Source organism: Streptomyces sp. B1I3, assembly GCF_030816615.1.
In the GTDB taxonomy this organism is placed as follows: domain Bacteria; phylum Actinomycetota; class Actinomycetes; order Streptomycetales; family Streptomycetaceae; genus Streptomyces.
In genome coordinates, this window is record NZ_JAUSYD010000001.1 from 3,524,609 (window position 1) to 3,635,828 (window position 111,220).

A 111,220-nucleotide genomic window follows, 5' to 3' on the forward strand; every position below is an offset into this window, starting at 1 on the left:
CCCGTTCCCCCCTCGTGCTGGCCTCGCACCCGGCGGACTACGACATCCACACGGACACCTACGACGGCACCCATCCGGGCCCCACCGGCGAGCACCGGCTGGCCGGGGCCTTCGCGGACGCGATGCACCAGGCCTGGGCCGTGGGCGGCCCGTACGCGGGAGCCCTGGCGGCCGCCTGAGAAGGCCCGATGCCGCCGCCGCGCGGGACCGGGCTTTCGGCCTGCGGAACCGGGTTTCCTGCCGCCGCGTCGTCGTGTCGAGTGACGCCGTTCCGTCCGGAACGGCGCGAAGGGAAGCCGACCGGACAGGCGGGCCATGACGGAACCGGGGACCAGCCCCTCGGCCTGGGGCTGGAAGCGAGGGCGCGTCCTGGCGTCGCTCGCCGTGGTGGCCGCCTGTCCTCCGGTCTTCCACGCCGCCGTACCCAATGCCCCCGGCCGGGTGGGCAGCCTGCTGGAAACGTTCCTCCCCTGGTTCGGGCTGTCCATCCCTCTCCTGTTGGTCCCGGCTCTCGTGCGCCGCTCGTACCTCGCAACGGCCGCGCTGGTACTGCCCGTTGCCGCATGGGCCGGTGTCTTCGGGGGACTTCTGCTCCCCGGTGACGCCGGGGCGGAAGGCCAACTCACCGTGCTCCAGCACAACGTCAGCGACGTGAACCCCGATCCGGCGGCCACCGCCCGGGCGTTGGCGGGGGCCGGGGCCGACCTCGTCGCCCTGGAGGAGCTGACCCCGTCCGCCCTTCCGGAGTACGAAGCGGCGCTGGCCGCAGGGCTTCCTCATCACGCGACCAGGGGGACGGTCGGGCTCTGGTCGAAGTACCCCCTGACGGACGTGCGCCTGGTGGACCTCAGGCCCCGGGGAGTCGGTGAGGGCTGGAACCGCGGGCTGCGGGCCACCGCCCTGACACCGCAGGGCAAGGTCGCCGTCCACGTCGCCCACCTGCCGTCGGTCCGTCTCGGGCCGGGCAGCGGGTTCGCTTCCGGGCTGCGCGACGAGAGCGCCGTCCTCCTCGGGAAAGCCATCGCCGCCGAGCCCCTGGACCGGGTCGTACTCCTCGGTGACCTCAACAGCACGGTGGACGACCGGGGCCTCTCCCCGGTCGTCTCACAGATGAACCACCCGGAATCGGGGTTCGCGTTCAGCTGGCCGGCCGCCCTCCCCCTGGCCCGTATCGACCAGGTCCTGGCCCGGTCCGCGACGGTCACCCACATCCGGTCGCTGCCCGCGGCGGGGAGCGACCACCTGCCCGTCGCCGCCCGCATAAGCCTCGGGCGACGCGACACCTGAGGTGGCGGACGCGCGCCCCGGAGCCCCGGCGGTCGCGAAGGGCACATGCGGTAACGCCGAGTCGTTACCATGGGAAACATGACGCCCGGACCTTCCGCCACCGCGGACACCAACCGCGACCGCATCCTCGCCGCCGCCATGCGGCTCCTCGCCGAGGGCGGGCGCGAGGCGGTGTCGACCCGGGCGGTGAGCGCGGCGGCCGGTGTCCAGGCACCGACCCTCTACCGGCTCTTCGGGGACAAACAGGGCCTGCTCGACGCGGTGGCGGCCCACGGTTTCGCCACCTACCTGAGCAGCAAGGTCGCCCTGGCGCCCAGCGCCGACCCGGTGGAGGACCTGCGCGCCGGCTGGGACCTGCACGTCGGCTTCGGACTGGCCAACCCGGCCCTGTACTCGCTCATGTACGGAGATCCCCGCCCCGGCGCGTCCTCGCCCGCGGCCCGCGCCGCCATAGAGGTCCTGGCCGGTCACGTCCGCCGGATCGCCGAGGCCGGCCGGCTACGGGTGGACGAGCAGCGTGCCGCACACCTCGTCCACGCCGCCGGCGGCGGTACGGCACTCGCTCTGCTCGCCATGCCGGAGGACCGCCGCGACCTCGGACTGTCCGTGCTGGCCCGCGAAGCCGTCATCACCGCGATCACGACGGACACCCCTGCCGTGGCCGAACCGGGCCCGGCCGGAGCGGCGGTCGCCCTGCGCGCGGCGCTCCCGCAGACCTCCGCACTGACGGCCAACGAGCGCGCGCTGCTCGCGGAGTGGCTGGACCGCATCGCCGCCCGGGCCAGATAACGGCTTCGCGCGCCGCCCGGAGGCCGTACACCGCCACGCGAACGCGCGCACCACACCGCGTGCCCTGAGCGGGCCGGGTCCGCTCAGCCGGCCGGGTCCGCTCAGCCGGCCGATTCGGTTCCGAGCATGGCGAGCCCCAGCTGGGTCAGCTCGGCCGAGACCTCTTCCGGGCGGGCCCGGCGGGGGCGGCGGGCGTGGTGGGCCATGAGTTCGTGGACGGTGCCGACCATCACCATCACCACGACCCGGTGGTCCCGCTCCTCCGCCTCGCCGCGCACCGCGGCGCGCTCGGCCTCACCGGTCAGGAAGTCGGCCCACAGGTCGCGCCACCGCTTGCAGTGCTCGTCGACCGCCGGGCTCACGCCCAGTACCTCGACGAACGTCACCCGGGCCTCACGCAGGTCCCGCGTCACCGCGGACACGTACGCGTCGAACAGGCGCCGGAAGCGCTCGGCCATCGGACAGTCGTCCATCCCCTCCGAGAGCAGGGCCCGCTCGGCGGCCCGCAGCCCGTTGGTCGTGACCTGGTTGTGCAGGGCGGTCAGCACCCCTTCCCGGGAACCGAACTCCTCCCGGAGCACCTCCTCAGGCACCCCGGCCGTCTCGCACAGCGCCCGCTCCGACGTCTGCGCGAAGCCGTACACGCCGAACAGCTCCAGCCCCGCCCCGAGGAGTCGCTCGCGGGCCCGCGTACGTGCCTTGTCGACCGTGCCGGTCACCTGATCCACCGAGACATCCACCACGGGTCCTCCTTCGTCTGCCGCGTCTTCCACTGTTCGCCGCGGCGGCCGAGCGGGGCCGCGAGCGCGGAAGAGGGCGTCACCTCTACTTGGCGCGTGCGCCATTGTCCCGGCCCCCGCGACCGCCCACCCGCTGCGCCGCGCCGCCCGGCGGGTGGCGAACCCCAGTCGCAATTGGCCGCGGCACGTCACCTGCCTCCGCCCGGCCCTGCCCGCCCGCGGGGGGACCCAGGTCACATCCGCCCGTGTCACAGGGGGCCGGGCTGTCTCGTCCCAGGTATGTAGCCACTCACGACCACGGAGGAGCACACCATGGACGCGCGACTGAACCTCTTCACCGGCCCGACCGCCGGCAAGGCCCTCAAGCACTTCATGGCGGCGGGCAAGGCGATCAAGGAATCGCCGCTGCCTGCCGCGACGCAGGAACTGGTGGCACTGCGCGTGAGCCAGATCAACGGCTGCGCCTTCTGCATCGACATGCACACCAAGGACGCCACCGCCGCCGGTGAGAGCCCGGTACGCCTGCACCTGGTGGCGGCGTGGCGGGAGGCCACGGTCTTCACCGACGCCGAACGGGCCGCCCTGGAGGTCGCGGAGGAGGGGACCCGGATCGCGGACGCGGCCGGCGGGGTCGGCGACGAGGTGTGGGCCGCCGCCGCCAAGCACTACGACGAGGAACAGCTCACCGCCCTGGTGGTCCTGATCGCCTTCATGAACACGGCGAACCGGCTGAACATCATCGCCCAGCAGCCGGCCGGGGACTACGAGCCCGGCCGGTTCCACTGAGGGCCCCGGACCCGGCGGACGCCACCACGCCCGCCGGGTCCGGCCGATCACAGGAAGCCGCCTGCGCCGATGAGTACGGTCAGGTGGAGGTGTTCCATACGAGGGGAGTCGGCGTGAGCAAGGTCGGGGACTTCGAGGAGCTGCGGCCGCTGCTGTTCTCGATCGCCTACCGGATCCTCGGCAGTGTGAGTGAGGCCGAGGACGCGGTGCAGGAGACATGGCTGCGTTTCGACGGCTCAGCGACCCTGCCCACCTCGGCCAAGGCTTTCCTCTCGACCACCGTGACGCGCCTCTCGATCGATGTCCTGCGCTCCGCACGGGTGCGGCGGGAGGAGTACGTCGGGCCGTGGTTCCCCGAGCCGCTGCTGAGCGACCCGTATCAGGATCCCGCGCGGTCGGTGGAGCTGGCCGACTCGGTCTCGATGGCGGCGCTGCTGCTGCTGGAGCGGCTCAGCCCGCTGGAGCGGGCGGTCTTCCTGCTGCGGGAGGTGTTCGCCTTCGGGTTCGAGGACATCGCCACGGCGGTGGGGCGTTCGGAGCCGGCATGCCGGCAACTCCTGGTGCGGGCACGGCGGCACATGCAGGCCGGCCGTCCACGGTTCACAGCGGACCGTCAGGAGCGGGAGGAGCTGGCGACGCGGTTCTTCGACGCGCTGAAGGACGGCGACGTGGGCGGGCTGCAGGACCTGCTGGCCGCCGACGTGCAGCTGGTCGGGGACGGCGGCGGCAAGGCCCCGCAGCTGGCCAGGGCCGTCGTCGGCGCGGAGAAGGTGGCCCGGATGCTGGGCGCCTTCCTCCCCTGGCTCTTCCGGATCGACGTGACGCTCGAACCGCACGAGGTCAACGGCCAGCCCGGCGCGATCTTCCGCGACCGGGACGGCAGGATCCTGCACGTCCTGGTCCTGGACGTGCTCGACGGCCGGATCCGGACCATCCGCGCGGTGCTCAACCCCGACAAACTCGGCCACCTGGGGCCGGTCGGCGACGCCTGGGCCGTCGACCGCGAGGTGAAGCGGGCCCGCAGGCGGACGCACCCGTGATCCGGCCGCTGCGGGCCCGCCCCGACTAGACTCGGTACCCCCCGGGGTACCGGGGGGGTACACGGGCAGCGCGGCGAAGGGCCGGACATGGAACTCGAGATGGCGGCCGACGAGCTGAAGTCGGTCCTCAACCGGTTGCGCAGGGCGCAGGGGCAGATCGCCGGGGTCGTCCGGATGATCGAGGAGGGCCGGGACTGCGAGGACGTCGTCACACAACTGGCCGCCGCCTCCCGGGCCCTGGACCGCGCGGGATTCTCGATCATCGCGTCGGGCCTCGAGCAGTGCCTGGCCGACGAGGGGCAGACGCCCGCCGACAGGGACCGGATGCGGGCCCGGCTGGAGAAGCTTTTCCTGTCCCTGGCCTGACAGCCCGGCAGTCCGGCAGTCCGGCAGTCCGACCGGACCGAACGTCCACCCGGGGACACGGCGTGAGAGCACGGTGGCCCGACGGCAGGCAACCGCTTGCCCGGTGCACAGGTCGTGCCGGATCATTCCTGCCCGTGACCCACAACCGGCGGAACGAGCCCGTGACCCACAACCGGCGGAATGAGGACGAGGCCGTGTCCCGTCCCCTCGCACTGATCACCGGCGTCGGCCGCACCGTGGGCATCGGTGCGGGCGTAGCGCGGCAGTTGGCGGCGTCGGGCTGGGACGTCGCCTTCACCTACTGGTCGCCGTACGACGGCCGCATGCCCTGGGGCGCCGAGGGGAACGCCACCGACGCGATCACCGAAATCCTCACCGGGCACGGGGCCGCCACCGTCGCCGTCGAGGCGGACCTCGCGGACCCGGACACCCCCGCAGACGTCTACGACGAGGTGGAACGCCGCATGGGGCCGGTCACCGCCCTCGTGATGTGCCACTGCGAGTCGGTCGACTCCGGGCTGCTCGACACCACGGTCGAGAGCTTCGACCGGCACTTCGCGGTGAACGCGCGCGCCACCTGGCTGCTGATCCGCGAGCACGGGCTCCGCTTCCGTGCCACGCCCGGCACCGGGAGGATCGTCGCCCTCACCAGCGACCACACCGTCGGCAATCTTCCCTACGGTGCGAGCAAGGGCGCCCTGGACCGCATCACCCTGGCCGCCGCCCACGAGTTCGCCCATCTCGGGATCACCGCCAACGCCGTCAATCCGGGCCCGGTGGACACGGGATGGATGACGCCCGAGGCGAAGGTGGGTCTCGTCGGCGCCACCCCGCTGGGCCGTCTCGGCACCCCGCAGGACACCGCCCACCTGGTGGACTTCCTGTGCTCGCCCGAGGGCCAGTGGGTCAACGGCCAACTGCTGAAGAGCAACGGGGGACTGGCCTGAGGGCCGTGCCGGCAGGGGCGGCCGGCAGGGGTGGGTCGTGCGTCGCACTCGGTGCCCCCGTCGACGCTCCCGTCAGCGCTTTCGTCAGCGCTTTCGTCAGCGCGTTCGTCAGCGCTCCGGGAACGGCTCCCCGCACGCGCTGCAGAACTTCGGCGCCCGGTCCGCCGAGAGGCGGCCGCACTCCGGGCAGACCAGGTCCAGCATGCAGGGGGCCTCGCCCCCCTCGTACCCGGCCGGCGGGCTGACGGCCGGCTTGATCGCGAGTCCCGGGCGGCGGCGGTGCACGGTGAGGTAGGTCAGCCCGTCGGGCCCCGCCTCCAGGGCGCGGCGGGAGGTACGGGGCAGCCAGGTGACCGTCATCGGGGCGAGGTCCAGCGTGTCACCGCCCGTGCGCAACCTGCCACCGCCTCGGAGGACGACCAGGAGCACGTCCAGTACGTCCTCCTGGTGCTCACCCACCCCGGCGCCCGGCGGCAGGCGCACGACGTTGGCATCCAACTCGCGTTCCCGCTCGGCCAGGTGCCACAGGGCTCCGCGTTCGTCCGGCGTGGCGGCGGCGAGGAGTTCGTCCAGTACGGCAAGCACCTGAGGGATCGCGTTCACGGCGTCCACGCTACGCCTGACCTCGCCGCCCCACCGCGCCCCGCCCATGGGCTTCGCCGGCCCCGTGTGCGACGCGCTCAGGCCGGCTGTGCCTGCGCTTCGCGGACGGGAAGCACGCTTCGGCCCGTCTCGTGGGCGTACAGCCAGACAAGTGCGGGCCGTCGGCACGACGTGCCGGGCGAGCCAGGCCGGTGTGACCGGCATCCGTGCGTGGAGGCGCACGCCCGTCAGGCCGGCGGAGTCCGGCCTCACGCCAGTGCGCTCCGGAGCGTCGAACCCCACGCCTTTCGCGTCTTCCGAGATGAAATCGAGAATGTGCATTCACTATTGCACGTGAATTCCGTGGGGAAGAGCGGAAATCCGGGCGCTTCCATACGTCACCGTTGTCGTGACACCGATCCGAGGACCTCGGAAAGGGACAATCCGGCCGGGCATCGGCATGACATGTTTCATCGCTTGCGGCGTCGACTCCCGACCGGCGTCCTTCCTGGCCGAAAACCGCCAAAACGGCAGGATGATCGTTGTACTCTCGGCCGATGACCCCCACGACACCATCGACGCCTTCCACGCCTTCGGCCGCGGATACCGAGTGCCTCGCACTCACCTTGAACCTGCGCCGCCGCGGCACTCTGGTCCTGTCGGCGTTCGCCCTCGTCTGGGCCTTCGCCGGGGCATCCGGACTGGCGTCGTCGGGCGTCGCCCTGGCCGTCGAGATCCTGGCGGTGCCGCTCACCGCGGTGGCGGTCTTCCTCGCCTACCGCAAGGGCGCCGCCCCCTCACCCCGCACGGTGAGCCTGCCGGACAACTGGGCGCGTGCGGTCGGCATCGTCAACGTCGTCGAGGTCGCCGCCATCTTCGCGGTGATCGCGGCGTCCAACGCCTCGGGCCACCCCGAGTTCATCCCGGCGGCCATCGCGCTGGTGGTGGGCCTGCACTTCTTCCCGCTCGCGCGCCTCTACGACCAGTGGCAGTACAAGGTGACGGCGATGGCGCTGGGCGTCGTCGCGGTCGTCGGCTTCGCGCTCGTCGCGGCCGGCCTGTCGGGCGAGGGCGTGCGTGCGGTGGTCGGCCTGGCCTCCGCGGTTACGCTGTGGGCGTCCGCGTACCACGTGGCCGTCAAGGGCTGACGAACGTGCGGGCGCAGCCCGCCACTTCCCGCACACACGAGGATGTACCCGCCGGGCGGGCGCATCCTTCTGTGTGCGGTTCAGCCGTTACGGCCGAGCGGCGTTCAGCAGGCGGAGCAGGTGCTCGACGAGGACGACGAGATGCCGATCGAGCCGCTGGAAGCGCCCATCTCCGGCAGCGTCACGCCCTGGTCGACCTCGAGGGTCTCCAGCTCGTCCGCGTCGAAGCCGTCGAACGCGGCGTCGTCGTTGTTCTTGATGTCGTCGGCGGCCGTGTCAGAAATTCTTTTCGATTGTTCCGGGATTTCTCCGACTTTCACGGAGAAATGATTCTGCGAATCCGAAACCGTTCGGTGATTTTCGCTTTCCCGTCCGGCTGCGATATCCATATCGGTCGGTACGCCATCCCCGCACCAGACCTTCCGGCCCCGCGCTGACATTCATCACGGGGCGAATGACGCATGACCCGGGACCGACCGTCCAGGGCTGTTCACCATGTGCCGGTCCGCACCCGGATCGCCGGCGATCGCGGTGTCGTTCCCGGGCGTACCCAGCAGGAAATCGCCGACCGACGCGGTGCTGTCCACGAAGGCGTTGGCCCGGCCCCGTACAGCGCGCGGCCGGGGCCCGCCCGGGAGGCGTTCGTCCGGATCTGCGCCCACTACTTCTCGCCTGCCGCATGGCTGGAGGAAGGGCAGCTGATCCGCGAAGCGGGCCGCCTGGCGGGCATTCCCGGGGTCCTCGTGCACGGCCGCCTCGACATGGGCGGGCCGCTGACACGGCCTGGGAGCCGGCGAAGGCCTGGCCCGACGCGGAGTTGACGGTGATCGACGGCGCCGGTCACCTGGGCGGCCCAGCCACCAGCCACCAGCCACACGGTGCTCGCCGCCCTGGACCGGTTCGGACGGCGCGGATGAGGATCTCGCGGCCCGTCGCCGGAAGCCCCCTCTTGCTTCGAGCGCGCTCGAAGGCGTTGGGTTGGGGGTCATGAAGTACACGCAGCTCGGACGCACCGGACTCAAAGTCAGCCGCCTCGTCCTGGGGACGATGAACTTCGGCCCCCAGACCAACGAGAGCGACAGCCACACGCTCATGGACGCCGCCCTGGACGCGGGCGTCAACTTCTTCGACACCGCCAACGTCTACGGCTGGGGCGAGAACAAGGGCCGCACCGAGGAGATCCTCGGCACCTGGTTCGCCCAGGGCGGCGACCGCCGCGACAAGGTCGTCCTCGCCACCAAGGTCTACGGCAACATGGGCGCCGACGGGGAGGCGTGGCCCAACCACGACAAGCTGTCCGCCCTCAACATCCGGCGGGCCGTCGACGCCAGCCTCAAGCGGCTGCAGACGGACCACATCGACCTGTACCAGTTCCACCACGTCGACCGGGCCACCCCGATCGACGAGATCTGGCAGGCGATCGACGTACTGATCCAGCAGGGCAAGATCCTCTACGCCGGCTCGTCCAACTTCTCCGGCTACAAGATCGCCCAGGCGAACGAGCGGGCCAGGCAGCGCGGCAGCTACGGCCTGGTCAGCGAGCAGTGCATCTACAACCTGATGGAGCGCGGCGCCGAGATGGAGGTCATCCCGGCCTCCCAGGAGTACGGCCTCGGGGTCATCCCGTGGTCGCCGCTGCACGGTGGGCTGCTCGGTGGCGCGATCCGCAAGGAGCGCGAGGGCGGCGGCGCCCGCTCCACCTCCGGCCGGTCCGCCGACGCGCTCGCCGACCCGAAGGTGCGGGCGCAGGTCCAGGCGTACGAGGACCTGCTGGAGAAGCACGGTCTGGAGCCCGGCGAGGCCGGCCTGGCCTGGCTGCTGACCCGTCCCGGGGTCACCGGTCCCATCTCCGGCCCGCGGACGCGGGAGCAGCTCGACTCCGCACTGCGCGCGGTGGAGCTGGAGCTGTCGGACGAGGTGCTGACCGCGCTGGACGAGATCTTCCCCGGCCCGGGCCCGTCGCCGGAGAACTTCGCCTGGTAGGGCCGGCAGGCGAGGGCGGCCGTTCTCGCGGGGGTCAGCCTCCGAGAGCGGCCGCCGCCGCGACGACGACGAACATCAGCACGAGCACGACCGCCATGATGCGGTTCCTGGTCTTCGGGTCCACCCGATGAGCGTAACCGCCCCGCTCACCGTCCCAGCGTCCAGGCCCGCACCACCTCGTACCGCGGCTGTTCCCCCGGAACCCCGTCCACGGGCAGATCGCTGCGTACGAGGCTGAGCTCACCGACTTCCCAGTGCATGCCCTCGAAGCCGCCGAGCGCCTCGGCGAAGGGAGCCAGGTCCGCCGGTTCCCGGCTGCGGGCCAGGGTCAGGTGCGGGGTGTAGCGGCGGTGCTCCTCCATCGGCACACCGGCCCTGCGGGCGGCGGCGTGGGAGCGTTCGGCCAGCAGCCGCAGCGTGTCCAGCCCGCCTGCCGCCCCGGCCCACAGCGCCCGCCCGCCGAACCGTCCGCCGCCGTGGATGCGGAGCGGGAAGGACGGGGTGCGGCGCGCGGCCCGTTCCAGCCGGGTGTACAGGTCCGGCAGCAGCTCCTCGTCGACGTTCCCGAGGAAGGCCAGGGTGTAGTGCCAGCCCGCCCGGGCGGTCCAGCGCAACCCGGCGGCGCCGGGCAGCTCCCGCAGCGCGGCCACGGTCCGGGCCAGCTCGTCGGCTGCGGCAGGGGGCGGGAGGACGGCGGCGAAGAGTCTCTGGCTGCGGCGGCTGCTCATGGGGCGAGTGTCCCAGCGTTCCCGCGGTCCGCCTTGGCGTCCGCCTCCCGCCGTTCCCGGCGCCGAGCGCGCGACTGCCCTCCTCCGGCGCGGGAGGAGGGCAGTCATCCGATCACCCGGCGGCTGTCAGGCCGCGGTGGCCAGCTGCTCGCGCGGCACTATTCGCACGTGCGGGCGACCTGATCGCAGGTCGAGCTTCAGGCGCAGGCCGCCGACGCGGGTCAGCATGAAGCCGACGCCGAGCGCGGCCAGCACCGAGATCGCCCCGCCGGCCGCCATGCCCGTCCGGGCACCGTAGGCGTCGCTGATCCAGCCGACGATCGGGGCGCCCACCGGCGTACCTCCGGCGAAGACCATCATGTACAGGCTCATCACCCGGCCCCGCATCTCGGGATCCGCGGCCATCTGGACGCTCGTGTTGGCGCTGATGTTGGTCGTCAGGCCGATCATGCCGATCGGGACCAGCAGCAGCGAGAACATCCACACGGACGGGGACAGGGAGGCTGCGATCTCCAGCAGACCGAACAGCGTGCCCGCGGCCACGAGCATCCGCAGTCGTGAGGAGCGGCGGCGGGCGGCGAGCAGGGCCCCTGCGAGGGAGCCGGCCGCCATGAGGATGTTGAAGAACGAGTACATCCCGGCGTCACCGTGGAAGATGTCGTCCGCGAAGGCCGTCAGGAAGATCGGGAAGTTGAACCCGAAGGTGCCGACGAAGCCGACCAGGACGATCGGCCAGATCAGCTCCGGTCTGCCGGACACGTAGCGCAGGCCCTCCCGGAGCTGGCCCTTGGCTCGCTTGACGGTCACGGACGCGTGGAGCTCGCTCGTACGCATCATCATCAGGCCGACGAGCGGCGCGATGAAGGACAGCCCGTTGAACATGAACGCCCAGCCGCTGCCGACCGTGGTGATCAGGACACCCGCGACGGCGGGCCCGACGAGCCGGGCGGACTGGAAGTTCGCCGAGTTCAGACTGACGGCGTTGCGCAGCTGCGCGGGGCCGACCATCTCGGACACGAAGGACTGGCGCGCCGGGTTGTCCACGACGGTGACCATGCCCAGCAGGAACGCGATCAGGTAGACGTGCCAGACCTCGACGACGCCGGAGAGGGTCAGGACGGCGAGTGCGATGCCGCACAGGCCGAGCGCGGCCTGGCTGATGAGCAGCAGGCGCCGCTTGGGGAGCCGGTCGGCGATGACACCGCCGTACAGGCCGAACAGCAGCATCGGGAGGAACTGGAGGGCCGTGGTGATACCGACGGCGGCGGCGGACCCGGTGAGGCTCAGGACGAGCCAGTCCTGCGTGATGCGGGACATCCAGGTACCGGTGTTGGAGATCACGGCGCCCGTGGCGAACAGGCGGTAGTTGCGGATCTTCAGCGACGAGAAGGTCCCGCCGGTCTTGCTCTCGTGGGTGGAAGTCGGTGCGGGGGCGGAGTCTGCTCCGGATCCCGTACTCAAAAGAGGTCGCCTCCTCGGGCGTATACGACGTACGTACTGACGAGGACCTGCCGGCGGGCGCCCGGGCCGTGGTCCGGGGCGCCCGCGTGGGTCAGAGGTGGGCGAGCTTCTCCAGCACGGGCGCGGCGGCCCGCAGCTTCTCCCACTCGTCCTCGTCCAGGCCCTCGGCGAGGTCGGCCAGCCAGGCGTTCCGCTTGGAGCGGCTCTCGGCGAGCATGGCTTCCGCCTGCTCGGTCCGGCTGACCATCTTCTGCCGACGGTCATCGGGGTGCGGTTCGAGTCTGACCAGACCCTTGGCCTCCAGCAGCGCCACGATGCGTGTCATCGACGGCGGCTGCACATGCTCCTTGCGGGCCAGCTCACCAGGGGTGGCGGAACCGCAACGGGCCAGCGTGCCGAGCACCGACATCTCTGTGGGGCTCAACGACTCGTCGACGCGCTGGTGCTTCAGGCGCCGGCCGAGCAGCATCACGGCTGAGCGGAGGGAGCTCACGGCGGCGGCTGTGTCGCCGTCGTGGATCAGGTCAGGCATGTTTATTAGCCTAACTCATTAGCTACACTAAAGACCAGTCGGTGGTACGCGCGCGAGAAACTGACCACCCGAACGAGTGAGTATGGGGCGGAAAGACTCCCGGAACGGCCGGGTGTGCCGCGACCCTGCATGGCATGGGATCGACAGTGCTCAGCCTGCGCATAGACGGTGAGCTGCTCGACCGGCTCCGCCGGCACGCCGCCAGACGCGGCATGAGCGTCCAGGACTACGTGGTCCGCACGCTCGTCCGCGACGATTTCGACGAACGCTTCCACGCGGCCGTCGACGCGACGGAGAAGTTCTACGGGGCGGACCCCCGTCAGGTCGACCCGGCCGACCGGGTGACATGACGGGGATCCGCCCCGTAGGGGGTGGTGCGGGGTGCTTACGTGAGGCCGAGCGCCGGCATCGCGTAGTAGAAGACGAAGACCGCGGAGACCGCGTACATGGCCACCGGGACCTCCCGGCCGCGGCCCGCCACCAGGCGCAGCACGCTGAAGGTGATGAAGCCGATGCCGATGCCGTTGGTGATCGAGTAGGTGAGCGGCATCATGAGCATCGCGAGGAAGGCCGGGATCGCGAGCGTGAAGTCGCTCCAGTCGATGTCCCGTACGGAGCCCGCGAGGATCAGGAACCCGACCGCGATCAGTGCCGGAGTGGCGGCCTGGGACGGGACCATCGTCGCCAGGGGCGTCAGGAACAGCGAGACCGTGAAGAGCAGGCCGGTCACGACGCTCGCGATTCCGGTCCGGGCCCCTTCGCCGACGCCCGCCGTGGACTCGACGAAGCAGGTCGTGGCGGAGGAGGAGGTCGCGCCGCCCGCGGCGACGGCGACACCGTCGATGAACAGGACCTTGCTGATCCCCGGGAACTTGCCGTCCTCGTCCATGAGCTCCGCCTCGTCGCCGACGCCGAGGATGGTGCCCATCGCGTCGAAGAAGCAGGACAGCAGCACGGTGAAGACGAAGAGGACACCGGTCAGGAGGCCGACCTTGTCGAAGCCGCCGAACAGGCTGACCTGGCCGAGCAGTCCGAAGTCCGGGGAGGCGACCGGGTTGCCCGGCCACTCGGGGACGGTCAGCCCCCACGCACCGGCGGGCAGGTCCGCGACCGCGTCGATGATCAGCGCGACGACCGTCATGGCGACGATGGAGATGAGGATCGCACCAGGCACCTTGCGGACGATCAGCGCGAGGGTCAGCAGCGTGCCGAGGACGAAGACGAGCACCGGCCAGCCGTTGAGGTGACCGTCGCTCCCGAGCTGCAGCGGCACGGTGGTGTGCGCGGCGTCCGGAATGCGGGAGACGAAGCCCGAGTCGACCAGCCCGATCAGCAGGATGAACAGACCGATCCCGATGGCGATGCCCTTGCGCAGCGATGTGGGGACGGCGTTCATGACCCGTTCGCGCAGCCCGGTCGCGACCAGCAGCATCACGACGATGCCCGCGAGGACGACCATGCCCATCGCGTCGGCCCAGCTCATCCGCGGGGCGAGCTGGAGGGCGACGACGGTGTTGACGCCGAGGCCGGCGGCGAGCGCGATCGGCACGTTGCCGATGACACCCATCAGGAGCGTGGAGAACGCGGCCGACAGCACGGTGGCGGTGACGAGCTGGCCGCCGTCCAGCTGGTGCCCGTACATGTCCTTCGCGCTTCCGAGGATGATCGGATTGAGCACGATGATGTACGCCATTGCGAAGAACGTGGCGAATCCGCCGCGGATCTCACGGGCGACCGACGACCCCCGCTCGGAGATCTTGAAGTAACGGTCCAAGCCGTTGTGCGGCTGGGGAGCCGACGGCGGCACGGAGTCGACCGGAGCGGTGGCCGAGGGGGGCATGGAGGACCTCAGTCATGACTTAGAGGGGAGAAAAGCGGTCAGCCTTGGACTTTCACACGAATAAATCGAGACAGTCGTAAGCGGATTCAGTATGAATACATAAGGCGAAGATCGCTATCTCCGCGCGTAGACCCGTGGGCCGACTGACTCGCGCGCCGGTCCGGGGCCGGGCCCTAGACTGACCTCATGGAGAAGTGGACACCGAAGCACGAGGCGCCCGAGCCCCTTGAGGGCCCCGTCGTCGCCACCGTCACCGGCGGCACGATCCTCTGGTTCGTCCTCTTCCTCGCGCAGCTCCCCTTCTACGGATGGTTCGACGACAACGGCCACACCTGGTGGATCTGGACCTGTCTGACCGGAGCCGGACTCGGGCTGATCGGCATCTGGTACGTCCGGGGGCGGGACGCCGCGATCAAGCGGGCCGCGGCCGCCGGGGAGCCCACCCCGGACGCCTGAGCCCGGACGCCCGGACGCCTGGGCCCCGGACGCCTGGGCCCCGGGCGCCTGAGCCCCTCCCGCGCGGAGGCCCCGGCGCCCCGCACCGGGCCCCGCACCGGCGTACGGCCACGGGAGCGTCCACGTCCTCCCCCTGCCGGATCCTCCGGTCTCCCGACGGGTGAACCGCACCCCCGGCCCGTACGGTCGGAGACATGACGCAGCGGGCACTCGACCCCTTCGGTGAACAGCCGGACCCCGGACCGCCCTCTCCCTTGCCCGTCCCGCCGTCGGGACTGAGCACCTCCGAGGTCGCGGAGCGGGTCGCCCGCGGCGAGGTCAACGACGTGCCCGTCCGCTCGTCCCGCTCGGTCACCGAGATCGTCCGGGCGAACGTCCTCACCCGTTTCAACCTGATCATCGGCGTGCTCTGGGTGATCATGCTGAGCGTCGCGCCGATCCAGGACAGCCTCTTCGGCTTCGTCATCCTGGCCAACACGGGCATCGGCATCGTCCAGGAGTGGCGTGCCAAGAGGACGCTGGACAGCCTCGCCGTCATCGGCGAGGCGAAACCGACGGTCCGCCGTGAGGGGACGTCCGCCGAGGTGTCCGTCTCCGAGATCGTCCTGGGCGACCTCATCGAGCTCGGTCCCGGCGACAAGGTCGTCGTGGACGGTACGGTCGCCGAGGCCGACAGTCTGGAGATCGACGAGTCGCTCCTCACCGGCGAGGCCGACCCGGTGACCAAGCGGCCCGGCGACCCCGTGATGTCGGGCAGCTTCGTCGTCGCGGGCACGGGCTCCTTCACCGCCACCAAGGTCGGCCGCGAGGCATACGCCGCTCAGCTCGCCGAGGAGGCCTCCCGCTTCACCCTCGTCCGGTCCGAGCTGCGCAGCGGCATCAGCACGATCCTCAAGTACGTGACGTGGATGATGGTGCCGACCGCGATCGGGCTGATCATCAGCCAGCTCGTCGTCAAGGACAACGACTTCAAGGAGTCGGTGGCCCGTACCGTCGGCGGCATCGTCCCGATGATCCCCGAGGGGCTCGTCCTGCTCACCTCGGTCGCCTTCGCCATCGGTGTCGTCCGGCTCGGCCGCAAGCAGTGCCTGGTGCAGGAGCTCCCCGCCATCGAGGGCCTGGCCCGGGTCGACACCGTCTGCCTGGACAAGACCGGCACCCTCACCGAGGGTGGCATGGACGTCACCGAGGTCCGCCCGCTGAACGGCGCCGACCAGGACTACGTCAACCGCGTCCTGGGCGCCCTCGGCGCCTCCGACCCGCGGCCCAACGCCAGCCTCCGGGCCGTCATCGACGCCTGCCCGGACGGGCAGGGCTGGGCCGTCAGGGAAGCCCTGCCGTTCTCCTCGGCCCGAAAATACAGCGGCGCCGCGTTCACCGAGGGCGACGGCGAGGCGTCCGCGTGGCTCCTCGGCGCCCCCGACGTGCTGCTGCCCGACGGTGACCCCGCGCTGGCGGACCTCGGGCACCTCGACGAACAGGGCCTGCGGGTCCTGCTCCTCGCCCGGCTCCGGGGCGAGCTGGACGCCCCGGACGCCGCCGCCGGGGCCGTACCCACCGCGCTGGTCGTCCTGGAGCAGCGGCTGCGGCCGGACGCCGGGGACACCCTGGCCTACTTCGCCGACCAGGACGTCGCCGCCAAGGTCATCTCGGGCGACAACGCCGTCTCGGTCGGCGCGGTCGCCCGGAAGCTGGACATGCCGGGCGCCGAACACCCGGTGGACGCCCGCCGGCTGCCCGCCGACCCGGACGACATGGCGAGCGCGATCGAACGCAACGCCGTCTTCGGCCGGGTCGCCCCGCAGCAGAAACGGGACATGGTCCAAGCCCTCCGGACACGCGGCCACACGGTCGCGATGACGGGCGACGGCGTCAACGACGTCCTTGCCCTGAAGGACGCCGACATCGGGGTCTCGATGGGCTCGGGCTCGGAGGCGACCCGGGCCGTGGCCCAGATCGTGCTCCTCGACAACAGCTTCGCGACACTGCCGTCCGTCGTCGCGGAGGGCCGCCGGGTCATCGGCAACATCACCCGGGTCGCCACGCTGTTCCTGACGAAGACCGTGTACTCGGTGCTCCTGGCGATCCTGGTGGTCTGCTTCCAGGTGGAGTACCCGTTCCTTCCGCGCCACCTCACGCTGCTCTCCACCCTGACGATCGGCGTTCCCGCGTTCTTCCTGGCACTCGCGCCGAACAAGGAGCGGGCCCGCCCGCACTTCGTACGCCGTGTGATGCGGTACGCGGTCCCGTCCGGGGTCGTCGCGGGGGCGGCCACCTTCGTCACGTACCTGCTGGCCCGGCACCACTACGCCGGTACGGGCGCGCTGGACGCCGAGACGAGCACGGCGACGCTCACGCTCTTCCTGGTCTCGATGTGGGTCCTGGCGATCATCGCCCGCCCGTACACCTGGTGGCGGGTCGCCCTGGTGACGGCGATGGGGCTGGGCTTCCTGATCGTGCTGGCGGTGCCGTGGCTCCAGGACTTCTTCGCGCTGAAGCTGGTGGGCTCGGTCATGCCGTGGGCGGCCGTGGGGATCGCGGCGGTCGCGGCGGCCCTGCTGGAACTGGCCTGGCGGCTGATCGGCCGCCGCTTCCCCACCTGAGCCCCGCCCGCGGGGCCGCGCTCAGTCGAACCAGCGGTCCCGGGCCAGCTCCTCCGTACGGGACGGGTCCTCCAGCAGGGCCGCCACCTCGAAGCGGCGCGGCCACTGCCCGGCGGCCCAGGCGAGGCCGGCCGCCACGCCCTCCAGGGTGGACGCGTGGACCACACCGTCCGGGGTGCGGCGCCAGTCCAGCTCGACGCCGCCCGCGCGCAGCTCCTCGTGCTCGACGTACGTGTCCGGGGTGCCGGCGCCGAGCAGGACGCGCACCGGATCGGGTACGCGATGCTCCTCGCCCTCCGTCGTGACCTCGGCCTCGACGGTCTCGCCGAGCCGCCGAACCTGGAGCAGGTCCGCCAGCTCCGCCGCCCGGACCGGGGCGACCGGCAGCAGGGGGATCCCGCCGGTCAGCGGCAGCACGTCGGGTGCGTCGGCGATCAGGGCATCCGCCGCGTCGACCACCCGCACCTCGTCGTCGACGACGGCCCGCAGCTCGTCGGGCAGCGTGACCTGCTCCGGTTCCAGCTCGGCGAGCGCCGTGTAGAGCGAGTGCAGCTGTACGGGGCCGACGGGCCGGTCCTCGTCCGCGAGCCGGCCCAGCAGCTCGGCCGCACCGCCGGGCTCGTCCAGCAGCGCGGCCACCGACGTGCGCACGCCGAGGGCGCGCAGCACCTGTGCGTCGTCGAAGCCCGTCGCGTCGGCGGAGTCGTACAGGCCGGCCAGGCGCGGGTCCCCGCCCGCGGCGCGCAGACCCGCCGGCCGCCGGCCGTCCAGGACGGGGTGGTCGCGCAGCCACCAGGCCGTGTACGGGCGTACGGACTGCGTCGTGCCGTCGGGGAGGAGCACCCGCACCGGCTGGGTCAGCGCGTCGCGCAGCGGGGGCCGGGCGAGCATCGCGAGCGCCTGCGGCCAGGCGTCGTCGTCGACGAGGTCCAGGTCGCGTACGGCGACGAGTTCGGTGGCGACCGGCGGCACCGGGGTGTCCGGGAGCTGGTCGAGCACGTCCTCGCACCACACGTCGACGGCGTCGAGCAGCCCCGCGTCGTCGGGCTCGGCGAAGTCACCGTCCCGGGGCTCGAGTTCATCGGGGTCCAGCACGACGTCGGTGGCCCGTACCAGCGCGAAGGTGGCCAGCACCCCGCAGGCGGTGAGCGGCTGCTCACCCCAGCGCTCGGCCAGTTCCGCCTCGCACAGGGCGAGTTCGCCCTCGCGCATGACCTGGGCGAAGGGGCTGCCGGGCAGCACCAGCTCGCCGGCGGGCGCGGGTTCGCCGTCCTCGTCGGGCAGGGCCAGGGCGCCCAGCCAGGGCTCGTCACCCGGTTCGAGGTCCGCGTCCCGTACGAGCGTGAGGACCGTCTCGGCGAGCTCGTCACCGTCCAGGGCGTCCTCGTCCCAGATCTCCCCCGCGTCCAGCGATCCGGCCACGGCGGCCCGGACCTGCGGGGTCGTCAGGACGGCCCGGGGAGTGGCGGGCAGGGCGCCCAGCTTCTCCAGCAGCGGGTGTGCCGCGTCCGGGTGGGCGACCTTCAGCCCGAGCCGGGACAGCCGGGCGAGGACCGGGGCGGTCAGCGCGTCAGGCAGCGGGAGGAGGACCTGGCGGGGCCCGATGGCGGTGCGGGGCGGGTGCGTGTCCGCGGGTCCGGCCAGCGGGACGGGGAGGCCGGAGAGGCGGTCCGGGTCGACACCGGCCAGGCTGTCGTACAGCCGCCGCCACCATTCGGGAGCCCGCTCCAGGCCGGCCAGCCGGTCGATGGCCTCGGTCAGCGGGACGCGGGCCACACCGAGCGTACGGAGTTCGGGGCGGCGCTCCAGCCCGGCGGGCAGCAGGCAGGGCAGGACCTCGGCCAGGACCCGTACGGTCTCGGCGCCCACGCCCTCGACGACCTCGGCCTCGACCGGCCGCAGCCCGGCGGCCGCCTTGGCCGGGGCCCCGGCACCGGTCTCCCAGTCACCCCATTCACCGCTCCCGACCACCTCCGGGTCCCGGGGGGCGGCGGGCTCCAGGAACGCGATCCGGGGCAGCCTCTCCAGGATCGCGGCCCGCAGCGCGCCGTCCAGCACGCCCTTGCCCAGCGGCCCCGGCACGAGCGCGATCGTGGCGATGGACAGGGGCTCCCACCCGGCGAGCAGCTCCGCGTACGCGTCGGCCGCGCGCTGCACCAGGAAGTCGGTCAGCGGCCCGGGCGCGGGGTGCCTGCGGGTGGTGTCCAGCGGCAGCGAGGCGATGAGGAGAGCGGGGACACCCAGAGGTTCGTCCGTGGGCGTCGGCGCGTGCACGACGGGTGCGGTACGGGGGTGCTCGGGTCCCCCGTCCTCGCCGACGGGCACGGCCCACGTCACCGACCAGTGCGGACGCAGCCGCTCCTCGACGGGCCGGCCGGCCAGGAGCGCGGGCTCGACGGGGCCGTGGTGGGCGACGGTGCGCCAGCGGCGCGTCCCGTGCGCCGTGTCGTCGACGTGCGTGTAGGGGCCGTGCTGCGAGCGGCTCAACGTCCGTACGCCGTCCGGCGTTTCGACGACGACCTCGTCGAGGCCGGGGAGCGTGAGCAGAAGTGCGTCGTCCACACCGGCGAGCAGCCGGCCCACGAGGTCCTCGGCGACACCGTCGCGGAGCGGCAGGACGACGACGGTGTCGTACCCGTCGGGCGCGGAGCCCTCGGCGGGCAGCGGGAGCCGGAGCAACGGCACGTGGCCGTCGCGGCGGCGGAGTTCGTCGCCGAGGCCCGGGCTGCCGACGGCGGCCTGCCGGGCGAGGTCGCGGGCCTCCGCGAGGGACCAGCGGACGCCTCCGTGGCGCCCGAGGACGGCGGGCTCGTCGCTGACGGCGAGCACGGCGGCGAAGCCGACGCCGAAACGGCCGACGGACGACTCGTGGCCCTCGCGCTTGGCGGAGGCCCGGAGCGTGCTCAGCGACTCGACGCCGGTGGCGTCCAGGGGGGCGCCGGTGTTGGCGGCGGCGAGGACGGCCGCGGCGTCGCCCGCCTCGTGCAGGGTGAGCCGCAGCCGGCCGGGCACGCCCGCGCGGGCGGCGGCGTCCGCGGCGTTCTGCGCCAGCTCGACGACCAGGCGGTCGCGGTAGCCGCCGAGGGCGAGGTCCTCCTCGGCGTTGGCGTCCTCACGGAAGCGTGCGGGGCCCGCTCCCCAGGCGTCGAGCACGCCGCGCCGCAGCCGTGCCGTCCCGAACGGATCGGCCCCCTCGGTCGCATTCACGCTCACGCTCGTAACTCCGCTCTTCCGGTGACCCACCAACGCCCAGTGTGCGCCCGAAAGGTACCGCGAGCGGAGTCCGCCCGGTGCCGCCCCGCTGCCCGTACCGCGTGGCCGGGCCCCGGGGCGGCCACGCCTCAGGAGTGACCGAGGTCCTCCGTCGTCCCGTCCGGCTGGGACGGGCCCGAGCCGGAGTCGTCCGCCGGCCGCAGCGAGTAGTCGTCCACCTGCATCGTGTCCAGTGCGTGCGGCGCCCGCGGCGACTTCGGCATCACCGCGGCCTCGGAGTGCCCCCCGCAGCCGTACGACAGCGAGACGACGCGGCCGTCCGCCGGAGCGAACTCGTTCGCGCACACCCCGAAGGCCTGCTTCAGCGACCCCGCCATGGGCACCAGGAACGCGCACGTCACGCACGAGGCAGGCGCGGCCTGCGCCATCGGCGTCCTGGCCCCGAACTCCTCGTCCCACCGGTCAGCCGCCAGCCGCAGACCGTACCGGGACAGCACCCGCGCACGGCGCGTGCCGAGCTCTTCCGCGACCGAGGCGATCGAGCCGCGGCTCGTGGACGGCCGGGTCGTCAGCTCCGCGTCCTCCACGTCCACGAGAGCCGCCAGCTCCTGCGACACGTCGGACACCGCGGAGTTCGGCAGCGGCTCGTCCTCGCCGGTCCAGCCCGGCTCCAGGCGGGGGTCCTCCGCCTCGGTGGGGAGCAGGTCGCCGGGGCCCATGTCACCGGGCCGCAGCCGCTCGCTCCACGGCACCCACTCGGGCGCCAGGAGCGCGTCGTCCCCGGGCAGCAGCACCGTTTCGTCAAGGGTGACGTTCTTGGCGCGGGAGGCCCTGGCGACCGTCACCGCCCAGCGCCAGCCCCGGTAACCGGGTTCCTTGCTCTCGAAGTAGTGCGTGACGACCCGGTCCCCCTCGGAGACAAGGCCCACGTGTTCACCGACCACTCCGGGCGCGGCGGCCTCCTCGGCCGCTGCGCGGGCGAGGTCTACCGCCTCGGCGCACAGACGGTCGGGGGCGGGGGTACGGGCCGTACGGCTTCGCGTCGTCGCAGCACTCACAGGTCTCGCTTCTCTCCATACGCCGTCTCGAGCGCGCCAGCAGCTCCATCGATGTCCGATTTCGGCCATGACAGTTGTGGGCGGAGCGGACCTGGGGGCCGCGTCGACGTCCACACCCGTTGTGCCTGCCTCGGGCGCGCCTTCTGCCACCCATTCTGCGGGATCGCGGAGAGGCGCGCGGCCAAGAACAACCGCCGGTGGCGCGTGAGTGCACGCTACCCTCTCCGCCGCCCTGCGCCCACCTGCCCGTCCCGATCCGGACCGGAACGGCATCGGATCGTCAGGTGAGCACGGGTACGGGGCGGGCAAACCCGTCCGTATCCGGACCGATCTCCGGACGCCTCGCCATCGCATCCCGGCCATGTCGCGGCCCCGGACGACTCACCCGACCGAGCCCCCGCCGCCGCGCCCCGGCCCGATCTCGGTTCGTGACGGCGGGCAGTGGGGCACTATGACCACGTGGCTGCCGACAGGTCGTCCGACGGGACCGGTCCGCTCCGCAGGGCGGGCCGGGCGACGGGTCATGCCCTGCGCGCCCCGTTCACGGCCACGGCGCGGGGCGTCCGGAAGGCGACACACGCCCACGGGGCCGGCGAGTCCGGCCTGGGCAAGCTGATCGAACTGCACGCGGTCAACGGCGCGGGCGACGTCATGGTCACCGTCGCCCTGGCCTCCACGGTCTTCTTCTCCGTGCCGACGGACGAGGCCCGCGGGCGCGTCGCCCTCTACCTCGCCGTCACGATGGCCCCCTTCATCCTGCTCGCCCCGGTGATCGGCCCGCTCCTGGACCGCCTGCCGCACGGCCGTCGCGCCGCGATGGCCGGGGCGATGTTCGCCCGGGCGGTTCTCGCGCTCATGATGTCCGGGGCGGTGGCGACGGGCGGCCTGGAGCTCTATCCGGCGGCACTGGGCGTCCTGGTCTCCTCCAAGGCGTACGGGGTCGTGCGCAGTGCCGTCGTCCCCCGGCTGCTGCCACCCCGCTTCTCCCTGGTCAAGGCCAATTCACGGGTCACGCTGGCCGGGCTGCTGGCCACGGGGGCGGCGGCCCCGATCGGGGCCGGGCTGCAGAGCATCGGATCACCCTGGCCGCTCTACGGCGCCTGCGTGATCTTCCTCGGCGGGACCGTCCTCGCCTTCACCCTGCCGCACAAGGTGGACTCGGCCAAGGGTGAGCGCAAGGCCCGCCTCGTCCCCCCGCACGGCGAGACCTCCCCGCCCGCCGCCCGCCCGGGCAACGGCAGGAGGAACGGCCGGAGAAGCGGCCGGGACAAGCCACCGGGGCTGCGGTCGGTCGGGCCGGCCGTTCTGCACGGGCTCCAGGCGAACGCCGCGCACCGCGCCCTCTCCGGCTTCCTGATCTTCTTCCTGGCGTTCCTGCTGCGCGAGCACCCGCTCGCCGGGCAGAGCGCCGCCGTCTCGCTCGGCATCGTCGGCGTCGCGGCGGGGGCAGGGAACGCCTGCGGTACGGCGGTGGGTTCCTGGCTCAGGGCCCGCGGCCCGGAGGTCATCATCGCGACGGTGCTGGGGCTCGCCCTGGGCGTCGCCGTCCTGGCGGCGGTGTTCTTCAGCACCGTGATGGTCGCCGCGCTCGGCGCGGTCGCCGGATTCACCCAGGCCTTGTCGAAGCTGTCCCTGGACGCCATGATCCAGCGGGACGTCCCGGAGGAGGTGCGCACGTCGGCGTTCGCCCGGTCCGAGACCCTGCTCCAGATGGCCTGGGTGGTGGGCGGAGCCGTCGGGATCGCGCTCCCCCTCAACGGAGTACTGGGCATGTCGGTCGCCGCCGGGATCCTCGCGCTCGGCGCCACCACCTCCGTACGGGGCCTCCTGGGGGCCGCCCGGCGCGGCTCACCGCACCCCCGCGTGGCATGAGCGGTGACGACCGATAGCCTTCGGCGCATGACCGTTGCGTTCTTCTCCGGTAAGGGCCGTCGAATCGGCGTCGCTCTCGGTGCCGTGTCCGCGGGACTCCTTGTCCTGTCCGCCTGCGACAAGCCGACGCCGCTCGCCACCGTGACGGTCGGCGACACCTCGGTGAGCACCGAGGCCGCCTGCTACAACGACGGCAAGGCACTCAAGGAGTCCGAGATCCAGGGCTGCCTCAACAAGAAGGCGGACAAGTCCGTCAAGGTCGCGATGGACGACAAGGTCCGCTTCGGCGTCGACCCGGAGATCGCGGACCACGGCTGGACCCTGTTCATCAACGGCCAGCAGGCCGAGCAGGAGCCGTACAAGAAGACCTACCGGTCCATCCCGGGCAGTGCCTTCTTCGCCAGCCAGACCGGCGAGACCACGGCGGACAAGACTCAGGTCAGCATCGTCGAGGCCCAGGGCCGGAAGCTCACGGGCATCTGGCACTTCGAGCTCCGGAAGACCTCCTGACCCCCCGGCTCCGATGACCACCACCGTGCGCGTGCTCGTCGTGACCGCCGTTCCTGCGGAACGGGACGCGGTCACGCGCGCGTTCGGGGCGCCGCGGGTTCGTGACGTGCCGGGTGCCGAGGTGCACCGGGCCGGCCCGTTCGACGTCCTGGCGGGCGGCGCGGGTCCTGCCGCCGCCGCGGCCTCGACCGCCTTCGCCCTCGCGGCCGCCCCGGCCTCGGAGCCGTACGGTCTCGTCGTGTCGGCGGGCATCGGGGGCGGCTTCGCCCCCGCCGCACCCGTCGGCTCGCTCGTCGTGGCGAGCGGGATCGTCGCCGCCGACCTGGGCGCCGAGACCCCGGACGGCTTCGTGCCCGTCACCGGGCTCGGCTTCGGCCGGGACACCTTCCTGCCGCCCGCGGCGCTCGTACGGGACGTGGCGGCGGCCACCGGCGCCGTCCCGGGCCCCGTCCTCACCGTGTCCACCGTGACCGGCAGCGCGGCCCGCACGGCCGCCCTGCTGGCCGCACACCCCGGCGCGGCCGCCGAGGCCATGGAGGGCTTCGGCGTCGCGGAAGCCGCCGGACGGCTCGGGGTGCCGGTCATCGAACTCCGCGCGGTCTCGAACACCGTGGGGCCGCGCGACCGGGGCGCCTGGCGCATCGGGGAAGCCCTGGCCGCGCTCTCCGGGGCCTTCGGGAAGATCGCACCTGTAGTGGAAAGTTGGACCCAGCATGACCGACACGACCCGAACCGGGACTGACACCGCCCCCGACTCCGCCGCGGCGGCACCTCCGGCGCTGCGGATCGCCTTCTCGCCCTGCCCGAACGACACGTTCGTCTTCGACGCCTGGGCGCACGGAAGGGTCCCCGGCGCGCCCGCCCTCGACGTCACCTTCGCGGACATCGACCTCACCAACGGCATGGCCGAGCGCGGTGAGTTCGACGTGCTGAAGGTGTCCTACGCCGTCCTGCCGTGGGTGCTGGACGAGTACGCGCTGCTGCCCTGCGGCGGCGCGCTCGGTCGTGGCTGCGGGCCGCTCGTCCTCACCAGGGAGCCGGGCACGGACCTGACGGGGAAGACCGTCGCGGTGCCCAGCGAGCGCTCCACCGCGTATCTGCTGTTCCGGCTCTGGGCGGCCGAGGTCGTGCCGGGCGGGGTGGGCGAGATCGTCGTCCTCCCGTTCGACGAGATCATGCCCGCGGTGCGTGACGGCCGGGTGGACGCCGGGCTCGTGATCCACGAGGCCCGCTTCACCTATCGCACCTACGGTCTGCACAGCCTCGCCGACATGGGCGAGCACTGGGAGTCGACCACCGGCCTGCCGATCCCGCTCGGGGCGATCATCGCCAAGCGGTCGCTGGGCGATGAGACGCTGCGGCAGCTGGCCGAAGCCGTCCGCACCTCGGTGCGGATGGCCTGGGACGACCCGGAGCGCTCGCGCGGTTACGTCCAGGAGCACGCCCAGGAGATGGACCCGGCCGTGGCCGACCAGCACATCGGGCTCTACGTCAACGAGTTCACCGCCGACCTCGGCGAGAGCGGTTACGCGGCGATCCGCGGGCTGCTGACACGGGCTGCGGCCGAAGGCCTCGTGCCGCCCCTGCGCCCGGACGCGCTGTCGTTCGCCGCCACCCGCTGACACCACCGCCCCCGGCGGAACGCCGGGGGCGGTGCGGGCTCAGACGTCGAGCTGGTCGGCGACCGCCCTCAGCAGGCCGGCGATCTTCGCGCCCGCGGCCTTGTCGGGGTACCGGCCCCGCTCCAGCAGCGGCGTGATGTTCTCCAGGACGGTCGTCAGGTCCTGCACGATCGACGCCAGTTCGTCCGGCTTGCGCCGCTGCGCGGCGGCGACGGACGGGGTGGGATCCAGGATCACCACGGAGAGGGCCTGGTCACCGCGCTGGCCCGCGACCACCCCGAACTCGACGCGCTGACCGGGCTTGAGCGCGTCGACACCGGCCGGGAGCACCGAGGAGTGGACGAAGACGTCGGCGCCGTCGTCGCGCGAGAGAAAACCGAAGCCCTTTTCGGCATTGAACCATTTGACCTTACCCGTGGGCACGTCTGTCCTCGTCCTCGTACTCGTCGGTGAGCGGCGGAGCCGTGAACGGCTCCGGATAGCAGTACAGCGGGTCCTCGTGACCCGCCGGGTCCAAGGCTAGTGGCCCGAGGGCCGGAGACAAGACGTCGCCGGACGGTTACGCCGAGCTGGGAACTACCCTGGCCGGGTGAGTACTACTCCTTCCGGCGCAGGCGACCGGCTCGTTCAGGTCGGCGCGATCGTCTTCTTCATCGGCGCACTCGCCACCATGGTCACCGTGGCCCCACTGTTCCTGGGCACCGATCCGTTCCCGTCCGTCGCTTATGCGGTGTGCATGCTGATGGGACTGGGCTTCCTGATCGCCGCGGCGGGGGTGGTGCGCTCGGTGTGGAAGAACTCCCCGAAGCGCGCCGCCACGCGCTAGAGGCCCGTTCGGCGCTGCGCGGCGAAGGTACGCAGCCAGGCCGGGAACTCCGTGAGATCTGGCAGGATCACGTCGGCACCCGCCGCCCGCAGTTCCGCCGCGTCGCAGGGGCCCGTCGGGACGCCGACCGACAGGGCGTTCGCGGCGCGTGCCCCACGGACGTCCCCGGTGTGGTCACCGACGTATATCCGCGCGCCGTGCTCCAGCAGCGCCTCTGCCTTGGCCTCGGCCCAGAGCCCGCCGATCAGCACGTCCGGCGTGATGCCCAGGTGGGCGAGGTGGAGCTTGGCGTTCGGCTCGTACTTCGCCGTGACGACGAGTGCCCGGCCGCCCAGCTCCTGCACCGCCTCCACGGCTTCCCGGGCGCCGGGCAGAGCGGTCGTCGGCGTGATCGCCGTGTCCGGGTAGAGCGCGCGGTACCGGTCGGCGACCTCGGCGACCTCGTCGGCCGGGAACCAGTTGGCCAACTCCTCCTCGAGCGGCGGGCCGAGCCGGCTCACGACCAGGTCGGTGTCGATGGGCGCTCCGGTCTCGGCCGCCAGGACGAGGTAGGCGGCCTTGATGCCCGGCCGGGAGTCGATGAGCGTCATGTCGAGGTCGAAACCGACCGTCGGGGCAGCTGAGTCCATGCCGCCATTGTGCCGAGGGGGCCGGGCGGGGTGAGAGGCGCCCGCCCGGGGTGGCGGACACGTCGCCGCTTAGGCTTAGCCAAGCCTTACCTCGCTCCACCCAGCTCCCCGCCCGCCTGCCTGCCACCCGATTGGTACCGATGGCCGCCGCACCCCGCCTGTCCGGACGCGCTCCCGCCACGGCCATGGCCGTCGTCGCGCTGCTGGTGGCCGTACTGCTCAGCCTGGCCGTGGGGGCCCGGTCCATCGCACCCGCCGCAGTCTTCGACGCCCTGCTGCACGGCGGCCACTCCGACGCCGCCGAGGTGATCCGGCAGATGCGGGTTCCGCGCACCCTGATCGGCCTCATGGTCGGCGCGGCACTGGCCGTCGCGGGTACGGCGCTGCAGGGCATCACGCGCAACCCCATCGCCGACCCGGGCATCCTCGGCATCAGCCAGGGCGCCTCGGTGGCCGTCGTGCTGGCCATCGCGTACGCCGGAGTCCACACGCTCTCCGGGTACGTGTGGTTCGCGTTCGCGGGGGCCGCCGTGGCGTCCGTCGCCGTCTACACCGTCGCCGCCCGGGGACGCGGTGGCGCCACGCCCGTGAAACTCGCACTGGGCGGTGCGGCGGTCAACGCGCTGCTGGTGTCGGTGACGATGGCCGTACTCACCACCAAGGCGTCGGCGCTCGACGAGTTCCGTTTCTGGCAGGTGGGCTCGGTCGCCGGCCGGGAGGCCCAGGTCGCCCAGCAGATCTGGCCGTTCCTGCTGGCCGGACTCGTGCTCGTGCTGTCGGTGGCGCGCGGGTTGGACGCGCTGGCCCTGGGCGAGGACGTGGCGAAGGGCCTCGGGCGGAACGTGGCGACCGTGCGCGTCGTGGGCGGCATCGGTGCCACGGTGCTCACCGGCGCCGGGGTGGCGGCGGCGGGGCCCATCGCGTTCGTCGGCCTCGCGGTCCCCCACATCGCCCGTGCGATCGTGGGCGGCGACCACCGCTGGGTGCTGCCGATGGCGGCCCTGGTCGGCCCCGTGATGCTTCTCCTCTCCGACGTCGTCGGCCGGGTCGTCCTTCCGCCGGGTGAGGTCCCGGCAGGCGTGATGACGGCACTGATCGGTGTGCCGTTCCTGGTCACCCTCGTACGCCGGAAGGCGGTGCCCGCATGAGCGCGGACACGGCGGTGCCCGCCCGGACGGGGCGGACGCCGGTGCGGCCGGCCGGCTACGGCGTCGTACGGATCGGCAAGCGGGCGGGCTTCCTGTTCCACCGGCGGGGCGGGCTCGTCGCGGTCGTCCTCGCCGTTCTGCTGGCGGCCGTCTGTGTCGCCTACCTCTGCGTCGGCGAGAGCTTCGTCGCACCGGCCGAGGTCGTGAAGGTGGTGCTCGGGCGGCCGTCGCCGGACGAACTGGTCGTGGGCACCCTGCGGTTGCCCCGCCTCGTCGTCGGGCTGCTCGTCGGCGCCGCGTTCGGTGTCGCCGGGGCGCTGATCCAGACGGTCGCCCGCAACCCGCTCGCCAGCCCCGACATCATCGGCATCAGCCAGGGAGCGAGCGCGCTCACGGTCGGCGCGATGACCTTCGGGGTCACCTCGTACAGCGTCCTGCCCTACCTCTCCGTCATCGGCGGAGTCGCCGCGGCCGCGCTCGTCCACGTCTTCGCCTGGCGCGGCGGGCTGCACGCGACCCGGTTCGTCCTCATCGGCATCGGCATCGCGATCGCCCTGCGGTCGGTGACGACCCTGTTCCTGACCGAGGGCGACCACATGGTCGCCCAGCAGGCCCAGATCTGGATGACGGGTTCGCTCAACGGACGCGGCTGGAACGAGGCAGCCCCGATCGGCTGGGCCCTGCTCGTCCTGCTGCCCGCCGTGCTCTGGGCCGCCCGGGCGCAGCGCACGGTATCGATGGACGACGACACGGCGACCGCGCTCGGCGTACGGCTGGACCGCGTCCGGCTGGGGCTGGTGGCCGTCGGTGTGGTCCTGGCGTCGGTGGCGACGGGCACGGCCGGGCCGGTCGACTTCGTGGCGCTCCTGGCCCCGCAGATCGCCCGCCGGACGACGCGTACGGCGCAGATCCCACTGCTGTCCTCCGCCCTGCTCGGGGCGGTCGTCGTGGTCTTCGGCGATCTCCTCGCCCGCAGGCTCTTCTCGCCCACCGAACTGCCCGTGGGCGTCCTGACGGCGGCGGTCGGCGCCCCGTACCTGATCTGGCTGATCATCCGCGGTCACCGTGGCCGCACGGGAGGCAACGCATGAGCACGACCGGCCCCGGTTCCCTTTCGGTTCCCGCTTCCGCCTCCGACGCCGTGACGAGCCGGCTCAGGGCGCGCGGGCTGACCCTCGCCTACGACGGCCGCACCGTCGTGCACGGGCTGGACCTGGCCGTGCCCGACGGGCAGGTGACGGTCATCGTCGGCCCGAACGCCTGCGGCAAGTCGACCACCCTGCGGGCGCTCGGCCGGCTGCTGAAGCCCGCCGGCGGGTCGGTGCTCCTGGACGGTACGGAGCTCTCCCGCATACCCACCCGAAAGATCGCCCAGTCGGTGGGGCTGCTCCCGCAGACGCCCGTGGCACCCGAGGCGATCACCGTCTCCGACCTCGTCGCCCGTGGGCGCCAGCCGCACCAGCACTGGTGGCAGCAGTGGTCGGAGGCGGACGAGCGCGCGGTGACGGACGCCATGGAGCGCACGGACATCACCGCGCTCGGCGACCGGCCGGTGGACGAGCTGTCCGGCGGCCAGCGCCAGCGCGTGTGGATCGCGATGGCGCTCGCGCAGGAGACGGACCTGCTGCTGCTCGACGAACCGACGACGTACCTCGACATCGCGCACCAGGTGGAGGTCCTGGACCTGGTGCGCCGGCTCGCCGCCCCGGCGGCGGACGGCAGGCGCGGGCGGACCGTCGTCACGGTGCTCCACGACCTCAACCAGGCCGCCCGGTACGCCGACCACCTCGTCGCCATGAAGGCGGGCCGGATCGTCGCCGAGGGCCGCCCCGGGGACGTCGTCACCGCCGAGCTCGTACGCGAGGTCTTCGGCCTGGACGCGGTGATCGTCCCGGACCCGGTCACGGGTTCGCCGCTCGTCGTGCCCGGCGCACCCTGGTCCCCCTCTCTGCCCACTTCCGGAAAGGCACACTGACATGCTCCCCTCGCCCCGCCCGCTCGTCGCCGGCTCGCTCGCCGTGACGGCCGCCCTGGCCCTCGCCGCCTGCGGCTCGTCCGGCACGGACTCCGACGCGACCTCCGGCAACGGCACCGCCTCCCCCGCGACGCACACCGTCGCCACCGCGATGGGCAACGTCAAGGTGCCCGTGGCGCCGAAGCGGGTCGTCGTCCTGGACACCGCCGAGCTGGACTCCGCGCTCACCCTCGGCGTGAAGCCGGTCGGCGCCACGCACGCGGACGTCGAGTCGGGCTTCCTCAGCTACCTGCCCGAGGACGAGGTGGCGGGCATCAAGGACGTCGGCGCCATGATGACGCCGAACCTGGAGTCCATCGCCGCACTGAAGCCCGACCTGATCCTGACCAGCAAGATCCGGCACGCCGATAAGTACGACGAGCTGAAGAAGATCGCACCGACGGTGATGACGGAGAACACCGGCTACACCTGGAAGGAGAACTTCCAGACCCACGCCAACGCGCTCGGCAAGGTGCCGGAGGCCGAGAAGGTCATCGCCGACTACACCGCGCACGTCGGAAAGGTCACCGAGGCGCTCGGCGGGAAGGAGAAGGCGGCGGCCACCGAGGTCAACATGGTGCGCTTCGTCGAGGGCGCCGACATCCGCGTCTACGGCAGGCAGAACTACATCGCGACGATCCTCGCCGACGTCGGCCTCGGCCGGCCCGCGATCGTGGACAAGGCCAAGGACGGCTTCTCCTACGACGTCAGCCCGGAGAAGATCGACCTCGCGGACGCGGACGTCGTCTTCCACTCGACGTACGGCGACGCGAAGAAGTCCAAGGAGGCGCAGACCGTCGGCAGCGGGCTGTGGAAGAACATGGCTGCCGTGAAGAACGGCAACGTCTTCCCGGTCGAGGACCAGCTGTGGATCCAGGGCATCGGCTACACGGCGGCGAACAGGATCCTGGACGAACTCCAGGCCGACCTGACGAAGTGACCCGGACCCGGCGAGCGGGTCCCGGGCCCCGCCGCGCACCGGGGCCCCGGTGCGCGGCGGGGTGCGCCTGACCGGCGCATGGTCCGGAGCCGCCCGGTGGCGCCCGGCCCGCCGACGACGCGGAGCCGGCCCGACGCACCGGACCGGCGACCGCACCCGGCCGGCGGATCGCAGCGGGCCGCCCGTGGCGCCGGGGCCGGCGAGTCAGCGACCGAGCCGCCGCGAACGCCACACCAGGTACAGCGCGGACGCCACCGCCGCCGTACGGACGACCACCGGCCACACGTCGGCGATGGCGTCCCCCATGGCGCCCTCCGCGATCGGGGCGCCCCAGCGCCCTTCCATGCGGCCCCAGAGCCAGACGAAGGCCCCGGCCACCACCAGGCCCGGCAGGCCCATCGCGACCCACTTCGCCTCCGCCCGCGAGAACCTGCGCGAGCTGTACGCGAGCAGCCAGCCGCCCGCGAGCGCCAGCCACGAACCCAGGACGGCACCAACCACCAGCAGCGCCGCCGCGAGAAGCAGCAACGGGTGCGCGAACCGGGGGCCGGTGGCCTCCTCGACCGCGACGGCGGCGGGTGTCCGGCGGCGCGGTCGCAGCCGCAGCCGCCTGCGCGGGGGCGTGACCGCCTCCTCCTCCCCGTCCCGTTCCTCCGCGGGTTCCTGCGGGTCCTCCTCGACCGGCCGGGGCGGCACCGGAGGCCGTAGCAGCTCCGGGCTGAGTCCGCCAACGAAGCCGGGCACCGCCGTGTCCAGCGCGCCCGGGCCCCCGCCGAAGGGTCCCGCCTCGGCCTGCCACCACTCGGGCCCGACACCGGCCTCGCCTTCCGCACCCAGCCCCGCCATGTGCGGAGCCGACGCGGACGGCCAGCCGGGCACCGGCTCCCCGTCGGGCACTCCCGGACCCGCGACCGGCACTCCCGGGCCCGCGTCGGGCACTCCCGGGCCCACGTCCGGCTCTTCCGGCCGCGGCTTCCGCGCCGCGGGGCGGGCGGACTCCCCCGCTGCCGGCCGTGCTTCCCGCTGTGCCGCCTCCGGCGACGGGCCGGGCCCCTCCGACGCGCCCTTGCGTGACGCGTCTTTGCGGAGCGCCCCCAGCCGTGGCCGGGGCATCTCGCGCACCTCGGCCGCACCGGTGTCCGTGCCCGCACGCGGCCGGGGCAGCGGAGCCGTGGCGTCGCCCTGCCCGGCCGCCGCCGCGACCAGTTCGTCCGGTGTGCCGAGCCGGCCGAGGATGCGCCGGACCACTGCGGGAGTGTCCGAACCGTCCGTCCCGCGCTGCCGCTCGATCTCGCCCCGCAGTGTCGAGACGAGTCTCATCCGGGCACCCGATGACAGCTGCTGTCGCTGCGCCAGGTCACCGACCCGGCTCAGATAGTCGTAGACAAGCTGGTCGCTCTCGATCCCCACGCGATCGTTCTCCCTCTACCCGCCCTTGCCCCGACGGTAGCGTTCCAGGGGCTACCGTGGGACGGATGGGGACGACCACACCACCGCGCACGCTCGCCGAAGCCCTGCGCGCCCGGGGAGACGAGGCGCTGGCGGGGCTGCTGCGTGCCCGCCCGGACCTGCTCAGTCCCGTGCCGAACGACATCACCCAGCTGGCGACACGGGCCGGTACACGGGCCTCCGTCGTCCGTGCGCTGGAGCATCTCGACCGGTTCGCGCTGCAGACCGCGGAGGCGCTGGCGGTGGCACCGGACCCGGCTCCGTACGCCACGCTGCTCTCGCTCCTCACCGGTGACGGCGCGGACGACGGCGACGGGCGGGGCGACGCCGGGGCGGCGATCACCGCGGCGCTGCCCGCCGCACTCGGCACCCTGCGCGAGCAGGCACTCGTCTGGGGCGAGGACGAGCGGCTGCACCTCGTGCGCACCGCCCGCGAACTGCTCGCCCCGTCCCCGCAGCACCCGTCCCCCACAGGTCTCGGCCCGACCGTCGCCGAGGCGACGGCCGGCATGTCGCCCGGCCGGCTCCAGGAGATCCTGGCCGCCGCCGGGCTGCCGGCCACCCACGACCCGGTCTCCGCCGTCGCCTCGCTGAGCGGTCTCTTCACGGACCGCTCCCGCATGGGCGCGTTGCTGGACACCGCCCCGGTCGAGGCGCTGTCCGTGCTCGACCGGCTGGTGTGGGGCCCGCCGTACGGGGAGGTCACGCCGAATCCGACCCCGCCCGTCCAATGGCTGCGCGACCGCGGGCTGTTGCTGCCCGTGTCGACGCGGACCGTGGTCCTGCCGCGCGAGGCGGCGCTGCACCTGCGGGCCGGCCGCGCCCACCGCGTGCCGGAGCCCGTGCCGCCGGCGCTCGTGGCGGCGGCCGAGCGCGATCCCCGGACTGTGGACAGAGCCGCGGCCGGTCAGGCCTTCACCGCACTCTCCACCGTCGAGGAGCTGCTGAAGCTCTGGAACAACGGCGGTCCGGCGATCCTGCGTGCCGGCGGCCTGAGCGTGCGCGAGCTGAAGCGGGTCGCGAGCGCCCTCGACGTCTCGGAGCCGATCGCCGCCTTCTGGGTCGAACTCGCGTACGCCGCCGGGCTGCTGGCCCCCGACGGAGAGACCGACGAACGGTACGCGGCGACGCCCGCGTACGACCAGTGGCTCGACCTCCCCGCCCAGGACCGCTGGACCGACCTCGCCACCGCCTGGCTCGCCGCCACCCGTACCGCAGGCCTGATCGGCGGCCAGGACGCCAAGGGGCGGGCCCTGTCCGCACTCGGCCCCGATCTGGACCGCTCGGCCGCACCCGAGGTGCGCCACCGGGTCCTGGCCCTGCTCGCCTCCCTCCCCCCGGGCACCGCGCCCGACCCGCAGACACTCCTGGCCAGGCTCCGCTGGGAACGGCCGCTGCGGGCGTCCGCGCCCGGCACGGCGCCGTCCTCCGGTGACACCTCCGACCTGCGTTCCCGGATCGCCCTGTGGACGGTCAACGAGGCGGAGCTCCTCGGCGTCACCGGCCGCGGGGCCCTCTCCTCCCAGGCCCGTGCCCTGCTCGACGGCGGCACGGCCGAGGCCGCCGCCCGCCTGGCGCCGCTCATCCCCGAACCGCTGGACCACGTACTGCTCCAGGCCGACCTGACGGCGGTCGCCCCTGGTCCGCTGGAACGCCCGCTCGCCGAGATGCTCTCGGTGCTCGCGGACATCGAGTCCAAGGGTGGCGCCACGGTCTACCGCTTCACCCCCGGCTCGGTCCGCCGCGCGCTGGACGCCGGCCAGGCCGCGGCCGACCTGCACGCCTTCCTGGCGACCCACAGCCGCACGCCGGTGCCGCAGCCGCTGAGTTATCTCATCGACGACGTGGCCCGCCGCCACGGCCACCTGCGGATCGGCGCCGCCTCCGCGTACGTGCGCTGCGACGACGAGGCCGTACTGAACGAGATCCTGGCCGACAAGCGCTCCGCCGCCCTGCGGCTGCGCCGCCTCGCGCCGACCGTGCTGGCCGCGCAGAGCGACCCGGGCGCGCTGCTCGAAGGGCTGCGTGAGATGGGGTACGCACCGGCCGCCGAATCCGCCGAGGGCGATGTCCTGATCGCCCGCGCCGGTGCCCGTCGGACCCCTCCCCGGGCGGCCCCCGTCCCCGTCCCCGAGGGCCCGCCGGTCCCGGATGCGACGCTGCTGTCCGCCGCGGTGCGCGCCATCAGGGCCGGTGACACGGCCGCACGGGCCGTCCACCCGGACGCCCAGGACGCGGCGGCGGCCGGCGCACTCCCCCGTACGTCCTCCGCCGAGACCCTGGCAACGGTGCAGGCGGCCGCGATGACGGGGTCCGCGGTGTGGATCGGCTACGTCAACGCCGACGGCGCGGCCAGCCAGCGCGTGATCGCGCCGGTCAAGGTCGAGGGCGGCTTCGTCACCGGCTTCGACCACACGGCGGACGAGGTCCGCACCTATCCGCTGCACCGCATCACGGGGGTCGCCGAACTGGCCGACGACCAGTCGGCCTGAGGCGCGGGAAGGACACCGGAGGGCGGGCGCGGGTTCACGCCCGAGCGCCCCGCCTCACGCACGCGCTCCGCCCGCGGCCTCACACACGCGCTCCCGCCCCGCCGCCCGAGCCTCACACGGCGATCCCGCCGAGGCCGGCGGCCTCGCGGAGCACGTCGACGAGCATGGGCATGGTGAGCCTGCCGGTGAACGTGTTGCGCTGGCTCGGGTGGTAGCTGCCGAGCAGGTGCAGCTCCTGCCTGTGGTCCGTGGCGGGCAGCACGACGTGCGCGCCGTGGCCGAAGACGGGGCGGGGCCGAGGCAGCCGCCACCCCGCGTCGGCGAGTACCGGGAGCACGGCCTGCCAGCCGAAGCCGCCGAGGACGACCACCGCACGCAGCCCGGGGCTCAGCAACTCCAGCTCGGCCGCCAGCCAGGGACGGCAGGTGTCACGCTCCTGGGGAGTGGGCTTGTTCGCCGGAGGGGCGCAGTGCACGGGAGAGGTGAGCCGGACGCCGTGCAGGGCGAGCCCGTCACCGGCGTGGAGGGAGTGCGGGCTCGACGCGAGGCCCGCCTCGTGCAGGGCCGCGAAGAGGAAGTCGCCGGCCGCGTCCCCGGTGAACATCCGCCCGGTCCTGTTGCCCCCGTGCGCGGCGGGCGCGAGCCCGACCACCGCCACCTTCGCGTCCACGGGGCCGAAGCCGGGCACCGGCCGGGCCCAGTAGTCCCAGTCCCGGAAGGCGGCACGCCTGACCTCGGCGACCTCCTCGCGCCAGGCCACCAGCCGGGGGCATGCCCGGCACTGCGTGACGAGTCCGTCCAGCTCCCCGGGCCCGGCGCACCGGGGTGCGTGGTGGGCGGGGAAGTCCGGGTCGTCGGGGCCGGGCGCCGTATCCGCCGTATCCGTCGCGTCCATCCGTCCACGCTAAGGGGTGTCCGTGCTCTCCCGCCCCGGACATGATCGCCGCCGCGCGGCCCCCGGTCGCGTCCCCGATGCGGCACACTGGACGTTTGGCCGTTCGCGGCCGACCCTGGCGGCACATCCCGGCAGCAGGGCAGAAGCAGAACAGAAAGGGCCGACGCGCGTGACCGGACCCCTCATCGTCCAGAGCGACAAGACGCTGCTCCTCGAAGTCGACCACGAGCTGGCCGACGCCTGCCGTCGTGTGATCGCGCCCTTCGCGGAGCTGGAGCGTGCGCCCGAGCACATCCACACCTATCGGGTCACCCCGCTCGGCCTGTGGAACGCCCGTGCCGCGGGGCACGACGCCGAGCAGGTCGTCGACGCGCTCGTGGAGTACTCGCGCTACCCCGTGCCGCACGCGCTGCTCGTCGACATCGCCGAGACGATGGCGCGGTACGGACGGCTCACCCTGTCCAAGCACCCGGTGCACGGCCTGGTGCTGACCAGCACCGACCGTCCGGTGCTGGAGGAGATCCTCCGCTCGAAGAAGGTCCAGCCACTGGTCGGGGCGCGCATCGACCCCGACACCGTGGCCGTGCACCCCTCCGAGCGCGGGCAGGTCAAGCAGACGCTGCTGAAGCTGGGCTGGCCGGCCGAGGACCTCGCCGGTTACGTCGACGGCGAGGCGCACCCCATCGAGCTGGACCAGGACGGCTGGGCGTTGCGCCCCTATCAGAAGCAGGCCGTCGAGGGGTTCTGGCACGGTGGTTCCGGTGTCGTCGTACTCCCCTGCGGTGCGGGTAAGACGCTGGTCGGGGCCGGTGCGATGGCCGAGGCCAAGGCGACCACGCTGATCCTGGTCACCAACACCGTCTCGGCCCGGCAGTGGAAGCACGAGCTGGTGAAGCGGACCTCGCTGACCGAGGACGAGATCGGCGAGTACAGCGGTACGCGCAAGGAGATCCGGCCGGTCACCATCGCCACGTACCAGGTGCTGACGACCCGGCGCAAGGGCGTCTACCCGCACCTGGAGCTGTTCGACTCCCGTGACTGGGGTCTGGTCATCTACGACGAGGTGCACCTGCTGCCCGCCCCCGTCTTCAAGTTCACCGCCGACCTCCAGGCGCGGCGGCGCCTCGGGCTCACCGCGACGCTGGTGCGCGAGGACGGGCGCGAGTCGGACGTCTTCTCGCTCATCGGCCCCAAGCGGTTCGACGCCCCGTGGAAGGAGATCGAGGCACAGGGCTACATCGCGCCCGCCGACTGCGTCGAGGTCCGCGTCAATCTGACGGACTCGGAGCGGCTCGCGTACGCGACGGCCGAGGCCGAGGAGAAGTACCGGTTCTGCGCGACGACCGCGACGAAGCGCAAGGTGACCGAGGCGCTCGTACGCAAGCACCAGGGCGAGCAGACCCTCGTCATCGGGCAGTACATCGACCAGCTCGACGAGCTCGGTGAACACCTGAACGCCCCGGTGATCAAGGGCGAGACCACGAACGCGCAGCGCGAGAAGCTGTTCGGCGCGTTCCGGGAGGGCGAGATCAGCGTGCTCGTCGTCTCCAAGGTCGCCAACTTCTCGATCGACCTGCCGGAGGCGACGGTCGCCATCCAGGTGTCGGGGACGTTCGGCTCGCGCCAGGAGGAGGCACAGCGGCTCGGCCGGGTGCTGCGGCCGAAGGCGGACGGGCACGAGGCCCGGTTCTACTCGGTGGTCGCGCGGGACACGATCGACCAGGACTTCGCGGCACACCGCCAGCGGTTCCTGGCGGAACAGGGATACGCGTACCGGATCGTCGACGCGGACGAGCTGCTCACGGAGAACTGACGCCGCCCGGCGCGGGGCGTCGACGCGGGCCGGCGCGCATGGCGGTTACGCGGGCCGGCGCGTACGGCGTCCACGCGGGCCGGCGGGCTCAGCGGTGCCGGCGGACGATGCCCGGCTCCTCGGCGTACTCACCGAGGACGGCCACTCCGAAGGCGGTACGCGCGAAGACGGCGACGGCGCGTACCGCTCCTCCGAGCCGGTGCCCGGAGGGTGAGTGACCGGTGGCCGCCGTCGCGCCGTGCGCGCGGCCGGTCCTGCGTGGGTCGAGGTGGACGGTGCTCATGCCTTCCATGGTGCGCCGCCCGTCCCCGTGGCGGCATCGGCCTGCGGGCGGAAGCGCCCGGGCCCGCGGGTAGTCCCAGGTCCCATGCGGTCCCCAGTGGTCCCCTACGGGACGGACGGGAACAGGCCGGGGCGAGGCCTCTTCAAACGGTTCGCCCCCGCGGACGCCGGTCGATACAATCGCCGGTCTGCCCGCCTCCCGCACCGTGGTACCGGTCCGCCGCACATGAGCGGCCGGCAGCCGGGGGAGCGCCGCCGACCGGACGGAAACCGGCCGACAACAGCCGCACGCGCCCAGGCGCGTTGCGCACCTGTGTGAACGTCCTCAGCGGACCGCGCGTGAGCGCGGTCCGCCGTCCTGCGTCGAAAAGCCGGAGGCAACACCGTGCCCGCGCACGAAGAGACAATCGATCCGCTGGTCAGGGAGCGCACCCACCTCGCCGAGTCCCGCGCCGCGCTGCGCGCCATGCGCGAGGACGTGCAGGCGCTCGACATCCGCGACGTCACCGCGAACTGGGTCAACGCCGCCGTCCTGCAGTCCCAGATCGACGACCGCATCAAGGCGCTCGCCGACCTCACGCACACCCCGCTGTTCTTCGGCCGCCTCGACTACCTGCACACGGTCGGCGCCGACGAGGCGGAGGGCGCCGAGGGGGAGCAGTTCTACATCGGCCGGCGCCACGTCCACGACGCGCACGGCGACCCGATGGTCATCGACTGGCGCGCCCCGGTCTCCCAGCCGTTCTACCAGGCCTCCAAGAACAACCCGCTGGGCGTCGACCGCCGCCGCCGCTTCGGCTACACCGGTGGCGACCTGACCGCGTACGAGGACGAGCACCTCACCGACCCCTCGGAGACCGAGCAGACCAGCAAGCTCCTCCAGGCGGAGATCGAACGGCCCCGCGTCGGCCCCATGCGGGACATCGTGGCGACGATCCAGCCCGAGCAGGACGGGATCGTCCGCAGCGGGCTCGGCGGGACTGTCTGTGTCCAGGGCGGCCCCGGCACCGGTAAGACGGCCGTGGGCCTGCACCGGGTCGCCTACCTCCTGTACGCGCACCGCGAGCGGCTCGCCCGCACCGGCACCCTCGTGATCGGCCCCAACCGGTCCTTCCTCCACTACATCGAGCAGGTCCTGCCCGCCCTCGGTGAGCTGGAGGTGAAGCAGGCCACGGTCGAGGACCTCGTGGCGGCGCGGGTCGAGGTGCGGGGCACGGACGAGGCCGCCACCGCCGTGGTCAAGGGTGACGCCCGGATGGCGGAGGTCCTGCGGCGGGCGATCCGCTCGCACGTCACACCCCCCACCGAGCCGGTCGTCGTGGTGCGCGGCTCGCGCCGCTGGCGGGTGCCCGCTCACGAGGTCGAGGAGATGGTCGGCGAGTTGCTGGCCCGCGACATGCGCTACGGCGCAGCCCACGAGGCCCTCCCGCAGCGCATCGCACACGCCGTACTCGTCCGGATGGAAGAGGCGGGCGAGGCTCCCGACGACCGCGTGCAGAACGCGGTCGCGCGCAATCCCGCGGTGAAGGCGGCGGTGAAGGCGATCTGGCCGGCGGTGGACCCGGCGAAGCTGGTGCTGCGGCTCCTGACGGACGCGGAGTTCCTGGCCGTGCACGCGGAGGGGATCCTGACCGGGGACGAACAGAAGCGCATCCTGATGGTGAAGCCCGCCCGCAGCGTGAAGTCGGCGAAGTGGTCCGCGGCGGACGCGGTCCTGATCGACGAGGCAGCCGACCTGGTGGCCCGTACGCACTCCCTGGGGCATGTCGTGATCGACGAGGCCCAGGATCTGTCCCCGATGCAGTACCGGGCGGTGGGCCGGCGCTGCTCCACCGGTTCGGCGACCGTCCTCGGCGACCTGGCACAGGGGACGACCCCGTGGTCGACGGAGAGCTGGGCACAGGCGCTGTTCCACCTGGGCAAGGCCGACGCGGTGGTGGAGGAGCTGACCGCCGGCTTCCGTGTGCCGCGCGAGGTGATCGCGTACGCCTCGCGGCTGCTCCCCGCGATCTCACCGGGGCTGGCCCCCGTGAAGTCCGTCCGTGAGACGCCCGGTTCCCTGGACGTACGGGAGGTGGCGTCGCAGGCCCTGGACGCGGCGGTGGTCGCGGCGTGCGGGGAGTCGCTGCGCCACGAGGGCTCGATCGGCCTCATCGCGGCCGACGCCCGCGTCCCGGCTCTGGCCGAGGCCCTTGCCGCGGCCGGCCACAGCTGGCTGTCCCCCGGCGAGGAGACCACGGCCGCCTCCCGGCTCACGCTGGTCCCGGCGTCGCTGGCGAAGGGCCTGGAGTACGACTACGTGGTGCTGGACGAACCGGCTGCCGTGGTCGACGGCGAACCCGACGAACGCACGGGCCTGCGCCGGCTGTACGTGGCGCTGACCCGGGCGGTCTCCGGGCTGGTGGTCCTGCACGCCGCTCCCCTGCCGGACCGGCTGACCACGGGCTGACGGGGCATCCGCCCCCGGGGCGGCACCGCGTCACCACGGAGCGGCCGGGCGGCGTCAGCCGGCCACGACCTGCCCTCCCCCGGACCGTGGCACACCGGAGGGAGGACGGGTGGCGCCTGCACGGCCGCCCCGGGCGCCCACATGCCCGCCGGGCGCCGGCTGTCAGCGGTCGAGCGCCGTGCGCCACTCCCGTACGGCCGCCTCGTCCACGGGTCCCGTCCAGCCGCCCGGACGCGCCGCGCCTCCGATGTGGAAGGCGTCGATGCCCGCTTCCCGCAGTTGCGGCAGGTGGTGCAGGAGGAGGCCGCCGCCGACCATGATCTGCGGCTCGTAGCCCGGTTGCCCCGAACGGCCCGCCTCGGCCAGCAGGGTCGGGATACCGTCGTCGACCCCGGTCGCCGCACCTGCGGTGAGGTAGGCGTCCAGGCCCGGCAGATCGGCGAGGTGCTTGCGCAGCGCGTCCCGGTCGGCGGCGCGGTCGATCGCCCGGTGGAAGGTCCACCTGCAGCCGTCCAGTTCGGCGATGAGCCGCTCGACGGACACCAGGTCCACGTGTCCGTACTCGTCGAGGAAGCCGAGCACGAACTCCTCGGCCCCTTCGGCGCGCATCTCGTGCGCCTTCGCCACGAGGACCTCGATGTCACCGGCCGCGAACCCGTCCGCGACCCTGAGCATCACCCTGAGGGGGATGCCGACGGCGGACCGGATCCGGCCGAAGGCCTCCCGGGACGGGGTCAGGCCGTCGGCGGCCATGTCGGTGACCAGTTCGAGGCGGTCCGCACCACCCGCCTGAGCCGCGACCGCGTCCTCCGCGTCGAGAGCGATCACCTCCAGGACTGCACGGTTGCTCATGGGATTCCAATTCTTCGGAGCGGCTATAGGTCTAGTCCATTGACCAGCCTACGGGTCGACCGCCCGAAGGCGCAGCTCCCCACGGGGAACGTGCGCACCACCTGGCCCGCGTGAACGCCACGGACCGCCTGGGCCGCCTGGCCGTGAAGATACGCGAGGCCGCGGCGCCATCCGTGGAACGGACGCGCCGCGGCCTCGCGGTCACGGGCGGGAGAGCGTCAGGGCTGGACCGGCATCGACCAGCAGTTGGAGCCCGTGGGCCTGCCGGCGAGGCGGTCGGTCAGCCAGGACACGGCCTTGCCCTGGTCGGTGAGGAGAGGGGCGACGTGGTTGGTCAGGAGCTTGTCCCCGAGGTTGGGCAGGATGACGGCCTCGTAGGTGACGTCGCCGCCCTTGCGGCACCAGTCCACCGCCAGCTGCCGGGCCTGTCCGTGTCCGACGATGTCGTCCTGGACGCCGGTCACCAGGCGTACCGGGCCGGCCGGCCTGAGCCTGCCGATGCGCTGGGCGGCGAGGGCCGCCTGGAGCTTCGGCTCGGCCGCGATGACGTCGGCGATGGACCTGCCGTCGGCGGTCCACTTCTTGCTGCTGGTGAAGCCGTAGCCGAAGATCGCGTCGCCGACGCACATGGTGGACGTGTCCGCGAGCGCGGCCTTGCCGGTCGCGTTGGTGTGGGCGTCGACGACCGCCCGCAGTGACGGGTCGGACTGGGCGAAGCCGTTGATCGACCAGCCCAGCGCACCGGCCAGGGCGCTCCCGTCGATGCCCTTCATCACCTCGGTGAGGTCGGCGGGCGGTGCACCGGCGTAGGTTCCGGCCAGCTCGACGTCGGGCGCGTAGGCGGGCTGCAGCTCGGCCGCCGCCGCGCTCGCGCCGCCGCCCTGGCTGTACCCGTACAGGCCGACGCGCGAATCGCCGGTGACCGAGGCGCCCGCGACGCCGCGCGCGGCGCGTACCGCGTCCAGCAGGGCGTGCGCCTCGTCGACGCGGTTGACGTAGGTGTGGAGACGGTCCGTCGTGCCGAGTCCGGCGTAGTCGGTGACGACCACCGCCGCGCCGGCGGCCAGGAAGCGGTAGGCCGCCAGGTTGTCGTAGCCGATGGACAGGGTCCCCTCGCCCACCGTCAGCGGATGCTGGAGGGCCAGCGAGGGGGCGCACTGATCACCCTGGCCCATGGTTCCCGAGGCCAGCGCCACCAGCGGGCGGGCCCCGCCACCCTTCCAGGTGACCGAGGGTTCTATGTACGCACCGGTGACCGCGACGGGCTGCCCGCCCGCGTCGGTGGACCTGTACATCAGCCGCGTCGCCGTTCCCGGCAGCGGGCGGCCGTCCAGACCGGGCAGGCTGAGGCCGAGCGGCAGCGGCTCCGTCCGGACGAGGGCCCCGTCGGCGGACGGCAGTTCCGCGGGCGGGGTGTAGAAGGCGGGGATGGTCACACCCCGGGAGACCACCGGTCCGGTGGAGGCGGAGGCGGTGGGCACGGCGTAGGCGCCCAGGCAGGCCGCCACCGCGGCCGTCGCGACGATCAGGCGCCCGGCAGCGCCGGGACGCGGGCGGCGACGGGGGACGTGGGGGGTACTCATGGTCGAGCTCGAACGGGCGGTCTTGCGCGGACTCACGGCTCACTCCCTCGCTCTGCTCCGATGAAGGTGAGCGCAAGCTAGCACCGAGCCGTTACCTGAGGTAACTCACCAGTAAGTTACGCTTCGGTAACGTTACTGGGCAGTCAGCTCGCCCCCGCCCGGCCACCGCGGCCCGGAGCCTGCGGCCGTCCGGTCCCTGCGCCCGTCAGGCGCATACGAAGCGGACCGGCGTCCCCGGCGCCGCCTGGGCGGCCCCCGCCAGCGCGGACTCGGCGACGACACCGACCACCGGGTAACCCCCCGTCGTCGGGTGGTCGTTGAGGAACACCACGGGCCGTCCGTCCGGCGGCACCTGGACGGCCCCCAGCACCATGCCCTCACTCGGCAGTTCGCCGTCCCGGGCGCGTTCCAGGGCGGGTCCCTCCGTACGCAGTCCGATGCGGTTGCTCCGCTCCGAGACCCGGTAGGCGGCGGTGGTGAGCGTCCGCAGGGCGGCGGCCGTGAACCACGCCTCGCGGGGGCCGGGGTGCAGGGGCAGGACGAGTTCGGCGGGGACGCCGGGCCAGGGGACGGCGCCGGAGGCCGGGCACGGGCCGCCGGGCTCGCCGAGCGGGAGCACGTCACCGTCCCGCAGGACGGGCGGGCCGAGCCCCGAGAGCAGGTCTGCCGACCTGCTGCCGAGCACCGGATCGGGCACCAGCCCGCCCGCGAACGCCAGGTAGGCCCGCAGTCCGTGCACCGCCGGCCCGGCCTCCAGGACCGCCCCCTCCGGTACGCGCACGGGCGCACCCCAGGCCACCGGACGCCCGTCCACCGTCACCCGGCAGGCCGCTCCGCCGACGACGGCCGTCACGGACCGGGCGCCGGTGAGGCGGACCGCGCAGCCGGTGAGCGTGGTCTCCAGCACAGCCGCGTCCGGCGCGTTGCCCACGAGCCGGTTGGCCAGGTGCCGGGCCGGGGCGTCCAGCGCACCGGCCCGGGGCACGCCCAGGTGCGCCCAGCCGCCGCGCCCCTCGTCCTGCACCGTGGTCAGCGCCCCCGCCCGGACCACCGCGAGCCCCGGGGTCATGCGCCTGCCCCCGTCGCCACGAACCGCACCCGGGTCCCGGGGCTCAGCAGCGCCGCGGGTTCGCGGCCCGGGTCCCACAGGGCGTCCGGCTCCGGCATCCGGCCGATCAGCTGCCAGCCTCCGGGCGACGGACGCGGGTACACCCCGGTGTACGGCCCGGCGAGCGCCAGCGCACCGGCGGGCACCCGGGTACGGGGAGTGGAGCGGCGCGGCACGCGCAGGTGTCCGGGCAGCCCCGTGAGGTAACCGAAGCCGGGTGCGAAGCCGCAGAAGGCCACCCGGAACTCCGTACGTGCGTGGATGCGGGCCACCTCGTCGACGCCGACGCCCCACGCCCGGCCCACGTCGGCAAGGTCGGGACCGTCGTACACGACACGGATCTCCACGGCCTCCCCGGCACCCCTGACCAGCGGCGGCACCTCCCAGGAGGCCAGCTCCCGGGCGAGCTCGGACAACCGCTCCCGCACGGCGTCCGACCGCCCGCCCGCTCCCCCCACCCCGTCCAGGAGTACGGTCCGCGCCCCGGGGACGACCTCCCGCACACCGGCGAGTCCGCCGCCCGCCCGGCGCCGGAGCAGCTCCGCGTGGAAGGCCTGGGCGTCCTCGCCCGAGGCGAACTCCACCAGCAGGGCGTGGGGTCCGGCGGGCAGCACCCGGAAGTCGCTCACGCGAACGCCCTCACAGTGATGCCGGCCTCTTCCAGCGCCGCCCGGATCCGCCGGGCGAGGGCCGCCGCCCCCGGGGTGTCCCCGTGGACGCACAGCGACCTCGCGACGACCGGCACCCGGCTGCCGTCGACACCGGTCACGGCCCGCTCGACCGCCATGCCGACGCTCCGGCGCACGACGGCGTCCCCGTCGTGCACCACGGCGCCCGGTTCACCGCGCGGGACGAGGGTGCCCCGCGGAGTGTAGGCGCGGTCGGCGAAGGCCTCCCCGACGGCGGTCAGTCCCGCGGCCCGCGCGTGGGCCAGCAACCGCGAGCCGGGCAGCCCGAGGACCGCCGGACGGCCGCCGGCCAGCAGCACACCCTCGACGACGGCGGCGGCCTGCGCGTCGTCGTGGACGACGCGGTTGTAGAGGGCGCCGTGCGGTTTCACGTACGAGACCGTGGAGCCGGCCGCCTCGGCGAACACCCGCAGGGCGCCGATCTGGTAGGCGGTCTCGGCGGTGAGCTCGGCGGCGGGCACGTCCATGGAGCGGCGCCCGAATCCGGCCAAATCGCGGTAGGAGAACTGCGCCCCGATCCGTACGCCGCGCTCCGCCGCCCGGTCGCAGACCCGCCGCATCACCGAGGCGTCGCCCGCGTGGAACCCGCAGGCCACATTGGCGCTGGTCACGCAGGTCAGCAGTGCCTCGTCGTCGGTGAGGGTCCAGCGTCCGAACCCTTCACCGAGGTCCGCGTTGAGATCCATCACAAGGGCCGTCCGCGCAGGTTCTGTCACGTCAGAACGCTAACCACCGGTCGCACCACCGACAAGATCTGGCGGCCCTAGAGTCGTCCCATGACCGACGCGCAGACGCTCCGCACCCGCTGGCAGGACACCCTCGTCGCCGTCCGGGGCCAGGCCTCGGGGCCCGACCCGCTGCCGTACGCGGACAACCTCCTGGACCGCTGGGCCGAACCCCAGCGGCGGTACCACACCACCGCCCATCTGGCGCAGGTCCTGGATCGCGTCGACACCCTGGCCGGCCATGCCGCCGACCCGGATCTGGTGCGCCTCGCCGTCTGGTTCCACGACGCGGTCTACCGGCCGGACCGCTCCGAGAACGAGGAGCGCAGCGCCGCGCTCGCCGAACGGGCCCTGCCCGAGGCGGGTGTCCCCGACGCGGCGACGGCCGAGGTGGCCCGGCTGGTCCGGCTGACCGTCACCCACGACCCGGCCGAGGGCGACACCAACGGTGAGGTGCTGTGCGACGCGGACCTGGCGATCCTGGCATCGGCCCCGAAGGAGTACGCCGCCTACGCGGCCCAGGTCAGGCAGGAGTACGGCTTCGTCCCGGACGACGCGTTCCGTGAGGGCCGGGCCGCCGTCCTGCGGCAGTTGCTGGGGCTGCCCTGCCTCTTCCGTACGCTGCACGGGGCGGCGGAGTGGGAACCGCGGGCCCGGCAGAATCTGACGACGGAGCTCGAACTCCTCACCCGCTGAGCCCGCACACCACCCGGAGCGCCCCCGCCCGTGGCCTTCCCCGCCCGGATCCTCCCGCCCCGCGGCTCCCCCTCCCCGGCTCACCCGGTGGGACGGGGGAATGCCGGAGGGCGCGTCCCTGTTGCCCACTGTCATGCCCGACTCCGCCCGCACCGCTGTGCCCGACTCCGCCGCCGGCCGTCCCCGCATGCCCCTGGCCGTCTACATCCTGGGCCTCTCGGTCTTCGCCCTCGGTACCAGTGAGTTCATGCTGTCCGGGCTGCTGCCACCCATCGCCGACGACATGAACGTGTCGATCCCCCAGGCCGGGCTCCTCATATCGGCCTTCGCGACAGGCATGGTGATCGGCGCCCCGCTGCTGGCAGTCGCCACGCTCCGGCTGCCCCGCCGGACCACCCTGATCGCGCTCATCTCCGTCTTCGGGCTGGGCCAGGTCGCGGGCGCGCTGGCGCCGACGTACGAGGTGCTCTTCGTCTCCCGGGTGGTGAGTGCGCTGGCGTGCGCGGGCTTCTGGGCCGTCGGCGCGGCCGTCGCCATCGCGATGGTTCCGGTCGGTGCCCGGGCCAGGGCGATGGCCGTCATGATCGGCGGGCTCTCGATCGCCAATGTGCTGGGCGTGCCGCTGGGCGCGTTCCTCGGCGAGAGCCTCGGCTGGCGCTCGGCGTTCTGGGCCGTGGGCGCCGCGTCCGCCGTGGCGCTGGCAGGGGTCGTCACACGCATCCCGCGCATTCCGCTGCCCGACGAGAAGCCGCAGCTCAAGCGTGAGGTCTCCATCTACCGGGACCGCCAGGTCCAGCTGTCCGTCGTCATCACGGCTCTCGCGGCGGGCGGTGTCTTCTGCGCGTTCAGCTACCTCTCGCCGCTGCTCACCGACGTCGCCGGGCTGAGCTCGGGCTGGGTGCCGTGGGTGCTCGCGCTCTTCGGTCTCGGCGCGCTGATCGGTACGACGATCGGCGGCCGGGTCGCCGACGCGCACCTCTTCGGGGTACTGGTGAGCGGCATCAGCGCGTCGACGGTCTTCCTGGTGGCGCTGGCGCTCCTCGCCTCGAACCAGGTCGCCGTCGTCGTCCTCGCGTTCCTGCTCGGGCTGTCCGCCTTCTACACGGCCCCGGCCCTCAACGCCCGGATGTTCAACGTCGCGGGCGTGGCACCCACACTCGCGGGTGCCACGACGACCGCCGCGTTCAACCTGGGCAACACCAGCGGCCCCTGGCTGGGCGGCGCGGTGATCGACGCCGACTTCGGTTTCCGGGCGACGGCCTGGGCGGGCGCCGCGATGATGGTCCTCGGCCTGGCGGCCGTGCTGGTCTCGATGCGGCTGGGCGGCAGGAGTACGCCGTCCCGGCGCGTGGCGGGCGGGAACGCACCCGCGGACTCGGACGTCGCCGTCACGGTCACCGGGAGGCGGACGGAGCAGGCCGCCCCTTAGGCCTCCGCAGTCCGGCGGCGGTGAGCCGGCGGACGATCTCCTTCGACCCGACCTCCCGCGCCCCGGCGCGCACCGCGTCGGCGTAGCGGGTATCGGGGATGTCGTAGTGGTCGCGTTCGAACGCCTTCGGCGGGCAGCCGATGGAAGCGGCGAAAGTGTGCAGCTCCTCGAACGACACGTCGCTGACCAGGTGCGACCACATGCGCCCGTGTCCCGGCCAGGTGGGCGGGTCGATGTAGACGGTCACCGCCGCAGCACCCGCGCGAGCGCACCGACCGGCGCGACGGACACCGTGGCCTTCGTACAGACCCAGCGCGGGTCGGGGCCGAGCTCCGGCTCGACCTCCAGCGCGTGGGGACCGCCCTCCGTGCAGACGGGGCACAGCGGCCAGCGGCCGTACCGCTCCAGCAGGGCGTCCTGGACGTCCTGCGCTATCAGGCCGGTGACGAACGTGGCACCCTCGGGCCACTTCTCGACCCACCACCGGCGGTGGGTCACCGCGTCCTCCACCAGCGAGACGATCTCGGCCTCGGCCACGTCACCCGCGACGAGGTCGGCCATCACCAGCGCGCGTGCGGTGTGCAACTCCTGCTCCAGGCCGTTCAACTCCATACCCCCCATTGTCCCCCCGCCGGATCACCCCTGGGCCGTTCCGGCGGGATGCCGCAGACGCCGAATCCGGCCGTACCGCCCATAATTTCACCCCTAACCCCCCATAGGCTCCCAAGGGATTGACGGGATGACGGAGTGGAAATAACTTTCAGGTGTGACCAATGACGTGAAGGAAAGTTTCAGCGCCGGTTCCCCGCCCGCGCCCGCCGCTCTCGCGGCCAAGGTGCGGACCCTGGCCCCGTCCATGACCCGCTCCATGCAGCGCGTCGCCGAAGCCGTCGCCGGGGACCCCGCGGGGTGCGCCGCCCTCACCGTCACGGGTCTCGCCGAGCTCACCGGCACCAGCGAAGCGACCGTGGTCCGCACGGCCCGCCTCCTCGGCTACCCCGGCTACCGGGACCTGCGCCTGGCCCTCGCCGGGCTCGCCGCCCACCAGCAGTCGGGGAGGGCGCCGGCCGTCACCGCGGACATCGCGGTCGACGACCCGATCGCCGACGTCGTCACCAAGCTCGCCTACGACGAGCAGCAGACCCTCGCCGACACCGCCGCCGGTCTCGACACGGTCCAGCTGGGGGCCGCCGTCGCCGCCGCCGCGACCGCCCGCCGCATCGACATCTACGGCGTCGGCGCCTCCTCCCTCGTCGGCCAGGACCTGGCGCAGAAGCTGCTCCGCATCGGCCTCATCGCCCATGCCCACACGGACCCGCACCTCGCCGTGACCAACGCGGTGCAGCTCCGCTCCGGAGACGTGGCCATCGCGATCACGCACTCCGGTTCCACGGGTGACGCCATAGAGCCGCTCAGGGTCGCCTTCGACCGCGGGGCGACCACGATCGCGATCACCGGCCGGCCGGACGGGCCGGTCTCGCAGTACGCCGACCACATCCTGACCACCTCGACCGCCCGCGAGAGCGAGCTGCGTCCCGCGGCCATGTCGAGCCGCACGAGCCAGCTGCTCGTCGTCGACTGCCTCTTCATAGGCATCGCTCAGCGCACGTACGAAACGGCCGCACCGGCACTGGCCGCCTCCTACGAGGCGCTCGCCCACCGCCACACCCCCCGCAGCCGCTGACCGCGGATCCACCCCGCACCCGCACCCGCACCCGCTGCACCGTACGAGCACGAGAAAGCAGAGCCGCTGTCCATGACCTCCACCACCGACCCCAGCACCGACGCCGCCGCGACCGACGGTTACGGCGAGCTGCGCGCCCAGCTCGCCACCCTCACCACCGAGGCGTTCCGCCCGGAGCTCGCCGAGATCGACCAGCTGCCGACGCGGGAGATAGCGCAGATCATGAACGGCGAGGACAGCACCGTCCCCACCGCCGTCGCCGAGAAGCTGCCGGAGATCGCCGCCGCGATCGACGCCACCGCCGAGCGCATGGCGCGCGGCGGCCGGCTGATCTACGCGGGCGCCGGCACCGCCGGCCGCCTCGGTGTCCTCGACGCCAGCGAGTGCCCGCCCACCTTCAACACCGACCCGTCCGAGGTCGTCGGCCTGATCGCGGGCGGCCCCTCCGCCATGGTCAAGGCCGTGGAGGGTGCGGAGGACAGCAAGGAGCTGGCCGCCGCCGATCTGGACGAGCTGGGTCTCACGGCGGACGACACCGTGGTCGGCATCTCCGCCTCCGGCCGCACGCCGTACGCCATCGGGGCCGTGGAGCACGCCCGCGCCAAGGGTGCGCTCACCCTCGGCCTCTCGTGCAACGCCGGCTCCGCGCTCGCCGCGGCGGCCGAACACGGCCTGGAGATCGTCGTCGGCCCTGAGCTGCTCACCGGCTCCACCCGCCTCAAGGCGGGTACGGCGCAGAAGCTCGTCCTCAACATGCTGTCGACGATCACGATGATTCGCCTCGGCAAGACGTACGGAAATCTGATGGTCGACGTGCGCGCTTCCAACGAGAAGCTGCGCGCCCGCTCCCGCCGGATCGTCTCCCTGGCCACCGGCGCCGGTGACCAGGAGATCGAGGACGCGCTCGCCGCCACCGACGGCGAGGTGAAGAACGCCATCCTCACCATCCTGGGCGGGGTCGACGGCCCCACCGCCGCCACGCTCCTGGCCGATTCGCACGGTCACCTCCGCGCCGCCCTGGCGGCCGTCCGCACCACCTGACGCACCACGCCCCCGCACAGCAAGGCACCACGCACCATGGCTACTGAAGACAAGAACCGCGCCACCGCCGCCGCGATCCTGCCGCTTGTCGGTGGCGCCGCGAACGTCAGCTCGATCGCCCACTGCATGACCCGGCTCCGGCTGGGCCTGCACGACCGCTCCCTCGTCGACGACGAGGCCCTGAAGGCGGTCCCCGCCGTGCTGGGCGTGGTCGAGGACGACACCTACCAGATCGTCCTCGGCCCGGGCACCGTCGCCCGGGTCACCCCGGAGTTCGAGCAGCTGGTCGAGGAGGGCCGCGCGTCCGCGCCCGCCCCCGCGGCGGCCCCGGCAGACGAGCTGGCGGCCCAGGGTGCCGCGATCAAGGCGCAGCAGAAGGCGAAGAACGCCACCCCGTTCAAGCTGTTCCTGCGCAAGATCGCGAACATCTTCGTCCCGCTGATCCCGGCCCTGATCGGCTGCGGCATCATCGCCGGCCTCAACGGCCTCCTGGTGAACCTCGGTTGGCTGACGTCGGTCACGCCGGCCCTGGCGGCGACGGCGTCCGGCTTCATGGCACTGATCGCGGTCTTCGTCGGCTACAACACGGCGAAGGAGTTCGGCGGCACACCCGTCCTGGGCGGTGCGGTCGCGGCGATCATCGTCTTCCCCGGCGTGGCGAACGTCCACGCCTTCGGCCAGACCCTTTCCCCCGGCCAGGGCGGCGTCCTCGGCGCCCTGGGCGCGGCGGTCCTCGCGGTGTACGTCGAGAAGTGGTGCCGCCGCTGGGTGCCGGAGGCCCTGGACGTCCTGGTCACCCCGACCCTGACGGTCCTGATCTCCGGCCTCGTCACGATCTTCGGCCTGATGTACGTGGCCGGCGAGGTCTCGACGGCCATCGGCACGTTCGCCGACTGGCTGCTCTCCACGGGTGGGGCGGGCGCCGGCTTCCTGCTCGGCGGTTTCTTCCTGCCGCTGGTGATGCTGGGCCTGCACCAGGCTCTGATCCCGATCCACACGACCCTCATCGAGCAGCAGGGCTTCACCGTTCTGCTCCCGATCCTCGCCATGGCCGGCGCGGGACAGGTCGGCGCCGCCGCTGCGGTCTACCTGCGTCTTCCCCGCAACGAGTCGATCCGCAAGACCATCAGGTCCGCGCTGCCCGCCGGGCTGCTGGGCGTCGGCGAGCCCCTGATCTACGGCGTCTCGCTGCCTCTGGGCCGGCCGTTCATCACGGCCTGTGTGGGCGGGGCGTTCGGCGGTGGCTTCGTGGGCCTCTTCAACCAGCTGGGCGACTCGGTCGGTTCCACGGCGATCGGCCCGTCCGGCTGGGCCCTGTTCCCGCTCCTGGACGGCAACCACGGCTTGGGTTCCACGATCGCGATCTACGCGGGCGGCCTGCTCGTCGGCTACATCGCGGGCTTCGTCGCGACGTACTTCTTCGGCTTCGGCAAGGCCCTGCTCGCGGAGTTCAACGTCTCCCAGGAACCGGCCCCCTCGACAGTGGCGGCCTCCGGCAAGGCCACCCCGGGCGGCTCCCCGGCGAAGAAACCCGCCGGGGTCTGACCGGCCCCGCCGGCCCCGCCTCCTACAGGGCGGCGGGGCGGCAGGAAGGGAGACGGGCGGGGGTGGGACAGGCCCCCGCGCCCGGGCAAAACAATTGCTCCGAACTCGCATGTGTAGCCATTTGATTGCCGGGCATCAGATGCCTCGGAGGTTGATAACTATGGTTCCCCTGCTTCTCGTTCTTCTGCTCGCCCTGATCCTTTTCGGTGCCGGATTTGCACTCAAGGCACTGTGGTGGATCGCAGTAATCGTTCTTGTGGTCTGGCTGATCGGATTCTTCGTCCGTCCGGCCGCGAGTGGTGGCCGCCGTGGCCGGTGGTACCGCTGGTAAATAGCCTTCCCCAGCATCTGTGCGCGTGGCCCGGACCCGGACGGTCCGGGCCACGCGCATTCCGGGAAACCCCCGGCACGACCGAAGCATGACTCCCCGAATGGGGGGCACGCGAGCTGTTGAACACCGAAAGAGCCGTCGAGAAAGGAGCCAATAATGAGCGACCACCTGTGGGGTTATCAGCCGACAAGCGGTCACACTGCGGGCGCCGACCTGACCGGTTACACGGTCGAGGCGACGGACGGGAGTATCGGAAAGGTCGACAAGCATTCCGACGATGTGGGCGCGGCCTATCTGGTCGTCGACACCGGGGTCTGGATCTTCGGTAAGGAAGTACTCCTGCCGGCCGGCACGGTCAAGGGCATCGACACGGAGCACAAGACGATCTTCGTCGACCTGACCAAGGACCAGATCAAGGACTCCCCGGAGTTCGACAAGCACAAGCATGCGGGCGACCCGGGCTATCACGCCCAGGTCGGCAGCTACTACGACAGCTACCGCATCTAGCTCCTGCACCACCATGAACAGAGGCGGGGCCGGCTCCGAGCGCGGAGCGGGCCCCGCCGTTCAGGTGCGCGACCCCACGCACCAACCCGCCCGACGGGACCGGACCGGACCGGGAAGGTCGCCGTGAGCAGACTGACACCGGTGGCGCCGAAGGGCCCGGGGAGCAACAGCGCCTTCGGCCTGTGTCCCACCGCCCTCAGCGCGGCAGCTTCCCTCCCCGGTTGATCTCCGTGACCCGCGCCCGGAGTGCGAGCCCCGGCGGAGCGGGCCGGACGGCCTCGGGCGGGCAGTCCCACTCCGCGCCGCCACCCGGGGGGCGCAGTTGTACGTACGGTCCGACGCGGCCCATCACGCGGCCCACGCGACCGTCCCGGGCGTCCAGGACGAACGCCCCGGGCGCCGGCGTACACGGCTCAAGTCCTTCAACTGTCATGAGCGCTCTTCGCCTCGAGCTGCGCGCTCAGCCGCAACGCCGTCTCGATCGTGCACCGGCCGAGATCCACCAGCGGCGTCGGTTCGTCGCCCGCGCACGAGACCGGGTCGATCCTCAGCGACGGCAGCTTCACGCCCACCTGCGCGAGCCCCGCCCGCAGCCGCGCCACCGCGTCCTCCGCCGCCCGCACTCTGCCTGCCGCTTCTTTGCGCTGTTCCGTAACCGTCATCATGATCTCCCCCATTTCCACGCTGAGTAGTGGCTATGCCTACAGAGCGTGGTGATTTCGTGGCCGTCACGGAAGAGCCGCAGTTCCGGCACCCGCACACCTCCGTCCTGAGTCGCCGCGCCCGGACCGGAGAAGCCCCCCGCTCCTCACTCGGCGGGCCGGTTCCACCCGCGCCGCTCACCGCCTGCGGCGCCCCGGCCGCCCCTGCGGCCTCCCGCCCCGCCGCGATCCGCGCGGATCCGCGCGCGGGCACCCGCGCCCAGCACGCATGTGGCTCAGGTCACTTTCCCGCCGTGTCACAGTCGGGCCCCACGCTTACGTCCCGAGGTCATCAGCAAGCAGCGGACGACCCGGAAGAAGGCGGAAGCGATGAACACACACCACGAGGCGGCCCGGCCGGCCCCCCACCACGTCCTGATCCTGGGCGCGGGGTACGCGGGCATGGCCGCGGCCATCCAGCTGTCGGCCCGGGTCGAGCGGCAGAAGGACGTGCACGTCACCCTGGTGAACGCCCAGGAGCGCTTCACCGAGCGGCTGCGGCTGCACATGACGGCGACCGGACAGCAGCTCGACGAGCTGAGCATCCCGGAGCTGCTCGACGGCACGGGCACGCGGTTCTTGCGCGGATGGGTGACGGCGGTGGACGCGGACGCGAAGACCGTGCGGATCGATGACGACCGCATCCTGCACTACGACACGCTCGTGTACGGGCTGGGCAGCGTGGCCGACACGACGGCGGTGCCGGGCGTCGAGGAGTACGCGTACACCCTGAACGGCCCGCAGGACGCCGAGGCGGTGGCCCACCGGCTGGCACGACTCGGCGGCGGCACGGTGGTCGTCGGCGGCAGCGGGCTGACCGGTGTCGAGTCGGCGGCGGAGACGGCCGAGAGGTATCCGGAACTGGACGTCGTGCTGCTGGGCCGTGACGAGCCCGGCGCACACATGAATCCGAAGGCCGGGGCGTACGTGCGATCCGCGCTGGACCGTCTGACCGTCCAGGTGCGCAGCGGGGTCGACGTGGTGAAGGTGCTGCCGGATTCGGTCGAGCTGGCGGGCGGGGAGAGCATCGCGGCCGACCTCGTCCTGTGGACCAGCGGCACGCGGGTGTCGCCGCTGGCTGCCGCAGCCGGCCTGGAGGTCGACGAGCGCGGCCGCATCGTCACTGACGCCACACTGCGGTCCACGTCGCACCCGGACGTGTACGCCGTGGGTGACGCGGCCGCCGTCCGCCAGGGGTACGGCGTCATGCACGGCACCTGCCAGAGCGGGATGCCGACCGGCGTGCACGCCGCGGTGTCGGTCGTCCGCGCCCTGCGGGGCAAGCGGCCCAAGCCCTTCCGCTTCGGCTACTACCACACGCCGGTGAGCCTCGGCCGGCATGACGCCGTGGTGCAGTTCACCCGCCCCGACGACAGCCCTCGGAGGATGTACCTGACAGGTCGTCCGGCCGCCAGGTACAAAGAGGCGGTGACCGCATCCCCCTGGCCGACCTACGGCCGCATGAAGAAGATGCCCGCGTCGGGCGCGTTCTGGCCCCGCGGCGGCCGCTTCACCCGGATCAGGGCTGCTCGATGACCCCGTCGGCACCCGGCCCCGGCCAGGAACTGTTCGACCGGTACCGCAGCCTGCTGTTCTCGGTGGCCTACCGCATCCTCGGCACCGCGGCCGACGCCGAGGACACGGTGCAGGACGCCTGGATCAAATGGTCGGCCGCCGACCGTTCCCAGGTGGCGGACCCCAAGGCGTACCTGGCGCGGATCGTGTCGAACCTCGCGATGGACCGGCTGCGCTCCACCCGTCACAAGCGCGAGGTCTATGTGGGGCCGTGGCTTCCGGAACCCGTCCTGACGAGCGCCGACACCGCGGACACCGTCATGGGCGCCGAGTCGGTCTCGATGGCGATGCTGGTGGTGCTGGAGACGCTGAGCCCCCTCGAGCGCGCGGTGTTCGTGCTGAAGGAGGTCTTCGACTTCAGCCACGCCGAGATCGCGGAGGCGGTGGAGCGTTCCGAAGCCTCGGTGCGGCAGGCCGCGCACCGCGCCCGCGCACACGTGCGGGCACGGCGCCCGCGCTTCCCCGCCGACCGGTCACAGCAGCGCGACGCCACCGAGCGGTTCTTCGCCGCCGCGACAGGCGGGGACATGAACGCGCTGATGGAGCTGCTGTCGCCGGACGTCACCCTGTGGACCGACGGCGGGGGCAAGGTCCGCCAGGCCCTGCGCCCGGTCGTGGGCGCCTCCACGGTCGCCGCCTGGTTCGCCGCCATCGGGACCGTCACGTACCAGGGGGTCGAGCCCGCCGACATGAAGGCCGAACTCGTCGACGTCAACGGCGGGCCGGGCCTGGTCTTCAGCGGCAACGGCCGCGTGGTCGCCACGGTCACCTTCGACTACGACGAGGCGGGGCTCATCTCGGCCATCCACAACGTCGCCAACCCCGACAAGCTGCGGGCCGTCGGCACGGGCACACCGCACGTCCTGCGGACGCGGTGAGCCCGGCGCCGGACCCGGTTCCGGACCCGAAGCTCAAGTCCTGGAGTCCGGGCGCTCTTTCAGAGGAATGGGTGGAGGGATCTCCCCCACCCACCCTCCCCGCCCACGGCCTCACACGCCGTGACCGACTTGCCACACAGTGTGGCGACGCTCTAGCGTGCGGAACGACATAGAGCGACCCCCGCCGGTGCAGCAACACCGGACAGGGGTCTGACCACCAAGATCGAAAGCGGCGAACTGATGGCTGCCGACCAGCTTAATGCTGCCCCCCACACCCCGCACGCATCCCCGCACGCGCCCGCCCCTGCCGCGCACCCCATGGCCGGGCCCGGTTACGGCAAGCGCTCCGCACCTGGCCAGCGACCGTACACCGGCCACGACTTCGCGCACCTGACGCCCCGCGAGGCGGCCATCGCCGCGTACATCGACCGGTTGCCCGACGGCTCCGACATCTCCGTGAAGACACTGGCCAGGACACTCCCCTACGGGCAGTGCGCTCTGCGTACGGCGCTCAACAGGCTCCAGGCCGCCGGGCACCTGCGCCGCGGCAGCGAGTGCGTGACCACCGACAGGCTCATGCTCTGGGTGACGCGGACCTTCTTCTCCCGTACCGCACGCGACGACGAGTGGTGGGAGGCCTTCGAACGCGGAGACGTACCCGTGGAAAGGCGCGAACGGCCGACCCGCTCACGGGCGTTCACCCTGCTGGCCGCGCTCGGCCGCACCGCGCCCGCACTCAGCCTGTCGGCAGCCGAGTGCGCGAGCCTGGAGCCGCAGGTGAGCGAGTGGTTCGCGCGCGGCGCCACCGACGCGGAGACCCTGTGCGCCCTGACCACGGGACTGCCCACCCCCGTGCACCACGCCGCCTCCCTGCTCCGCAGGCGGCTGACGGACAAGATGCCGCCCCACCGGCCCGCCCCCGCGCGCGGGCCGGCGCTGATCACCCTGGAATGCGGCGAGTGCCGCGCCCCCGGCTCCCCCGGAGCCCTGAGCGGCGGGCGGTGCCGTGCGTGTCGCGGGGACACCGTGGACACACCCGCCGGACCGCCCGGAGCCGTGCCCACCGAGGACGTACGGGAGCGGGTGGCGGCGGTCCGGGCCGGGCTCGTCCCCCGGTCGGAGCGGACCGCACGCGCCCGGGGGGTACGCACCCGGCGCTGAGCACCGGAAGAGCCCGGGCGCACGCGCCCCGCGAAGGGCGGCCGCACCCGGGCCCGGAAGGCGGGGACGCCGGTATCAGCCGGAGGTGCAGGCCCTGCCGTTCAGCTTGAACGTGCTCGGGTCCGGTGACGAACCCGAGGCCGAGGTGGTGAAGCCGAAGTCGACCGCGGCGCCCGGTGCCAGGGTGCGGTTCCACGACAGCGGCCTGGCGCTGACCGTGCGGCCGTGCTGGTCGAACTCCGCGCTCCAGGTGTGGCTCAGCCGCTGCTCACCGGGCAGCAGCCAGGTCAGCGACCACGGCGACACCGCTTCGGAGCCGGTGTTCTCGACCCGTACCGTCACCGTCGAGCCGCCGCTCCACGGGTGCGAGTTGTACGCGACCCGGCAGGTCCGGGCCACGGCCGCCTGCCCGCCCTCGCCCGCGTCGTCCAGGTAGGAGGCGATGAAGGCCAGCGGCGCGTTCCAGTTGATGGTGATCTCGTTGGTCGACCAGGAGCCGATGTCGTCGATGTAGCACATGGCGGGGGCGCAGCCGGTCAGCTTCTGGGCCGCCACCGGGTCGCCGGAGGCGATCGCGGTGAGGTTGGGTCCGCCCGCGAGCGAGCCGGGCGCCGGGTTCGGCAGGCTGGGATCGTTCTGGTGCGCCCAGAAGCGGTGGTGCTGGTTGTGCGAGTTCCGCTCGCCGTAACCGGTGACGTACGACTGGTTAAGGGGATTGCGGCCGAGCAGGTAGTCGGCGCCCCGCAGCACGGCCTCCTGGTAGGCGGCGTCGCCGGTCAGGTCGTGGGCCGTGGCCAGGACGACCATGTTGTTGAGCACCTGGCTGTTGGACCCCCAGACGTAGTCCTCGCCGCTCGGCGCGTACGGCAGCCCGTACGCCTGCTCACGGGACTGCGCGGCATACCGGTCGGCGCCCGCGGTCACCACGGAACGGACCCCGGCCACCTGATTCGGCGTCAGTGCGTTGGGCACGGTGGCCAGGGTGAGCGCCCCGAGCCCGGCGGTGGCGCCCCAGGAGATTCCGCCACCCGCCGGGAAGACGGCGTCCACGTCACCGTGCAGGCCGGAGGAGAGCACCGCCTGGCGGTAGGTGTCCTTGCCCGTCGTCGTGAACAGCTCGGCGGCCGCCCAGTAGAACTCGTCGGAGACGTTGTTGTCGCCGTACGCGCCGCCGCCCACGCCGTCGTTCGGGTCGGCGAACACGGCCGGGTGCTGCTTCGCCGCGTTCCACGCGGTCTCGGCGGCCCGCAGACAGCGGTCCGCGAAGGCCGCGTCGAAGGGGGCGTAGAGCCGGGCGCACTGGGCCGCCGTGGCGGCGACGTTGAGCGTGGCGGCCGTCGACGGCGGGTGCAACTCACGCTGCTGCGGGTCGAGGTGCGGCTTCGTCGGCAGACCGGTCCACTCGGCATCGTGCATCTTGTGGTGGACCATCCCCGCCAGTGGCTTCCCGGCCGGGACCTGCATCTTGATCAGGAAGTCCATCTCCCAGCGCGCCTCGTCCAGGATGTCCGGCACCCCGTTGTTCCGCTCGGGCACCCGCAGCGCGCCGTCGTCCAGCTCGGCCGACTCCGCGTTCCCGGCGGTCAGCGTCCGCTCGTAGGTGGACATCAACTGCGCCACCGAGATGCCGCCGTTGACCACGTACTTGCCGTGGTCACCCGCGTCGTACCAGCCGCCCGACACGTCCAGCCGGTAGTCGCAGACCCCCGGCTGACAGGGGACGTCCGTGTCGCCCTTGTTGGGCGCGACACCGATGTGCCCGGCCGGGCGCGCGTACTCCTCACCGACGAGGTCCGCGTCGATCTCGATACCACTGCGGTTGTGGTAGAAGTACGCCAGCGCGTCGGAGCGCAGCCCGTCGTACAGGTCGCCGCGGATCGAGAACGGCTCACTCACCTCGCCGTCGACCTCCACGGTGTAGCCGTCGCCCACCGTGGTGAGGTCGCCGAAGTCGAAGGTGTGGATCCGCTGACGTGAGCTGGGATCCTCGCCCTGCGGCACGGTCGTACCCGTGGCGGCCGTCGAACCGTCGGCGGACTTGACCGTCCAGGTCAGCGGCGCGTCGGCATCGGTGACCACGGTGCCGCTCTTGGGACCGCGGGGCAGGTAGCCGACCTGGTTGACGCGGACCGGCGATCCGGTGTCCGGCACGTAGACAGGGGGCTGGGCCCCGCCCCGCAGCGACACGTCGTCCATGCAGAAGACCGTCGCCCGCTCACCGCCGCCGATCTGCAGCTGCACCGACGCGGCCGGCTGGTCCACCGACGCCGTGAACGTACGGGTGACGTGCGTGGCCTCCGTACCCACCGGGTCCGCCGTGGCGAGGACCGCCGTGTACGGGTCGACCGCCTCCTGGACCCGCGTCTGGACGGTCAGGGGAACGGTCGAACTGGCGGTGTAGGACAGCTCGTAGCTCTCACCAGCGACGATCGGGACCTCGTTCTGCCCGACGATGACGTCCCAGGCGTTGGCGGTGCCGGCGGGGACGTCGACGCACAGCCGGCCGTCGGACACCGCGGCCGATGTGTTCGCCGTCCACCACCAGGGCGCGGCACCGGCGGTGAAATCGCCGTTGGCGATCTGCTCGGGCCCTGGTTCGGCGTCGTCGGCCAGGGCCGTGCCGGGCACGGCCAGGGCGCCCGCGCACAGAAGGACGGCGGCCGACAACCCGAACACGCTCCTCCCGGACCGGGACCGGGATCGAACGGGTACGGGCCGGGCGGGGGGCGGTAAGGCGTTCACCGATGAGACCTTTCGTCGACGTACGTGTGTGGGGGTACGGGCGACACACTTCATGGGAGCGCTCCCAACGAACGGCGGCGCGACGGGAGCACCGAGACGTGGGAGCGGTTCCACGGAGCGCAGCCATTGTGGGGCCTGGGGCACGCGTTACGCCAGGGTCATGACAGAAGAGCACGCGGACCACGCCCGAGTCGGCGTGGACGGGCCACGCGGAACGACGTCGGCACGGCGTGGACGCGCCACGCGGAACGACGTCGGCACGGCGTGGACGCGCCACGCGGAACGACGTCGGCACGGCGTGGACGCGCCACGCGGAACGACGTCGGCCCCCGGGAGGAATCCCGGGGGCCGACGTCGTATCAGGTACTGCGGGTACCGCGTGGAGCTGCTGATCCGAGGATCAGAAGTCCATGTCACCGCCCGGCATGCCGCCCGGAGCGGCCGCAGAGGCCTTCTCCGGCTTGTCGGCGATGACGGCCTCGGTGGTGAGGAAGAGCGCGGCGATGGAGGCGGCGTTCTGCAGAGCGGAGCGCGTGACCTTCGCCGGGTCGATGATGCCCTCGGCGATCATGTCGACGTACTCGCCGGTCGCGGCGTTGAGGCCGTGACCGATCGGCAGGTTGCGCACCTTCTCGACGATGACGCCACCCTCGAGACCACCGTTGACGGCGATCTGCTTGAGCGGGGCCTCCAGCGCGAGCTTCACGGCGTTGGCGCCCGTGGCCTCGTCACCGGTCAGGTCGAGCTTCTCGAAGACGGCCGAGGCCTGGAGCAGAGCCACGCCACCACCGGCGACGATGCCCTCCTCGACGGCGGCCTTGGCGTTGCGCACCGCGTCCTCGATGCGGTGCTTGCGCTCCTTGAGCTCCACCTCGGTGGCGGCGCCGGCCTTGATGACGGCCACGCCGCCGGCCAGCTTCGCGAGGCGCTCCTGCAGCTTCTCGCGGTCGTAGTCCGAGTCGGAGTTCTCGATCTCGGCACGGATCTGCTTGACGCGACCCTGAACCTGGTCGCTCTCGCCGCCGCCGTCGACGATCGTCGTCTCGTCCTTGGTGATGACGACCTTGCGGGCGGTGCCGAGCAGGTCCAGGCCGGCGTTCTCCAGCTTGAGACCGACCTCCTCGGAGATGACGGTGCCACCGGTGAGGATGGCGATGTCGCCGAGCATGGCCTTGCGGCGGTCACCGAAGCCCGGAGCCTTGACGGCGACGGACTTGAAGGTGCCACGGATCTTGTTGACGACCAGGGTCGACAGGGCCTCGCCCTCGACGTCCTCCGCGATGATCAGCAGGGGCTTGCCCGACTGCATGACCTTCTCGAGCAGCGGAAGGAGGTCCTTCACGTTGCTGATCTTGGAGTTGACGATCAGGATGTACGGGTCGTCGAACGACGTCTCCATACGCTCCATGTCGGTGGCGAAGTACGCCGAGATGTAGCCCTTGTCGAAGCGCATACCCTCCGTGAGCTCGAGCTCCAGACCGAAGGTCTGGGACTCCTCGACGGTGATGACGCCTTCCTTGCCGACCTTGTCCATAGCCTCGGCGATCTTGGCGCCGATCTCGGTGTCAGCAGCGGAGATGGAGGCCGTCGAAGCGATCTGCTCCTTGGTCTCCACGTCCTTCGCCTGCTCCAGCAGAGCGGCGGAGACGGCCTCGACGGCCTTCTCGATGCCACGCTTGAGAGCCATCGGGTTGGCACCCGCGGCGACGTTGCGCAGGCCCTCGCGGACGAGCGCCTGGGCGAGAACGGTGGCGGTGGTCGTACCGTCGCCGGCGACGTCGTCCGTCTTCTTGGCGACCTCCTTGACCAGCTCCGCACCGATCTTCTCGTACGGGTCCTCGAGCTCGATCTCCTTGGCGATGGAAACACCATCGTTGGTGATCGTGGGCGCGCCCCACTTCTTCTCGAGGACGACGTTACGGCCCTTCGGGCCGAGGGTTACCTTGACGGCGTCGGCGAGCTGGTTCATCCCGCGCTCGAGACCGCGCCGTGCCTCCTCGTCGAACGCGATGATCTTGGCCATGTGAAGTGGTCCTCCCGGACAGGGGTGGATTCTCCGGACCGAGTGGCGCCCGCGACGGACGGCCAGCGTGCCCAGTGGTTCCTTGCCCCACCGGGCCTGCGGGCCTCACCGGCCCGGTCCAAGTTCTGTCACTCTCACCTGGAGAGTGCTAACGCCAATGATTAGCACTCGACCCCGGAGAGTGCAAGCGCCTTCGGTGATGGCTCGCTGGGTGAACACCCTCCGGGAACCGGAAGCCGGCGCGGGACGCGCGCAGGGCCCGTACCCCTCTTACGGGTACGGGCCCTGCGTGTGCGAGTGGTGTCGTCGGCCGACCGCGCCGAGCTCAGCCGACGGCGAGCTTGACCATGTCCGCCTGCGGCCCCTTCTGGCCCTGCGAGATCTCGAATTCAACTCGCTGACCCTCTTCGAGGGTGCGGTATCCGTCCATCTGGATCGCGCTGTAGTGGACGAAAACATCCGCACCACCGTCGACCGCGATGAAGCCGTACCCCTTCTCCGCGTTGAACCACTTGACGGTGCCCTGAGCCATGCCTAACTCCCCTATTACTGGCCCTTGCACAGGACCGCACTTCGCGGACCCGGGTCAAACTCACCCCCCGACAGGAGGGGGCGGCGTGCGCCGGAACGCGTCGACCGCGGCCGAATGTATCTGCCCAACTGCCCTCTGCAACAGGTCAATCGGACGAGAATTCTGGGCGCGGCTGAACGCCCGGATAGGGGTAACTCGCAGGATTCCAGGGCAACTCGGGCCCGACATAGGCCACTTATGGCGCAAGGGGTACACGCACTTTGGCCACTTCTCGTCGCGACCAGGCGCATTCTCATATGCGGGTGGCACAGGCGGCCGAGGAGGCTTCCCCAACTGTACCGTGCTCAACCATGCAGAATGACCCCCTCCGCTTCTCGCGGAGGGGGTCATCGTCACGATGCCGAGCCGGACAGGAAGTCCGGCACCCGTGTCAGCCTCCGGCCACGGCCGGGATGATCGAGACGCCGGCGCCGTCCGGCGTGGCCGCGTCCAGGCCGCCCTCGAAACGCACGTCGTCGTCGTTGACGTACACGTTGACGAAGCGGCGCAGCTTGCCCTGGTCGTCCAGCACGCGGGCGGCGATGCCCGGGTGGTCCTTCTCGAGGGACGCGATGACCTCGGACAGAACCGCACCCTCGGCCGAGACCTCGGCCTGACCGCCCGTGTAGGTGCGGAGGATGGTGGGGATACGGACCTTGACGCTCATGTGGGTGCCTTCCTTCGGTCTCGGGTGGTCAGTTGCCGGCGGCGAGGCCCGCGTCGCGGAACGCGTCCAGGCTGGGCCGGATCGTCGCCGACAGGCCGGTCGTCGGGGCGACGGCGTCCAGCGTCTTCAGTCCGTCTCCGGTGTTCAGGACGACGGTGGTCAGGGACGGGTCCAGGAGGCCCGCGTCGATCAGCTTCTTCGTGACACCGACCGTCACACCGCCCGCGGTCTCCGCGAAGATGCCCTCGGTCCGGGCCAGCAGCTTGATCGCGTCGACGATCTGCTCGTCGTCGACGTCCTCCACGGCCCCGCCGGTACGCCGGGCGATGTCCAGGACGTACGGGCCGTCTGCCGGGTTGCCGATGGCGAGGGACTTGGCGATCGTGTTCGGCTTCTGGGGCCGTACGACGTCGTGACCGGCCTTGAAGGCGGTGGAGACCGGGGAGCAGCCCTCGGCCTGCGCACCGAAGATCTTGTACGGCTTGTCCTCGACCAGGCCGAGCTTGATCAGCTCCTGCAGACCCTTGTCGATCTTCGTGAGCTGGGATCCGGACGCGATCGGGATGACGAGCTGGTCGGGCAGCTGCCAGCCCAGCTGCTCGCAGATCTCGTACGCCAGGGTCTTGGACCCCTCGCCGTAGTACGGGCGCAGGTTGACGTTGACGAAGCCCCAGCCCTCGCCGAGCGGGTCGCCGATGAGCTCCGAGCAGAAGCGGTTGACGTCGTCGTAGTTGCCCTCGATGCCGACGAGCTCGCCGCCGTACACCGCGGCCATGACGACCTTGCCCTGCTCCAGGTCGTGCGGGATGAACACGCAGGACCGGAAGCCGGCACGGGCCGCCGCGGCACCCACCGCGCCGGCGAGGTTGCCGGTCGAGGAGCAGGAGAGCGTGGTGAAACCGAACGCGCGGGCGGCCTCGACGGCGATGGCGACGACACGGTCCTTGAAGGAGTGCGTCGGGTTGCCGGAGTCGTCCTTCACGTAGAGACCGCCGGTGACGCCCAGCTCACGGGCGAGGTTGTCGGCCTTGACCAGCTTGGTGAAACCGGGGTTGATGTTGGGCTTGTCGGCGACATCGGAGGGGACCGGCAGCAGCGGCGCGTAGCGCCAGATGTTGTCGGGGCCCTCGGCAATGCGCTTCTTCAGCTCTTCGGGGGAGCCGCTCGGCAGGTCGTACGCCACTTCGAGCGGCCCGAAACAGGACGCGCAGGCGAAAATCGGACCGAGTTCGAAACGCTCGCCGCATTCGCGGCAGGAAAGCGCTACGGCGGGACCGAGGTCCACGGCGGAAGAATCGGTGTTGGCTGCAACTGTCTGCACGGCCATGATGGCGGAGGCCCTTTCTCCTCATCTTCCTCGCGACGTATTTCGCCGCAAGACGGAATTGGCACCTTCCCCACCGTGACCTCGCGGTCGGCAGGAGGGTTGCCGGGACTTCAACGGGCCGTTCCCTCAGTCCCTCTGGATGAGCGCTGTGGCACCGGATCGAGGACCCGGGCATTTGTCTGCGGACCCACCCCGACGTGCGAGGCTCATCCGCGTTGCTCAGACTGTAACCGACACATCGGACGGTCGAACCAGTCGTCCGTACCGCGAGATGGATCACACCCAGGGAGAACCGACCGTGCTGGAAGAGATGGAACGCTGGTTGAGCAGGCGTTCCTGGTCAGCCGCCGATCGCCCGCTGGACCGGCTCGTGGCCGCCAGGACGCAGGATCCGCACCGCACGACCGTGAGCGTCGTGCTGCCCGCACTGAACGAGGAAGCGACCGTCGGAGCCATCGTCGAGACGATCCGGCGCGAGCTCATGGAACGCGTCCCGCTGGTCGACGAACTCGTGGTGATCGACTCGGGCTCCACCGACCGCACCTCCGCCGTCGCCCGCGCGGCCGGCGCGCGCGTCGTGCACCGCGACGAGATACTGCCGCGCATACCCGCCGTCCCCGGCAAGGGCGAAGTGCTCTGGCGGTCACTCCTGGTGACCGGCGGGGAGATCGTCTGCTTCGTCGACGCCGACCTCAAGGACTTCTCGCCGGACTTCGTCTCCGGCACCGTCGGCCCGCTGCTCACCGAACCCGGGGTGCACTTCGTCAAGGCCATGTACGACCGGCCGCTCCACGGCTCCGCAGGCCAGGGGGGACGGGTCACCGAGCTGATGGCCCGCCCGCTGCTCAACCTGCACTGGCCGCAGCTGGCCGGCTTCGTCCAGCCGCTCGGCGGCGAGTACGCGGTACGGCGCTCCCTGCTGGAACGGCTGCCCTTCCCTGTCGGCTACGGAGTGGAGTTGGGCCTGCTCGTCGACGCCCTGAACACGGTGGGACTCGACGCCCTGGCCCAGGTCGACGTCGGCGTGCGCAAACACCGCCACCAGGACGGCCAGGCGCTCGGCAGGATGGCCGCGACGATCTACCGCACGGCGCAGCTGCGCCTCTCCCGGGGCACCATCGTGCGGCCAGAGATCACCCAGTTCGAGCGGGGCGAGGAAGGGTTCGTACCGCACACGTACGCCGTCGACACCGAGGAGCGGCCGCCGATGCTGGAGATCTCCGAGTACGCGGCCCGCCGCGCGGCCTGAAGACCCACGTTTGGCACCCTCCGGATCGGGCTAGGTTCCGCTCATGGTCTCCGAGCACGCTGCACAGGTCCTCGTCGCGTCCAACCGCGGCCCGGTGTCGTACTCGCTCCGCGAGGACGGCTCACTCGACTCCAAGCGGGGCGGGGGCGGCCTCGTCTCCGGACTCAGCGCCGTCGAGGACAAGCTCTGGGTGTGCGCGGCCCTGAGCGACAGCGACCGCGAGGCGGTCAGGCGGGGCCTGTCCGAGCCCGGTGTGCGCATGCTCGACATCGACGCCGGCATCCATGCCGACGCGTACAACGGCATCGCGAACTCGGTGCTCTGGTTCGTGCACCACATGCTCTACCAGACCCCGGTCGAGCCCGTCTTCGATGCCGAGTTCCGGCGCCGGTGGGCGTCCTACGAGGCGTACAACCGGGCCTTCGCCGAGGCGCTCGCCGAGGAGGCGGGTGAGGGAGCCGTGGTCCTGGTGCAGGACTACCACCTCTCACTGGTGCCCGGGATGCTCCGCGAGCTCCGTTCCGACCTGCGGATCGGGCACTTCTCGCACACCCCGTGGGCACCCGTGGACTACTTCCGGCTGCTGCCCGACGACATCGGCGAACAACTGCTGCGCGGCATCCTGGGCGCCGACCGGGCCGCGTTCCTGACCCGCCGCTGGGCGGACGCCTTCATCGGCTGCTGCACGGAGATCGTCGGCGGCACCGGCGGCACCCGGATCGGCGCTCACGGGCTGGGCGCCGACGCGGACTTCCTGCGCCGCCGCTCCCGCGAGGCGGACGTGGACGAGCGGATGGAGACACTGCGGGGGCAGATCGGCGAGGGGCGGCGGACGATCGTGCGGGTGGACCGCACCGAGCTGTCCAAGAACATCGTGCGCGGGCTGCACGCCTACCGTGCCCTGCTGGAGGACCACCCGGAGTGGCGCGAACGCGTGGTGCACGTGGCGTTCGCCTACCCCTCCCGGCAGGACCTCGCGGTGTACCGCGACTACACGGCGGAGGTCCAGCGGGTCGCCGAGGCCATCAACGCCGAGTACGGCACGGACGGCTGGACCCCGGTCCTGCTCCACGTCGACGACGACTTCGCCCGCTCGCTCGCGGCGTACCGGCTGGCGGACGTGGCCCTGGTCAACCCCATCCGTGACGGCATGAACCTCGTCGCCAAGGAGGTCCCCGTCGTCTCCGACAACGGCTGTGCGCTGGTGTTGTCGCGGGAGGCCGGGGCGTACGAGGAGCTCGGCGAGGACGCGCTCGTGGTCAACCCCTACGACGTGTCGGCCACGGCGGCGGCGCTGCACGAGGCGCTGACGATGGAGCACGACGAGCGGGCGGCGCGCACCAAGCGGCTGGCCGCGGCGGCGACTTCGCTGCCGCCGCAGCAGTGGTTCCTGGATCAGCTGGACGCCTTGCGCAAGGACTAGGTCCTGTCCGGTGGGTCGGGTGACGCTGCGGCTTGGAGCTCGTTTCATGGAACATGGGGCGGGGGGATCTCTCGGATGAAGAATGGGCTCGGCTGGAGCCGCACTTGCCGACGCATCGCGGCCGTGGTGGGCGCTGGCAATGCCATCGCCGCGTGATCAACGGGATCTTGTTCAGGCAGCGGACCGGCCTTCCCTGGAGAGACCTGCCGTCTCACTTCGGCAAGTGGAAGACGGTGTACGACCGTCATCGCAGGTGGTCGGCGGACGGCACGTGGGAGAGAATCCTGCGGGCCGTCCAGACCGACGCTGATGCCGAAGGCCGGATCGACTGGAGCATGGTCAGCATCGACTCCACGACCTGCCGCGCTCATCAGCACGCAGCCGGAGCTGCAAATGGCGCCCCGAAGGTTCCGGGCCAGCGAGGCCAACCGGCTCGTCACAGATCCGGTGAGGCCCTGGGCCGCTCACGAGGCGGGCTGACCTGCAAAATTCATCTCGCTGGGGAGGGTGGGCGGCACCCACTCGGGTTCGTCATCACGCCCGGCCAGTGGGGAGACGCACCGCAGATGATTCCTGTGCTGGAAGAGATCCGGGTGCCCCGGCAAGCTGGCGGACGACCACGAACCAGACCCGATCACGTTGGGGGCGACAAGGCATACTCGTCACGCCGAAACCGGCGTCACCTGCGCAGACGCCAAATCAAGCATACGATCCCCGAGCCGAGAGACCAGCGAGCCAACCGCCAGCGCCGCGGCAGCCAAGGTGGCCGGCCCACGGGGTTCGACAAGACGCTCTACCGACGCCGCAATGAAGTCGAGCGGACCATCAACCGGCTCAAGAATTTTCGAGCGGTGGCCACGCGCTACGACAAGAGGGCGTACGTCTTTCACGGCACGGTCGCCGTGGCCGCGATCAGGCTATGGCTGCGCAGCTGAACAAACTGCCGAGGACTGCCACCCCCGCCGAACGAGATCGGGCACGAGCACAGTCGACCCCGTCGTCTGCCCGGCCGTCAGCCCGCCCACCTCCCACGTCGCGCATCCCGCAGCCATCACAACAGCGCACCCACCGCCATCAGCATCAGCATGACGACCGCCACCGCTGTCAGACAGAGCAGAACAATCCGCCTGCGCTGCACGTTCTCCGGCATGAGGTCGCTGAACTCGGACCGCTTCGGCTTGTTCGGGTCGTAGACCACCTCCGTCAGCGCCTCCGGCTCCATGGACTGCCCGAAGCGCCACGAGGTGTGGAGTTCTCCGTCCGCATCGACATACACGTACTGCACATCGATCTTGCCGTCCTTGGGAAATGTTCTCCGCGACTCCGAAGCCATGACCCGCACCCCGCGCTTGCGCAACGGAGCCTGCAACAGGAACGGCACGCCGAGGAAGAAGAGGCCCAGGACGGCGACCACGAAAAAGAAGAACGAAACAGCGCTCATCAGAATCCCCCCAGCGCACTGCACCCGTGCGGCGCCACATCATCGGGACGGAAGGCGCATCCGAACGCCCTCAGCCCAGGTCGAACAGAACCTATCGTGAGTTGGATTCCGGCTACAACGATCAACCCGAGCCGAACCGGCGACTGTGCGCCCCGCCACGACTCCTCGGACAGGCCCTAGTGGGCCGCTCCCGGGCGTCCGGGGCGCCGCTCCGCTCGCGGCCCACGCCTCTGCCGTCACTTCCACCGGACAGTGGACGGAGAGTGCCCACCCGTCGCCACGGCCCCGCACGGCAGGGGCCGGATGTCAGCCGGAATCCGGCCGAAGACGCTGCGCCAGGGCCGCGAGGTACTCCACGACCGCCTCCGGCCCGGGCAGCACCAGGTCGGCGCGCTCGGCGAGTTCGGGTACCTCGCTGCCGCTGCAGATGAGCAGGCCCTGGACGCCGGAGGTGCGGAGCTTCTCCACCGCGGCGTACGCGGCGAGGTCACCGAGGTCGTCGCCCGCGTAGAGGACGGACCCGGCGCCCGTGTCGCGTACGTGCTCCTCCAGCGCGACACCCTTGTCCATGCCCGGCGGGCGCAACTCCAGGACGAGACGGCCCGGTTCGACGATCAGGCCGTGCCGGGCGGCGAGGTCGGCCAGCGGATCGCGCAGCGCCTCGAAGGCGGCCTGCGGGTCCGCGGCGCGGCGGGTGTGCACGGCGATCGCGTGGCCCTTGTCCTCGATCCAGGTGCCGTGCTCGTCCCCGGCGTCCGCCCCGGCCTCGTGCAGGACGCCGGGGAGCTCCTCGCGGACGGCGGCGACGCCGGGGTGCGGGGCGGGGGCGTGCACGCTGCCGGTGACGGCGTCCCAGCGCTCGGCGCCGTAGTGCCCGAGGACGACGAGGTGGTCGAGGCCGGACGCCCCGGCGAAGCCGCCGTAGCGGACCGCCGTGCCGGCCGGGCGGCCGGTGATCACGGCGACGGAGGCGACCTGCGGGGCGAGCGCGGAGAGGGCCGGTACGGCGCCCGGGTGGGCGCGGGACCGCTCCGGGTCCGGGACGATGTCGGCGAGCGTGCCGTCGAAGTCCAGCGCGACGACCGCACGGTCGGGGCGGGCCAGGAGCGCGGCGAGGCCTTCGCGGCCGGCCTGGGTGGTGGGGGTCGGGAGGGGGTGATCCGGATTGCCCATGGTCAGAGCGTATCGGTGCCCCGGGGTCCGTGGGGGGCTGCCACCGCGGGCGGGCTGACACCTGCGGGGTCACGGCCGCCTGCGCCGGCTCCTCACCCACTCAGGAACGAGCCCCGGCCCCCGGGCGTCGCAGCGGCGGTTGCGCTGCTCGCAGGGCCGGGATCGGCAGCGGTCGCGCTGCTCGCAGGGCCCGGGTCAGCGGCGGCCGCGGCGGGCGTCGCGGACCCGGCGCAGGCGGTTCACCGTCACCGGGTCCTCCGCCAGGGCGCGACGGTCGTCGAGGAGGGCGTTGAGGAGCTGGTAGTAGCGGACCGGCGAGATGCCCAGCTGTTCCCGGATCGCCCGTTCCTTCGCGCCGGGACCGGACCAGGAACGCCGCTCCACGGCGAGCACCGCGCGTTCCTGGTCGGAGAGCGGGGCGGCGGGGTCGGCGGTCATATCAACCAACCTACTCCGCGCTCTCCGCCTCCCGTGCCCTGGTGGCGATCGACCCCAGCACGCTCTCCGGGTTGCCGTTCGGCTCGACCGCGGAGCCGATGTTCTCCTTGATCGCCTCGCTCGCCTGCGCCCACGAGGTCTTGCCGAACGGGTACAGCTGGGAGTTGGGCAGCGCCGCCAGGAACTCGTGCAGCGCCTTGTGCTTGTCGTCCGCCTCCATCGCCGCGGAGGCGCTGCCGGTCACGGGCAGCAGGTCGTACTCGTCGGCGAAGGCCAGCACGTTCTCGTCGTTGTAGGCGAAGTCGAGGAACTTGCCTATCTCCACGCGGTGGTCGTTCTGCTTGAAGCCCATCATCCAGTCGGCCACGCCCATCGAGCCCTTGGTCGGCCCCTCGACCCCGGGAAGGGGGACCATGCCGACGTCGATGCCCTTCTTCTCGGCGTCCTGCATCAGCGTCGGGTGGCCGTTGAGCATGCCCACGTCGCCGTCGGTGAAGGCCTTGAAGGCCGTCGCCCGGTCGAGCTTGCCGGGAGCGACCGGCCCGGTGAGTCCCTTGCCGACGAGGTCGTCCCTCAGCCACTGGAAGGTCGCTATGTTGGCCGGGGAATCGATGTCGTAGTTGCCGACGTCGTCCGTGTAACCGCCACCCCCGCTGAGCAGCCACATGAGGGTCTCGGCCTGGGACTCCTCCTGGCCGAGCGGCAGGGCGAAGGGGTACTTCACGCCTCGCGCCTTCAGCGCGGCGGCGTCGCTGCGGATGTCGTCCCAGGTCTGCGGGGCGTCGATCCCCGCCTTCGCGAACAGGCCCTTGTTGTAGAAGAGCAGACGGGTGCTGGCCACGAACGGCAGCCCGTACAGATTGCCCCCGACCTGGCCGGCCTCGCTGAGCGAGGGCAGGAAGTTGGACTCGGTCCGGATGGAGAGCATCTCGTCGGACGTGTAGAGCTTGTCCGACTTGGCGTAGTCCGCGTACGCGCCGATCTGGGCGATGTCGGGCGCCTTGCCGGCCTTCACCATCTCGGCGACCTTGCGGTCGACGTCCTTCCAGGAATAGACGTCGACATCGACGTCGATGCTCGGGTTGGCCGCCTCGAACTTCTGCGCGACACCGTCCCAGTACTTCTCCGAACTGTTCTCCGCACCGGTTCCGTAATCCGCCGCGACGAGCTTCAGGGTGACATCACCCGAGCCGCTCTCGGACCCGCACCCCGACAACGTTGCCGTCATGCCGAGCGCGGCAATCGCCGCCGTCAGACCTATATAGCGCCGCTGCACAGCCCTGCCACCCCTACGTTCGTATCGCACCGATCACCACCTGCGGTGATCCGTGATCCTGCCTGAGGACCGGCCTGGAGGTCTACACCACCGCAGTACCGATTCCGCAATCTAGCAGGGGCGATTTGTATGGGTGCTCAACAAACCGCGCTAGTGGACTAGACCTTTTAGGGGTCGACGGGCGAAACTGTCTTCCGTGAGACACGTCATCGCCCTCGATGTGGGCGGCACAGCAATGAAGGCCGCACTGGTCGGGGCCGACGGCACCCTGCTCCACGAGGCACGCCGGGCCACCGCCAGGGAGCGCGGTGCCGACGCCGTCGTGGACACCATCCTCGGCTTCGCCGCGGATCTGTACGCGTACGGCGAGGAGCACTTCGGCGAAGGCGCCGTCGCCGCCGGGGTCGCCGTCCCCGGCATCGTCGACGCGGAGCGCGGCATCGCCGTGTACGCCGCCAACCTGGGCTGGCGCGACGTACCGCTGCGGAAGCTGATCGGCGAGCGGCTCGGCGGCATGCCCGTCGCACTCGGCCACGACGTCCGGTCCGGCGGTCTCGCCGAGGGCCGGATCGGCGCGGGCAAGGGCGCCGACCGCTTCCTGTTCGTGCCGCTGGGCACCGGAATCGCCGGAGCCATCGGCATCGGCGGCACCATCGAGGCGGGAGCCCACGGTTACGCCGGCGAGATCGGCCACGTCGTCGTCAGGCCGGACGGCCCCGCGTGCGGTTGCGGCCAGCGCGGCTGTCTGGAGACACTCGCCTCCGCGTCCGCCGTCTCCCGCGCCTGGGCCGCCGCGTCCGGCGACCCCGACGCGGATGCCGCCGACTGCGCGAAGGCCGTGGAGTCCGGCGACCCGGCGGCCCGGCGCGTCTGGCAGGACGCCGTCGACGCGCTCGCCGCGGGACTGGTCACCGCGCTCACTCTGCTGGACCCTCGCACGCTGATCATCGGTGGCGGTCTGGCCGAGGCGGGGGAAACCTTGTTCACACCACTGCGTGCGGCTGTCGAGGAACGGGTCACGTTCCAGAAGCTGCCTCACATCGTCCCGGCGGCCCTCGGGGACACCGCCGGATGCCTGGGCGCAGGGCTGCTCGCCTGGGATCTTCTCTCCACGGAGGTATCCGCCTGATGGCCGGACGCGCAGACAGCACAGTTCTCGCAGGTGCCCGGGTGGTACTGCCCACCGGGACCGTGGAGAACGGCCGGGTGATCGTCGAGGGCACCCGGATCGCCGGCAGTACGCCGGAGGGCGCCCGGACCGTCGACCTCTCGGGCCACTGGGTGGTCCCCGGTTTCGTGGACATGCACAACCACGGCGGCGGTGGCGCGTCCTTCGCCACCGGCACCGCCGAAGACGTCCTGACCGGCGTCCGCACGCACCGCGCACACGGCACCACGACCGTCGTCGCCTCCACCGTCACCGGCGACATGGACTTCCTGGCCCGCCAGGCCGGCATGCTCTCCGAGCTGGTGGAACAGGGCGAGCTCGCCGGGATCCACTTCGAGGGCCCGTTCATCGCACCGTGCCGCAAGGGCGCCCACAGCGAGGAACTCCTCCGCCACCCCGACCCCGCCGAGGTCCGCAAGCTGCTCGACGCGGCGCGCGGCACCGCGAAGATGGTCACCCTCGCCACCGAACTGCCGGGCGGGCTCGAGTCCGTACGGCTGCTCGGCGAACACGGGGTGATCGCCGCCGTCGGGCACACCGACGCGACGTACGAGCAGACCGTCGAGGCCATCGACGCGGGCGCCACCGTTGCGACGCACCTGTACAACGCGATGCCCCCGCTCGGTCACCGCGCACCCGGCCCCATCGCCGCCCTCCTGGAGGACGAGCGGGTCACCGTCGAGCTGATCAACGACGGCACGCACCTGCACCCCGCGTCCCTGGGACTGGCCTACCACCACGCGGGGGCCGACCGGGTGGCGCTCATCACGGACGCCATGGACGCGGCCGGAGCCGGCGACGGCCACTACGAGCTCGGCCCGCTCGCGGTCGAGGTCAAGGACGGCGTCGCGCGCCTGGTGGAAGGCGGCTCGATCGCCGGCTCCACCCTGACCCTGGACACCGCCTTCCGCAGGGCCGTGACGCTCGACGGCATCCCCGTCGACGACGTCGTCCAGTCCATCTCCGCCACCCCGGCACGCCTGCTCGGCCTGTACGACAGGATCGGCTCGCTCGACCCGGGCAAGGACGCCGACCTGGTGGTCCTGGACGCGGACTTCGCCCTCAAGGGCGTCATGCGCCGCGGCGAGTGGATCATCGAGCCGCAGCGCGGGCAGTGATCGCCGCCCCGCCGGCTGCAAGTTGAACACGTAACGAAGAGACGGCGGTTGTCCGGCAGGTCTGGGACGGCCGCCGCCTCTTTGGCATGATCATCCGGGTGCGCCGCGGAGGAGACGGCACGCAGGGAGACGACCGAGGAACCGGGGGCCGGTGCAGGTGATACTGACCGTCACGCTGAACACCGCGCTCGACCTGACGTACACCGTCCCCGCCCTCGTGCCCCATGCCGACCACCGGGTCGACCACGCGTCCGAACGCCCCGGCGGCAAGGGCGTCAACGTCGCTCGCGTCCTCACCGCGCTGGGCCACGACACCGTGGTCACCGGCTTCGCCGGCGGCGCCACCGGAGCCGTCCTGCGCGAGCTGCTCGGGGCGCTCCCCCACGGCCCCGCCGACGCCCGCGTCACCGACGCACTCGTCCCCGTCGCCGGGAACACCCGCCGCACCCTGGCCGTCGTCGACCGCTCCACCGGCGACACCACCCAGCTCAACGAAGCCGGCCCGCACATCGGCGCCGACGAGTGGGCCGCCTTCCTGCGGGCGTACGCGGAGCTCCTCGCCGGGGCCCGCGCCGTCGCCCTCTGCGGCAGCCTCCCGCCCGGCATCCACGTCGGCGCGTACGCCGAGCTCATCCGGCTCGCCCGCTCCGCAGGGGTTCCCGCGCTCCTGGACACCAGCGGCGAACCGCTGCGCCGCGGCATCGCCGCGCGCCCCGACCTCGTCAAGCCGAACGCCGACGAGCTCGCCCGGCTGACCGGCGCCCGCGAGCCCCTGCGCGCCGCCCGCGACGCCCGCCGCAGAGGCGCGCACAGCGTCGTCGCGTCGCTGGGCGCGGACGGACTGCTCGCCGTCACCCCCGAGGGCATCTGGCGGGCCGCGCCGCCGTCAGCCGAGCGCGGCAATCCGACGGGTGCCGGTGACTCCGCCGTGGCCGGGTTGTTGTCGGCTCTCGCCGAAGGGCTGGACTGGCCGGGCCGGCTGGCCCGGGCGGTGGCCCTGTCGACCGCGACCGTACTGGCGCCCGTCGCCGGCGAGTTCGACCGCGAGGCCTACGAGGACCTGCTGCCGCGCATCGCGGTCCGTGCCCACGCACCCGCCGCCTGAGCGCGACCGTCCCGGAAACGCCCGGGCCCCGGCTCGCGGGGCGAGACCGGGGCACGGGGATGTTCCTTACGGGGCGGACCTACTGCATGTGGCCCGACTTCAGCTCCAGCTGGTCGAGGTTGGCATCGCACGAGTCGCCCTCGCGGCACGACAGCATCAGCGTGTTCGACCCCTTCTTGAGCTGCACCCACGCGTACGTGTTCGTCCAGCCCTTCTCCAGGTCGCCCTCCGCGGCGTGCGCGAAGTTCTTCATGTTGATGGAGCGGGGTGCCTCGTCGTTGACCGTCAGGGTCGTCTTGGCGTCCTTGCCGGGCACGCCGTACGTCACGTACAGGGTGTACGGGCCGTCCGCGGGCACATCCACCGTCCAGGTCGCCGACCGGCCGACCTCGTTGAGGCTGATGTATTGGCCGTTCGCGCCCTTGGCGCCCTTGACCGAACTGTCCAGGGCCGCTGTGCCGCCGAGGGTCAGCGTCGCCGCGTCCTGCTTGGGCAGCTCGACGGGCTCGTCGGACGGCTTCGTGGACTCCTCAGGCTTCGGGGAGTCCTCGACCTCACCGGCCGGGCCGGACGACGTACCGGCCTGGTCCTTCTTGTTGTCGTCGCTGTCGTCACCCGTCATCAGCGCCGCACCGATACCGATGAGCACCACGGCGACGACGGCCACCGCGGCGATCAGCATCGCCTTGGTGTTGGGGCCGCCCCGGCCCGGACCCGAGCCCCGGCCACCGCCCTGCGATCCGGAGTGCGCCGTGGGCGCACCGCCCGGGTAGGTCTCCGGAGCCGCATACTGCGGATTCGGCTGACCGTACGCCTGCTGCTGCGGGGGCTGCTGGCCGTACGCCTGCTGCGGAGGCTGCTGCCCGTAGGCCTGCTGCGGCGGAACCTGCCCGTAGGGCCGCTGGCGCTCACCGACGGTACGCACCTGGTTGTACGAGGTTCTGGGCACACCGGGCTGCGGTGCGGCAGCCGGCCCGGGGTAGCCGTAACCACCCTGGCCGGGCGGCTGGGCGCCTGCCGCCTGCCCGTCCGCGTACAGATAGCCGAACGGATCGTCGTCCTCGGGCTTGCTCGCGCCGTTGTTTCCGGCCGTCATCCCTGGGTCACTCCTCACCATGTCGCCAGCCGTCGCCGACCGGCCGAGCCTACCCCGAACGGAGCACGCGTCGAATTGCCCTCGGTCACCCCGGGAGCGGGGCGCGGTACGGGGACAGCCGCCGCGTGAACGTCAGCCGGCTCTGCGGTGAACCTTTGACCGGGACCGCTTCTCCACGTACATCCGCTGGTCGGCGGAGTGCAGGACCTCTTCCTCTGTCATGCCGCACTCGGCCCAGCCGATACCGAAACTCGCCCCGACCCTGACTGCCCGGCCGTCCACCCGGATGGGCGGAATGATGGCGTTACGCAAGCGTACGGCCAGATCTGCGGCGTCTGCCGCACCCAGACCGTCCGCGAGGACGACGAATTCGTCACCCCCGAGCCGCGCGACGGTGTCACCGTCGCGTACGCAGGTGGTGAGCCGCCGGGCGACCTCGATGAGAACCGCGTCACCCGCGTGGTGCCCGAAACGGTCGTTGATGGACTTGAAGCCGTCGAGGTCGCAGAACAGCACCGCGAGCCCCTTCGTCCCGTCGTCCCGGTCCGGATGCGGAGCCACGGTGTGCACGTGGTGGTCGTACGGGGCGACGCCCGCCCCGTCCACCTCGTAGCCGTCGGTGCGGTAGCCGTGCGCGGAGGACGCCTCGACGTCCCCGTACGCCGCGTCCAGCGCCTCGATCGCGGTGGTGGTGATCGAGGAGTGGGGCCTCTCACACAGCCGGGCGCCGAGCCGGGCGCGTAGTTCGGCGCTGTTGGGCAGGCCGGTGAGCGCGTCGTGCGAGGCGCGGTGCGCGAGATGCAGCTCGTTGCGCTTGCGTTCCTCGATGTCCTCGACGTGGGTCAGCAGGAAGCGCGGGCCGTCGGCCGTGTCCGCGACGACCGAGTTGCGCAGCGAGACCCAGAGGTAGGTGCCGTCCCTGCGCCCGAGCCGCAGCTCCGCCCGCCCGCCCTCGGCCGACGTGCGCAGGAGCGTTCCGATGTCCTCGGGGTGGACCAGGTCGGCGAAGGAGTAGCGGCGCAGGACGGAGGCGGGGCGGCCCAGGAGGCGGCAGAGCGCGTCGTTGGTGCGCAGCAGCCTGCCGTGCTGGTCTCCGCCCATCTCCGCGATGGCCATGCCGCTGGGGGCGTACTCGAAGGCCTGGCGGAAGGATTCCTCACTGGCCCGGAGCGCCTGCTGCTCGCGCTCCAGCCTGACCAGGGCGCGCTGCATGTTTGCTCGGAGGCGGGCGTTACTGATCGCAATCGCCGCCTGGGAGGCGTACATCTGGAGCGCTTCGCGCCCCCACGCGCCGGGGCGGCGCCCGTTGCGCGGCCTGTCGACGGAGAGGACGCCCAGGAGGTCCAGACCTCCGCCGGAGGCGTACATCGGGGCGTAGAGGCGGTCCAGGGGATGCCACTCGTCCTCGAAACGCGGCTCGGGCCCCTCGGTGTGCCACTGCGGTACGTCGTCGTCGAGGAGGACCCAGCCCTCGGTGTGGGGTATGAACCGGAGCGCGTCCCAGGCCTCACCCATCGACAGCCGGCGCTCCCAGGACTCACGGGAGCCCACACGGCCGGTGATCAGGGCTTCCGCGGCGGAGTTACCGGCGAAGGCGGCGACGACGAGGTCACCGTCGGGGCGGACCAGATTGACACAGCCCAGCTCGTAGCCGAGGCCGGCGACGATACCGTCGGCCACGGTCTGCAGCGTGTCCGCCAGACTCCGCGCCGTGTTGAGATCAGCGACGGCCTGGTGCAGCTGCCGCATGGTCGCAAGGCGGACGTACGGCTCCGACTCGGCCTCCATTGCTCGCACTCCCCGAGACCTCGACAGCAACTCCAGGTTTCATATCGACGTACTTGTTGCAGTGTCACGGCCACTGAATCACAGTGAGCTGTGCACCCGGTACACAGGGTCAACAAATATTGCGCTCTGTGACTCAAGTCACAGCGGGGGGTGCGGGGATCGGGGCGGCCCTGGGAGGTCCTGATTCTTTTCCGGACGCAAATCCGTTCTTTGCGGCCGCTGGTCCGGGGGTCCTAGGACCGGACTGGTCCCCTGGCCCGATGCGACGGCCCGCTCCGCGGCACTAGCGTGCCCGGTGTGCTGCAGAAGACTCCCGCCGCCCCGCGCCCCGAATCCGTCCCCCATGCTGAAGGGGTGAGCAACGACCAATTCCGCGCCGCCCTGGCCCGTCTGGCCGCGGGCGTGGTGCTGATCACCGCCCAGGAACCACCGCTCGACGCGCACGGCCGCGGCGAGGACGTCGGGATGACCGCGACCGCCTTCGTCTCGGTCTCCCTGGACCCGCCGCTGGTCATGGTGAGCCTGCGCAACGACTCGCGGATGGACGACCTGCTGGCCGAGCAGCCCCTGTGGGCGGTTTCGGTCCTGGCGGAGAGCCAGCGGCAGATCGCCGGACGGTTCGCCATGAAGGGCCGGATCAGTGACCGGCTGCTGTTCGAGGACGTCCCCTACGTGCGGGGCGAGATCACGGGCGCCCCCTTGATCGGTGGGGCACTGGCCACGCTGGAGTGCCGTACGGAGCAGCGCGTCCTGGCCGGTGACCACACGCTGGTGATCGGCCGGGTGCTGACGGCGGAACTGCCCAGCGCGGAGGGCGAGCCCCTGGCGTACTTCAAGGGCCGCTACCGGCGCCTGGGGTGAGCTGCCCGGGGAGCCGGGGCCGTCACCAGTCGCGGCCGGAGCGCCCGCGCTTCGTGTCGCCGCGTTGCTTCTTCTCGCGCAGCCGGCGTTCGTTGATGCCCCGCGGAATCTTCTTCTTGAGGCGAGGCCTCGGCGGCGGGGCCGTGGCCTCCGCCAGCAGCGCGGCGAGCCGCACGGCGGCCGTCTCACGGTTGCGCCACTGGGAGCGGTGCTCCGAGGCGCGTACGGCCACGACACCGCCGACCAGCTTGCCCGCCAGTCGTTCGAGGGCCCGTGCCTTCCAGACCTCGGGCAGCGCCTCGGTCGCCGCGAGGTCGAAGCGGAGCTCCACCTGCGAGTCGCTGGTGTTGACGTGCTGCCCGCCGGGCCCGGAGGACCGCGAGAAACGCCACATGAGCTCGGCCTCCGGCAGGGAGACCGCACCGCGGATGACATAGGGCCCGGACATGACACCCATGGTCCCTGGCCCACGGGCCGTTCGTCACCTTCTTTTGCGGTCGTTCGGCCAGAAGTTCGGCAAAGAAAGTAAAGGGAGCAGGAACCTCGTGGTCCATCGCCTGCGTTATGACGGGTGACGGGTAGCTTTCGTGATGGCACGAAGCCCGCACACGACGAGGAAAGGGACTTCCCATGGCAGTAAGCCTGTCCAAGGGCGGCAACGTCTCGCTCACCAAGGAGGCACCGGGCCTTACCGCCGTCACGGTCGGCCTCGGCTGGGACGTCCGCACCACCACCGGCACCGACTTCGACCTCGACGCCTCGGCGATCGCGGTCAACACCGCCGGCAAGGTCTACTCCGACGGACACTTCGTCTTCTTCAACAACAAGGCGACGCCGGACCAGACCATCGTCCACACCGGTGACAACGTCACGGGCCAGGGCGAGGGTGACGACGAGCAGATCAACGTCAACCTGGCCGGCCTCCCGGCGGACATCGACAAGATCGTGTTCCCGGTCTCCATCTACGACGCCGAGACCCGCAGCCAGAACTTCGGCCAGGTGCGGAACGCCTTCATCCGCATCATCAACCAGGCCGGCGGCACCGAGATCGCCCGCTACGACCTGAGCGAGGACGCCGCCACCGAGACCGCCATGGTCTTCGGCGAGCTCTACCGCAACGGCGCCGAGTGGAAGTTCCGCGCGGTCGGCCAGGGCTACGCCTCGGGCCTGCGCGGCATCGCCCAGGACTTCGGCGTCAACCTCTGACGTAACGGCTCGTCCCGCGCAGCCCCCGGCCGACCTCGTCGGCCGGGGGCTGCGTGTGTCCGCCCCCGCCGCGTCGTGCACCCGGGTACACCCACGTGCCGTGCGCGCTCGCTCACCGGGTACGCCCACGCGCCGGGTCCGTCCGCGCGCCTACCTGGCGAGTGCCGCCACGCCCGCCGCGGCGAACTTCTCGTCCAGGTCACCGCTCGGCGCCCCTGCCACACCGATGCCCGCCACCGGGGCACCCTTGACCTGCACGGGCGTACCGCCCGCCAGGAAGAGCGTGCCCGGGATGTCCTTCAGGTTCGGAGTCTTCTCCAGGCGTCCCGCCAGCTCGGAGGTGGGAGCGTTCCAGGAGACGGCGGTGTACGCCTTCTGCACGGCGGACCCGGGGGCCTGCGGGCCGGCACCGTCGCCGCGCAGCGTCACCACCGTGTTGCCGTTGCGGTCGACGACGGCCACGGAGACGCGCTGGTTCTCCATCTGTGCCGCATGCAGGGCGGCCTGCGCCGCCTTGGTGGCGGCGGCCACGGTCAGGTGGGTGGACTGCTGGAGATTCCGGTCAGCGGTGTCCGCCTTGACGGCGGCCGGGGGCGCGGCGGCCGGAGCGGACGCGTTCGCGGACATCGCGCCGAACGTACCGGCACTCAGTGCGGCGGCGGCGACGGCACCGGTCAGGACACGGGTGCGCGGCGACAGCTTCTTCATGGTGGGCTCCTCGATCGGTGCGGCTCGGCCTCGAGCCGTTCTCGCTTCCGTGTCGATCCTCAGGCCGGATCCGGGCCCGCACCGTCGGCGTACCGGCTGGAGGCCGCGCGCCCGTCGGCTGACGGCCCCATCGGCCGATCGGTTGATGCGCGGAGGTCGGGACAGGGCCACCATGGGGGTGTCCGCGCAGGTCAGCAGCGGTCGACCGGACCGCCCGGGGCACAGGCCCCCGGGCGCCGCGAAGTCCCGGGTGGCTGTCCGGGCCCCCGGGCGGGCACGACATCCGCAGGAAGCGCGAGGTACGAGGTGCAGGACCGAACCGGGCCGCCCGGCCCCCCGGACGCAGGCCGGGTGGCCGGCAGCGACGTGGCCACGGGCGGCGGCGTGGGCACAGGCACGGATACGGCGCCGTACCCGGGCGCCAGCACGGAGATCGGCGCGGGCCCCGAGGCCCGGTGGCCGGCCCTGCTCATGCACGCCGCGTTCTTCCTGCTGCTCGGTGCCTCACTCGCGCGCTTCCTGATGCGTCACCCCGGCGAGACGCGAACCCCCTGGATCATCGCCCTGTCGGCCGCGCTGGCCGCCCTGCACGCCGTGGGTCCCGTGCTCGGCACGCGCTCCGCCCCCCGCAGGCTCACCTGGCTCGGCGTCCTCGTCGCCGTCTGGATGGTCCTCGTCCTGCTCGCACCTAGCTTCGCCTGGTGCGCGGTGCCCCTCTTCTACACCGGTCTGCGCATCCTGCCGCTGCGCGCCGCCCTGGCCCTGGTCTCTCTGCTCACCGTGTTCGTCGTCACCGCGCAACTGCGGCTCGCTCAGGGTTTCGACCCGAACCTCCTCCTGGCCCCGCCCGCCGTCGCCGCCCTCGCGACCGCGGTCTTCGTCTCCATGCAGCGCCAGGCCGCACGTCAGCGGGACCTCGCCGCACGCCGGCGTGAGCTGATCGACGACCTGCTCCGCACCCGGCGCGAACTGGCCGCCACCGAACGGCGCGAAGGCACCCTCGCCGAACGCCAGAGGCTCGCCATGGAGATCCACGACAGCCTGGCGCAGGGCCTCTCGAGCCAGCAGATGCTGCTCCAGGCCGCCGACCGCTCCTGGGACGCCGATCCGGAACTCGCCCGCCGTCATGTGCTGACAGCCAGGAGCATCGCGGAACGCAACCTCGCCGAGGCCCGGCGCTTCGTCCACGACCTCGCCCCGGCCGACCTCGCGGAGGGTGGCGGCCTGGAGGCCGCGCTGTACGCGCTCGCCGCACGGGAGACCGCCCAGTCACACGGCCGGACCGCGGTCCGCTGCCACGTGGAGGGCACCCCGGCCACCGCACTGCCGGACCGGGTGCAGTCGGCCCTGCTGCGCATCGCCCAGGGCGCCCTGGCGAACGTGAAGGAACACGCGCACGCGACGGCCGCGGCGCTCACCCTGACCCACCTCGACGACCGCGTCGTTCTCGACATCGCCGACAACGGCCGTGGCTTCGACGCCGCCCGTCCGGAGCCCCGCCCGCCCGGAGGCGTACGCGGCCACGGCCTGCCCGCCATACGGGCCCGGGTCCAGCAGCTCGGCGGCACCCTCACCGTCGAGTCGGATCCCGGCGAGGGAACGGTCCTCTCGGCCGCCGTCCCCCTCAGCCCCGCCGCACCCCTCAGCCCCGCCGCACCCCTTCCGGAGGACCGCACATGACCGCGCCCGTACGCATCCTGCTCTGCGACGACCACGCCGTCGTACGCGCCGGACTGCTCGCGCTCATCGGCAGCGAACCGGACATCGAGGTCGTCGGCGAAGCCGGCAGCGGCGAGGAAGCCGTCGCCCTCGCCACCCGGCTCGCACCCGACGTCGTCCTGATGGACCTCCAGTTGGGCAAGGGCATCGACGGAGTCGAGGCCACCCGCCGCATCGCCGCCACCGGGACCGTCCACGTCCTGGTCCTGACCACCTACGACACCGACGCCGACATCACCCGTGCGATCGAGGCCGGTGCCACCGGTTACCTGCTGAAAGCCGAGCGCCCCGAAGAGCTCTTCGCCGCGATCCGCGCGGCGGCCCAGGGCCGCACGACGCTCTCCCCGCCCGTCGCCGACCGCGTCATGGCCCGGATGCGCACACCCCGGCCCACCCTGACCGACCGCGAGCTCGACATCCTGGGCCAGCTCTCCCGGGGACTGGGCAACCGGGACATCGCCCGCGCCCTGTTCATCAGCGAAGCCACGGTCAAGACCCACCTGGGCCGGATCTACGACAAGCTCGGCGTCGACACCCGGGCGGGCGCGGTGTCCGTCGCGAAGGAACAGCGGCTCCTGCCCTGAGGCCGTAGCGACCGGACCGGCCCCGAGTCACGCCCGGCCCCGGGTCACGCCCGTCCCCCAGTCACGCCCGGCCCCCGGTCACGCCCGGCCCTCAGTCACGACCGACCACCCGGGCCGGCCGGCGGAACGGGACCGGCCCCCGGGCATGACACCATCGGAGCGTGCTCGACATCGGCTACTCCCTCTCCCGGCGCTTCCCGGACCCCCCGCAGACCGACTACCGCCGCGCGGACGTCCACGCCCTGCGGCACGACCTGTTCTCCGGGGACGTCTACCTCGCCGACACCAAGGCGGACCGAGAAGTATCCACAGCCTGGGGATGGGTCCCCGTGCTGGATTTCGCCTGGGCACTCTGCGACATCGTGGAACAGATCGACCGGGACCCCCGGGGCAACCGCTCCCACCGGCAGCAGTACGCCGAACTGGACTTCACCGAATCGTCCGACCGCATGCTCTTCGAGCGCCGCTTCGGCTGGGTGGACGTCGAGGCCGACTGGATGCCCGGCGACGAGCCCCCGCTCACCTTCAGCCACTCCCTGCTGCGCCGCGAGGCCCGCGACTTCCTCCACGACCTGATCGCCGACCTGGCCGACATGCACGAAGGCCTCGCCGACAACCCGGTCATCTGGGACCTGCAGGCCCGATTCCCCCGCCTGTGAAACCCCCCGGCACCCGGCACCGAGGCCTCACGCCTCCACCCGCACCCCGATCTGCGCCGCGAACGCCGGAGCCAGCTCCATCAGCTGCGACGGGCTGATCACCGCCCCCGCCAACCGCTCCACCCCCCGCGCGATGTCGAGCTCGGCGACCGCCCGCAGATCCACCGACTCCATCCGGGCAGCGCTGAAATCGGCCCGCCTCAGCACACAGTCACGGAACTCCACCCGCACCAGCTGTGCGTCCCCGAAATCCGCCTCGGACAGCACACAGCCCTCGAACACGACATCCTTGAGCCGCGCCCTGCGCAGGTTGAGATAGTCGATCTTCCCGCCGCGCACGAGCACCCGCTCCAGCACCGCACCGTGCAGCTGCGCCCCGCCCAGCCGCGCGTCCACGATCTCCACGTCCCGCAGCGACGCCTCAGCCAGGTCCGTGCCCACACCGCGGACACCGGTCAGCACCGAGTCGACGAACCGGGCCCGCACCAGCTCCGCCCGGTCCAGGACACAGCCCCGCAGCTCACAGTCCATGAAGCGCGCACCCGGCCCCGACGCGTCCGCGAGATCCACCTCCTCGAACCGCACGCCGTCGTAGTCCCCGTCCGGCTCGAGCCCCTCCCCCTCGTACGCGACGAGCGGCGGCAACCGGACCTCCGGCCGCCGCGCCGCCACCACCGCACCCTTCCCGTCCGCCCGCGCGCCCCTGCGACCTGTGCTGCCTCTGCCTGCCATACCCCCATCGTGCCGGACGCCACCGACAACACCTCGGCACGGCACCGCAGCCCACCGGACCCGGGGACCCGGCCTCGAGCGCACATCAGATCCGAGGGCGGGACGACCTGCCGGCCGACCCGGGGCCGACATCGCGCCCCCGGCACCCGGGGCACGGCCACCTCACCTCCGGACCACGGCTCAACGGCCCCCGAGCCCGGCCAACGCCCCGTCCGTGAGCCGGTACACCGTCCACCCGTCCTGCGGCCGCGCCCCCAAGGACTCGTAGAACGCGATGGACGGGGCATTCCAGTTCAGCACCGACCACTCCAGGCGCCCGTAGCCCCGCTCCACGCAGACCCGCGCCAACTCGCTCAGCAGCGCCTTCCCGTAGCCACCGCCACGTCGCTCCGGACGTACGTACAGATCCTCCAGATACACACCGTGCACCCCGCGCCACGTCGAGAAGTTGAGGAACCACAAGGCGAACCCGACCACCTCACCGTCCTCGTCCGACACCGCGACATGCGCGTACGCCGCGGGCCTCTCCCCGAACAACGCCTCACGCAGCTGCTCCTCGGTGGCGTTCGCCTCATGGAGCGCCTTCTCGTAATCGGCCAGCTCCCGGACCATGGCATGTATGAGAGGAACATCTGCGGCAGTAGCGACACGAATCATGGGCGCAGCCTAAACGCGCAGGCCACACGCCCGCCCCTCAGTTCCGCCCCAGCAGCCGCCGCGCGATCTCCGCATGGTCCGCCGGCAGCCGCAGCGCCCCGCCCCTGATCCCCCACAGCCCGTTCTGCAGCACCCGCCCCAGCGTCCAGGCCCGCGCCCGCTCCCGGTCCAGATCCAGCACGTCCGTCAGCAGATCGAACCGCCACCACATCTCGGTCACGTCGAACCGGCTGTCCAGGGCCGGGAACAACTCGAACCCCGGGTCCCCGGCCAGCGGCTTCGGATCCAGCGCCACCCATGCACCGGCCCGGCCCTCCTCCGCACGCCCGGCCAGGACGTTGCCGTAGTGCAGATCCCAGTGCAGCAACCGGTCCCCCGGCTCCGCCGCGACCTCCCGCACCGCCCCCGCACAGTCCAGGAGCAACCGCCGCTCGGACTCGTCCACCAGCGCCTCCACCGCCCCGGGAGCCTCCCGCAGCATCCGCGCCGCCGCGTCGCCCAACCGCCGCAGGCCCACCGGAGCCGGTACGGACACCAGCCGGGCCAACACCCCGGCCAGTACCCGCACCGCCTCCCGCGCGTCCTCCACCCCGGTCAACGGCCGCCGCTCGTCCAGCCGTTCCAGCAGCATCGCCCCCGTCGCGGCGTCGTGCCCCAGCAACTCGACGGCCCCGGCCCCCGCCTCACCCCAGGCTCGCAGCGCGACCGGCTCGCCCGCCGTCTCCTCGTCCACCGCCTGCAGCTTCAGCGCACCCCGCCGCCCGTCCGCCTCCCGCACCACCGGAAGCACCAACGCGCACATCCCCCACATCGCGGCCCCGTCCCGCCGCAGCCCCCACTCCTCCAGGTACCTCTCCGCCAGACCCGGCAACGCGGCGACGAACGCCCGTCCCCGCTCCCCGTCGCAGGCGGACCGGCTGGCGGCCAACTCCTCAGGAACCTCGATCACATCGCGAGCGTACGGGCCCCGCACGACGTGACCCCCGGCCGCGCAGTAACGTCCCCTCAGCGACTCGGCTGCACACGGACAAGCAGGGAACTCATGAGCACCGTCAGTACCGTCAACGGCGGCATTTCGTTCTGGTACGCACAGGGGGGCACCCCGCTCCCCCGCGAACCCCTGCCCGGCGACACCACCGCCGACGTCTGCATCGTCGGCGGCGGCTACACCGGACTCTGGACGGCGTACTACCTCAAGAAGGCCGTCCCCTTCCTCAACATCACCGTCCTGGAGGCCGCGTTCTGCGGCTACGGCGCCTCCGGCCGCAACGGCGGCTGGCTCTACAACGGCATAGCCGGCCGCGACCGATACGCCCGGCTGCACGGCCACGACGCCGCCGTCCGCCTCCAGCAGGCCATGAACGACACCGTCGGCGAAGTCATCCGCGTCGCCGGCGAGGAGAGGATCGACGCCGACGTCCACCACGGTGGCGTCCTGGAGATAGCCCGCAACCCGGCGCAGCTCGCCCGCCTCAAGGACTTCCACAGCGTGGAGATCGCCTTCGGCGAGACCGGCCGCGTCCTGCGGGGCGCCCGCGAGACCGCCGAGCGCGTCCGCGTCACCGGAGCCGTCGGCTCCAGCTGGACCCCGCACGGGGCGCGCCTGCACCCCGCGAAACTGGTCAAGGGCCTCGCCGACACCGTCGAAGCGCTCGGCGTCACGATCCACGAGTCGACACCCGTCACCGAGATCAGGCCCAAGCACGCCATCACCCCGTACGGCACCGTCCGGGCCCCCTACGTCCTGCGCTGCACCGAGGGCTTCACCGCGAACCTCAAGGGCCAGAAGCGCACGTGGCTCCCCATGAACTCCTCCATGATCGTCACCGAGCCCCTCCCCCAGGAGCTCTGGGACACCATCGGCTGGGACGGCCGCGAGACCCTCGGCGACATGGCCCACGCCTACATGTACGCCCAGCGCACCGCCGACGACCGCATCGCCCTCGGCGGCCGGGGCGCCCCCTACCGCTACGGCTCCGGCACCGACAACGACGGCCGCACCCGGCCCGCCACCATCGACGCCCTGCGCGACCTGCTCGTCCGCTTCTTCCCCACCACCGCGGGCACCCGCATCGACCACGCCTGGTCCGGCGTACTCGGCGTCCCGCGCGACTGGTGCGCCACCGTCACCCTGGACCGCTCCACCGGCCTCGGCTGGGCCGGCGGCTACGTCGGCTCCGGCGTGGCCACCTCCAACCTCGCCGCCCGCACCCTGCGCGACCTCATCCAGCAGGACTCCGGCCAGGCCGGCTCCACCGACCTGACCACCCTGCCCTGGGTCAACCACAAGGTCCGCCGCTGGGAACACGAACCCCTTCGCTGGCTCGGCGTCCACGCCCTGTACGCGGCGTACCGCACCGCCGACCGCCGCGAGACCACGTCCCCGGCCCCGGGCACGGACACCCTGGCCCAACTCGCGAACCGGGTGGCGGGGCGGCACTGACACCCCGATGCCGCCCACTGCCCCGACGAGCAACGCAAAACCCCAGGTCAGAATTGTCTGACCTGGGGTTTTCCTGAGCCCCCTGTCGGATTCGAACCGACGACCTACGCATTACAAGTGCGTTGCTCTGGCCGGACTGAGCTAAGGAGGCGTGCCGGAGCAGTCTAACCAACCCGGAGCCCTGCACCAGCACGATATTCGTGACCCAGGGCTACTGACAGATCCCAGAACGCCAGGTAGCGTCACTGCAGGTTCACTCCAGTGGACCACCCGCTCCCTTACTCGGATCGTCCGGCACGTTCCTGCCGGTGGAGGAGAAGAACCGTCATGGCCAGTGTCACGTTCGACAAGGCGTCCCGCGTCTACCCCGGCTCCACGAAGCCGGCTGTGGACCAGCTCGAGATCGACATCGAGGACGGCGAGTTCCTCGTCCTCGTCGGTCCTTCCGGTTGTGGCAAGTCGACCTCCCTGCGCATGCTCGCGGGTCTCGAGGACGTCAACGGCGGTGCGATCCGCATCGGTGACCGCGACGTCACGCACCTGCCCCCGAAGGACCGGGACATCGCCATGGTGTTCCAGAACTACGCGCTCTACCCGCACATGACCGTCGCGGACAACATGGGCTTCGCGCTCAAGATCGCCGGGATCAACAAGACGGAGATCCGGGCGAAGGTCGAAGAGGCCGCCAAGATGCTGGACCTCTCCGACTACCTGGACCGCAAGCCGAAGGCGCTCTCCGGTGGTCAGCGCCAGCGTGTGGCGATGGGCCGTGCCATCGTGCGTGAGCCGCAGGTCTTCCTCATGGACGAGCCGCTGTCGAACCTCGACGCCAAGCTCCGTGTGTCGACGCGTACGCAGATCGCCTCCCTGCAGCGCCGCCTCGGCATCACCACCGTGTACGTCACCCACGACCAGGTCGAGGCCCTCACCATGGGTGACCGGGTCGCGGTCCTCAAGGACGGTCTGCTCCAGCAGGTCGACTCGCCGCGCAACATGTACGACCGCCCGGCGAACCTCTTCGTGGCCGGCTTCATCGGCTCCCCGGCGATGAACCTCGTCGAGGTCCCGATCACCGACGGCGGCGTGAAGTTCGGCAACAGCGTCGTCCCGGTCTCCCGTGCGGCACTCTCCGCCGCCGCCGACCGCGGCGACCGCACCGTCACGGTCGGCATCCGCCCCGAGCACTTCGACATCGTCGAGCACGGCGGCGCCGCCGCGCAGGGCCTCTCCAAGGGCTCGGCCGACGCCCCGGCCGGCCTGGCCGTCTCCGTCAACGTCGTCGAGGAGCTCGGCGCCGACGGTTTCGTCTACGGTGCCGCGCAGGTCGGTGGCGAGCACAAGGACCTGGTCGTCCGCGTCGGCGGCCGTGCCGTCCCCGAGAAGGGCACCGAGCTGCACGTCGTGCCGCGCCCGGAGGAGCTGCACGTCTTCGCGACGTCGACCGGCGAGCGCCTGACCGACTGACCGTCCGCCCGTTCCGCCTCGGCCCCGCCTTCCCGTCAGGGAGGCGGGGCCGTTCGCGTGGCGCGGGCTCGAGGGGGTTTCGGAGCGGTGACGTGCCGAATACCCTGGCACATCGGTCGATTCGCCCCTGCGCGTCAACAGGGGATTCGAAAGACCCGGTCGAACCATCCCTCGCAAGGGTGACGAACTGTCGTCGCGCCATCACCGACCGCTACGCTCGCCTGCGTGACCCACACCGCGCGCCGAATCGGCCGAACCCTCGCTCTCGTACTGCCCGTCGTCATGGTCCTGTCCGGGACCCTCGCGGTCACCCGCGTGCAGTGGTCTGGGCAGGACACCGAGACCCAGCTGCTGACCGCCGCCTCCGAGACCTTGTCCAAGCGTGCCAAGGCACGCGCGCCGCAGGACGTCCTGCGCGACAAGCTCCTCCTGGAGCTCCGGGAGGAGGACCCGGGTGTCGCGCTGACGCACCTCCAGCGCACGGTGGAGGCCCGGCCGTCGCTGGCGAAGCACTGCATGTCGATCGCCAAGGCGCTGGGCAAGGCCGCCGTCGATCAGTACGGTCCGACGCGTGCGCACCGTTTCTCCCGCCCCGTGTGCGACACGTCGTTCGCCTCGGGCGTCGCACAGTTCAGCTGAGCGGGGTGTGCGCGGGCACGGCATATCGTGCCTCGCATGCATACGTTTCCGACGCAGGCCGTGATCCTGGCGGGTGGTCAGGGTTCGCGGCTGCGCCCGTACACCGATGACCGTCCCAAGCCGATGGTCGAGATCCCGGGCACCGGGACCCCGATCATCGGCCATCAGCTTTCCTGGCTGGCCGCCGAGGGCGTCACCGACGCCGTGGTCTCGTGCGGCCATCTCGCCGATGTGCTGCAGGAGTGGCTGGCATCGGCCGTACTTCCGTTGCGCGTCACGACCGTCGTCGAGACCGAGCCCCTGGGCCGCGGTGGCGGTCTGAAGCATGCCGCGGCACGGCTGCCCGACGCGTCACAGCCGTGGTACGCGACGAACGGCGACATCTGGACCCGCTTCTCGCTGCGGGAGATGGCCTCGTTCCACGCCGAGCGGGACGCCGTCGCGACGCTGGCCCTGGCCCGTCCGCGCATTCCGTGGGGGGCGGTGGAGACGGACGCGTTCGGGCACATCACCGACTTCATCGAGTCGCCTCCGTCGCCCTATCTGATCAACGCGGGGGTGTACGTCTTCGCGCCCGCCTTCACGGCCATGCTGCCGGACCTCGGTGACCATGAGCGGACGACGTTCCCCCGGCTGGCCCGGGAACGCCGGCTGGCCGGGTTCCCGCTGCCCCACGGGGCGTACTGGCGGGCCATCGACACGGCGAAGGACCTGACGGAGGCGGCGAAGGAGCTGGGCTCCCGGCCGGGCGGCTGAGACAGCGGGGCGGATGTGCGCGAGGGCGGTCACCGGGTGTCCGGTGACCGCCCTCGCGGTGTGGATGGGGCATGGCCGCACCCGCCGTCGAGCGGGCGGGGTGGGACGTGGCCCACCCACCCCCGGAGTACAGGCGAGGCGGGCCCCCGCCCGTGCGGCGGGGACCCTCGGGTGTCAGCCGAGCAGGCCGCCGATGGGGTTCTGGCCGGCGCCCCCGGTGGAGCCTCCACCGTCCGAGCCGCCGCTGTCCGAGCCGCCGCCACCGGTGGTGCCGCCGGAGCTGGTGCCGCCCGAGGAGGTCGGCCCCGAGCTGCTGGTGGCCGGGGGTTCCTGCGGGGTCGTCTCCTGCGGGGTCTGCCGGCCGGTGCCCTGGGTCTGGCTGGGCTGTCCGGTGCTCGCTCCCGTGGCCTGGCCCGACTCGCGGACGGAGTCGCCCGCCGGGGTGGACTCCTCGGCCGACGGGGTGCCGGGGGCGCTGGACGGACCCGTCTCGGGCCGGCCCTCCACGGGGGTACGGGAGGGCTCCCGCTTGCCGGGGGTCTCGTCGGGGAGCGGGGAGCCGGGCAGTTGGTTGGTGGGGTTGCCGTCGGGGCCGGGCACGGTGACGACCTCGGTGGAGCGGACGGCCCCGCCGAGCATGGAGCCGATCAGCAGGGTCAGGCCGACGACGACGGTCGCCACCACGGCGCCACGGCGCAGGACGCGGCGGCGCAGGTCCCAGATCTCGGAGCGCGGGCCGAGCGTGCGCCACGCCTCTCCGGCGAGGCGCCCGTCGAGGGAGTAGACGGGGGCGCCCGCGATGACGAGGGGACTCCAGGCGGCCAGGAAGATGATGTCGGGTGCGTCGTAGGCGGCGACGCTGCGCCAGCTGACCGTGACGAGGAGAGCGGCGGAGAGCAGGGCCCCGAAGGCCGCGGCGACGCGCTGCCAGAGACCGAGGACGGTGAGGACGCCGGCGACGACCTGGAGGAAGGCGACGGCGAGTCCGGATCCGACGGGGTGGGCGAGTGCGAAGTCGCGCAGCGGTTCGGCGACGGCCCAGGGGTGCATGGAGTTCAGCCACTTGACCATGGAGCCGCGGTGGCCGCCGTCGAAGTAGACGGGGTCGCAGAGCTTGCCCATGCCGGCGTAGATGGAGATGAAGCCGAGGAAGACGCGCAGCGGCAGGAGGACGACGCCGAGATTCATGCGGCGTCCGGGGTAGTAGGCGTGCCGGACGTCGTCGGCGCCCTGGCGTCGATCGTCGGTCGCGGTGCCGTCGTGACCTGCGTCGTCGTGACCTGCGTCGTCGTGCCCGAAGTCGTCGTGCCCGAGGTCGTCGTGCCCGAGGTCGTCGGGTCGCCGGACGTACGTGGCGTCGGGTGCCGTCCCGACGGTGTCGTAGGCGCCGACGGCCTGCCGCATGGGGGGCAGGAGCGGACCGGTCCGGCCGCTGCCCGCCCGGGGGGCGATCACCACGGGGTTCGGCTGGGTCTCCTCGATGAGCGGGATGACCTGGGTGCCGCCGCCCGTGTCGTCGTACCCCGCGCCGAAGTCCCCACCGGTGCCGGCGCCGAGGTGGCCTGCGGTGGAGTTGCGCACGGCCTGCAGGAGGCCGGTCGCTCCGGGGTCGCCGGGCTCCGACCTGCCGCTCCAGACGACGGGAGCCCGCCTGCGGCCGCCCGCGCCGCCCATGGCAGGGATCCTGGCCTGTCCGGCGGGTCCCGCCGCTCCGCGCAGACGGGTGCGCTGGCCCGGGGCGAGCTGCACCCGGAAGCTGGCGTGGCTGACGATGACCTGGGCGGGGTCGCTGTCCACCTTCGTCATGCTCAGGGCGGGTTGTTCGTCGAACCGAGGCGTTCTGGTGTCCACACTCATCTAACCGAGTGATGTGTGATTAGGACACTGCCTTGACGCGTCGGAGTGTCCGAGACCCGTCAACAGTCCGTGACGACCCGGGGATCCGGGCGGGCCGGCTGCGTCGTCCGGGCCGTTGCGCGTGGACGGCCCGCGTACGCCGCCCGGGCCCGCGGCGGTGCCGGCGGGCCCGGAAGGGGCGGATCATGCCCGGCGGCGGGCCACCTCGTAGAGGACGATGCCTGCGGCGACCCCGGCGTTCAGGGACTCGGCGCCGCCCGGCATGGAGATGCGGACCCGGTAGTCGCAGGTCTCGCCGACGAGGCGGCCGAGGCCCTTGCCCTCGCTGCCGATGACGATGACGACGGGACCGGCGAGGGCCTCCAGGTCCTCGACCGTGTGCTCACCGTCGGCGGCGAGGCCCACGACGGTGAGGCCCGCCTTCTGGTACCCCTCCAGGGCGCGGGTGAGGTTGGTGACCCGGGAGACCGGGGTGCGGGCCGCGGTGCCGGCCGACGACTTCCAGGCGCCTGCCGTCATGCCGGCCGCCCGGCGCTCGGGGACGACGACCCCGTGGCCGCCGAAGGCCGAGACGGAGCGGACGATCGCACCCAGGTTGCGGGGATCGGTGACGCCGTCGAGCGCGACGATCAGCGGGTCCTCGTTGTTGTCGTACGCGGCGGAGGTGAGGTCCTCCGGGTGCGCGTACTCGTAGGGCGGGACCTGGAGGACGAGGCCCTGGTGGTTCAGGCCGTTCGTCATACGGTCGAGCTCGGGGCGCGGGGCCTCCATCAGGTTGATGTTGCCGCGCTCGCCGGCGAGCTGGAGGGCCTCGCGGACCCGCTCGTCGTTGTCGATGTACTGCTGGACGTAGAGGGTGGTCGCCGGGACGCCGTCGCGCAGGGCCTCGAAGACCGGGTTGCGGCCGACGACCATCTCCGACGTGCCCTTGGCGCCGCCGCGGCGCGGAGCGGGGCGGCGCGCCGCTGCCTGCTTGGCCTGGGCGTTCGCCACCCGGTTCTTCTTGTGTCCCTTGCGGACGGAGGCGGGCGGCGTGGGTCCCTTGCCTTCGAGACCACGGCGTCGCTGGCCACCGCTGCCGACCTGCATGCCCTTCTTGTTGGACGTGCGGCGGTTCCTGCGCTGGCTGTTCCCGGCCATGACCTACCTGTTTCGTTGCTTCAGAAAAACGTCGTCAAGTGAAAGTGTGCCGCCCGGACGGCCGGGCGGCACATTTGCGCTGTTCACGCATGGTGCGATGGCGGTCCACTCAGCGCGGGCCGAGGGTCCACCGGGGTCCGTTCGGGCTGTCCTCGATGACGAGGCCGGACTGGTTGAGCTGGTCCCGGATGGCGTCGGCGGCGGGCCAGTCCTTGCGCTCGCGTGCCGACTGGCGCTGGTCGAGGACGAGTCGTACGAGGGTGTCGACGACGCCGTGCAGGTCCTCGCCGCGGTCGCTCTCGCCGGCCCAGTGCGGGTCGAGCGGATCGAGGCCCAGGACGCCGAGCATCGCGCGCACCTCGGCGAGACGGGCGACGGCGGCTTCCTTGTCGTCGGCGGCGAGGGCCGAGTTGCCCTGGCGGACGGTGGTGTGGACGATCGCGAGCGCCTGCGGGACCCCGAGGTCGTCGTCCATGGCCTCGGCGAACGCGGGCGGCACCTCGGCGGCCGGGGCGACCTCGGCCCCCGCCTTCTCGATGACGCGCTGGATGAAGCCCTCGATCCGCGCGAACGCGGACTCGGCCTCGCGCAGTGCCTCTTCGCTGTACTCGATCATGGACCGGTAGTGCGGGGTGCCGAGGTAGTAGCGCAGGACGATGGGACGCCACCGCTTGACCATCTCGCTGACCAGTACGGAGTTGCCGAGGGACTTCGACATCTTCTCGCCGGACATGGTGACCCAGCCGTTGTGCACCCAGTACTTCGCGAACTCGTCGCCGAAGGCCTTGGCCTGGGCGATCTCGTTCTCGTGGTGCGGGAAGATCAGGTCGATGCCGCCGCCGTGGATGTCGAAGGCGCTGCCGAGGTACTTGTGCGCCATCGCGGAGCACTCCAGGTGCCAGCCGGGACGGCCGCGGCCCCACGGGGTCTCCCAGCTGGGCTCCCCGGGCTTGGCCGCCTTCCACATGGCGAAGTCGCGCTTGTCCCGCTTGCCGGTCTCGTTGTCGCCCGAGGGCTGGCGCAGGTCGTCCAGGTCCTGGTTGGAGAGCTCGAGATATCCCTCGTACGAGCGCACGTCGAAGTAGACGTTGCCGTCGGCCTCGTAGGCGTGGCCGCGCTCGATCAGGCCGCGCATCATCTCGACCATCTCGGTGATGTGCCCGGTGGCGCGCGGCTCGTACGTGGGCGGGAGGCAGCCCAGGGCGTCGTAGCCGTCGTTGAACGCGCGCTCGTTCTCGTAGCCGATGGACCACCAGGGGCGGCCCTGTTCGGCCGACTTCTGAATGATCTTGTCGTCGATGTCGGTGACATTCCGGATGAACGTCACGTCGTAGCCGCGGTGGTCGAACCAGCGGCGCATGATGTCGAAGTTCAGTCCGGACCTGATGTGCCCGATGTGCGGGGCGGCCTGGACGGTCGCGCCGCAGAGGTAGATCGAGACACAACCCGCTGTGAGCGGGACGAAGTCACGGATCTGCCGGGCGTCGGTGTCGTACAGGCGAATAGTCACGCCTCAAGGGTAGTGGGCCCGCGCCGGTGCCCAGAGCCCCCGGGTGTAATCCTTACGTCACGTTCTTCCCGGGAGCCGGCCGCCGTGCGGCACCCGGCCGGGAGGCCGGGGCCCACGCCGGTCACCCGTCCGGCGTGGACGCGGCCGGACGCTCCGACGCGGCGATCAGGTTCCGCCCCCGCTCCGGGCAGAAGTCGAGCGCGCCCAGGACCGCCGGCACGGCGATGCTCGGCAGGACGGCGCCGAGGAGTACCGACACCCGTTGGGGCAGGTCGGCGTAGTCGGCGAGTACCTGGGACATGTGCTGCAGGCCGGAGAAGGAGCCCACGAACAGCTCGGCGATGGCGGCGGGGTCGACGTGGGGCAGCAGCTCGCCCTGGCGTCCGGCCTCCTCGAGGATGTCCAGGTTGAACCGGGACCAGTCGCGGAAGGCCGAGCCCCGGTCCAGGTCGCCGGCCTGCTGGTCGAGGCTGAGCCGGATGCTCGCCCGCACCAGGGAGTCCGTGCGCAGCCGCTCCGCGAGGACCATGCCGGAGTCCGCGATCTCCTGCAGCTTGATCGGCTGCGGCACGAGGGCCGCCTCGGTGTCCTGCCGCTGCTTCCGGAGGATGACCTGGGCCAGTTCCTCCTTCCCCTTGAAGTGGAAGTAGACCGCGCCCTTGGTCGTGCCGGCCTCCGCGGCGATCTCGCTGACCGTCGTCGCCTGATAGCCCAGGCGGTCGAAGACGGTCGCGGCCGCCTCCAGCACCTTCTGCCGCGTGCGCACCGATCGATCCTGTTTCGCCATCGTGCTCCTCGCTGAGCAGACCGAGAGACAAAAAAACCTGACCGTATGAACTTACCAGCAGGCCGCATTCGCGATTCACGCACATAATTGCCCGTTTTAGCCTTGCATAGCATGACAGTAAGCGCCTACTCACTCCCGAATGCCAGGTGAACGTCACGCTCCGCATCTTTCAGGCCATGGAAACAGGGAGTCACACCCCCTCCTCACCATTGAAAAACATACCCAGCCGTACGTATCTTGGCCGCGCCGACAGCGTGGTGCTGCCGGCCACACAATTGGGGGGCGTGCTCATGCCGCAGCCAACTGCCCTGGTCACGAGCGAGAGAACCACCGTTCCGATGGAACTGGTGCACCGAAGACGCACGCAGGACGTGGTGCCCACGGATTGGACGCACATATCCGGGGACCGGTTTCTCGTCCGCGGGACGTGGCCCGACAACCACCGCTTCTTCGCTCCGCGCAACGGCCTGTACGACCCGTTACTGCTGGTGGAGTCCATGCGCCAGAGCACGATCCTCATCGGCCACGGTGCCTACGACGTGCCCGCCGACCACCATTTCCTGATGTGGGGACTGGACTTCACCACCGACCCGGGCCACCTCGCCGTCCGGTACGGCCCGGAGGTCGAGCTGGAGGTGGAGCTCTCCGGGATCACGCGCAGCTCGGGCCGCCTGTCCGGAATGCACAGCCACGTCACGGTCCGCCTGGGCCGGCACACGGCGGGCACCGGAATCAGCCGAATCAAGGTCCTGAGCGCCAAGACGTACGCCCGCATACGGGGCGACCTCCCGGTGGCGCCTCCGGCGGCATCGCCCGCCGTCCTCGCCCCACCGCCCAGGGTGGGCCGCACCCGGCCCGAGGACGTCCTGCTCGTCCCCACCGGCCGGGCCGGCCGGTGGCAGCTCCGGGTGGACACCTCGCACCCCACCCTCTACCAGGGGCCCAAGGACCACATACCGGGGATGGTCCTCATCGAGGCCGCGCGGCAGGCGGCCCACGCCGTGTCGGGCCCGGCCGCGTTCCTCCCCAGCCGGGGCGGCAACGCCTTCCACAGGTACGCGGAGTTCCGCAGCCCGCTGTGGATAGAGGCGGTCCGGCAACCGGACGGACACACCGTCCACGTCACCGGCCGGCAGGACGGCCGAGCCGTCTTCACCTCGTCCGTCACGGTGGGCGGCGCCGGAGAGATCCGTTGATCCTCGTCACCGGGGCGAGCGGAAGCGTCGGCGCGGAGGTGGCCCGGCTGCTCGCGCCGCGGTGTGCCGTGCGGCTGATGGCGAGGAGACCCGAGCGGATCGGCGTCCGGGGCCCCCGGACCGAGACCGTCGCGGCCGACTACGGCGATCCCGTGGCTCTGGAGCGGGCACTGGCGGGTATACGGACAGCCTTCCTCGTCACCGGTCACCCGACCCACCGGCACGACGAGCCGTTCCTCGAAGCGGCGGTCGCCGCGCGGGTCGGGCACGTCGTCAAGCTGTCCGCCGCAGTGGTCGAGGACGACACCGACGACTTCCTCACCCGGCGCCAGCGGGAGACGGAGGAGGCGCTACGCGACTCGCCCCTCGCCTGGACCCTGCTCAGGCCCCGGGCGTTCATGTCGAACACCCTGGCGTGGGCCCCCGGTGTACGGGCCGAGGACACGGTCGCCGCGCTCCACGGTGACGCCCTCAACGCCCCGGTCGATCCCCGCGACGTCGCGGCGGTCGCGGTGCGGCTGCTCCTGGAGCCGGCTCGGCATGCGGGCACGGCCTACACCCTGGTGGGCCCCGAGGCACTCACGGCCGTACAGCAGACCCGGATCCTCTCCGAACTGATCGGGAGGCCGCTGCGCTTCCGGCCACTGACGCGCCGGGAAGCGGCGCAGGACTACGCGCGGACGTACCCGCCGCACGTGGTCGAGGCCCTCCTCCGGCGGGCGGACCTTCAGGCCGCCGGGAAGAAGAAACGGGCCGGCACCGTACCCGCGGAGCTGACAGGGGGTCCGCTGCGCACCTACCGCACCTGGGCGTCGGACCATCTGCACCACTTCCGCCCACGGCAGCGGGCCGTCGCCCCGACGCTCTGAGCGGCACCACGCGAGGGCCGTGCCGGTGGGCAGGCACGGCCCTTCGCCGCGCCTTCCGGGAGCCGGCCCCCCTGGTTCCCGGAAGGCACGCGGTGTTCAGCTGTCGGCGTGCAGCAGCACGGGAAGCCGCCGGTGCCCGTTGGATATGAACGACGGCAGGAGTTCGAGCCGATCGGACGGGTCCTCGAGCCGCATGCCGGGGAACCTGCGGAAAAGGGCTTCGAGGGCGATCACGGCGTCCAGTCTGGCCAGCGGTGCGCCGAGGCAGTAATGCACACCGAATCCGAAGGCCAGGTGCTCACGGCGCTTTTCCCGGGTCACGTCGAATACGTCCGCGTCGTCGCCGTGGACCTCCGGATCCCGGCCGGCCCCGGCGAGCGAGATGAGGATCGCGTCCCCCTTGGCGATGACGACATCGGCGATCTCGATGTCCTCGACCGCATAACGAAGGGGGACATGGAAACCGGACGGCTCGCAGCGCAGGATCTCGTCCACGACGTCGTCCCAGGTCGCCACCCCGGCGTGTACGAGCGCGAGTTGGCCGGGGTGCCGCAGGAGGCTGTGCACCGCGTGGTCGAGGAGGTTGACCGTCGTCTCGTATCCGGCCGATATGACGAGCAGGAGCGTGTCCACGAGCTCCTGTCTGGTCAGCCCATCCCCGTCCCCCTCCCCGTCCTGGCCGTCGCGCGCAGCGATCAGGTGCGTGATGAGGTCGTCCTGCGGGGTGGCGCGCCTGGTCTCGATCAGTTCGTCGAGGGCGGCGTAGAGCTCCCTCACGTTGCTCTCCACCGTATGGGCCGGAACCGCGGTCAGGAAGGTGAGGCCGATCCTCTCCTGCAGCCGCTCCCGCGACTCCTCCGGGATACCGAGGAAGTCGCAGATGACCTGCACGGGCAGAGCGGCGGCGAACTGCTCGCGCAGATCCACCACCGTGCCAGGGGGCACCTCGGCCAGGCGGTCGAGCAGGGAGTGCGTGATCGCGGTGATCGTGGGGGCGAGCGTGCTGATGTTGCGTGCGGTGAACGCCTTCGTGACGAGCTTTCTGAGACGTCTGTGTTCGTCGCCGTACGCGGTGATCATGCTGCGCACGGAGACCCAGAGGGAGAGCGGCCAGCCGGCGGGGACGTCTCCGTTGATCCAGGCCGGCCAGTGCTGTTCCGCGTCCTTCGACACCCGCCGGTCCGTCAGCAGTTGCCTGATGGCCCACTGGCTGGTGACGGACCAGGCGAAGATGCCGCCGGGGAGCATGACGGGGGCTATCGGGCCCCGTGCCCGCAGCCGCGCTATCTCTTCGTGCGGGTCCCGTCCGTTGGCGTCGAGACGAACCGGATCGGTCGGGCGGACAGCAGAAGCGATATTCATCATCTGGCCTCTCTCCGGGGATTACCGTAACCGACGTGAGCTTCACATAGTCTGCACACTTCTCATCCGCGTCCAGGGCCCGTTTTCCTTACGCAGGCACCTTGGCCGTGCATTTATTCATGACGCGGGTCGAACGGCTGATTCCACATGCCGGCACGCCGGAAGGAATGCAGGTGATTCCTTTCGGGGGCCGTGGAAAAAGATCTCCCCCGGGCGTGGGCGCGACATCTCCCGTGCCCGCGAGGCCGCGCCCCGGCGGGCGCCCTCAGCAGGAGCCGATCTGGAAACCGACGCCGCGGACGGTGAGGATCCAGTCGCCGGAGCCGAGCTTGCTGCGGAGACTGCACACGTGCGTGTCCAGCGTCCGTCTGGACCATGAGCCGGCCCACACCTCGCGCATGAGCCGCTCCCGGGAGAGCACGTCCCCCGGGTGCGAGACCAGCAGGTTGAGGAGGTCGAACTCCTTGGGCGTCAGGTCGAGCCGCTGTCCGGCCAGGGTCGCCCTCCGCCTCTCCTTGTCCACCCGCAGCCCGCTGTGCGAGGTGACCCCCGGGGTGGCCGCGGTCGCGGGGGCGCCGGGGACCGCACGGGGGCGGGAACGGCGCATGACCGCGTCCATGCGCGCCATGAGTTCACGGAACCCGTAGGGCTTCACGAGATAGTCGTCCGCGCCGGCCTGCAGACCGAGCACCCGGTCCAGCTCGCTGGCTCGGGCGGTGACCGCGATCACCGGCTTGTCGTCCACCAGCCGGATGCTCCGGCAGACCTCCAGGCCGTCGAGATCGGGGAGCTCCAGGTCGAGGAGGACCAGGTCGGCCTCCTGATAGGCCTCCAGGGCGCCTTTCCCCGTGCCGACGTTCCTCGCCCGGTGGCCATGGCGCTGCAAGGCCTGGGTCAGGAGGGCCGCCTCGTCCGGCCTGCTCTCGACCACCAGGACCCGCCACCTGCTCCCGGCCTCGGGAACCGGCGGCGGAGCCGCGGCGGAGCCCGCGTGCCCGGCCTCCCGGAGCGGCACTTCGTGCGACGCGGAACCACGGTGCGCGAGCAGGGCTGTCTTGCCAGCCATGGCTTTCCCTTCCCCCTGGACTGAGCTCCCATGCAACCGACTGCCGAAATTAAAACTCTGCTGAATGTTTTTGTCAAAGGGGAGTACTGACGGGTATATGCCTGTTAACGCCGATTTGCGCCCATCATTCGAGCACCCACTTCGTCTGCCTTTTCCGCCGGGGCGCGATCACGGTGCATCGAATCAGCCGACCATGGTGACGAAAGCCGCATAACGCCTTTCGAGGTGGCGCCAAATCATTCGCGAAGGTATTGATACCTTCATGTCGCCGTCACTCCCACCGGATGGACCTGAGCCGCAAGCCCCCCTCCCCGAGGAAGGAGGCAAGCAGGAACGCGCCGTCCGCACCCGTCAGGCCCTGATCCGCTCGGCCGCCGAGCAGTTCGAGAGACACGGGTACGAGAAGACGCGCCTGAGCGAGGTGAGCAACGGCGCCGGCGTGACGAGCGGAGCCCTGCACTTCCACTTCCGCAGCAAGACCGAACTCGCCGCCGCCGTCGAGAGTGCCGCGGTACGCAGCCTGTACCGCGCGGCGTGGCGGGCCCAGCAGGAGCCGGTCGGCGCCCTGCAGACGCTCATCGACGTCACGCACGCCCTCATGCGCCTGCTGTACGAGGACGTGGTCGCACGAGCCGGGCTCCGGCTCAACAGCGAAGCGGCCTCCGAACGACTGTGCCGCAGCCTGCGGCACGGGTGGCAGAGCTGCGTCCAGCAACTGCTGGCCCGCGCCGCCGACCGGGGCGAGCTCGCCGGTACCCCGGCGCCGCCGCACCTGGCCGGGACCGTGACCGCTGCGACGACCGGCTACGAGGTCCTCGCCAGGGAGAACCGGGAATGGCTCTCCCACCGGGCGGTCACCGAACTGTGGCAGCTCCTGCTGCCGGGGGCCGTCACACCGGACACCCTGGCCGGACTGCGCCCGGAGGGCACGGCGGACCTGCTCTGCCGGGCCGGCGGCTCCACGCCGTGACGGGGCCGCCGTACGCACGCCGGCCGGCCCACACCGTGGCCCAGGACCCGTACGGCACGGCGGACCCACGGCACGGCATCACCACGGCACGCGAGGAGCGCCGGAACACGCGTGAGGGCCCCGTGCTCGGCCAGGAGGCCGAGCACGGGGCCCTCGGGGCACCGCGGACGGAGAGGCCCGACGGGGGATGGGCGTGACCCCTCCGGCTCCGCGGTGCGTCACGGGGTGTGCGGGCAGCTGCCGTACGGCCTGCCGCCGCGCTCCCCCGCCGTACGGGTGGGCGGTCCGCTACGTTCCCTCCGGCCGCTTGGCGGGGAAGGCGTGCCTGCGCGCCACCAGGACGACCAGCAGCACCGGCGCCATCAGCAGCACGACGCTCCAGGGGAAGGAATCGGGGCCGAAGGACCCCAGCAGGAGCCCGCCGACCGCTCCACCGCCGGCCATGAAGGAGTTCCACGTGGTGACCAGCAGGGCCTGGCCCCGGTCACCCCCGGCGTCGGTGACGGCCGTCTGCAGGAGCGTGGTGACGCCGCCCCAGCCGAGTCCCCAGAGCACCATCGCGCCGTAGACCACCACGACGTTCGAGGCCAGGACGGCCAGCAGGGCGGCTGCGACGAGGAACAGGGCGCTGCTGACGATGAGCAGCATCCGGAGTCTGCGGTCCACCATGGCGCCGGTGATCCAGATGCTCACGACGGAGGCGATCCCGAAGACGAGCAGGACCACGTCCCGGGAGTCGCCCATCCCGTTCTCGTCGAGGAAGGTGGAGATATAGGTGTAGAGGATGTTGTGGGCCAGTACGTAGGCCGCGACGACGAACAGCACGGCCGCGACCCCCGGAAGCGCCAGGGCCTTGAGGATCGGCTCGCGGGCACCGGGCTTCTGTCCGGGCGAGTCCGGGACCGTGAGATGGATCCATCCCAGCAGGAGGACGGAGACCACGGTCACCAGGCCGAAGGTGAGGCGCCACCCGAACAGGCCGCCGAGGAAGGTTCCGGCGGGGATGCCCAGTGACAGGGCCAGTGGTACCCCGGCCATGGTGATGGCGATGGCACGCCCCTGGAGGTGCGGGGGCGCCAGGCGCCGTGCGTACCCGACCAGTTCCGCCCAGACCGCCGCCGCGGCGACACCGGCGAGGAGCCGGAAGACCATGGTCAGCGGGTAGCTGGAGGAGAGTGCCGTCACGGTGTTGGCGACCGCGAACATCGTGACGGACAGCATCAGGAGCCGCTTGCGCCTCCAGCGTGCCGTGGTCACGGACAGCGGGATGGCCGATACACCGGTGGCGATGGCGTAGATCGTGAGCGCCTGGCCCATGGCCGACTCGCTGACCGAGAGGTCGCCGGCCATCTCGGGCAGGACGCCGGCCGGGAGGGCCTCGGTCAGGATGCCCATGAAGGCCGCGGTGGCCAGCGCCAGCAGCGGCGACAGGGGCAGCTTGCGGTTGTCGGGGGGCGGGGACGTGCCGAGGAGGTCTGTCTGCGTGGTTGACATAACGGTATCCTGAAACCCTCACATTGATGTGAATGTCAAGTGGACGTGAGCGGAGTGGGTGGAGGTAGGTCACATGCGGATCGGCGAACTCTCCGAGCGGACGGGGACACCGCGCAGGCTGCTGCGCTACTACGAGGAGCAGGAGCTCCTGGTGCCCGGCCGGTCCCCGAACGGGTACCGCGACTACGCCGAAGGCTGTGTGGACCGGGTCCTGCAGATCCGGGGCATGCTCGAGGCCGGTCTGTCGACGCGGATCATCAAGCAGGTGCTTCCCTGCATCAACGACCCCCGGGCCATTCACGTCTCCGGTGCCACCGAGGAGACGATCGCCACCCTGGAGCACGAGCGTGACCGCATGGCCGACCGCATCCGGTGCCTGATCCGCAGTCACGACGCCATCACCGGCTACCTGGAGGCGGTGCGCCGTGACCGCCTGTCCTCCGGAGAAGCACCGGTGACCGCTTACCCGATGGCCGGCTCCCCGGCCGTACCCCTTTCCGTGACCGAGGCGGCCTGAGGGGCGTAGCGGACCACGTTGGACAGCACGGCGCCGTGGCTGGACACGTCGATGACCATGCGGTCACCGTCCTCGATCCGGAAGCCGTCGTGGTACGTGGCCTTGTCCGCCCCCATGAAGAGGTAGTTGACCTGGCCGGGGCGGCGCAGCGCCGGGTAGGAGAACAGGTACCGCGTCATGTCGTCGAAGCGGTGGAAGATGGAGTCGGCGCCGCACGAGAAGTCGCCCTCCCAGGCCGTGGCCCCGTCGCGCTCGACCGTGACGCGTCCCGTCACCGTCCGCGGCGGCTCGCCGAGGTAGAGCCACGGGGTCATGGAGGTCTCGCACAGCTTCGCGTACGGCGTCCAGGCCCAGGGGTTCTTCAGGTGCAGCCCGATGTCGTTGAGGTCGTTGCCGAAGCTGTAGCCGGCATAGTGCGGGTTCCCGTCGTCGTCGTTGACGTGGACGAGGACGACCTCCGGTTCCTCCAGGAGCCAGACGGGATCGGCGGGGGTGGTCAGCAGCTCGTCCGGCATGCGCAGCCAGGAGCCGAATCCCTTGATGTAGTAGTTCGGCGGGGTGAACTCCTCGTCCGGTTCCGGGGCGCGGTCGAACTTGGAGCGGTGCGTCCCCATGAAACCGTTGATCAGCGACTCACCGGTGGACGTGGGCAGCAGCGGGGGCAGGAAGCGCAGGCCGGACCCGGGATCGCCGAGGGTCACGGTGACCGTGTCGGCCGACTCCGTGACGGCCGCCTCCACCGCCTCGGGGCCGCCGGCCAGGACAGCCGCGCGTAACCGGCCCTCCTCGACCGCGTACAGCGTGTGCGGGGTGCCCTGCGCGGGGATGCCCAGGCCCGCGTAACGCCTGCCCCTGTACTCGCACTCGAAGATGATGGACATGGTGTCGGTGACCTCCTGCTGGTCTTCCGGGTCCGGACGGTGTTCCCGGCCGGGTTCGTCGGTTCGTTCGGGCGTCACGCCCCGGCCCCGCCTGCTGCGGGGCCGGCACGACGGCCGGTGAGGTCGTGCAGGACCTCGGTGATGCGGTTCAGAGACGTACTGATCCAGGGCAGCCGCAGTGGGTCCGCGGCCGTCAGCGCGGTGGTGCGCTCGGCGTCGGTCTCGCCGTACAGGCGTGAGGTGGCGGCCCGGATGCGCAGTGGGTCGCCGGGTTCCCCGAACACCGAGCCCGGCAGGACGCCCACTCCGTACCGCTCCATGAGCAGGTCCGCCAGGCCCGTACCGCCCCGCACCCCGTGGACCCGGTCGAGCCGGTCCCGCAGGGGTTCGAAGTCGGGGTAGAGGTAGCTCGTGGCCCGTACCGGCGTCACCAGGGCGCCGGCCCCGGCGAACCGCCGGGCCGCCGCCCGGACGACCACCTCGTGGAGCCGGCGGCCGGCGGCGATGTGCGCGACGACCTCGGGCGGTTCCTCGAGCGCGTAGGCGGCGGCCTCCTGGACGGGTGCGGCGGTGCTCGACCAGATCTGGCTGACGACGCCGAGCAGTCGTGCGTGCACCGCGCGCCCCGTCACGCTGTCGGGGAGACGGGCGACGCCCAGCCGCCAGCCGCCGAGTGCCAGGTTCTTGGTGATCCCGGTGGTGACCACCGTCCGCTCGGGAGCGAAGAGCGCGGGGGACGGCGCCCTGTCACCGGTGCCGAACACGAGGTCGCCGTAGATCTCGTCGGAGACGATGACGAGGTCGAGTTCCCTGGCGGTCCGCGCCAGCCGGCGCACGGTCTCCGGTGAGGCGATGGTGCCCGTCGGGTTGTCGGGCAGGGTGACCACCACGCACCGCGGGTCGCGTCCCTGCGCCCGGGCCCCGGCCACCGCGTCGCGCAGGCCGTCCGGATCGGGCACCCCGCCCTCACCGGGCAGCGTGGGGACCGGCACCGGTTGCGCCCCTGCCAGCCGGGCCTGGGCGCTGTAGCTGACCCAGCTCGGCACCGGCACCACCACGTCACCGCCGACGGCGAGCATCAGCGCGTAGAGCAGGGGCTTGCTCCCCGGTCCGCAGACCACCAGGCCGGGGTCGGTGGCCAGGCCCCGGCGCCCCCAGTACCCGGCTGCCGCCGCCCGCAGCCGCGGGCTCCCGGACACGGAGCCGTAGGCGTTGCGCCCGGCCGCGTCGGCGAGCCGCCGCCTCAGCTCGGGGAGTACCGGCAGGCCGACCTCGCCACTGGCCAGGGACAGCACCTCCTGGCCCGCCAAACGTCGACGGGCCAGCGCTTCGTCTGCGGCGAGCGTGGCCGACATGGCCACGGGCGCGGGACCTGACATGGTGTCTCCGTAGGGTGTCGGGTGCCCCGGCGGGGCAGGCCGGGGACGGGGGGTCACGGCGCGGGGTCACACCTCGGCGTACCGGTCCCGCAGCTCGATCTTGCGGATCTTTCCGGTGAGGGTCTTGGGCAGCTCTTCGACCACTTCCAGCCGGTCGGGCAGGAAGCGCTCTGGCTGACCGGCCGCCACCAGGTGGGCGCGGACGTCCTCCAGCGTCGGCCGCTCGCCGCCACGGGGGACGACCACGGCCAGGATGAGGTCGTCGAGCTCACCGGTGGGGCCGACGATGGCCGCCTCGGTGACCTTGGGGTGGCGGGAGATGATCGCCTCCAGCTCCGCCATGGGGACGACGATGCCGTCGCGCAGGATGGCGTCCTTGGCGCGGCCCAGCAGGCGGATGCCGCCCCGCCCGTCCTCGCGTGCGACGTCGCCGGTGTCGAACCACCCCTCCTCGTTCAGCTCGGCGGTGAAGGACTCCATGCGCCGGTGGTAACCGAGCGCCATCGACGCGCCCCGCACCCGCAGCCGGCCCACCTCGGCACGCAGGCTGGGGTCGTGGCAGGCGTCGATGCGGATCTCCATCGAGTCGATCGGCCGCCCGTGGCTGTGTGCCGCCCAGTCCTGGTTGTAGTCGAGGCGGGTGATGGTCACGGGGCCGAACTCCGACATCCCCCAGACCGAGTACGTCTGGGCGCCGAACGTCGACCTCAGTTCGTCGACCAGCTGCTGCAGCACGGGGGCCGCGCCGGTGACCACGTGCCGCAGGGTCGACACGTCCCGGGAGTCGGTGCGCTGGGACTCGGCGACGGCGGTGAGGGTGGGCGGAGGCCCGTACAGCAGGGTGGCGCCGTAGCGTTCGATCAGGTCGGGCAGGCTGGCGTTGTCCTGCTCGTCCTGGAAGACGACCGTGCCGCCGAGCATGACGCCGGCGAGGATGCCCTGGCCGAATCCGGAGTAGTGGATCAGCGGGGTGGTGAGCACGGCGACGAGGTCGTCGCGGAGCAGGAACGTGTCCACGTATCCGCGTACGGCCGAGTGGACGGTGTTCTGGCTGTGCAGCACTCCCTTCGAGTCGCCCGTCGTACCGGAGGTGAACAGCACCACGAAGGGGTCGTCGGGGCCGAGTTCGCGGCCCGCCGCCTCCACCGTGCGGGACTCCTCCCGCCGGGGGGCGACGAAGACGTCGTGGAAGTCCGCCGCCCCGTCGGGGGCGTGGCCACCGACGACGACGACGTGCTCGACGGGGAGTTCGTCCGCCATGGCCACCAGGGTCTTGGCGAGGGGATAGCCCTCCCACTCGTCGACCGTGATGCACACCTTCGCCTCGGTCAGCGTCAGACGGTGGCGCAGATCGGTCTCGCGGCAGACCGGGGCGATGGGGCAGATGACGGCACCCACACGCATGCAGGCGAACATCAGGGGAGCCATCTCCCAGCGGTTGGGCAGCTGGACCGCCACGACGTCCCCGCGCCGGACGCCCAGGTCGCACAGGGCACCGGCGAAGCGTTCCGTGAGCCGGGCGAGCTCGGAGTAGTCCAGCGTGTCGGTGTGCGCCTCGTGCAGCCGGCGGCCCGCGACGGCGAGTTTGTGCGGCCGCTCACGGGCCTGGCGCCGCAGGTCGTCCAGGAAGGTCTCGTCCCGCCACCAGCCACGCCGCCGGTACTCGTCGGCGCGCTCTGCGAAGGTACCGGCGCCCGGCACGGCGGGGGCCTCGGTCGTGGCGGTCATCGGCGTTCCCCGCGACGGGCGTCCAGCAGTTCCGGCAGCGGGTCGCCCGCCCGGCCCTGCGCGATGTCCAGCAGGTCCCGGGTGTTCTGCCGCACCCGCTCCCCGACCCAGTCGAAGACCCAGGCCTTGCGTGCCCCGGCCTCCAGGTCGAAGGGGACCACCCGGGTGACGGCCAGGGCCGCCGATGCGGCGCCGCCGATGTTGGCGATCACTCCCGGTACCAGGACACCGCCCGAGGCTGCCACCTTCTCCTTGGCGGCGGCGCTGGAGGCCAGGTTCGCGCCCTCGACCACCAGACCGGCGCGCAGCCTGTGGGTGTTCTCCGCGGTGAGCGCGTGCCGCTGGGCCGCGAGGATCAGCAGGTCGGCGTCCAGGTCGAGCCAGGCGTCCGGCTCCGTGGAGACGGTGACGCGGTCCGGCAGCAGGGACCGGTCGATCCGGCCGAACACATCGGTGGCGGGCAGCAGTTCGGCCACCGGCAGCCGGTCCGCACTGATCGTGCCGTCGATGTCGGCGACTCCTACGACGATGTGTCCGCGTTCCTCCAGGAACTGGGCGACGGACCTGCCCACCGCGCCGAAGCCCTGGATCACGACTCTGGCCGGGCCGGTGTGCCGGCCCGCCTCCCAGGCCGTGACCGCGGCCGTGCCGACCCCGTGCCCGGTCACGTCGATCAGCGGCTCGTAGTACGTCCGCCAGTCGATGGGCATGTCCGACGCGCCCGGCCGGTAGCGGGGGTCGTAGCCCGCCTCGTCGAAGAAGACGGCCCGGTCGGCCGGGGTCACACCCATGTCGATACCCAGGTGGATGCCGCCGTGCAGCAGCGGCTTGACCGTCCGGCCGAAGGTCCGGAACGTCTCGTGGCGGTCACCGCCGTCCGCGACGATGCCGGCCTTGGCGCCACCGATGCGCAGTCCGGCGAGCGTGAACTTGTCGGTCATGTCCCGGGCGAGACCGGCCACTTCGTCCTCGGTCACCCCTGCGGTCATCCGGGTGCCGCCCATCGCCAGGCCGTCGACGAGCGTGTCGACGACCACCCAGCCCTTGAGATCACCGCCGCTGCCGTTCAGATGGACGGTGAAGGCGGGCGCCTGCGGTTCTTCCGGAGCACTCATACCAAGTCCTTGTGTCGGTAGATGAGATGGATTGTCGGTACAGGAGTACGAGCGGTGGATCGCCGGTCCAGAAGTACGACTCACGCGTATTGCTGCGCGAAGCCGCGCAGGATCTCCAGGCCGTCCCGGCGGAACTCCAGATGCGCCTGGGAGCCGTGGATCCGGCCGTCGTCGGAGCGCAGGAACTCCACCGGAGCGTGTTCCGAGCGGCCGATGGACCGGAAGCCGGGCGGGGCCTGGCGCAGGTAGAGGGTGTGGCGGTGGAACACCGTCACCGTCGGCTTGACGTACGCGAACAGCGGCTCCTCCGTGTCGACCTGCACCTCGTGGCCACCGACCCGCTGCGGACCCTCCTCCATGCGGCCGCCGGCCGCGAGGGCGATGATCTGCATGCCTCCGCAGATGCCGAGCACGGGGACGTCGGTGCCGGTGACCAGCTCGACGAGGGGGCCGTAGTACGCCTGGTCGTAGGCCCGGACCTTGGTGCCGCTCAGGACCACGGCCTGGTAGCGGCCGTCGACCCGGGCGGGCACCGACGCCGCGTCCACCGTGTCGGTGTCCGCGCCGAGCTCCTCCAGGCGCCGGCGGAGTTGCGGGAGCGACAGGGTCCCGTTGTTGACGACGAGTACGCGGGGCTTCGTCACGGCGCTTCTCCGTTTCGCGTGATGGCGGTACCGGTACGGGCTGCCAGCAGGTCCGAGACGGGGGCGCTGCCGATGAGGACCCGTCGCACGCCCGCGTCCAGTGCCTCGCCTGCGGCCCGCAGCTTCTTGCGCATGCCGCCGGTGGCGCCCCGGTCGCGGAACGCGGCGGCCTCCCCGGCCGTGATCTCACGGACCGGATCGCCGTCGATCAGCAGGTGGGCGACATCGGTGACCAGGACCAGGTCCGGGGCGCCGACAGCCCCCGCGAGAGCCGCGGCGGCCCGGTCGGCGTCCGTGTTCACCTCCTGGCCCGCCGCGTTCCGGGCGAGCGGCGTGACGAGGCAGGCGTGGCCGGGCGCGAGGTTCTTCAGGGCGTCCGGGTCCACCCCCGTGATCGGTCCCACGAGGTTCTCCATCTCGACGAGCCGCTTGTCCCGCCACCACCAGCGCTCGCCCTCGCCCGCGCCGACCAGCCCTTCGCTGCCGAGGATCCGTTCGGCCGTGATGCCGCGCCGTTCCAGCCGGGCGATGACGTCCCGGCCCAGCTCCTCGCTGACCGTCTTGATGTCCTCGATCACCTCGGGCGTCGTCCACCGGCTCTGGTTGCCGTACCGGTCCCGCAGGACCGCCGAGGGTTCCCTGTAGCGGGCGTCGAGTCTTCTGAGCGGTTTGGACCAGCCGTGCACCAGGACCAGGGGCCGGGTCCGCCCGTGCAGTGCGAGGTCGTCCCACCAGCCGCCGTCGAGGTCTTCGAGGCAACTGCCGCCCAGCTTGACGACGGTGGGGATGCGTTCTTCCGCTCGCCCGCTCATACCGGCATCACCGGCTGCATCGTCAGTCCCGACTCCTCGGGCAGTCCGAACCTCATGTTGAGGGCCTGGACGGCCTGGCCGGCGGCACCCTTGATCAGGTTGTCCAGCGCGGCGAGGACGACGACACGTCCGCCCTCCGGGTCGTGCAGGACGGTGACGTCGCAGTAGTTGGAGCCCAGCGTCGCCTGCGGGTCGGGCATGGGGATCAGCGTCTCGTCGCTGCGGCGCACCCGCACGAACGGATGCTCGCGGTAGAACCGGAGGTAGGCGCGCTGGAGTTCACGGATGCCGGGCGCCTCGTCGGTGAACACGTAGCAGCTGGCGAGCAGCCCGCGTACGTTCGAGACGCCGTAGGCCGACATCGTCAGCGACCCGACGGTCCCCGGCTTGCTCCGCTCCAGGAAGTCCCCGACCTCGGCCGCGTGACGGTGCCCGGTGGGCGCGTACGGCGCTATGGCGCCGTTGCGCAGCGGATGCAGGTCCGCGGTGCGCAGCTGGAGGCCACCCCCGCTGGACCCGCTCTTCCCGTCGACGAGGACGGTCCCCAGGCGCATGCCGAGGCCCAGGACGAGCGGGGCCAGACCCAGCGTGATGGCAGTGGCGTAGCACCCGGGTACGGAGATCAGGGGGGCGTCCTTCAGCGCGTCCCCGATCAGTTCAGGCACGCCGTACACGAACCGGTCGGCGAGTTCCGCGGAGCGTTCCGCCTTCGGGTACCACCGCTCGTGCAGCTCCTGGCCGCGGATCCGGAACGCGCCGCTCAGGTCGATCACGCACGCGACCCGGTCGGCGAGCTCGGCGGCGAGCCGGGCGGACACCGGGGCGGGGGTGGCCAGCAGGACCACGTCGCAGCGCTCGGCCATCCGGTCGGCGTCGGCCGGCTCGACGGTGAGGCCGAGGTCGACCCGGAGGCCGGGGTGCAGCTCGGCCGGGCGCCGTCCGGCACTGGAGTTCCCGCCGAGGAAGGTCAGCCGGAGGTCGGGGTGCTGGTGCACCAGGCGGATGAGGTCGCCGCCGGCGAGACCCGAGGCGCCGACAATGCCCACACGTATCATCCGATTGTCTCCTGCACATAGCCGAGGACGGCCGACGTGATGTCCGCGTCCGTCGTCGAGGCCACGCCGCGCCAGGCGGGGGCGTGGTTGACCTCGTTGACCACGAGGCCGGCCGGCGTCCTGAAGAGGTCGACGCCGTAGATGCCGGGGCCGAGGCGGTCCACGACCCCGTTCACCACCTTGTGGATGTCGGGGTCGTGAGCCAGGGAGCGGCTCCGGTTGCCCAGGGCCGCGTTGCTGCGCCAGTCGGCTCCCGCGCTCTCGAACCCGGCGGCCGCCACGATCTCGCGGCCGACGACCAGGCAGCGGATCGAGCCGCCCTCCAGGTAGGGCTCGACCAGGCAGGCCTGTTCGAAGGCGTGGCCCAGGTCCTCGACGTAGTCGTACACGGAGTGCGCCAGGTCGGCGTCGCGGACCAGGGTGACGCGCCTGCCCATGCCGCCGTAGACCGGCTTGAGGACCAGCGGCGTGCCCAGGTCGGTGACGGCCCGTTCGAAGTCCTTGCGCGACAGCGCGAGCCGGAAGTCCGGTACGGGCACGCCCGCCTCGCGCAGCACGGCCCGCAGCACCAGCTTGTTCTCGCACGCGTGGATGGCGGTGGCGGAGTTGAGTACCGCGGTGCCGGCGGACCCCGCCAGTGCCGCGATCAGCCCGCCCCGCGTGTAGCTCCGGCTGCGCACCAGCAGGGCGGCGTAGTCCTCCGTCAGGGACGTGCCCGCGCCACCGAGGCACAGGGATTCGTCGTTGACCCACTCGACGCGTAGTCCGAAGTCCGGTCCCGCCTCGATGAGCCGGCGTTC

Annotated in this window: 108 protein-coding genes, 1 tRNA gene, 1 pseudogene and 1 riboswitch (2 of these 111 cut by a window edge); of the genes and pseudogenes, 55 read left to right on the plus strand and 55 right to left on the minus strand. The window is 71.9% G+C overall.

Annotated elements, in window-relative coordinates; translation table 11 throughout:
* The 3 genes from QFZ58_RS16045 to QFZ58_RS16055 form a co-directional block, all read left to right on the plus strand.
* Window positions 1-179, plus strand: the 3' portion of a protein-coding gene (locus QFZ58_RS16045) for a GDSL-type esterase/lipase family protein (protein WP_307125599.1). 520 nt of this gene lie to the left of the window's left edge; the window shows 179 of its 699 coding nt (coding positions 521-699); its start codon lies beyond the left edge, outside the window; it ends in the stop codon at window positions 177-179.
* Between the two features lie 136 nt (window positions 180-315).
* Window positions 316-1,287: an endonuclease/exonuclease/phosphatase family protein gene (locus tag QFZ58_RS16050; protein ID WP_307125600.1), complete on the plus strand. Its 972-nt coding sequence runs from the start codon at window positions 316-318 to the stop codon at window positions 1,285-1,287.
* A gap of 78 nt (window positions 1,288-1,365) precedes the next feature.
* Window positions 1,366-2,076, plus strand: a complete 711-nt coding sequence (locus QFZ58_RS16055) for a TetR/AcrR family transcriptional regulator (protein WP_307125601.1) — start codon at window positions 1,366-1,368, stop codon at window positions 2,074-2,076.
* 101 nt (window positions 2,077-2,177) lie between these two features.
* Here the strand turns inward: QFZ58_RS16055 and QFZ58_RS16060 are convergent, their stop codons facing one another.
* Window positions 2,178-2,819, minus strand: coding sequence for a TetR/AcrR family transcriptional regulator (locus QFZ58_RS16060; protein ID WP_307125602.1), 642 nt, complete (start codon window positions 2,817-2,819; stop codon window positions 2,178-2,180).
* A 309-nt stretch (window positions 2,820-3,128) separates the two neighbouring features.
* On the opposite strand from QFZ58_RS16060, the gene QFZ58_RS16065 reads away from it, so the two are divergent.
* From QFZ58_RS16065 to QFZ58_RS16080, 4 genes are all read left to right on the plus strand, one after another.
* Complete coding sequence (locus QFZ58_RS16065; protein ID WP_307125603.1) at window positions 3,129-3,602, plus strand: carboxymuconolactone decarboxylase family protein; 474 nt, start codon at window positions 3,129-3,131, stop codon at window positions 3,600-3,602.
* Between the two features lie 113 nt (window positions 3,603-3,715).
* Window positions 3,716-4,642, plus strand: a complete 927-nt coding sequence (locus QFZ58_RS16070; protein WP_307125604.1) for an RNA polymerase sigma-70 factor — start codon at window positions 3,716-3,718, stop codon at window positions 4,640-4,642.
* 87 nt (window positions 4,643-4,729) lie between these two features.
* Window positions 4,730-5,008 (plus strand): metal-sensitive transcriptional regulator, encoded by a 279-nt coding sequence (locus QFZ58_RS16075; protein ID WP_307125605.1) that lies wholly within the window; start codon window positions 4,730-4,732, stop codon window positions 5,006-5,008.
* Between the two features lie 194 nt (window positions 5,009-5,202).
* A complete protein-coding gene (locus QFZ58_RS16080; RefSeq protein WP_373428555.1) occupies window positions 5,203-5,955 on the plus strand; it encodes an SDR family oxidoreductase in 753 nt (250 codons plus the stop codon).
* Window positions 5,956-6,063: 108 nt separating this feature from the next.
* Here QFZ58_RS16080 and QFZ58_RS16085 read toward each other — a convergent pair whose 3' ends face one another.
* Window positions 6,064-6,558: a hypothetical protein gene (locus QFZ58_RS16085; protein WP_307125606.1), complete on the minus strand. Its 495-nt coding sequence runs from the start codon at window positions 6,556-6,558 to the stop codon at window positions 6,064-6,066.
* Between the two features lie 536 nt (window positions 6,559-7,094).
* Here QFZ58_RS16085 and QFZ58_RS16090 point away from each other — a divergent pair.
* Window positions 7,095-7,685, plus strand: coding sequence for a hypothetical protein (locus tag QFZ58_RS16090; RefSeq protein ID WP_307125607.1), 591 nt, complete (start codon window positions 7,095-7,097; stop codon window positions 7,683-7,685).
* 104 nt (window positions 7,686-7,789) lie between these two features.
* Here QFZ58_RS16090 and QFZ58_RS16095 read toward each other — a convergent pair whose 3' ends face one another.
* The gene (locus QFZ58_RS16095) at window positions 7,790-8,074 is read right to left on the minus strand and encodes a thiazolylpeptide-type bacteriocin (protein WP_307125608.1); all 285 of its coding nucleotides are present in this window, start codon (window positions 8,072-8,074) and stop codon (window positions 7,790-7,792) included.
* 207 nt (window positions 8,075-8,281) lie between these two features.
* On the opposite strand from QFZ58_RS16095, the pseudogene QFZ58_RS16100 reads away from it, so the two are divergent.
* Window positions 8,282-8,602 (plus strand): annotated as a pseudogene (locus QFZ58_RS16100) (prolyl aminopeptidase); the annotation flags it as partial.
* 70 nt (window positions 8,603-8,672) lie between these two features.
* The gene (locus tag QFZ58_RS16105) at window positions 8,673-9,668 is read left to right on the plus strand and encodes an aldo/keto reductase (protein WP_307125609.1); all 996 of its coding nucleotides are present in this window, start codon (window positions 8,673-8,675) and stop codon (window positions 9,666-9,668) included.
* Window positions 9,669-9,814: 146 nt separating this feature from the next.
* Here the strand turns inward: QFZ58_RS16105 and thpR are convergent, their stop codons facing one another.
* The 3 genes from thpR to QFZ58_RS16120 all read right to left on the minus strand — a co-directional run bounded on the left by thpR (window position 9,815) and on the right by QFZ58_RS16120 (window position 12,389).
* Complete coding sequence (gene thpR, locus QFZ58_RS16110) at window positions 9,815-10,396, minus strand: RNA 2',3'-cyclic phosphodiesterase (protein ID WP_307125610.1); 582 nt, start codon at window positions 10,394-10,396, stop codon at window positions 9,815-9,817.
* Window positions 10,397-10,522: 126 nt separating this feature from the next.
* Entirely contained in the window at window positions 10,523-11,857 is a 1,335-nt protein-coding gene (locus tag QFZ58_RS16115; protein ID WP_307125611.1) for an MFS transporter, read from the minus strand.
* 91 nt (window positions 11,858-11,948) lie between these two features.
* Window positions 11,949-12,389 carry a MarR family winged helix-turn-helix transcriptional regulator gene (locus QFZ58_RS16120; RefSeq protein ID WP_307125612.1) on the minus strand — a complete coding sequence of 147 codons (441 nt, stop codon included), beginning with the start codon at window positions 12,387-12,389 and terminating at the stop codon, window positions 11,949-11,951.
* A gap of 134 nt (window positions 12,390-12,523) precedes the next feature.
* On the opposite strand from QFZ58_RS16120, the gene QFZ58_RS16125 reads away from it, so the two are divergent.
* Window positions 12,524-12,739 carry a hypothetical protein gene (locus tag QFZ58_RS16125; protein ID WP_307125613.1) on the plus strand — a complete coding sequence of 72 codons (216 nt, stop codon included), beginning with the start codon at window positions 12,524-12,526 and terminating at the stop codon, window positions 12,737-12,739.
* A gap of 35 nt (window positions 12,740-12,774) precedes the next feature.
* Here QFZ58_RS16125 and QFZ58_RS16130 read toward each other — a convergent pair whose 3' ends face one another.
* Window positions 12,775-14,229 carry an NCS2 family permease gene (locus QFZ58_RS16130; RefSeq protein ID WP_307125614.1) on the minus strand — a complete coding sequence of 485 codons (1,455 nt, stop codon included), beginning with the start codon at window positions 14,227-14,229 and terminating at the stop codon, window positions 12,775-12,777.
* A 186-nt stretch (window positions 14,230-14,415) separates the two neighbouring features.
* Between QFZ58_RS16130 and QFZ58_RS16135 the strand changes: the two genes are divergently transcribed.
* Entirely contained in the window at window positions 14,416-14,685 is a 270-nt protein-coding gene (locus QFZ58_RS16135; protein ID WP_307125615.1) for a DUF2530 domain-containing protein, read from the plus strand.
* A 194-nt stretch (window positions 14,686-14,879) separates the two neighbouring features.
* Window positions 14,880-17,288 (plus strand): HAD-IC family P-type ATPase, encoded by a 2,409-nt coding sequence (locus QFZ58_RS16140; RefSeq protein ID WP_307125616.1) that lies wholly within the window; start codon window positions 14,880-14,882, stop codon window positions 17,286-17,288.
* Window positions 17,289-17,309: 21 nt separating this feature from the next.
* Here the strand turns inward: QFZ58_RS16140 and QFZ58_RS16145 are convergent, their stop codons facing one another.
* Both QFZ58_RS16145 and QFZ58_RS16150 read right to left on the minus strand, forming a co-directional pair.
* On the minus strand, window positions 17,310-20,495 hold the full coding sequence (locus tag QFZ58_RS16145) for a sacsin N-terminal ATP-binding-like domain-containing protein (RefSeq protein WP_307128884.1): 3,186 nt from the start codon (window positions 20,493-20,495) through the stop codon (window positions 17,310-17,312).
* A gap of 134 nt (window positions 20,496-20,629) precedes the next feature.
* Window positions 20,630-21,559 (minus strand): DUF3027 domain-containing protein, encoded by a 930-nt coding sequence (locus QFZ58_RS16150; RefSeq protein ID WP_307125617.1) that lies wholly within the window; start codon window positions 21,557-21,559, stop codon window positions 20,630-20,632.
* Between the two features lie 459 nt (window positions 21,560-22,018).
* On the opposite strand from QFZ58_RS16150, the gene QFZ58_RS16155 reads away from it, so the two are divergent.
* From QFZ58_RS16155 to QFZ58_RS16170, 4 genes are read left to right on the plus strand one after another with little or no spacing between them, the layout of a single operon-like run.
* Window positions 22,019-23,431, plus strand: coding sequence for an MFS transporter (locus QFZ58_RS16155; protein ID WP_307125618.1), 1,413 nt, complete (start codon window positions 22,019-22,021; stop codon window positions 23,429-23,431).
* A 27-nt stretch (window positions 23,432-23,458) separates the two neighbouring features.
* Window positions 23,459-23,941 (plus strand): DUF2771 domain-containing protein, encoded by a 483-nt coding sequence (locus tag QFZ58_RS16160; RefSeq protein WP_307125619.1) that lies wholly within the window; start codon window positions 23,459-23,461, stop codon window positions 23,939-23,941.
* Between the two features lie 25 nt (window positions 23,942-23,966).
* A complete protein-coding gene (locus QFZ58_RS16165; RefSeq protein WP_307128885.1) occupies window positions 23,967-24,683 on the plus strand; it encodes a futalosine hydrolase in 717 nt (238 codons plus the stop codon).
* Window positions 24,655-25,563: a 1,4-dihydroxy-6-naphthoate synthase gene (locus QFZ58_RS16170; protein ID WP_307125620.1), complete on the plus strand. Its 909-nt coding sequence runs from the start codon at window positions 24,655-24,657 to the stop codon at window positions 25,561-25,563. Before QFZ58_RS16165 ends, QFZ58_RS16170 begins: the two co-directional genes overlap by 29 nt.
* Before the next feature lie 39 nt (window positions 25,564-25,602).
* Here QFZ58_RS16170 and QFZ58_RS16175 read toward each other — a convergent pair whose 3' ends face one another.
* Window positions 25,603-25,986: a cold-shock protein gene (locus QFZ58_RS16175; RefSeq protein WP_307125621.1), complete on the minus strand. Its 384-nt coding sequence runs from the start codon at window positions 25,984-25,986 to the stop codon at window positions 25,603-25,605.
* 166 nt (window positions 25,987-26,152) lie between these two features.
* Here QFZ58_RS16175 and QFZ58_RS16180 point away from each other — a divergent pair, with 166 nt between their 5' ends.
* A complete protein-coding gene (locus QFZ58_RS16180) occupies window positions 26,153-26,389 on the plus strand; it encodes a hypothetical protein (protein WP_307125622.1) in 237 nt (78 codons plus the stop codon).
* Here the strand turns inward: QFZ58_RS16180 and QFZ58_RS16185 are convergent.
* Window positions 26,386-27,018: an HAD family hydrolase gene (locus QFZ58_RS16185; RefSeq protein ID WP_307125623.1), complete on the minus strand. Its 633-nt coding sequence runs from the start codon at window positions 27,016-27,018 to the stop codon at window positions 26,386-26,388. The two genes, QFZ58_RS16180 and QFZ58_RS16185, sit on opposite strands and share 4 nt — an antisense overlap.
* Before the next feature lie 140 nt (window positions 27,019-27,158).
* On the opposite strand from QFZ58_RS16185, the gene QFZ58_RS16190 reads away from it, so the two are divergent.
* The 4 genes from QFZ58_RS16190 to QFZ58_RS16205 are packed head-to-tail and all read left to right on the plus strand — an operon-like array spanning window position 27,159 to window position 31,120.
* Window positions 27,159-28,166: an iron ABC transporter permease gene (locus QFZ58_RS16190; RefSeq protein ID WP_307125624.1), complete on the plus strand. Its 1,008-nt coding sequence runs from the start codon at window positions 27,159-27,161 to the stop codon at window positions 28,164-28,166.
* The gene (locus QFZ58_RS16195; RefSeq protein ID WP_307125625.1) at window positions 28,163-29,257 is read left to right on the plus strand and encodes an iron chelate uptake ABC transporter family permease subunit; all 1,095 of its coding nucleotides are present in this window, start codon (window positions 28,163-28,165) and stop codon (window positions 29,255-29,257) included. Before QFZ58_RS16190 ends, QFZ58_RS16195 begins: the two co-directional genes overlap by 4 nt.
* Window positions 29,254-30,141, plus strand: coding sequence for an ABC transporter ATP-binding protein (locus tag QFZ58_RS16200; protein WP_307125626.1), 888 nt, complete (start codon window positions 29,254-29,256; stop codon window positions 30,139-30,141). The genes QFZ58_RS16195 and QFZ58_RS16200 overlap by 4 nt, the downstream gene beginning before the upstream one ends.
* A gap of 1 nt (window position 30,142) precedes the next feature.
* Entirely contained in the window at window positions 30,143-31,120 is a 978-nt protein-coding gene (locus QFZ58_RS16205) for an ABC transporter substrate-binding protein (protein WP_307125627.1), read from the plus strand.
* Window positions 31,121-31,324: 204 nt separating this feature from the next.
* Here the strand turns inward: QFZ58_RS16205 and QFZ58_RS16210 are convergent, their stop codons facing one another.
* Window positions 31,325-32,530 carry a hypothetical protein gene (locus QFZ58_RS16210; RefSeq protein WP_307125628.1) on the minus strand — a complete coding sequence of 402 codons (1,206 nt, stop codon included), beginning with the start codon at window positions 32,528-32,530 and terminating at the stop codon, window positions 31,325-31,327.
* A gap of 65 nt (window positions 32,531-32,595) precedes the next feature.
* Here QFZ58_RS16210 and QFZ58_RS16215 point away from each other — a divergent pair, with 65 nt between their 5' ends.
* A complete protein-coding gene (locus tag QFZ58_RS16215) occupies window positions 32,596-35,061 on the plus strand; it encodes a helicase C-terminal domain-containing protein (RefSeq protein ID WP_307125629.1) in 2,466 nt (821 codons plus the stop codon).
* Window positions 35,062-35,173: 112 nt separating this feature from the next.
* Here the strand turns inward: QFZ58_RS16215 and QFZ58_RS16220 are convergent, their stop codons facing one another.
* Window positions 35,174-35,956, minus strand: coding sequence for a uracil-DNA glycosylase (locus tag QFZ58_RS16220; RefSeq protein WP_307125630.1), 783 nt, complete (start codon window positions 35,954-35,956; stop codon window positions 35,174-35,176).
* Between the two features lie 169 nt (window positions 35,957-36,125).
* Between QFZ58_RS16220 and QFZ58_RS16225 the strand changes: the two genes are divergently transcribed.
* The gene (locus QFZ58_RS16225; RefSeq protein ID WP_307125631.1) at window positions 36,126-37,769 is read left to right on the plus strand and encodes a DNA repair helicase XPB; all 1,644 of its coding nucleotides are present in this window, start codon (window positions 36,126-36,128) and stop codon (window positions 37,767-37,769) included.
* A gap of 88 nt (window positions 37,770-37,857) precedes the next feature.
* On the opposite strand, the gene QFZ58_RS16230 is transcribed toward QFZ58_RS16225, so the two are convergent.
* Window positions 37,858-38,052: a hypothetical protein gene (locus tag QFZ58_RS16230; RefSeq protein WP_307125632.1), complete on the minus strand. Its 195-nt coding sequence runs from the start codon at window positions 38,050-38,052 to the stop codon at window positions 37,858-37,860.
* A gap of 384 nt (window positions 38,053-38,436) precedes the next feature.
* Here QFZ58_RS16230 and QFZ58_RS16235 point away from each other — a divergent pair, with 384 nt between their 5' ends.
* Window positions 38,437-40,500 (plus strand): ATP-binding domain-containing protein, encoded by a 2,064-nt coding sequence (locus QFZ58_RS16235; protein WP_307125633.1) that lies wholly within the window; start codon window positions 38,437-38,439, stop codon window positions 40,498-40,500.
* A gap of 162 nt (window positions 40,501-40,662) precedes the next feature.
* Here the strand turns inward: QFZ58_RS16235 and QFZ58_RS16240 are convergent, their stop codons facing one another.
* From QFZ58_RS16240 to QFZ58_RS16260, 5 genes are all read right to left on the minus strand, one after another.
* Complete coding sequence (locus QFZ58_RS16240) at window positions 40,663-41,352, minus strand: copper homeostasis protein CutC (RefSeq protein WP_307125634.1); 690 nt, start codon at window positions 41,350-41,352, stop codon at window positions 40,663-40,665.
* 218 nt (window positions 41,353-41,570) lie between these two features.
* Window positions 41,571-42,971 carry a lipase family protein gene (locus tag QFZ58_RS16245; protein WP_307125635.1) on the minus strand — a complete coding sequence of 467 codons (1,401 nt, stop codon included), beginning with the start codon at window positions 42,969-42,971 and terminating at the stop codon, window positions 41,571-41,573.
* A gap of 169 nt (window positions 42,972-43,140) precedes the next feature.
* Complete coding sequence (locus QFZ58_RS16250) at window positions 43,141-44,004, minus strand: biotin-dependent carboxyltransferase family protein (protein WP_307125636.1); 864 nt, start codon at window positions 44,002-44,004, stop codon at window positions 43,141-43,143.
* Window positions 44,001-44,672, minus strand: a complete 672-nt coding sequence (locus tag QFZ58_RS16255; RefSeq protein WP_307125637.1) for an allophanate hydrolase subunit 1 — start codon at window positions 44,670-44,672, stop codon at window positions 44,001-44,003. Before QFZ58_RS16255 ends, QFZ58_RS16250 begins: the two co-directional genes overlap by 4 nt.
* Window positions 44,669-45,418, minus strand: coding sequence for a LamB/YcsF family protein (locus QFZ58_RS16260; RefSeq protein ID WP_307128886.1), 750 nt, complete (start codon window positions 45,416-45,418; stop codon window positions 44,669-44,671). Before QFZ58_RS16260 ends, QFZ58_RS16255 begins: the two co-directional genes overlap by 4 nt.
* 90 nt (window positions 45,419-45,508) lie before the next feature.
* On the opposite strand from QFZ58_RS16260, the gene QFZ58_RS16265 reads away from it, so the two are divergent.
* Entirely contained in the window at window positions 45,509-46,153 is a 645-nt protein-coding gene (locus QFZ58_RS16265) for a hypothetical protein (protein WP_307125638.1), read from the plus strand.
* Between the two features lie 187 nt (window positions 46,154-46,340).
* Entirely contained in the window at window positions 46,341-47,582 is a 1,242-nt protein-coding gene (locus tag QFZ58_RS16270; RefSeq protein ID WP_307128887.1) for a Cmx/CmrA family chloramphenicol efflux MFS transporter, read from the plus strand.
* Here QFZ58_RS16270 and QFZ58_RS16275 read toward each other — a convergent pair.
* Both QFZ58_RS16275 and QFZ58_RS16280 read right to left on the minus strand, forming a co-directional pair.
* Window positions 47,548-47,829 (minus strand): DUF4031 domain-containing protein, encoded by a 282-nt coding sequence (locus QFZ58_RS16275; protein ID WP_307125639.1) that lies wholly within the window; start codon window positions 47,827-47,829, stop codon window positions 47,548-47,550. The two genes, QFZ58_RS16270 and QFZ58_RS16275, sit on opposite strands and share 35 nt — an antisense overlap.
* Complete coding sequence (locus QFZ58_RS16280; RefSeq protein ID WP_307125640.1) at window positions 47,826-48,194, minus strand: hypothetical protein; 369 nt, start codon at window positions 48,192-48,194, stop codon at window positions 47,826-47,828. The genes QFZ58_RS16275 and QFZ58_RS16280 overlap by 4 nt, the downstream gene beginning before the upstream one ends.
* Before the next feature lie 154 nt (window positions 48,195-48,348).
* Between QFZ58_RS16280 and QFZ58_RS16285 the strand changes: the two genes are divergently transcribed.
* The 5 genes from QFZ58_RS16285 to QFZ58_RS16305 all read left to right on the plus strand — a co-directional run bounded on the left by QFZ58_RS16285 (window position 48,349) and on the right by QFZ58_RS16305 (window position 52,690).
* Window positions 48,349-49,266, plus strand: coding sequence for a MurR/RpiR family transcriptional regulator (locus QFZ58_RS16285; RefSeq protein ID WP_307125641.1), 918 nt, complete (start codon window positions 48,349-48,351; stop codon window positions 49,264-49,266).
* Window positions 49,267-49,338: 72 nt separating this feature from the next.
* Complete coding sequence (murQ, locus tag QFZ58_RS16290; protein WP_307125642.1) at window positions 49,339-50,307, plus strand: N-acetylmuramic acid 6-phosphate etherase; 969 nt, start codon at window positions 49,339-49,341, stop codon at window positions 50,305-50,307.
* A 36-nt stretch (window positions 50,308-50,343) separates the two neighbouring features.
* A complete protein-coding gene (locus QFZ58_RS16295) occupies window positions 50,344-51,852 on the plus strand; it encodes a PTS transporter subunit EIIC (RefSeq protein WP_307125643.1) in 1,509 nt (502 codons plus the stop codon).
* A gap of 160 nt (window positions 51,853-52,012) precedes the next feature.
* Entirely contained in the window at window positions 52,013-52,183 is a 171-nt protein-coding gene (locus tag QFZ58_RS16300; protein WP_307125644.1) for a hydrophobic protein, read from the plus strand.
* Window positions 52,184-52,339: 156 nt separating this feature from the next.
* A complete protein-coding gene (locus tag QFZ58_RS16305; RefSeq protein WP_307125645.1) occupies window positions 52,340-52,690 on the plus strand; it encodes a PRC-barrel domain-containing protein in 351 nt (116 codons plus the stop codon).
* Between the two features lie 196 nt (window positions 52,691-52,886).
* Here the strand turns inward: QFZ58_RS16305 and QFZ58_RS16310 are convergent, their stop codons facing one another.
* Entirely contained in the window at window positions 52,887-53,123 is a 237-nt protein-coding gene (locus tag QFZ58_RS16310) for a hypothetical protein (protein WP_307125646.1), read from the minus strand.
* Window positions 53,113-53,367: a hypothetical protein gene (locus QFZ58_RS16315; protein ID WP_307125647.1), complete on the minus strand. Its 255-nt coding sequence runs from the start codon at window positions 53,365-53,367 to the stop codon at window positions 53,113-53,115. The genes QFZ58_RS16310 and QFZ58_RS16315 overlap by 11 nt, the downstream gene beginning before the upstream one ends.
* A 354-nt stretch (window positions 53,368-53,721) precedes the next feature.
* Between QFZ58_RS16315 and QFZ58_RS16320 the strand changes: the two genes are divergently transcribed.
* From QFZ58_RS16320 to QFZ58_RS16330, 3 genes are all read left to right on the plus strand, one after another.
* Window positions 53,722-54,927: an NAD(P)/FAD-dependent oxidoreductase gene (locus tag QFZ58_RS16320; protein WP_307125648.1), complete on the plus strand. Its 1,206-nt coding sequence runs from the start codon at window positions 53,722-53,724 to the stop codon at window positions 54,925-54,927.
* Window positions 54,924-55,844, plus strand: a complete 921-nt coding sequence (locus tag QFZ58_RS16325; RefSeq protein ID WP_307125649.1) for an RNA polymerase sigma-70 factor — start codon at window positions 54,924-54,926, stop codon at window positions 55,842-55,844. The genes QFZ58_RS16320 and QFZ58_RS16325 overlap by 4 nt, the downstream gene beginning before the upstream one ends.
* A 240-nt stretch (window positions 55,845-56,084) precedes the next feature.
* The gene (locus QFZ58_RS16330; protein WP_373428556.1) at window positions 56,085-57,005 is read left to right on the plus strand and encodes a hypothetical protein; all 921 of its coding nucleotides are present in this window, start codon (window positions 56,085-56,087) and stop codon (window positions 57,003-57,005) included.
* A gap of 75 nt (window positions 57,006-57,080) precedes the next feature.
* Here the strand turns inward: QFZ58_RS16330 and QFZ58_RS16335 are convergent, their stop codons facing one another.
* The 5 genes from QFZ58_RS16335 to thrC form a co-directional block, all read right to left on the minus strand.
* Window positions 57,081-59,672, minus strand: a complete 2,592-nt coding sequence (locus QFZ58_RS16335; RefSeq protein WP_307128889.1) for a glycoside hydrolase family 9 protein — start codon at window positions 59,670-59,672, stop codon at window positions 57,081-57,083.
* A 475-nt stretch (window positions 59,673-60,147) separates the two neighbouring features.
* Window positions 60,148-61,770, minus strand: a complete 1,623-nt coding sequence (gene groL, locus QFZ58_RS16340; protein WP_307125650.1) for a chaperonin GroEL — start codon at window positions 61,768-61,770, stop codon at window positions 60,148-60,150.
* Between the two features lie 325 nt (window positions 61,771-62,095).
* Window positions 62,096-62,302 (minus strand): cold-shock protein, encoded by a 207-nt coding sequence (locus QFZ58_RS16345; RefSeq protein WP_003967346.1) that lies wholly within the window; start codon window positions 62,300-62,302, stop codon window positions 62,096-62,098.
* 430 nt (window positions 62,303-62,732) lie between these two features.
* Window positions 62,733-63,008, minus strand: coding sequence for a MoaD/ThiS family protein (locus QFZ58_RS16350; RefSeq protein ID WP_307125651.1), 276 nt, complete (start codon window positions 63,006-63,008; stop codon window positions 62,733-62,735).
* A 28-nt stretch (window positions 63,009-63,036) separates the two neighbouring features.
* Entirely contained in the window at window positions 63,037-64,335 is a 1,299-nt protein-coding gene (thrC, locus tag QFZ58_RS16355) for a threonine synthase (RefSeq protein WP_307125652.1), read from the minus strand.
* Between the two features lie 18 nt (window positions 64,336-64,353).
* Window positions 64,354-64,481, minus strand: a riboswitch (SAM riboswitch).
* 152 nt (window positions 64,482-64,633) lie between these two features.
* On the opposite strand from thrC, the gene QFZ58_RS16360 reads away from it, so the two are divergent.
* From QFZ58_RS16360 to QFZ58_RS16370, 3 genes are read left to right on the plus strand one after another with little or no spacing between them, the layout of a single operon-like run.
* Window positions 64,634-65,584, plus strand: a complete 951-nt coding sequence (locus tag QFZ58_RS16360; protein WP_307125653.1) for a glucosyl-3-phosphoglycerate synthase — start codon at window positions 64,634-64,636, stop codon at window positions 65,582-65,584.
* Window positions 65,585-65,627: 43 nt separating this feature from the next.
* A complete protein-coding gene (locus QFZ58_RS16365; protein WP_307125654.1) occupies window positions 65,628-67,007 on the plus strand; it encodes a trehalose-6-phosphate synthase in 1,380 nt (459 codons plus the stop codon).
* 53 nt (window positions 67,008-67,060) lie between these two features.
* Complete coding sequence (locus QFZ58_RS16370) at window positions 67,061-67,942, plus strand: IS5 family transposase (RefSeq protein WP_307128890.1); 882 nt, start codon at window positions 67,061-67,063, stop codon at window positions 67,940-67,942.
* A 116-nt stretch (window positions 67,943-68,058) separates the two neighbouring features.
* Here QFZ58_RS16370 and QFZ58_RS16375 read toward each other — a convergent pair whose 3' ends face one another.
* From QFZ58_RS16375 to QFZ58_RS16390, 4 genes are all read right to left on the minus strand, one after another.
* Window positions 68,059-68,448: a hypothetical protein gene (locus tag QFZ58_RS16375; RefSeq protein ID WP_307125655.1), complete on the minus strand. Its 390-nt coding sequence runs from the start codon at window positions 68,446-68,448 to the stop codon at window positions 68,059-68,061.
* Between the two features lie 306 nt (window positions 68,449-68,754).
* Complete coding sequence (gene otsB, locus QFZ58_RS16380) at window positions 68,755-69,621, minus strand: trehalose-phosphatase (RefSeq protein ID WP_307125656.1); 867 nt, start codon at window positions 69,619-69,621, stop codon at window positions 68,755-68,757.
* Between the two features lie 195 nt (window positions 69,622-69,816).
* A complete protein-coding gene (locus QFZ58_RS16385; RefSeq protein WP_056797823.1) occupies window positions 69,817-70,059 on the minus strand; it encodes a DUF3263 domain-containing protein in 243 nt (80 codons plus the stop codon).
* 10 nt (window positions 70,060-70,069) lie between these two features.
* Window positions 70,070-71,287 (minus strand): extracellular solute-binding protein, encoded by a 1,218-nt coding sequence (locus QFZ58_RS16390; protein ID WP_307125657.1) that lies wholly within the window; start codon window positions 71,285-71,287, stop codon window positions 70,070-70,072.
* A 244-nt stretch (window positions 71,288-71,531) separates the two neighbouring features.
* Between QFZ58_RS16390 and QFZ58_RS16395 the strand changes: the two genes are divergently transcribed.
* The 3 genes from QFZ58_RS16395 (at window position 71,532) to QFZ58_RS16405 (ending at window position 74,726) form a co-directional block, all read left to right on the plus strand.
* Window positions 71,532-72,464 (plus strand): ROK family protein, encoded by a 933-nt coding sequence (locus QFZ58_RS16395; RefSeq protein WP_373428557.1) that lies wholly within the window; start codon window positions 71,532-71,534, stop codon window positions 72,462-72,464.
* Window positions 72,464-73,621 (plus strand): N-acetylglucosamine-6-phosphate deacetylase, encoded by a 1,158-nt coding sequence (nagA, locus tag QFZ58_RS16400; RefSeq protein WP_307125658.1) that lies wholly within the window; start codon window positions 72,464-72,466, stop codon window positions 73,619-73,621. The genes QFZ58_RS16395 and nagA overlap by 1 nt, the downstream gene beginning before the upstream one ends.
* Window positions 73,622-73,778: 157 nt before the next feature.
* On the plus strand, window positions 73,779-74,726 hold the full coding sequence (locus tag QFZ58_RS16405; RefSeq protein ID WP_307128892.1) for a 1-phosphofructokinase family hexose kinase: 948 nt from the start codon (window positions 73,779-73,781) through the stop codon (window positions 74,724-74,726).
* A 79-nt stretch (window positions 74,727-74,805) separates the two neighbouring features.
* Here QFZ58_RS16405 and QFZ58_RS16410 read toward each other — a convergent pair whose 3' ends face one another.
* Both QFZ58_RS16410 and cdgB read right to left on the minus strand, forming a co-directional pair.
* Complete coding sequence (locus tag QFZ58_RS16410) at window positions 74,806-75,822, minus strand: carbohydrate-binding protein (protein ID WP_307125659.1); 1,017 nt, start codon at window positions 75,820-75,822, stop codon at window positions 74,806-74,808.
* 132 nt (window positions 75,823-75,954) lie between these two features.
* The gene (gene cdgB, locus QFZ58_RS16415; RefSeq protein ID WP_307125660.1) at window positions 75,955-77,610 is read right to left on the minus strand and encodes a diguanylate cyclase CdgB; all 1,656 of its coding nucleotides are present in this window, start codon (window positions 77,608-77,610) and stop codon (window positions 75,955-75,957) included.
* A 354-nt stretch (window positions 77,611-77,964) separates the two neighbouring features.
* On the opposite strand from cdgB, the gene QFZ58_RS16420 reads away from it, so the two are divergent.
* Window positions 77,965-78,471 carry a flavin reductase family protein gene (locus tag QFZ58_RS16420; protein WP_307125661.1) on the plus strand — a complete coding sequence of 169 codons (507 nt, stop codon included), beginning with the start codon at window positions 77,965-77,967 and terminating at the stop codon, window positions 78,469-78,471.
* A gap of 22 nt (window positions 78,472-78,493) precedes the next feature.
* Here QFZ58_RS16420 and arfB read toward each other — a convergent pair whose 3' ends face one another.
* Window positions 78,494-78,928 (minus strand): alternative ribosome rescue aminoacyl-tRNA hydrolase ArfB, encoded by a 435-nt coding sequence (gene arfB / locus QFZ58_RS16425; RefSeq protein WP_307125662.1) that lies wholly within the window; start codon window positions 78,926-78,928, stop codon window positions 78,494-78,496.
* A 173-nt stretch (window positions 78,929-79,101) separates the two neighbouring features.
* Here arfB and QFZ58_RS16430 point away from each other — a divergent pair, with 173 nt between their 5' ends.
* Window positions 79,102-79,677 carry a TerD family protein gene (locus QFZ58_RS16430; RefSeq protein WP_307125663.1) on the plus strand — a complete coding sequence of 192 codons (576 nt, stop codon included), beginning with the start codon at window positions 79,102-79,104 and terminating at the stop codon, window positions 79,675-79,677.
* A 150-nt stretch (window positions 79,678-79,827) separates the two neighbouring features.
* Here the strand turns inward: QFZ58_RS16430 and QFZ58_RS16435 are convergent, their stop codons facing one another.
* Window positions 79,828-80,385, minus strand: a complete 558-nt coding sequence (locus QFZ58_RS16435; protein ID WP_307125664.1) for a heme-binding protein — start codon at window positions 80,383-80,385, stop codon at window positions 79,828-79,830.
* Window positions 80,386-80,769: 384 nt separating this feature from the next.
* On the opposite strand from QFZ58_RS16435, the gene QFZ58_RS16440 reads away from it, so the two are divergent.
* The 3 genes from QFZ58_RS16440 (at window position 80,770) to QFZ58_RS16450 (ending at window position 83,347) form a co-directional block, all read left to right on the plus strand.
* Window positions 80,770-82,065 carry a sensor histidine kinase gene (locus QFZ58_RS16440; RefSeq protein WP_307128893.1) on the plus strand — a complete coding sequence of 432 codons (1,296 nt, stop codon included), beginning with the start codon at window positions 80,770-80,772 and terminating at the stop codon, window positions 82,063-82,065.
* A complete protein-coding gene (locus tag QFZ58_RS16445) occupies window positions 82,062-82,688 on the plus strand; it encodes a response regulator transcription factor (RefSeq protein WP_307125665.1) in 627 nt (208 codons plus the stop codon). Before QFZ58_RS16440 ends, QFZ58_RS16445 begins: the two co-directional genes overlap by 4 nt.
* Before the next feature lie 161 nt (window positions 82,689-82,849).
* Entirely contained in the window at window positions 82,850-83,347 is a 498-nt protein-coding gene (locus tag QFZ58_RS16450) for a hypothetical protein (RefSeq protein WP_307125666.1), read from the plus strand.
* A 27-nt stretch (window positions 83,348-83,374) separates the two neighbouring features.
* Here QFZ58_RS16450 and QFZ58_RS16455 read toward each other — a convergent pair whose 3' ends face one another.
* From QFZ58_RS16455 to QFZ58_RS16465, 3 genes are all read right to left on the minus strand, one after another.
* Entirely contained in the window at window positions 83,375-84,079 is a 705-nt protein-coding gene (locus QFZ58_RS16455; protein WP_307125667.1) for a pentapeptide repeat-containing protein, read from the minus strand.
* 180 nt (window positions 84,080-84,259) lie between these two features.
* The gene (locus QFZ58_RS16460; RefSeq protein WP_307125668.1) at window positions 84,260-84,736 is read right to left on the minus strand and encodes a GNAT family N-acetyltransferase; all 477 of its coding nucleotides are present in this window, start codon (window positions 84,734-84,736) and stop codon (window positions 84,260-84,262) included.
* A gap of 37 nt (window positions 84,737-84,773) precedes the next feature.
* Window positions 84,774-85,709, minus strand: coding sequence for an aminoglycoside phosphotransferase family protein (locus QFZ58_RS16465; RefSeq protein WP_373428558.1), 936 nt, complete (start codon window positions 85,707-85,709; stop codon window positions 84,774-84,776).
* A gap of 69 nt (window positions 85,710-85,778) precedes the next feature.
* On the opposite strand from QFZ58_RS16465, the gene QFZ58_RS16470 reads away from it, so the two are divergent.
* A complete protein-coding gene (locus tag QFZ58_RS16470) occupies window positions 85,779-87,179 on the plus strand; it encodes an FAD-binding oxidoreductase (RefSeq protein WP_307125670.1) in 1,401 nt (466 codons plus the stop codon).
* 76 nt (window positions 87,180-87,255) lie between these two features.
* Here QFZ58_RS16470 and QFZ58_RS16475 read toward each other — a convergent pair.
* Window positions 87,256-87,330, minus strand: a tRNA-Thr gene (locus tag QFZ58_RS16475).
* A gap of 176 nt (window positions 87,331-87,506) precedes the next feature.
* Between QFZ58_RS16475 and QFZ58_RS16480 the strand changes: the two genes are divergently transcribed.
* The 3 genes from QFZ58_RS16480 to QFZ58_RS16490 all read left to right on the plus strand — a co-directional run bounded on the left by QFZ58_RS16480 (window position 87,507) and on the right by QFZ58_RS16490 (window position 90,038).
* Window positions 87,507-88,643 (plus strand): ABC transporter ATP-binding protein, encoded by a 1,137-nt coding sequence (locus QFZ58_RS16480; RefSeq protein ID WP_307125671.1) that lies wholly within the window; start codon window positions 87,507-87,509, stop codon window positions 88,641-88,643.
* A gap of 225 nt (window positions 88,644-88,868) precedes the next feature.
* The gene (locus tag QFZ58_RS16485; RefSeq protein ID WP_307125672.1) at window positions 88,869-89,282 is read left to right on the plus strand and encodes a hypothetical protein; all 414 of its coding nucleotides are present in this window, start codon (window positions 88,869-88,871) and stop codon (window positions 89,280-89,282) included.
* A gap of 36 nt (window positions 89,283-89,318) precedes the next feature.
* Window positions 89,319-90,038: a nucleotidyltransferase family protein gene (locus tag QFZ58_RS16490; RefSeq protein ID WP_307125673.1), complete on the plus strand. Its 720-nt coding sequence runs from the start codon at window positions 89,319-89,321 to the stop codon at window positions 90,036-90,038.
* Window positions 90,039-90,212: 174 nt separating this feature from the next.
* Here the strand turns inward: QFZ58_RS16490 and QFZ58_RS16495 are convergent, their stop codons facing one another.
* The 4 genes from QFZ58_RS16495 to QFZ58_RS16510 form a co-directional block, all read right to left on the minus strand.
* Window positions 90,213-91,895: a DoxX family protein gene (locus tag QFZ58_RS16495; protein ID WP_307125674.1), complete on the minus strand. Its 1,683-nt coding sequence runs from the start codon at window positions 91,893-91,895 to the stop codon at window positions 90,213-90,215.
* 183 nt (window positions 91,896-92,078) lie between these two features.
* Window positions 92,079-93,035: a 23S rRNA (guanosine(2251)-2'-O)-methyltransferase RlmB gene (gene rlmB, locus QFZ58_RS16500; RefSeq protein ID WP_307125675.1), complete on the minus strand. Its 957-nt coding sequence runs from the start codon at window positions 93,033-93,035 to the stop codon at window positions 92,079-92,081.
* Window positions 93,036-93,144: 109 nt separating this feature from the next.
* Entirely contained in the window at window positions 93,145-94,545 is a 1,401-nt protein-coding gene (cysS, locus tag QFZ58_RS16505; RefSeq protein ID WP_307125676.1) for a cysteine--tRNA ligase, read from the minus strand.
* Window positions 94,546-94,666: 121 nt separating this feature from the next.
* A complete protein-coding gene (locus tag QFZ58_RS16510; protein WP_307125677.1) occupies window positions 94,667-95,332 on the minus strand; it encodes a ScbR family autoregulator-binding transcription factor in 666 nt (221 codons plus the stop codon).
* A gap of 290 nt (window positions 95,333-95,622) precedes the next feature.
* Here QFZ58_RS16510 and QFZ58_RS16515 point away from each other — a divergent pair, with 290 nt between their 5' ends.
* Window positions 95,623-96,528: a ScbA/BarX family gamma-butyrolactone biosynthesis protein gene (locus QFZ58_RS16515; RefSeq protein WP_307125678.1), complete on the plus strand. Its 906-nt coding sequence runs from the start codon at window positions 95,623-95,625 to the stop codon at window positions 96,526-96,528.
* Window positions 96,525-97,397 (plus strand): NAD(P)H-binding protein, encoded by an 873-nt coding sequence (locus QFZ58_RS16520; protein WP_307125679.1) that lies wholly within the window; start codon window positions 96,525-96,527, stop codon window positions 97,395-97,397. The genes QFZ58_RS16515 and QFZ58_RS16520 overlap by 4 nt, the downstream gene beginning before the upstream one ends.
* Before the next feature lie 96 nt (window positions 97,398-97,493).
* Here the strand turns inward: QFZ58_RS16520 and QFZ58_RS16525 are convergent, their stop codons facing one another.
* Window positions 97,494-98,762, minus strand: a complete 1,269-nt coding sequence (locus QFZ58_RS16525) for a cytochrome P450 (protein ID WP_307125680.1) — start codon at window positions 98,760-98,762, stop codon at window positions 97,494-97,496.
* Between the two features lie 262 nt (window positions 98,763-99,024).
* Window positions 99,025-99,825, minus strand: a complete 801-nt coding sequence (locus tag QFZ58_RS16530) for a response regulator transcription factor (RefSeq protein WP_307125681.1) — start codon at window positions 99,823-99,825, stop codon at window positions 99,025-99,027.
* Between the two features lie 262 nt (window positions 99,826-100,087).
* Here QFZ58_RS16530 and QFZ58_RS16535 point away from each other — a divergent pair, with 262 nt between their 5' ends.
* Both QFZ58_RS16535 and QFZ58_RS16540 read left to right on the plus strand, forming a co-directional pair.
* Window positions 100,088-100,795 carry a ScbR family autoregulator-binding transcription factor gene (locus tag QFZ58_RS16535; RefSeq protein WP_307125682.1) on the plus strand — a complete coding sequence of 236 codons (708 nt, stop codon included), beginning with the start codon at window positions 100,088-100,090 and terminating at the stop codon, window positions 100,793-100,795.
* Window positions 100,792-100,992, plus strand: a complete 201-nt coding sequence (locus QFZ58_RS16540) for a hypothetical protein (RefSeq protein ID WP_307125683.1) — start codon at window positions 100,792-100,794, stop codon at window positions 100,990-100,992. The genes QFZ58_RS16535 and QFZ58_RS16540 overlap by 4 nt, the downstream gene beginning before the upstream one ends.
* A 91-nt stretch (window positions 100,993-101,083) precedes the next feature.
* Here QFZ58_RS16540 and QFZ58_RS16545 read toward each other — a convergent pair whose 3' ends face one another.
* Window positions 101,084-102,289 carry an MFS transporter gene (locus QFZ58_RS16545; protein ID WP_307125684.1) on the minus strand — a complete coding sequence of 402 codons (1,206 nt, stop codon included), beginning with the start codon at window positions 102,287-102,289 and terminating at the stop codon, window positions 101,084-101,086.
* A gap of 73 nt (window positions 102,290-102,362) precedes the next feature.
* Here QFZ58_RS16545 and QFZ58_RS16550 point away from each other — a divergent pair, with 73 nt between their 5' ends.
* Window positions 102,363-102,806 (plus strand): MerR family transcriptional regulator, encoded by a 444-nt coding sequence (locus QFZ58_RS16550; protein WP_307125685.1) that lies wholly within the window; start codon window positions 102,363-102,365, stop codon window positions 102,804-102,806.
* Here the strand turns inward: QFZ58_RS16550 and QFZ58_RS16555 are convergent.
* From QFZ58_RS16555 to QFZ58_RS16590, 8 genes are all read right to left on the minus strand, one after another.
* Window positions 102,752-103,765, minus strand: a complete 1,014-nt coding sequence (locus tag QFZ58_RS16555; protein ID WP_307125686.1) for a fumarylacetoacetate (FAA) hydrolase — start codon at window positions 103,763-103,765, stop codon at window positions 102,752-102,754. The two genes, QFZ58_RS16550 and QFZ58_RS16555, sit on opposite strands and share 55 nt — an antisense overlap.
* A complete protein-coding gene (locus QFZ58_RS16560) occupies window positions 103,762-105,066 on the minus strand; it encodes a pyridoxal phosphate-dependent aminotransferase (protein WP_307125687.1) in 1,305 nt (434 codons plus the stop codon). The genes QFZ58_RS16555 and QFZ58_RS16560 overlap by 4 nt, the downstream gene beginning before the upstream one ends.
* A 66-nt stretch (window positions 105,067-105,132) precedes the next feature.
* On the minus strand, window positions 105,133-106,794 hold the full coding sequence (locus QFZ58_RS16565; protein WP_307125688.1) for an AMP-binding protein: 1,662 nt from the start codon (window positions 106,792-106,794) through the stop codon (window positions 105,133-105,135).
* Window positions 106,791-107,909: a Glu/Leu/Phe/Val dehydrogenase dimerization domain-containing protein gene (locus tag QFZ58_RS16570; protein ID WP_307125689.1), complete on the minus strand. Its 1,119-nt coding sequence runs from the start codon at window positions 107,907-107,909 to the stop codon at window positions 106,791-106,793. The genes QFZ58_RS16565 and QFZ58_RS16570 overlap by 4 nt, the downstream gene beginning before the upstream one ends.
* Before the next feature lie 80 nt (window positions 107,910-107,989).
* Complete coding sequence (locus QFZ58_RS16575) at window positions 107,990-108,553, minus strand: type 1 glutamine amidotransferase (RefSeq protein WP_307125690.1); 564 nt, start codon at window positions 108,551-108,553, stop codon at window positions 107,990-107,992.
* Window positions 108,550-109,365: an acetylglutamate kinase gene (locus tag QFZ58_RS16580; RefSeq protein ID WP_307125691.1), complete on the minus strand. Its 816-nt coding sequence runs from the start codon at window positions 109,363-109,365 to the stop codon at window positions 108,550-108,552. The genes QFZ58_RS16575 and QFZ58_RS16580 overlap by 4 nt, the downstream gene beginning before the upstream one ends.
* The gene (gene argC, locus QFZ58_RS16585) at window positions 109,362-110,420 is read right to left on the minus strand and encodes an N-acetyl-gamma-glutamyl-phosphate reductase (protein ID WP_307125692.1); all 1,059 of its coding nucleotides are present in this window, start codon (window positions 110,418-110,420) and stop codon (window positions 109,362-109,364) included. Before argC ends, QFZ58_RS16580 begins: the two co-directional genes overlap by 4 nt.
* Window positions 110,417-111,220, minus strand: partial view of a RimK family alpha-L-glutamate ligase gene (locus QFZ58_RS16590; RefSeq protein ID WP_307125693.1) — the 3' portion only. Its footprint extends 45 nt past the window's final position; only the last 804 of its 849 coding nucleotides appear in the window; its start codon lies off the right edge, out of view; its stop codon occupies window positions 110,417-110,419. The genes argC and QFZ58_RS16590 overlap by 4 nt, the downstream gene beginning before the upstream one ends.

Bases quoted from the DNA above. Each gene is read 5' to 3' on its own strand.
- QFZ58_RS16050 (WP_307125600.1), top strand. From the start codon at position 316: ATGACGGAACCGGGGACCAGCCCCTCGGCCTGGGGCTGGAAGCGAGGG.
- QFZ58_RS16055 (WP_307125601.1), top strand. From the start codon at position 1,366: ATGACGCCCGGACCTTCCGCCACCGCGGACACCAACCGCGACCGCATC.
- QFZ58_RS16065 (WP_307125603.1), top strand. From the start codon at position 3,129: ATGGACGCGCGACTGAACCTCTTCACCGGCCCGACCGCCGGCAAGGCC.
- QFZ58_RS16075 (WP_307125605.1), top strand. From the start codon at position 4,730: ATGGAACTCGAGATGGCGGCCGACGAGCTGAAGTCGGTCCTCAACCGG.
- QFZ58_RS16090 (WP_307125607.1), top strand. From the start codon at position 7,095: ATGACCCCCACGACACCATCGACGCCTTCCACGCCTTCGGCCGCGGAT.
- QFZ58_RS16095 (WP_307125608.1), bottom strand. From the start codon at position 8,074: ATGGATATCGCAGCCGGACGGGAAAGCGAAAATCACCGAACGGTTTCG.
- QFZ58_RS16105 (WP_307125609.1), top strand. From the start codon at position 8,673: ATGAAGTACACGCAGCTCGGACGCACCGGACTCAAAGTCAGCCGCCTC.
- thpR (WP_307125610.1), bottom strand. From the start codon at position 10,396: ATGAGCAGCCGCCGCAGCCAGAGACTCTTCGCCGCCGTCCTCCCGCCC.
- QFZ58_RS16120 (WP_307125612.1), bottom strand. From the start codon at position 12,389: ATGCCTGACCTGATCCACGACGGCGACACAGCCGCCGCCGTGAGCTCC.
- QFZ58_RS16125 (WP_307125613.1), top strand. From the start codon at position 12,524: ATGGGATCGACAGTGCTCAGCCTGCGCATAGACGGTGAGCTGCTCGAC.
- QFZ58_RS16130 (WP_307125614.1), bottom strand. From the start codon at position 14,229: ATGCCCCCCTCGGCCACCGCTCCGGTCGACTCCGTGCCGCCGTCGGCT.
- QFZ58_RS16135 (WP_307125615.1), top strand. From the start codon at position 14,416: ATGGAGAAGTGGACACCGAAGCACGAGGCGCCCGAGCCCCTTGAGGGC.
- QFZ58_RS16140 (WP_307125616.1), top strand. From the start codon at position 14,880: ATGACGCAGCGGGCACTCGACCCCTTCGGTGAACAGCCGGACCCCGGA.
- QFZ58_RS16160 (WP_307125619.1), top strand. From the start codon at position 23,459: ATGACCGTTGCGTTCTTCTCCGGTAAGGGCCGTCGAATCGGCGTCGCT.
- QFZ58_RS16170 (WP_307125620.1), top strand. From the start codon at position 24,655: ATGACCGACACGACCCGAACCGGGACTGACACCGCCCCCGACTCCGCC.
- QFZ58_RS16185 (WP_307125623.1), bottom strand. From the start codon at position 27,018: ATGGACTCAGCTGCCCCGACGGTCGGTTTCGACCTCGACATGACGCTC.
- QFZ58_RS16190 (WP_307125624.1), top strand. From the start codon at position 27,159: ATGGCCGCCGCACCCCGCCTGTCCGGACGCGCTCCCGCCACGGCCATG.
- QFZ58_RS16195 (WP_307125625.1), top strand. From the start codon at position 28,163: ATGAGCGCGGACACGGCGGTGCCCGCCCGGACGGGGCGGACGCCGGTG.
- QFZ58_RS16200 (WP_307125626.1), top strand. From the start codon at position 29,254: ATGAGCACGACCGGCCCCGGTTCCCTTTCGGTTCCCGCTTCCGCCTCC.
- QFZ58_RS16205 (WP_307125627.1), top strand. From the start codon at position 30,143: ATGCTCCCCTCGCCCCGCCCGCTCGTCGCCGGCTCGCTCGCCGTGACG.
- QFZ58_RS16215 (WP_307125629.1), top strand. From the start codon at position 32,596: ATGGGGACGACCACACCACCGCGCACGCTCGCCGAAGCCCTGCGCGCC.
- QFZ58_RS16220 (WP_307125630.1), bottom strand. From the start codon at position 35,956: ATGGACGCGACGGATACGGCGGATACGGCGCCCGGCCCCGACGACCCG.
- QFZ58_RS16230 (WP_307125632.1), bottom strand. From the start codon at position 38,052: ATGAGCACCGTCCACCTCGACCCACGCAGGACCGGCCGCGCGCACGGC.
- QFZ58_RS16240 (WP_307125634.1), bottom strand. From the start codon at position 41,352: ATGAGCAACCGTGCAGTCCTGGAGGTGATCGCTCTCGACGCGGAGGAC.
- QFZ58_RS16250 (WP_307125636.1), bottom strand. From the start codon at position 44,004: ATGACCCCGGGGCTCGCGGTGGTCCGGGCGGGGGCGCTGACCACGGTG.
- QFZ58_RS16260 (WP_307128886.1), bottom strand. From the start codon at position 45,418: ATGGATCTCAACGCGGACCTCGGTGAAGGGTTCGGACGCTGGACCCTC.
- QFZ58_RS16265 (WP_307125638.1), top strand. From the start codon at position 45,509: ATGACCGACGCGCAGACGCTCCGCACCCGCTGGCAGGACACCCTCGTC.
- QFZ58_RS16270 (WP_307128887.1), top strand. From the start codon at position 46,341: ATGCCCCTGGCCGTCTACATCCTGGGCCTCTCGGTCTTCGCCCTCGGT.
- QFZ58_RS16280 (WP_307125640.1), bottom strand. From the start codon at position 48,194: ATGGAGTTGAACGGCCTGGAGCAGGAGTTGCACACCGCACGCGCGCTG.
- murQ (WP_307125642.1), top strand. From the start codon at position 49,339: ATGACCTCCACCACCGACCCCAGCACCGACGCCGCCGCGACCGACGGT.
- QFZ58_RS16295 (WP_307125643.1), top strand. From the start codon at position 50,344: ATGGCTACTGAAGACAAGAACCGCGCCACCGCCGCCGCGATCCTGCCG.
- QFZ58_RS16300 (WP_307125644.1), top strand. From the start codon at position 52,013: ATGGTTCCCCTGCTTCTCGTTCTTCTGCTCGCCCTGATCCTTTTCGGT.
- QFZ58_RS16305 (WP_307125645.1), top strand. From the start codon at position 52,340: ATGAGCGACCACCTGTGGGGTTATCAGCCGACAAGCGGTCACACTGCG.
- QFZ58_RS16310 (WP_307125646.1), bottom strand. From the start codon at position 53,123: ATGACAGTTGAAGGACTTGAGCCGTGTACGCCGGCGCCCGGGGCGTTC.
- QFZ58_RS16315 (WP_307125647.1), bottom strand. From the start codon at position 53,367: ATGGGGGAGATCATGATGACGGTTACGGAACAGCGCAAAGAAGCGGCA.
- QFZ58_RS16320 (WP_307125648.1), top strand. From the start codon at position 53,722: ATGAACACACACCACGAGGCGGCCCGGCCGGCCCCCCACCACGTCCTG.
- QFZ58_RS16325 (WP_307125649.1), top strand. From the start codon at position 54,924: ATGACCCCGTCGGCACCCGGCCCCGGCCAGGAACTGTTCGACCGGTAC.
- QFZ58_RS16330 (WP_373428556.1), top strand. From the start codon at position 56,085: ATGGCTGCCGACCAGCTTAATGCTGCCCCCCACACCCCGCACGCATCC.
- groL (WP_307125650.1), bottom strand. From the start codon at position 61,770: ATGGCCAAGATCATCGCGTTCGACGAGGAGGCACGGCGCGGTCTCGAG.
- QFZ58_RS16345 (WP_003967346.1), bottom strand. From the start codon at position 62,302: ATGGCTCAGGGCACCGTCAAGTGGTTCAACGCGGAGAAGGGGTACGGC.
- QFZ58_RS16350 (WP_307125651.1), bottom strand. From the start codon at position 63,008: ATGAGCGTCAAGGTCCGTATCCCCACCATCCTCCGCACCTACACGGGC.
- thrC (WP_307125652.1), bottom strand. From the start codon at position 64,335: ATGGCCGTGCAGACAGTTGCAGCCAACACCGATTCTTCCGCCGTGGAC.
- QFZ58_RS16365 (WP_307125654.1), top strand. From the start codon at position 65,628: ATGGTCTCCGAGCACGCTGCACAGGTCCTCGTCGCGTCCAACCGCGGC.
- QFZ58_RS16370 (WP_307128890.1), top strand. From the start codon at position 67,061: ATGGGGCGGGGGGATCTCTCGGATGAAGAATGGGCTCGGCTGGAGCCG.
- QFZ58_RS16375 (WP_307125655.1), bottom strand. From the start codon at position 68,448: ATGAGCGCTGTTTCGTTCTTCTTTTTCGTGGTCGCCGTCCTGGGCCTC.
- otsB (WP_307125656.1), bottom strand. From the start codon at position 69,621: ATGGGCAATCCGGATCACCCCCTCCCGACCCCCACCACCCAGGCCGGC.
- QFZ58_RS16385 (WP_056797823.1), bottom strand. From the start codon at position 70,059: ATGACCGCCGACCCCGCCGCCCCGCTCTCCGACCAGGAACGCGCGGTG.
- QFZ58_RS16390 (WP_307125657.1), bottom strand. From the start codon at position 71,287: ATGACGGCAACGTTGTCGGGGTGCGGGTCCGAGAGCGGCTCGGGTGAT.
- nagA (WP_307125658.1), top strand. From the start codon at position 72,464: ATGGCCGGACGCGCAGACAGCACAGTTCTCGCAGGTGCCCGGGTGGTA.
- QFZ58_RS16410 (WP_307125659.1), bottom strand. From the start codon at position 75,822: ATGACGGCCGGAAACAACGGCGCGAGCAAGCCCGAGGACGACGATCCG.
- cdgB (WP_307125660.1), bottom strand. From the start codon at position 77,610: ATGGAGGCCGAGTCGGAGCCGTACGTCCGCCTTGCGACCATGCGGCAG.
- arfB (WP_307125662.1), bottom strand. From the start codon at position 78,928: ATGGGTGTCATGTCCGGGCCCTATGTCATCCGCGGTGCGGTCTCCCTG.
- QFZ58_RS16430 (WP_307125663.1), top strand. From the start codon at position 79,102: ATGGCAGTAAGCCTGTCCAAGGGCGGCAACGTCTCGCTCACCAAGGAG.
- QFZ58_RS16435 (WP_307125664.1), bottom strand. From the start codon at position 80,385: ATGAAGAAGCTGTCGCCGCGCACCCGTGTCCTGACCGGTGCCGTCGCC.
- QFZ58_RS16445 (WP_307125665.1), top strand. From the start codon at position 82,062: ATGACCGCGCCCGTACGCATCCTGCTCTGCGACGACCACGCCGTCGTA.
- QFZ58_RS16455 (WP_307125667.1), bottom strand. From the start codon at position 84,079: ATGGCAGGCAGAGGCAGCACAGGTCGCAGGGGCGCGCGGGCGGACGGG.
- QFZ58_RS16460 (WP_307125668.1), bottom strand. From the start codon at position 84,736: ATGATTCGTGTCGCTACTGCCGCAGATGTTCCTCTCATACATGCCATG.
- QFZ58_RS16470 (WP_307125670.1), top strand. From the start codon at position 85,779: ATGAGCACCGTCAGTACCGTCAACGGCGGCATTTCGTTCTGGTACGCA.
- QFZ58_RS16480 (WP_307125671.1), top strand. From the start codon at position 87,507: ATGGCCAGTGTCACGTTCGACAAGGCGTCCCGCGTCTACCCCGGCTCC.
- QFZ58_RS16490 (WP_307125673.1), top strand. From the start codon at position 89,319: ATGCATACGTTTCCGACGCAGGCCGTGATCCTGGCGGGTGGTCAGGGT.
- QFZ58_RS16495 (WP_307125674.1), bottom strand. From the start codon at position 91,895: ATGAGTGTGGACACCAGAACGCCTCGGTTCGACGAACAACCCGCCCTG.
- rlmB (WP_307125675.1), bottom strand. From the start codon at position 93,035: ATGGCCGGGAACAGCCAGCGCAGGAACCGCCGCACGTCCAACAAGAAG.
- QFZ58_RS16510 (WP_307125677.1), bottom strand. From the start codon at position 95,332: ATGGCGAAACAGGATCGATCGGTGCGCACGCGGCAGAAGGTGCTGGAG.
- QFZ58_RS16515 (WP_307125678.1), top strand. From the start codon at position 95,623: ATGCCGCAGCCAACTGCCCTGGTCACGAGCGAGAGAACCACCGTTCCG.
- QFZ58_RS16525 (WP_307125680.1), bottom strand. From the start codon at position 98,762: ATGATGAATATCGCTTCTGCTGTCCGCCCGACCGATCCGGTTCGTCTC.
- QFZ58_RS16530 (WP_307125681.1), bottom strand. From the start codon at position 99,825: ATGGCTGGCAAGACAGCCCTGCTCGCGCACCGTGGTTCCGCGTCGCAC.
- QFZ58_RS16535 (WP_307125682.1), top strand. From the start codon at position 100,088: ATGTCGCCGTCACTCCCACCGGATGGACCTGAGCCGCAAGCCCCCCTC.
- QFZ58_RS16545 (WP_307125684.1), bottom strand. From the start codon at position 102,289: ATGTCAACCACGCAGACAGACCTCCTCGGCACGTCCCCGCCCCCCGAC.
- QFZ58_RS16550 (WP_307125685.1), top strand. From the start codon at position 102,363: ATGCGGATCGGCGAACTCTCCGAGCGGACGGGGACACCGCGCAGGCTG.
- QFZ58_RS16560 (WP_307125687.1), bottom strand. From the start codon at position 105,066: ATGTCAGGTCCCGCGCCCGTGGCCATGTCGGCCACGCTCGCCGCAGAC.
- QFZ58_RS16565 (WP_307125688.1), bottom strand. From the start codon at position 106,794: ATGACCGCCACGACCGAGGCCCCCGCCGTGCCGGGCGCCGGTACCTTC.
- QFZ58_RS16570 (WP_307125689.1), bottom strand. From the start codon at position 107,909: ATGAGTGCTCCGGAAGAACCGCAGGCGCCCGCCTTCACCGTCCATCTG.
- QFZ58_RS16580 (WP_307125691.1), bottom strand. From the start codon at position 109,365: ATGAGCGGGCGAGCGGAAGAACGCATCCCCACCGTCGTCAAGCTGGGC.
- argC (WP_307125692.1), bottom strand. From the start codon at position 110,420: ATGATACGTGTGGGCATTGTCGGCGCCTCGGGTCTCGCCGGCGGCGAC.